Raw genomic sequence first — 112,817 nt, forward strand, 5'->3', positions numbered from 1 at the left:
CTCATCGACGCCGCGCGTCGTCGCCAGAATGCGCGCGAGCGTCAGCGCGCCGCTCACCGTATCGCAGGTCGAGACGCCTGGGACTTCGAAGTTGGGATCGCGCGTCACGACGATGTTGTCGCGGCCGTCGAGCGGCTTGCCAATCGACTCGAAGGTCTTACGGCCCATGATGATGGGTTTGTCCATCGTCAGGCGGCGGAAGGTCTTGAGGTCGGAGGAGAGCCGCCACGGCAGGGTGCCATCGCGGCCGATGACGCCGTTCTCGGAGACGGCGACGACAAATGAGACTGTGATTTCGTTCATGCCGCTCGCATAGCAACGGCGCGCAGAAGAATCAAACCGGGGAAATGAACGTGGGATCCGACGATTTCCTGGGATCAAGCTCTTCGGCAACTTCTCTTTACGCGCAACACGTCCTACCGTTATGTCAAAAATGGGATAACGGGGAAGGCTGCGAAATGCGACGGGGCTTCTTCTACGGGTGGGCGGTCGCCACCACGTGTCTCTGGGCCGTCACTGCGGGTAGCGGCTGCGCCGTCTACATGGCCGCGACCCAACCCGGCGAGAAGGACCTTTCAGTTCTGTCTGCCGGCCAACCGCGGGCGAGATTGATTGCTGAGTTGGGACCGCCCGTAAGCACTCAGGTCGAGCGGGGCGTTCGCACCGATATCTTCAGCTTCACACAGGGTTACAATGGCGGGGTGAAGGCAGGTCGCGCCATTCTACATGGCGCTGCGGACGTTGCTACGTTCGGGCTTTGGGAAGCAGTCGGAACTCCGACCGAGGGATATTTCAGCGGAAGACAGTTGAGCGCCCAGGTGACCTACGACCATAACGACATCGTAACAGCGGTCGTCCCTCTCAAAGGCTCAGAGGAAATTCAAGCGGTCATGACGGATGCCCAACCTCAGCCGATCGTCACATCGAGCACTCGTTAGCCCGCTGGTCTAGACCGCCACCGGCGCCTTGATGTGGGGATGCGGGTCATAGCCCGTCAACTCGAAGTCTTCGTATTTGAAATCGAAGATCGAGGAGACGGCAGGGTTGATATTCATCTGCGGCAGCGGGCGCGGCGCGCGAGAAAGCTGCAGATCCGCCTGCTCCAGATGATTGAGATAAAGGTGAGCGTCGCCGAAGGTGTGCACGAAGTCGCCGGGCTTCAGTCCCGTCACCTGCGCCATCATCATCGTCAGCAGCGCGTAGCTCGCGATGTTGAAGGGCACGCCGAGGAATACGTCGGCCGAGCGCTGATAGAGCTGGCAGGAGAGCTTGCCGTCCGTGACGTAGAACTGGAACAGGCAATGGCAGGGCGCGAGCGCCATTTTCGATAAATCGCCGGGGTTCCATGCCGTCACGATAATGCGGCGCGAATCCGGGTTGCGCTTCAGATCAGCCACCGCGTTGGCGATCTGATCGATCGTCCGGCCATCGGGCGTTTCCCAGCTGCGCCACTGCTTGCCATAGACCGGGCCGAGGTTGCCCTCCGCGTCCGCCCATTCATCCCAGATGCTGACGCCGTGCTCTTTCAGGTAGCCGGTGTTCGTCGCGCCGGACAGAAACCAGAGCAGCTCGACGATGATCGACTTCAGATGCAGCTTCTTCGTCGTGACGAGCGGGAAGCCTTCCGACAGATCAAAGCGCATCTGGTGCCCGAAGACGGACAGCGTGCCCGTGCCGGTGCGATCGGTCTTCTTTGCGCCTTCGGTGCGCACGCGGGCGAGCAGGTCGAGATATTGTTGCATGGGGTGAGCACTAAGCGATTCTGGCGTGCCGATCTTCCCGCCTTCAGCCCAGCGCACCGGCGCCGGAGAAGGCCATCAACAGGATGATCATCGAGTTGTAGGCGCCATGACAGACGACTGGTGTCAATAGGCCTCCGGTCCGTTCGCGCAGCCAGGCGAGATAGAGCCCGATCAGCGTGATCGCGGCGATCCCGTAGGGCGAGTAATTCGCATGAAGCAGCGCCCAGGTCACGGCGGTGATCAATGCCGCGCCCGTAAAACCCAAGGGCGTCGGCCGCAGCGCCCCGAACAAGAGGCCGCGGAACAGGCACTCCTCGGCGAGCGGCGCGCCGATGCCCGCCGCCAGCAGGATGAGCCACCACGCGCGCGAGTTCATCATTTCCGCGAAGGGCTGCAGGTCGTGCTTCAGCGCATCCGGGTTGAAGACGTAAACGCATGAGGCGAAGGCCATGGCGAGCGCCGCCAGCGAGACAATCGAGAGCAGGATCGTCTTCACGCCGCCGGGCGGCATTTCGAATTTCAGAAAGGGTTGACTGCCTGGCCTTCGCCGGCGCCAGGCGTTCAGCAGCAGCAGCGAGGCGACAGATACGGCCTGGAACGCGAAGAGCGATGAGGCCACGCGGCCCGTCAGCAGGGCTTCGGGTTCGCCCGCCTTGAAGGCGCGCACTTCTCTGATCCCGCTCCAGGCATCGAAGGCTTTCGCCGCCACGTCGCCTGCGGCCTTGGCCACGGCGATGATTGCGACGGCAAGGACGACTGCGACCGCGGCGCCCTTCCAAATTTCCGCACGGGTTTGCACCGGAACCTTATCTTGCGACGATACGCTCACTCTCTACATTCTCCGGTGCGCCTCGCGCATATCGATGAAAGCATCGCGCCGGACGCGCTGACAATGCCTTAATACGGCGTCTCTCCTGCGGCGTGGCTGACCACTTCCTTCCCGGGTGAACAGATTTCTTCGCCCGGACGCGAAGATAGCCTCCGGAAACGCTTTTTTTCGCGGCGGTTGCACCCTATATTCGGAGGGCTGGCTTCGGCCAGCTATGGCGATAAACGCGGTCGTAATAAGCCGATCGGACCCGGGGGCGGTACCCGGCGCCTCCACCACATGCCGCCTTTCCTTGGCTCTTCCGAGTGAACAGGCGGCATCTGCTGGGGGCGAAATAGGATCGACGAAGGTGTAAAGGACTTAGCTTTTGCCCGGCATGATACCACCGTTATCGGGTCATACAGAATAGTTGCCAATGACAACTATGCTGAGGCCGCTCTCGCTGCGTAATGCAGCGCGACTAGCCTGAACTTGAAGCCCTTGCTCCTAGCAGAGTAAGGCGCGGTCCGGAGGGCACCGGGCAACAGAAGCCCTCCACTTCTTTACTGCGTCCCACGCAGGGTCGTCCGGTACTTAGACTGGCACTTGGACTTGACGGGGCGGCAAATCTGATTTCAGAGGTCAGACGAGGAATTTAGCGATTGAAGGCTGAGGCATGGCATCGGGGCCGTCCATAGATTACGCAAAGCTGCAACAAGAGGCGATGCGCGGCGTCGTGCGCGCAGTTCTGCAGCAGGTCGTGAAGACCGGGTTGCCTGACGAGCACCACTTCTACATTTCGTTCCACACGCGCGCCCAGGGCGTGATCCTGTCGAAGCGGCTCAAGGAAAAATATCCGTCAGAGATGACGATCGTTCTCCAGCACCGGTTCTGGGATCTGATCGTGTCGGAAGACCGGTTCGAGGTGAAGCTCACCTTCGACGGCATCCCTGAAAGGCTCGTCGTGCCCTTCGCCGCCATCAAAGTCTTCATCGATCCGAGCGTCCGCTACGGGCTGCAATTCGACGATGAAGCGAGCGATCGCGACGAGGCTTCTGCGCCCCGGGCGCTGACCGCCGATGCCGCCTACGATGGCGGTGACGTCACCGATATTCCGCGCTCGCAGACCAAGAAGCCGCGCACGCCGCGCAAGCCTCGCGACAAGGACGGACTGACCGGCGCGCCGCCGCTCGCCGCCGTCAAGAATGACGATGCGCTGCCGCCCAATCCGGAACCCGCAACGCGGGCCGGAGAAGATGCGCCTAAGGACGGTGACGATGCCGGTGATAGCGATGAGCAGTCGCCACCTGAAGGCGGCGCCAAGATCCTGAGCCTGGATCAGTTCCGGAAGAAATAAACCGGTTTTGCTTGGCGGCCGGGTGCCTGTGGGCAAGCCGGCCGCGATCAGCTTTCACTTCGCGATCAGCGACACGCGTGCCGCGAGCCGGCCGCCGATCAGCTTTCACTTCGCGATTGGCGACACGCGTGCCGCGAGCCGGCCGCCGATCGCATAAGAACACGCGCAGTGACTAGCTGGCTTTCTTCTGGAGTTCCTCGGCCATCTTGAGGTGCTTGCGGAGCGTGGGGAGCGTTTCCTTCGCGAGCTCGGCGACCTTGCCCGAGCCCTTCGCCTGCTCTTCAAACTTCTGAATGTCTTCCTGGTGATCCTTCACCATGTAGGCGGCGAACTCCTTATCGAAGTCCTGACGGGTCAAACTGTCGAGCTTCGTCTCTTCCTCTTTTCCGTCGTCCGAGAGCGTCTCGGTGTCAGGCACATTCATGGTCTTGGCGACGGCCATCGCCTGCTTTTTCGCCTTCATGTGGTCTTTGACGAGCTGCCTTCCGAAGTGTTTCACCGCTTCGTTGCCGCCCTTGGCCTCTGCAAGCCGCCCAAGCGCGATCTCGGAATTATCGCCCTTGATCGCCTCTTCGAGAAAACTCTTATCGTCCGCAAAGGAGGATGCTGACGGCAGGACCATCGCCGCGAGCGCGGCAAAAGCGAGCACATTTACTGATTTTTTCGACATGTTCTTTGCTCCAAACGGCCGCCCGCTTGGCCAATGCAATCGCCGCGGTGCTGCAAAGTTCCCGGAGTTCGAAGAGATGCCGTGGCGCCTTGGCAATTGATTTGTGTGAATACCAAGTCTGACGGATAAGCGCGGTGAGCATCCTAAGCTTTAATTCGTCAAGGCCGGTGCCCCAGCGGATGTGTTACCATTGGAACACCTCCGTCGACGGCGCTTCCCTAAAGCAGATCCAACTCCATTCATTCACGAGAGGATGTCATGGGTCTTTACGCTCGCCACATCGGTCCGCGCTTCGTGAGCTGCCTCTGCTCGATGCAGGACATCACGGCCGAACGCTTGAAAGTCGTACCGTACGCTTCCGGCACTGTGCTCGAGATCGGGATCGGCCCGGGTCTCAACTTGCCGCTCTACGATCCGGCCCGCGTGGAGCGCGTGATTGGCGTCGATCCTGGCTCCGATTTTCTTCGTATCGGCTCACGCCGGCACGCGGCGTCTCCGGTGCCTCTGGAGATTATGAATGCGCCTGCGGAGGCATTGCCACTCTCCGCCGCTTCGATCGACACCGCGGTCGTCACCTACACGCTGTGCTCCGTCGAGAACCCTATGCGCGTTCTTGCAGAGCTACGGCGTGTTCTTAAGCCCGCGGGCCGCGTGCTATTCTTGGAGCATGGGCTGGCACACGACGGGAAAGTCGCGACGTGGCAGCATCGGCTCAACCCGATATGGAAGCGCCTCGCCGTTGGCTGCAATCTCAACCGGCCCGTCGCGTCGAACTTCGAACAGGCCGGGTTTCGGCTGCCCGAGGTTGATCACTACTATCTCGGCGGCGCGCCACGTTCTGTCGGCTATCTTTGCAGAGGCGTCGCCGTGCCCGCAGGCTGACGGATATTTGCGCGCGATCTCATCTATCTCCGGGAATACGACGTGAAAATGTAATCCTTGGTCTGCGCTAACGCATGGCACGCGACTCCGCACTTGGCGTCGTTCGCCTGTGGCGCCGGATCTTTCTCCGTCCCGGGCGTGAACGTGTCGGACGCGGTGTCGTAGTTGAACGCGGCATATCCCCACCCGCCGCTGTCCGGATCCGTAAACCGCTTGCTGTCCTTTACGATGAAATCGACGTTCGCCTGCTCGCCCGGCAACTCCGTCGTCGGATCGGGAGCATCATCGCTTTTGACTGGCTTGTAATGGACCTTGGCGATCTTTGAGCCCTCCGGGAAAGGCTTCCCGTTACCGGGAACTCCCGACCGGTAGGCCTCGATCATCACCGGATTGGCGAGAATTAGAGCGAAGGCGTGTTCGGTTTTGCTGATTGAAACGGCCTGCCAGTCCTCGTAACCCCTGAACTCCGAGAACGAGAGCCCGCCCGGCACTTGCACCGTGTACTTGTCCTGCGCGGATATGGCTGCTCCACCCAGGGCCGCACAAACCGCCGGAACGATCGCCATCATCCAGTATGAAGTACGTGCCATCGCAATTCCTCCAGATTACAGCTCAACCTTCCGAAAAGAAGCCTTTTTCTATAGGCAAAAGCAAACCAAAGAGGCGGACAAGGTAATTTTCATCAAATATACCCCATCGCCGCCCGCGATCACATCCCAAGCTGCCAATCCCTTAGCCGACTTCCATTTCGTCGGTGAAAGGAGCATTCGCTCTCCTTCCAAAAGAAATGCTACGGGCGACGGCGATCGCATGAGCCAGCGACCTACGAGCTTGGCGTGCCGCCAAGCCGCTGGCCTTCACCGCTGGTCAAGCGTGGTGGCAAATGCGGCACGCCTTGCGGTTCGTTCGGAATAGCCCGGCTTACGAAAGGCCCTTTCTGTTGTGGCAAGCCGCACGTCAATCTAGCTTCGAGAGGGAATCATTTTTCTCAGCAGGTGCGATTATCTGCACCCTACGGGCACAACACATTACGTCTGCATGAGCTGGCTGCGATTGGTCGCATTATCGATGTCTCTGCTGATCCATGCCGCGATCGGCACCTTCATGCTGGCTTCATCGCGAAAATCCATCGCAGATGTGCTCGACCTCGGACAAGGAACGGACATCGTACGTGTCGAGCAAGGCATCGCTACCGAAGGGCTTTTGAATCTCGGCGACGCCATGCAGACGATCGAATCAGCCGAAGTCTCCCCGCTTCTACCGCCGCCCCAATCGGACGAGGTGAAGCCGGAGGAGTTACGCGACGTCATTTCCTCCGATGCGAGCAGTGTCGAGGAAGTCGCGGTCAGCACGCGAGAGGTGCCGTCGCCACCCCGGCCAGATGCCGCGCCGGTCAAGGAGATGCGGCCGCCTCAAGCTGCGGCCTCTACTCAGCAAAGCTCCGGCCCGGCGAAGACCGGCGGCGACGCGAAAGCGATCGGTATCTACCTTGGCCAGATCCAAAAGCACGTCGAGCGCACAAAGGTCAGTCCGCCGTCGCGGCGCTCCGGAACCGTTGTCATGCGCTTTACGATCGGCGTCGATGGCAAGCTCTTGTCGCGGGAAATCGTATCCGGCTCAGGCTTCAAAATACTCGATGATGCCGCTATTGCCGCGATCGACCGGGCTGCGCCTTTTCCACCCATACCGCCAAAAGTCAGCCCGAAAGCCATCTCACTTACGCAGCAATTCACATTCGAAGCGATACTTTCCGGCGGCGGATCACCTCGCGCACGCAGATAGCCGCAACCGCGCATTTCCCTCAATCGCTGAACATTTGAATGCACAACGTCTTTGCGAAGCGCACTTCAGTGCGTATGTAGTCCCCGAAACTTTACGGGATACGGAATGACCATTTCAAATGATGATGATCTCGAGCGGCTGAAGGAGATCGGCCGCGTTGTTGCCAACACGCTTGCAGCCATGGGAAAGGCCATCGAGCCCGGAATGACGACGGGCGAGCTCGATGAAATGGGCCGCGCGCTTCTTGAACGTGCAGGGGCCGTATCGGCTCCCGAGCTTTGTTACGATTTTCCTGGTGCAACCTGCATCAGCGTCAACGAGGAAATCGCACACGGCATTCCGGGCAACCGCCGGATCGCTGCGGGCGACCTCGTCAACATCGACGTATCCGCACAGAAGAATGGTGTCTTCGCCGACACGGGCGCATCGTTCGCCGTGTCTCCTGTCTCGCAAAGGATTGAGCGGCTCTGCCGCGACGGGCGCCGCGCGATGTGGACCGGCATCCGGCAGGTCGGCGCGAACAAGCCGATTGGCGGCATCGGTAACGCGATCGGCGCATTCGCCCGCCGCAACCGCTATACGCTCGTACAGAATCTCGCCAGCCACGGCATCGGGCATGCGCTGCACGAAGAGCCGGTGGAGATCGCGACGTGGCCGGTTTCGTCCGAGCGCCGGATCATGAACGAGGGCCTCGTCTTTACGGTTGAGCCGTTTCTCTCGCTTGGCGCCGAGTGGGCGGAAGATGGCGGCGAAGACGGCGATGCTTGGACGCTCTTCAGCAGTCCGTGCGCGCCGACCGTCCAATACGAGCACACCGTCGTCGCCACGCGTAACGGCCCCCTCGTCGTCACGCTGCCCGGCTAGCTCTCTGGGGACCGCTACTTCCTGTCCGGCCCAGCACCCGCAGAGTTGCCTCATTTACAGCGGATTGGGCCGAGACTAGACGTGATCCAACTCATCACTGACACTGAAAGCGGGAAGAACGCATGACCAGTTGGCTGACTGGCCTCGAGGGTGATTTTGCCATCAAGCTAACCCTTTGCTTGTTGCTTGGCGCGGCTATTGGCGTCGAGCGCGAGCTTCGTAACAAGCCTGCCGGCATCAGCACGCACTGCTTCGTGATGGCGGGCGCTTGCCTGTTCATGTTCATTTCGACGGTCGCCGACCCCAACAGCCCTGCGCGCATCGCGGCTCAGGTGGTCTCCGGCGTTGGCTTCCTCGGCGCCGGTATGATCCTGAAGAGCGAGAACAACAGCATCAAGAACCTGACGACGGCCGCGGCGATCTGGTTTGCCGCCGCGATCGGCATGGCTATCGGCATCGGCTGGTATGGGATCGCCGTCATCGCGACGGTTTACGCGATCGTCGTTCCGCGCATTCCCCACATCAAAAAGTGGAAGGAAAGCCAGCTCGACGAATAATCCGTTGAGGCGGTGACGCGGTTGCGCAGGCGGGGCTCCAACGGCCTCGCGCGCTCAGACTACGCCCCTATCTTGCCGGAAGGGGATTTACGGTCGCGTCGCTAGAAGAGGGCGAAGTCTGCCTGGCGGCGTAGCGCCGGGCCAGGATCGCGCAGGCGATCAACTGCACCTGATGAAATACCATGAGCGGCGTGACGATGACGCCCACCGCTTGGCCGGCGAAGAGAACATTCGCCATCGGCAAGCCGACCACCATGCTCTTCTTCGAGCCGCAGAAGACGATCGCGATCTCATCAGCGCGCGAAAATCCGGCGCGCCGGGCAAGTTGCGTCGTCGCGACGAGAACGAGCGCCAGGAGAATGATGTCGGCGGCGATGATGATGGAGAAGTCCGCGGGGCCGAACCGGTGCCAGAGTCCGCCGACAACCGCCTCGCTAAAGGCGCTGTAGACCATCAGCAGGATCGAAGCGCGGTCAATTGAGATCAGCATCGCCTTGTTGCGATCCGCCCACCGGCCGAGCCATGGCCGCGCGAGTTGGCCAGCGATGAACGGCAGCAGAACCTGAGCAGTTATGGCCTCGATGGATTGGAGCGACACGCTGGCGCCGCTCCCGTTGAGCAGTAACGCGACCAGTGCCGGCGTGAGCACGACGCCGAGCAGGCTTGATAAAGACGCGCTGCAAATCGCCGCCGGCACGTTGCCGCCCGCGAGCGAGGTGAAAACAATCGATGCTTGCAACGTCGACGGCAGCACGGAGAGGAACACGATGCCGACGTAGAGATCGTGCGACAGCACGTGAGGAACGAGCGCGCCCGACAGCAGCGCCAGCAGCGGAAACATCACGAACGTGCACAGCGTGATCATCGCGTGCAAGCGCCAGTGCGAGAGGTTTGCAATCACGGCTTCACGGGGGACACGGGCGCCGTAGAGAAAGAACAGCACGACGATCACGACCTTGACGAGATGCCCGAGAGACTCGGCCGCAATCCCGCGCGCAGGCAGCATTGATGCGATGGCCACCACAGTCATGATCGCAAGTGTGAAGGGGTCGGGGCGGAGGGCGTGAAGGCGATTGAGCATAAGTATTTCTGCTGCCGGTGGAATTGCGATGCTTGAGGGTGGAACGGTTCTGGTTCATTGTGAAGCCCGATTGCCGCTCTTACTGTCATCACGAAACGTGATAGATGTCCCATGTATGATCCAACTCAGCTCGCCACCTTCCTCGCCGTCACGCAGACGAAAGGCTTCAGCGAAGCCGGCCGCCAGCTCGGGTTGCGCCAGTCGACGGTCAGCCAGCACATCCGCAAGCTGGAAGAGAAAATCGGCCGGCGGCTCTTCGTGCGCGATACGCATTCCGTCACGCTCACCGTCGACGGCAACGCGTTGAAGGAATTCGCGAAGGGCATCGTCGAGCTGAATGAGCGCGCCGATCGCTATTTCGCGGGCACCGAATTGCGCGGGAGAATCCGGTTCGGCACGTCGGAAGACTTCGCACTCTCGCAGCTTCCCGAAGTGCTGCGGGAATTCCGCCGGCGCCATCCGGCAATCGACATCGAGCTGACGGTGGGCCTGAGCGGCGATCTCTATCGCAAGTTCGACGCGCGCAAGCTCGATCTGCTGCTCGCCAAACGGCAGAGCGGCGATAGCCGGGGCAAAGTCGTTTGGCGCGACAGGCTTGTTTGGGTCGGCCAGGAAGACTGGCAACCCGACCCGGACCGCCCGCTGCCGCTCGTGACGTTTCCGCCGCCGAGCATCGGGCACACGGCAGCGATCGCGGCGCTCGACCGGGCCGGGAGGCCGTGGCGGATCGCGTGCCTTTGCGAGTCTCTGAGCGGGCTCAGAGCGGCGGCGATGGCGGGACTTGGCGTCGTGGTGCAAGCACGCAATCTGATCGTCGACGGGCTCGCCGAGCTGCCGCGCTCAGCTGGACTGCCCGATCTCGGCCATACGGAGTTCGTCGTCATCTCCGCGGACAGAAATCATCGCAGCCCAGCCGCGGCGTTGAGCGCAGCGCTCATTGCGAATGCCGACCGGTTTCGAAGTCCTTGAGGCGAGCACTGGTGACGAATAATTCTCGGCGCCATGGATCGTGTTAAGCTTCGCCCATGAGCGACATCGCCGTTCGCAAAATCATCCACGTCGACATGGACGCCTTCTATGCGTCGGTCGAGCAGCGGGATAATCCCGAGCTGCGCGGCAAGCCCCTTGCTGTCGGTCATGGGGCCAAGCGCGGCGTGGTTGCGGCCGCGAGTTATGAAGCCCGCGCTTTCGGCGTGCGCTCGGCCATGCCGTCGACGACGGCCATGCGGCAATGCCCCGATCTCATCTTCGTGCCGCCGCGGTTCGAGGTCTATCGCGCCGTTTCGCGGCAAATCCGGGAGATCTTCGCTGCCTACACGCCGCTCATCGAACCGCTATCGTTGGATGAGGCCTATCTCGACGTCACCGAGAACCTGCGCGGGCTTCCGACCGCGTCCGAGACCGCATCCGAAATTCGCGCGCGCATTCTCGCCGAGACGAACCTGACGGCATCGGCCGGCATCTCGTACAACAAGTTTCTCGCCAAGCTCGCCTCCGACATGCGCAAGCCGAACGGGCAGTTCGTCATTCCGCCCCAGCGCGGCGCGGACTTCATCGCCAGCCTGCCGGTCAAAAAGTTTCATGGCGTGGGACCGGTGACGGCTGAGAAGCTCAACGCGCTCGGCATCCACACCGGCGCCGATCTGCGCGCGCAGAGCCTCGAATTTCTCGAGCAGAATTTCGGAAAGTCCGGCGCCTGGTATTACGCCATCGCGCGCGGCGAAGACGACCGGCCCGTCGAGCCCAACCGGCCGCGAAAGTCGTCAGGCTCCGAGACGACGTTTGCGGAAGATCGCTTTCATCCGGCCGAGATCGAAGCGGGCATCCGCGAGATGGCCGACGATGTGTGGGCGTGGTGCGAGAAGAATCAAAGCTTCGGCGCGACGGTTACCGTCAAAATCAAATACGCGGATTTCCGCATCATCACCCGCAGCCGCACGGTCTCGGGAACTGTCGCGACGCGCGAACGGCTGCACGAGATCAGCTTATCTCTTGTGCGATCCGTCTACCCGGTCACGACCGGCATTCGGCTCGTCGGCGTCGCCGTCTCGAAATTCGCCTCCGACACCGACGGCCAGCTCGATCTCGCTTTGGATGCATAGTTCATCGGTGATATTGATCCCAATATCTCCGCAATGGTCTGCTTAGGGAATGACGCGCCGGCGGTTCGGCAGGTAAAAGGCTGACATGATCCAGCACGCCAAGGCCAAGTCCAAAAGGAATCCCGAAATCGAGGGCGGGGTCGTTCACGCGCTGCCCGATGATCTGGCTGCTGCGCTACGCGCAAACGCGGACGCACTGGCGACGTGGCGAGACATCACGCCACTCGCCCGCAACGAATGGATCTGCTGGATCCTATCCGCCAAGAAAGCGGAAACGCGGGCACACCGCATCACATGGGGTTGTTCAAATCTTGAGGCCGGTAAGCGGCGGCCGTGCTGTTGGCCGGGCTGCAAGCACCGGTAAGGACGCTTGCCGATTTCGCGCATGAGTTGGGCTTTTTGTCCGATTGCTGACCTTTCCGCGATTCAGGTATCTTCGAACATCACAACATTCATCCGCGGACGAACATGCCGGACGGCACAGCCACCGCACATCAGTTCACGCCAAAGCTCAAAACGACTTTGACGGAAGGTTATGGTCTCGGCGCACTCCGCAAGGATGTGCTCGCGGGACTGACTGTCGCGATCGTCGCGCTTCCGCTCTCGATGGCCATTGGCGTTGCGTCTGGCGTCTCGCCTGAGCGTGCGCTCTACGCCGCCATTATCGGCGGGTTCCTGGTTTCGGCATTGGGCGGCAGCCGCTACCAGATCGGCGGACCCGCGGGCGCCTTCATTGTGCTCGTCTCGGCGACGGTCGCACAGCACGGCGTCGAGGGCCTTCTGCTCGCCGTGCTCATGTCCGGATTGATGCTGGTGGCTCTTGGACTTTCCGGCCTCGCCAGACTGATCAAGTACGTGCCGCACGCCGTCACCGTCGGATTTACCTGCGGCATTGCCGTCACCATCCTTGCGAGCCAGCTGCGCGACTTTGCGGGTCTGCCGGTGACTGGCGCCGAGCCCGGCCATTTGATCCCCAAGCTCATCGCGCTGGCCCCCGCATTATCGTCGGCCAATGCGTATGCGCTTTTGCTCAGCGTGGGGTCGGCCGCAATCATTTTTGCGCTGAAGCGCTGGCGGCCATCGTGGCCCGGTATGCTGATCGCAGTCGTGGCGGCGTCGTCCGTCGCCGCACTCTTCCATTTTCCGGTCGAGACCATCGGCACGCGCTTCGGTGGCCTGCCGAACGGCTTGCCTTGGCCGCAGATGCCCACGATCACTTGGTCTCTCGTCCTTGATCTTCTGCCGACGGCGCTATCCTTCACGCTGCTCGGAGCGGTGGAGAGTTTGCTATCGGCGAAGATCGCCGATGGCATGACGAAGCGAAAGCATCGCTACAATATGGAGGTGCTGGCGCAGGGCATCGCCAATGTTGCATCGGCTGTGTTCGGCGGCATCAGCGTGACCGGCACGATCGCCCGCACGGCGACGAACATTCGTGCCGGCGCGGTGAGCCCCGTCTCCGGCATTGTGCACGCGATTTTCCTGCTGGCGTTCCTTCTCGTTGCGGCTCCGCTCGCCAACGCCATTCCGCTCGCGGCGCTTGCGGGACTTCTCGTCGTCGTGTGCTGGAACATGGCGGAGAAGGAAGAGTTCGCCCACTTGCTGCGCCACTGGCCGACCGCAACGGTTCTTCTTCTGACTTTCGGCCTGACGCTCGTTTTCGATCTCACCATCGGCATCATCGCGGGATGCGTCGCGTCCGCCGCTATTTGGTTTGCAGGCTCGCGCGGTAAGTCTGCGTGATGGGGCGGGCGTTTTGCCCCAAGCAGAGTGTTCCGCATAAGCCGAAGGCGCTGAGCGCCTCCGGCCTTGCGCCCTTTTTTCAGAACGACAGGCCACACGCCTGACGAATCGCGATCTGAACCGGCGAGGGAGGCGCAGCCGGATCGAACTCACTCTTCGGCAGGAGTGGTGGCTGTGCCATGAACCGCGGCCGTTGCCCCCGGTGAGGTTGCGCGGCGTGAACAAGAAACGGGTGGCACAGATAGACGCTGCCTGCCGCTCCTGTTGCCAACGCGACCTCGCAATCCTCCGTTGAGGCGTAACCGCTGGCGGAGAGCTGCCGGAGCGTCGCGCCTGCTTCGCCATAGGGCAGCAACTCCCGCGCGATAGTCATATGCGACCTTTTTCGGATCCGCGTGGGCGCATCATCAGCGCCGACATCCGACAACAGGAAGAGCATCAGCAAGGCCCGCCCGCTGCTCTTCACGTTTGCTCGCCATTCCATGAAATCTGTCGTTTCGAACCCGAAACTCATATCCACATGCCAGCCGTCGTCGCCAGTCGATATGCGCGATGGAAAGCGGATCGGAATGGTCCCGAGGCCATTCGGAGGAAGCCAACGTCCTTCGCCCACCAACTGATCATAGGCACGGTGAAGGAGTGGTGTGTTGGCGGCTTCAACGAATGGCGGCGACGCCTTGAAGGCCACACGAACGATAGGCTCGTTCCAGCTTGCAGGGTCGTCTGGCGACAGGCCAATCTCAGCCCACAACGCGTTCCTGCACTCCTTCGCAAGGTCAGCGTTAAATGCAGTCTCGATTTTGACGAAGCCATGATCGATGAAGGCCTGCACCTGATACGCGGTGAGGCCGACGTGCTCGGATCTTGTCATTGATACGTTTCTCCGTTCGGCTCTCGCGTCTGCGGAGCCGGTTGACCTGATCGGCGCCAAAGCGCCGGAACGACATGCAGCCGTTCAGGTCAGCGGAAAAAATGTGGACATAAAGATCATGCCGAACACTATATCGAGTGCGAGTTCGCCACAAGCCCAGCCCGGCGAGTCACGAGCTCATCGCTAGACTCCAACAGTCTGTTCACGGCCGATGTCAGCTCATGGCCCGGAGCAGATGTCCTGCAACCCGCTAACCATTCCGCCAACTTCGCCGCTGAAACTTATCCCCGCTTCCACCGCCGCCCGCATACTGCCCTTCATCTTCCCACGCTTACAGAGGGCATGAGCTCGTGCCGCGAGACATGTGTGGTGAAGAGCATGTGGGGCCGCGCGGAGAAATCGGTATGCCGCGGGTTCGCTGCCTGCCGCGCGCGGGCCTCTCAGGAGGCGGCGCGGTGAAACGCCTGCTCGAAAGGAGATGCGGGGGCGGATGGCGGGTTCGACGGCTCAGGGGTCGCTTTCATAAGCGATCCGCACTCATACGAGAGGCGCCGGACGCAAGGGCCGGGGCCGAGGCGGAGAGTTGGCATGCACGGGGCGGCATCGGTCCGCATCCTCAATCCAAATGCAAAGCGCGAGGCCCTGCCGCCCCGTCCCTTTGTTTGTTTATCTACGGCGACTCGCGTTCCGCGAGCCGGCCGCCGTGGACGCTTGCTGTCGTGCAGGCCGGTTGCGCGTGTCTATTCCCTCTCCCCGCAGGCGGGGAGAGGGAGAAAGTTTGGTCATCCTCGGCTGCATGCCGAGGATGACGATGGTTGGCACACCGCTCTGGGTCCCGGCTCGGCGCTGCGCTTCAGCCGGGATGACAAGGGGTGGACGCGATCGGCCCCACAGCTGTCATCCCGGGCGAGCCATCTTGCGAGACCCGGGACCCAGCACACACCTGTCATCCTCGGGCTTGTCCCGAGGATCCATCGTTCCACATCGACGGTGTCCGCTGCGCTATGGATCCTCGGCATAAAGCCGAGGATGACAGTGGGGGGATGCGAGAATTCATCATCAACACTGACGTCATGCCCGCGGAGGCGGGCATCCGCCCAAGTCACTGGCTTGGATGGATCCCGGCCTTCGCCGGGATGACGGTGGAGATGGAGCGAGCGCAGACCGCCGCCTTCGTCATCCTCCGCCGAGCGCCCCGCGCCGAAGGCCGGGAAGACAGTGGGATGCCAGCCGTTACCGATTACCGGCTCGACAAATGGGCGTGTATGCGCGACGAAGCACGCAAATTTCATCCGATCCATCACGGGACCGACACCATGAGCAAGACGCGCACCGAAACCGACACCTTTGGCCCGATCGAGGTCGCGGCGGATCGCTATTGGGGCGCGCAGGCGCAGCGCAGCCTCGGTAATTTCAAGATCGGCTGGGAGAAGCAGCCAGCGCCCGTCGTGCGCGCGCTCGGCGTCGTCAAGCGGGCCGCGGCCGAGACGAACGTGGCGCTCGGGCGGCTCGATCCCAAGATCGGCGAGACCATCGTCAAGGCGGCACAGGAAGTGATCGAGGGCAAGCTCGATGCGCACTTCCCGCTCGTCGTCTGGCAGACGGGCTCGGGCACGCAGTCGAACATGAACGCCAACGAGGTGATCTCGAACCGCGCCATCGAAATGCTCGGCGGCGAGATGGGTTCGAAGAAGCCCGTGCATCCCAACGACCATGTGAACATGAGTCAGTCGTCCAACGACACGTACCCGACGGCCATGCACATCGCCTGCGTGGAAGAGATCCATCATCGCCTGCTGCCGGCGCTGCAGTATCTGCGCAACGCGTTGAACGACAAGGCGCATGCGTGGTCGAAGATCATCAAGATCGGGCGCACGCACACGCAGGACGCGACGCCGCTCACGCTCGGCCAGGAGTTCTCGGGCTACACTCAGCAAGTTGAAAACGGCATCAAGCGCATCGAGCAGACGCTGCCGGCGCTGATGGAACTGGCGCAAGGCGGCACTGCCGTCGGCACCGGCCTCAATGCGCCCGTGGGCTTCGCCGAAATGGTGGCGGATCGCATCGCGGCCATCACCGGGCTTCCGTTCAAAACCGCGCCCAACAAATTCGAGGCACTCGCCGCGCACGATGCGATGGTGTTCTCGCACGGCGCGATCAACACGGTTGCCGCCTCGCTCTTCAAGATCGCCAACGACATCCGCCTGCTCGGTTCGGGCCCGCGGTCGGGCCTTGGCGAGCTATCGCTGCCAGAGAACGAGCCGGGCTCGTCGATCATGCCGGGCAAGGTTAACCCCACCCAGTGCGAAGCGATGACCCAGGTTTGCATTCAGATCTTCGGCAACAACGCCGCGATCTCGTTTGCGGGCAGCCAGGGGCATTTCGAACTCAATGTCTACAATCCCGTCATGGCCTACAACTTCCTGCAGTCGGTTCGGTTGATGAGCGATGCCGCCGTGTCGTTCACCGACAACTGCGTGACCGGCATCGAGCCCAGAGAAGACAACATCAAGGCAGGTCTTGAGCGTTCGTTGATGCTCGTCACGGCTTTGGCGCCGAAGATCGGTTACGACAATGCTGCGAAAATCGCGAAAACCGCGCACAAGAACGGCACGACGTTGCGCGAGGAGGCGGTCGGCGGCGGCTATGTCACCGACGCGGAATTCGACGAGGTCGTGCGGCCTGAGAAAATGATTTCGCCGGAGTGAGGCTTCTTGTTTCATCAAACTCTCCGCGGCGTTTCATGCGTTCGCGGAGAGACTTTGATGATCCTTCACGTTGCGACCGAACCGCGCTTTTTGATCATGACGCGCGTCGACGTTTGACGGATTTGCTTTGCTGCAGATAAAATGGCTCAAACTCTGGATGCGTTTTGCATCCTTTGCGGAGTGCATTTTATGACCGCCGAGATCATCAATCTCAACAAGGTCCGCAAAGCCCGCGAGCGCGCCGTCCGCGAGCGCGAGGCACAAGAAAACCGGATCAAGTTCGGACAATCGAAGACGGAACGGGGCCTCATCGACGCGCAGCAACGCAAGTCGCAGACCGACCTCGACAGGGCACGGCGGGACGGGCACCACGATGCAGACGATGCCGATGATATCGATCCCGGCACCGCCTCTTAAATGAGGCCTGAGAAGCGCTCGTTCTCGATCCAGGGGCATCGCACGTCGATTTCGCTCGAGAAGGCGTTCTGGATCGCACTGAAGGAAGCCGCCGCCGAAGACGGCACGACGCTGGCGGGCTTGATAAATTCCATCGACAGAGGACGTGGTGAGGCAGGGCTTTCGAGCGCCGTCCGCGTTTGGCTGCTCAACCGGCTGCAGGCACGCCTGAGGGCCGCCGTCAAAGAGCGCACGAGCGAGTGACCGAGCGGCAGGCGAACTTATGCTCGTCCGTTCAGCTCACCAGCCGCGCAGCCGTTGGTGCTCGCGAAATTCGATGTCCGGGGGACGGCTCGAGCCTGTGTCGCACCAGGGGTTGCCGTAGTAGCCGTAGCGGCCGTTGATCGGCGTGCAGTCGCGCTCGACGCGCTCGGCGGGCGGTGGCGCGCGCCGGAGCTTCTCCTTGCTTCTTGCGCTGTAGCCGGCGGAGGCTTCAGAAGTTGCAGAGGCCGCGCCGAGCGCGAGCAAAATTCCGATGATGACCGGGCGTGTTTTCAAGACGTTTATCCTTGTGTCGGGCTGTCCTCGTTCCCGCCGGTACTCCTCACTTAGGAACTGCCCGTAGCAACCGCCAGAGGCGGGCGCCATGATCGGCTCTGCACGCACAGCAGACCTCTCCGGCCGAGTTGCATGCCGGAGAGGCTCAAGTCTGCCTGCGCTTATCGCCTGCGGCGCTTACGGCAAGCGGCCCCAGCTGAAGAGGCCGTACAGCCATGCCGCGACGGCACCGAAACCGGCCGAGATGCACAGTATCGGTACGATCTCGCTGACATTGCCTTCGAGCAGCGGGGACTGACGATGCGCGAGATACGGCATCGCGATGAAGGCGCTGATCAGGCCCGGGCCGAAGAGGCCGAGGATTGCGCCTCGGATCGTCAGCATGCCTTCGGGCTTCCAACCCAAGATCAAACCGAACAGCGCGCCCCACAGTCCGCCTGTGATGGCGGTGCCGGCGATCCATGGCAACTCGAGCGTGGGCAGAAGAAGACTTGGCGTCGGCGCCGTGCTCCACGGCATCGCATCCCAACCGTTCCAGTAATGCACGAACAGCCAACTGATCGCTTCTTGAATCGTCAGTGCAGCGATGACCCCGGCGATGAAGCCGAAAACGATACTCTTCAAGGCATCCATGATCGTTCCCCCGATCTATTCCCTGTGCGCGACGCGCCTCCACACACCTTCTTGCTACATTGCTTGTACGAACTATTCCATGCCTGATGCTCGATCTGAAGATTTCGGCTGAAGGCTGTTCGGAGCGTGCAACGCTTCTACTCGCGTTGATACAACACGCCTTATTTTAGCCGATTGCATCGGGCTTTTCCGTATACGCCGCACAAACGATGCACTCGTCCTGAGCGACGGGCATCACCGATCTCATCGAGACGGACGTGAGGCGCGCCGGGGGGCTGGCGCTCGCGGTCCCCTGCACACATCCCAATCGCTTTGCAGCTTGAGCTCCGTGCTCGTCCCAAGCCGCTTCCCCGTGGAAGCGGGCGACGCCGATTGGCCATTTCCCATCATCAATCACGAGGACTTCCCATGAGTAAGGGATATAGTTTTGCTGTGCTTTCTCTTGTACTTGCCGCGACGACGGCGCCGAGCCTTGTTGAGGCGAAATCGTACAATGGCGATGGATACCGCACGAAACACCGCGCCCACAACCATCATAGCAAGGCCGGCGGTGACAACGTGAGCTGCCTTACATCGGAAGCACGCAACCTCCTCGCGCGAATTCGCGGCCAATTCGGCAACGTCGAAATCGTCTCGACCTGCCGCCCCGGCGCCCGGATTGCCGGCACGGGCCGGCCGTCAAAGCACGCCTCCGGGCAAGCCATTGATTTTCGCGTTCCGGGCCGAAAGGCCGAAGTGGTGCGCTGGCTGATCGCCAACCATAAGAACGGGGGCACCATGACTTACCACGATATGGACCATATCCACGTCGACGTAGGTGCCCGATTTGTCGCTCTTAATCGTCCTAGCGGGCGCACCTGATATACGATATGTCAGAGGCGGACTTCCGCGGTCCGCCTCCATTTCAATCAAACGTTGTCCGGAAATGCCGAAACGACTGGCATTTCATGGGCCTGAATGCAGCTTTCGACAGTTCCATACCGCCTGCGACGATCTTGCCTTTCTCGAAATTGCAAGGCATATAGGTGGCCATCGAACACGCCTTGGCTAACTCTTCGACAGCGCTACCGCCTGCCCTAAGACGTCTCCATCGCGCGATTTGATTACCTCCGGTCAATTCTGCCGGAGAATATATGTTTGCTTTGGAGGCAATTGATGTCGAACGGGACTGTGAAGTGGTTCAATGGTCAGAAGGGCTATGGCTTTATTCAGCCGGAAGAGGGCGGAAACGATGTTTTCGTCCACATCTCGGCAGTTGAGAGAGCCGGTCTTCAGTCGCTGCGCGAAGGCCAGAAGATCTACTTCGAAACCGAACGTGGACGTAACGGCAAGATCGCTGCCGTGAACCTGCGTCCGCTCTAAGGTTTTCGAGGACACTCCACTCATGCGGGGAGCAGCTCGGCTGCTCCCCGCTTTCTTATTAAAGTTATCAGACAAACAAGTTCGGGAGATCGAATGGCGAAAGAAGAGATGCTCGAGTTCGAGGGCGTGGTGGACGAAGTTCTGCCGGACGCCCGCTGTCGCGTGAAGCTCGACAATGGGCATGAAGTGATTGCCTACACATCCGGGCGCATGAAGAAGAACCGCATCCGCATTCTCGCCGGCGACCGCGTGACGGTCGAGATGACCCCTTATGATTTGACCAAGGGCCGCATCAACTTCCGTCACAAAGACGGTCGTCCCGGCGGAGCTGGCGGAGACGCGGCGGGAGCCGCTCGCGGTGGTCCCCCTCGCCGCGGCGGACGCTAAAGAACAACGGCTGCGCGCTGCCTTCCACCGCAGTGCTCGCCCGTGAACGAACGGGTTCTAGTCACTAACGGAAAGTTTGGCGGCGCGCTCCTCATGATTGGCGCCGAGGCGCTTGGCGGTCCTGAGCCAAATGAGGACCAAGGGCAGGCATATCGCCCCCGTTGCTCCTCCGGCAAAGCCGAGGCCGCTTCCAACAAGCGCGAAAAGCCATCCAGACGCTGCATCGCCGCCGCGAAATACGACGGTGTCGATGAAATTTTGCACCGTATATTTATCCGACGGCTCGGCGAGCGTGTAGATCACCTTGATCGCCGGATTGACGAGCGAGAACGTTACGATCCGCTCGCAGACCATCACGGCGGCAACGATCCACAGCGCGTTGTGGAACGTCAGTAGCAGCACGCCAATCGCGCCCGCCACGGGTAGCGCGAGCAAGGCCGCGGTGACGCCAAAGCGGCGCAGAATGGCGGCCGTGCCGAACACTTCGATCAGGACCGTGACGATACTGACCGCGAGATCGCGGCTGGAGAAGAACAGCACGCGGCTGGCGCTGTCGGGGATCGACGCCGCCACCAGGCGCGCCTGCTCGAGATAGAAAAACGTGCCGATGATGTTGGCGATGAAGACGAAGGCCGCGATGCGCGCGAACATCGGCGTCGTGAACGTCTTGATCGCGCCGTCGAGAATGCCGCCACCCGCAGGTTTGGCGCTGCCCTTGGCTTCCGCGGGCCGGAGGCGGCGTAGTTGCAAGCTCGCCAGCATGGAGGCCACCAGGAGCGCCGCCGAGACGAGCAGCAGATCGATGGGTTCGAAGACCCTGACCAAACCCTGAGTGAGCAGAGGGCCGGCGAGTGCACCCGCCGTTCCGCCTGCGGAGATGAACCCGTAGAGCCTCGTCGCTTCTTCGTGCGACCACAGTTCGGACATGAGGCTCCAGAACAACGACACGACGAACAGGTTGAAGACGCTCGCCCACACGAAGAACGAGCCTGCTGCCCACCGATCGTCAGGCGACGCCTTGAGCGCCAGCCAGAAGATGACAAGGTTCGCGGCGAAAAATACGTAGATGGACGGCAGCACGTAGCGGCGTGGGAAGCGCGTTGCTACGAAGCCGAAGAGCGGCACCAGCGCGAGCATCACGATGAAGACGATGGTGAACAGCTGGTGCAGGGTGTCTTTCCCGAGCGCCACGCCCATCTCGTCGCGCACTGGGCGGATGATGAAATAGGCGGACAACAGCGCAAAGAACATCGCGAACGATGCAACGAGCGCTGCCACTTCATCGGGCGCAACGTCGACGAGGCGCGTCAGCCGTGAACGGCGCGAACTCGCGGCCGATGAACCGTTCTGATCTGTGGACATGCTGGCCTCGTGTGCTCGCTGCGCTCGGGCTTTCTGGTCTGTGTGGAACTATCCGCGATCAGCGCGCGTCACTTGTGATTGATGCGATGCAACGGAGACATGCCGAAGGGAGATGCGGCCGGACAGTGTACCTTTCCTGCATAACACTGCCCTATCCTTAGGCATGGAAACGTTTTCTGGATTGTGACCATGTATAATCGATCTATACTGACGCAGTGCAGCAACAACGAGCTGCCCGGCGTTTTGGTAGACAGCGAGAAATCCTTCTTAACACAAGGACTTGCGATCGATATGAACTACTACGCCTATGAAATGGCTCACGCGTTCATGTCTCCTGTCCGATTCGGTGTGCAGGCGCTTCGCCAGACGCTCGGATGGCCGCTCAATCCCATGAGTTACACGACCGCGGGCAAGAACATGATCGCCGCGTGCGAGGTGTTCGAAAACATCACCCGCAGGTACGGCAAGCCGGAATTCGGCATCAAGAGCGTGCAGCTCGCCGGGCTGACAATCCCGATCCGAGAAAATGTCGTTGTCTCGAAGCCCTTCTGCAATCTCCTGCATTTCGAACGTGATCAATCGCAGACGGGCAAACGCTACGATCCAAAGGTTTTGATCGTGGCGCCGATGTCGGGTCACTACGCGACGCTGCTGCGCGGCACTGTTGAGGCCATGCTGCCCGAGCACGACGTCTACATCACCGACTGGGCGGATGCGCGCAACGTGCCCCTCGCAGCCGGCAAGTTCGATTTCGACGACTTCGTCGATTATCTCATCGAGTTCATGCAATTCATCGGGACGAACACGCATGTGATGGCCGTGTGCCAGCCTGCCGTTCCCGCGCTCGTTGCCTCGGCGATCATGGCCGCGCGTGAGGATGCGTGTCAGCCGGCGTCAATGGTGCTGATGGGCGGCCCGATCGACACGCGCCGCAATCCGACGAAGGTCAACGATCTCGCCGCTCAGAAATCGATTGCGTGGTTCGAATCGAACGTCATTTCCACCGTGCCGTTTCCACATGCGGGCTTCATGCGGCCCGTCTATCCGGGGTTCATGCAGCTCACGGGCTTCATGACGATGAACCTCGAGCGGCACATGAATGCGCACGTCGATCTCTTCAACAACCTCGTCAAAGGCGACTGCGACAGCGTCAACCAGCATCAGACGTTTTACGAGGAATATCTCTCGGTCATGGATCTGACGGCCGAGTTCTATTTGCAGACCGTGCAGACAGTCTTCCAAGAACACCTTTTGCCGGACAAGAAGCTGCTGCACCGTGGTGAGCTCGTTGATTGCTCGGCGATCCGCAAAACCGCCCTGATGACGGTCGAAGGCGAGCGCGACGACATCTGCGGTCTTGGGCAGACCGAGGCCGCGCACGATCTCTGCATCGGCATTCCTGACGACGAGAAGGTGCACTACGTGCAGCCGGGGGTCGGCCATTACGGCGTGTTCAACGGCACGCGCTGGCGCACGGAAATCCAGCCGCGCATTCGCGAGTTCTTCCGGACCATCAACTACAAGCGGCTGACGGGCAACCAGTCGCGCATGCCGCGGCCCTATCGGGTGCTCAAGGATGCACCCGACATCGCTCCCGACTGGCGGGCGCCTGCCGCGAACGGGGCGCTCAACGGCGGCGTCAACGGCAAGCATCCGCCATCCGCCGCTGGCGAGTGATTAGTGCGCTTCGTCCCAGTTGTTTGCGGCTTTCGCATCGACGTGGATCGGCACCGATAGTTTGACGGCGGGCTCTGCTGCCGTCTCCATGACGTGGCGTGCAACGTCGATCAGCTTCGCGGCGTCGTTTTCGGGGACTTCGAACACGAGTTCGTCGTGGACCTGCAGCAGCATGCGGGCGGACTCGAGGTTCGCCTTCGCGATCGCACCCGGCATGCGGATCATCGCGCGCCGGATGATGTCGGCGGCCGAGCCTTGGATCGGTGCGTTGATCGCAGCACGTTCCAGGAAGCCGCGCATCGACGGGTTCTTCGTGTTGATCTCGGGGTAGTGGATCTTCCGGCCAAAGACCGTCTCCACGTACCCGTGCTCGTGCGCGAACTTCTTCGTGGCATCCATGTAGTCGCGAATGCCGGGGAAGCGCTGGAAGTACGTCTTGATGTAGTCGCCCGCTTCCTCGCGGCTGATGCTGAGCTGGTTCGCAAGCCCAAACGCCGAGATGCCATAGATGATGCCGAAGTTGATCGCCTTGGCGCGGCGGCGCACTTCGCCCGGCATGTCCTTCACCGGCACGCCAAACATTTCCGACGCCGTCATCGCGTGAATATCGAGACCTTCGGCGAATGCCTTCTTCAGCTGCGGGATGTCGGCGACGTGGGCCAGAACCCGCAGCTCGATCTGCGAGTAGTCGGCGGAGATGAGCTTCATGCCCTTATCGGCGATGAAGGCGGTGCGGATTTCGCGGCCCTCCTTCGTGCGGATGGGGATGTTCTGCAGGTTGGGGTCGGATGACGCGAGGCGGCCGGTCGTCGTCGAGGCCAGTGCATAGCTCGTATGAATGCGGCCGGTATCGGGGTCGATGTATCCCGGCAGCGCGTCGGTGTAGGTCGAGCGGAGTTTCGAAATCTGCCGCCACTCGAGCATGGTGTTGATGAGCCGGCGCGCGTCGCCGTCGAGTTCCTCGTTGGCTGCGAGTTCGTCGAGAAGGTTCGCGCGCGTCTCCCACTGACCGGTCTTGGTCTTCTTGCCGCCAGGCAGTTTCAGGCGGTCAAAGAGCAGCTCGCCGAGTTGCTTGGGCGAGCCGAGGTTGAACTTGTGCCCGACGAGGCCGTTGATCTCCTCTTCGAGCTGCACGGCGCGCTGCGCGAACGCGCTCGACAGCCGCGAGAGGATATCGCGGTCCACCTTGATGCCTGCGTGTTCCATCGCGACGATGACGGGAACGAGCGGGCGCTCGAGCGTCTCGTAAACCGTCGTCACGTGCTCGGCTGCGAGGCGGGGCTTCAGGGCCTTCCAGAGGCGCAGCGTCACGTCCGCATCTTCGGCGGCGTACTCGGTCGCCTTGTCGAGCGGCATCGCCGCGAACGTCTTTTCAGATTTCTTCGCGCCGGGAGCCTGCCCCATCGCCTGAGCGAAGGTCATGCAGGTGTGCCCTAGGTGGCGCTCTGCCAGAACGTCCATGCCGTGGGCGTTGCGGCCCCCGTCGAGCGCGTAGGAGATCAGCATCGTGTCGTCGAACGGCGTCACGTCGATGCCGTAGCGCTTCATCACGAGTGCATCGTACTTGATGTTTTGGCCGATCTTGAGAACGGCGCCTTCCTCAAGCAGGGGCCGCAGAACTTCCAGAGCTTCAGCGATCGCGAGCTGAGGCGGGCGGTTATCGGCGCCGCCGAACAGGTCGTTGCTCGGGCCCGTATGGCCGAGCGGAATGTAGCAGGCTTCACCCGGCGCGACGGCGAGAGAGATGCCGACGATATCGGCGCGGTTTGCGTCGAGGTTATTGGTTTCGGTATCGAACGCGACGTAGCCGATGGCATACGCCTTGCGGGCCCAGTCTTCGAGCTGTACCCGCGTCACCACGGTTTCATACTTGCTGCGGTCGATCGGCTTGCCGCGTGCGATGGCGCTACCGGCGGCAACGGCTGCGGCCGGCGTTGCCTCTTCAAACGATGTCTCTTCGGCCAGCGCTTCGATCTGATCCGATTTCGACTGCGGCTTCGATCTGATACTGGCGCCAACGGAAACGGGCAGGGGAGGCGGAACTTCCGCACCCAGTCCCTCCGCAATGCGCTTCGTGAGCGTGCTGAATTCCATTTCGCGGAGGAAGCCCAAAAGCGCATCGGCCATGGGGTCACGCACGCCGAGGTCTGCGATTTCGATATCCAGCGGCACGTCGTCTTTGAGAAGCACGAGCTGACGTGAGATGCGCGCCTGCTCGGCGAACTCGATGAGCTTCTCGCGGCGCTTGGGCTGCTTGATCTCGCCCGCCCGCGCCAGCAGCGTTTCGAGATCGCCGTACGTCGAGATGAGTTCGGCTGCCGTCTTGATGCCGATGCCGGGCACGCCCGGCACGTTGTCGATCGAGTCGCCGGACAGCGCCTGCACATCGATGACTTTCTCCGGCGCCACGCCGAATTTCTCGAATACTTCCTCCTGGCCGATGCGCTTGGCCTTCATGCCGTCGAACATCGTCACGCCGGGGCGCACGAGTTGCATGAGGTCTTTGTCGGACGACACGATCGTGACGTCACCGCCCGCCTCCACGGCGACTTTCGCGTAGGTCGCGATGAGGTCGTCGGCTTCGTAGCCTTCGCGTTCGATGCAGGCGACGTTGAAGGCCTTCACCGCGTCGCGGATGAGCGGGAACTGCGGCAGCAGCTCCTCGGGCGGCGGCGGCCGGTGCGACTTGTATTGCGGATAGATTTGGTTGCGGAACGTCTCGCGCCCGGCGTCGAAGATGACCGCCATGTGCGTCGGCGCTTCCGAGACCTTGGACTCGCGCAGAAGCTTCCACAGCATGGCGCAGAAGCCGTGTACGGCGCCGACGGGAAGCCGGTCGGACGGACGCGTCAGCGGGGGCAGCGCGTGGAACGCACGGAAGATATAGCCCGAGCCGTCGATCAAGTAGACGTGGCTGCCCTTGATGACCGGGACTTTTTCCGCCGCGCCTTGGACCGGCGCTTGCTCAACGTTGTTCTGCTGCATCTTTGCTCTTTTGGCATGGCGCGATGCCATCGAATGGGATCGTGCGCGGCTATCGAAAACGTCGCGAGAAAGCCCCAAAAAAACACGTTTCCGGGCGAAATCGCGGCCATTATCGCACGCTAACGGATCAATCTGCCCAAGGGGGCGGCCGGTCCGTTGACAGCGGCTTCTGCCCCATGGCTGATGTCCGCCAGCATCTATGTAGGATGCCGGGCGGCGTAGTTGCAAACCATCGCTTTGGGGAGACTATTTGTCATGCGTACGAGCGTCAAATTTGCGGCCCTTGCTGCTGCGATCGCGGCAATCATTCCGCCCTTCGGCGCCGTCGAGGCGAGTGCCCTGCCCCGCTGCCGCGCCCCGGTTGAAGGCGTCGCAACCGCCACGGGCATCCTCGGAAAAGGTACGCAAAAGGCCCGGATCGAAGCCCGCGAAAACTGGAAGCGGACGGCGCGCACCCTTTACGGCCTCCGTTATGCCGACTTCTGGAATGCTCAGGGCAAGCAGTGGGACTGCAAAAAGGGCGCGATCCTGCTCGCAAAGTGTGTCGTCGTCGCCAAGCCCTGCCGTTACTGAGAGTTGTAAGGGCGGGCACAGCTCTCCCGGGTGAGGCGCCACGTCTCACCTCAGTCCGCCGCCAATCCTTCTTAAGCTACCGGGCCGCAGGCGACTGCATTTGCGGCCCAGCGACGAATGGGCTATCAGTCAGCCCGAAGCACCCGTAGCTCAGCTGGATAGAGTGTCGCCCTCCGAAGGCGAAGGTCGCAGGTTCGAATCCTGCCGGGTGCGCCATCCGCGAACAAAAGAGAGAACTGCGGGCGCGGCTTTATCGAGGCCCTGCGACGCCGCTTTGGCCAGAACGGCTTTCTAGCCTGTTATCCGGATTTCCTCGTCCCCGACGCTAACCTCTCGCATGCGGAGCCGAACGTCAGCCTGCTTGAAGTCGGGAGATCCGTTTCTGAGCTTGTCTCTCAGTAGCGCTGCTAAAGCGGAGATCTTGTGAGGCGTAATCGTCGGCTCGCCGTTAGCCATGCGCTTCTGTAGATCGGCAGCCTCGGCCGCCAGCTCGTCTCGCCGTACCTTGAGCCGACAAGTCTCTCGTTGAGACTCGTGTCCTCACCGTTGACGACGCCCTGCTCAACGAGCGTCAGCAAGCGTCTGATGGCCGGGTTCTAGGTTAGAGCGATCTGACGCAAGAACTCTTCACGCGTTAGGATCAACTCTCCTTCATCGTAGGGATGAGATCTCGCGACGATTAGAACTATTTCTGCGGTCGAAGCACGTAGCTGCATCCAAGTCTTGGGCGGGATTTGCTGGACGCTGGAGGTTTCAGATAGCACTACTTCCGTCTGTTCTTTGCCATCATCAAGCTCGATCGAAACCGCACCCTTGGCAACAATGAACATCTGCCCGGACCGCAGTTCCGCGTAACCCGCTTCGGCATGTTTTGGTAGCCTGCGCAGGATCTGCAAATGGTGTGAAGCATACGGCAATCTCACCATCGAACCGGCTGAGCTCGAATCACCATCCGGCCGGATGCTTGCACCTGAACCCAGTGCCGATTGCTTCTCAATCAAAGTTTCCGCCAGGTCAGAATAGATTGGCTTCGCTGGGTTTCCGACGACGGTGGCATTTGGAGGAACATCTTTTGTCACGACCGCACCTGCGCCAACCATTGCGTCTCGGCCGACCCTGACACCTGGTAAGATCGTAGCATTGGCGCCGATAGATGCGCCCTCTTCCACCACCGTCGCAAGGAAGCGCTCTGGGTACTGCTTCGATCGCGGAAAACGGTCATTGGTAAAAGTTACATTGGGTCCGATGAAGGCTCGATTTCCAATCGAGACACCATCCCACACCTGCACACCACACTTTATCGTAACATCATCACCGATGCTGACGTCGTTCTCAATGAAGACGTGATCACATATATTGCAATTACGGCCAACACGCGCGCCAGGTAGCACATGCGCGAACGCCCAAATCCGCGTCCCCTCTCCTATGGAATTACTTTCGCAGAGCGCGAGAGGATGTGTGAAGTAGTTATCGGCCATGATTTCTTATCCTGTGATCAGTGAGCGCCGGCTTGCAGCAGCCAACTCTAGGTGGCTTAGAAGCACTGCTCATTCGATCAAGGCTCGCTCCTCCCCGCCAAGCCTTGGAAGATGGAGCTGATTTTTCTTCGCCAAGGTCTCGTCCGCCGCCAAAAGGTGACCGGCCGCTCTATTTGCGAGGTCCGACTAACCGTATCCGCTGGTGAGCCCCCTTGCAGAAACGGCAAGTCCAATTTTATCAAACCTTCCTCGACTAGGTCTCGTAACTGGAAGTTCTTGGGGGCCGAGACCAAAAGCGGCTGGCCCGCGCACTCAATTATATGCTTGGACGCGACCTTGATGTCATTGTTGCTCAAGAAAAACTGTCGCGCTGACCGCGATTTCTCCAAGAGAGCCTGAGGATCCATTGATCTGATGATCTGGAACAGATCATCAGGCACGTCCCAAGTCCATTGATTGGGATCGACGAAATCGATGGCCTGCGGCAATCCAGGATTCTTTAAATTATGATTTGCGATGGGAATGCCGCATGACATGACCTCCACTGCTATCCTCGCGGAACACACAGGAAAAGGTGCAATAAAAAGGTCGACGCCGTTCACTAATAAAGACTGCCCGAATTTGTCCGCCCACGGCACATGCACGAAATGCCTCGGATTTATCCCGGCGTTTGCCATCTCGGCGTGCACAAAATCCAACGACTGCGGCTGAAGCGGACCATAATGATAATGAGTGCCGCCCGTCAGCTTCAATATCTCCACGACGATGAGGAAATACGAATAGGTGTATTCATTCTCAACCTTATACGATCGCGCGGCAGCGGACGCCGTGGTCAAAGAACCGTTACGGTAGGGTCGAAATGGATTTGCCCGGAAAATGTCATCGACGAACGGCGGGATGAGTAAGAATTTCGTCGGATCGATCACTGGAGACAGCGCATCCGCCTGGCTTTGCGTCTTGATGAAAATTTTGTCTATCGACGAATTGTGGATAGCGAGCGACAGTCCGTGGTCATAAACATAATCCAGCACGATCTTCTTGCCGAGGCCGCGCTGAAGCGCAGCACTCAAGACCACGTCGTGGTGCGTTATGAAGGGGTATATTCTCGCTGGCGCAGCGGCATGAAGCTTGGTGATCAGTTCGTCCAACAAGGCCGAAGGGGTCTGGCCGCAGTTCGCCTGCCAATACGTAATTCGGGGATGATCGAAGTGCTCCATGATGACTGCGGGGTCCGTCGGGATTTTTCCAGACGAGTAGATGTCAACCGAAAAGCCCGCAGCTACATGAATTGATATTAGCTCCTTTATTTCTCGAAAAATTCCTCCACCGTGCGGGACAAATCCCGACACTAAGATGACGATCTTGCTCTCGTCGAATACACGATCGGAAATAGTATAGTTTTTTTTGAACATCAAAATCCGCCCAACCAGCTCGGAGAGCTGGTCTACGACGGGTAGAGAGTACATGCCTTTGAATGCTGTTCCGCTTACCTTCGCATCAAATATTCGGGCCGCGATTTTCTCGCACGAGGTCAACACGTCATCAATTGAGTAGGTAGTTGGCGGGTTTGGCTGCTTTGGCTGGCCCAGTTCGCGACGCGCATACTTGAGATGCTTCTGGAGAACAGCGTGCTCCATGCTCGACTTGTCGTTGACAACGAACTTGTCGATCGCCTCCAAAACTTCGACGTTGAGTTTGCTTCGTTGTACATCATTCAGACGCGACCAGAGCCCACTCCCATGAAAATTATAAACGCTCGAAATGGAGGGGCTATAGCGAACCTTGGATTTCGCTTTGATGGCATGATAAAAGAAGAGTGCTGTATCACCCCGCATTGAATTATTTCGAAAATATTCAGGAAGTTGATCTCCGAACTTCCTGAACACATAAGACGAAGTATGGCAGTAGAAGCCATTACTTATGCAGTCAGCATATTCAAAATCTTTAGCCTGAACCTCCTTTCTAATGAAGGAAATTTCCCGATTTGTATGGAGGATCGCCGTATTATGACCGACCGCAAAGTACCCTGGATTACCTTCTAAAAACTCCACTTGTTGCTGCAGCTTGTTCCAAGAAACGAAGAAGTCGTCTCCATCTAAAACTTGGAAGTATTTCCCGCGGGCAGCAGCATAGCCGCGCATAACAGAACTACCCTTCCCGAGATTGCGCGAATTGCGCAGCAGAGTGAGTTGGGAAAATCGGCGAGCGAGTTCCTCAACGATCTGTGGTGTACGGTCAGTTGAACGGTCGTCGATTACGATGACTTCGAAAGCAAAACTTACGTCTTGGAAAAGCACCGACTCTATGGCGTGAGCAATCGTCCGCTCTTCGTTAAAGACCGGTATGATGATCGAGAGCTTCATCTCATCCGCGGGGGGGGCGCCCCGGACCCCTGTGGAGGGAGACGGGGTGGACACTGTCATTTCTCCACTGGCTCCATTCACTGTTCTAGTACATCAACCTTGAGCCAGGTGGTCAGCCGATAGCCTTTTGCGCACCGATCTCGCAAGCCTGCTCCACAACGGCCGCCGGTTCTTCGGCTTGGCCGAAGGAGGCAAGCTTGGCTGCGCTATGACCACGTGCGTGCCATCCTCTACCTGCTTTTCGGTGACGACCGATCGCGTCCACGCTCCTGCCGGCCAATGGAGATAAACGAGAGGTGCCTTCGTAGGATTGGAAGGCGCTTTGAGATTCAGGTACGCGCAGAATTCAGCAGCTCTCTTCGCGAAAGTGTGGCCTTCGCTTACGATTTCCGCGGCATTGTTCGCGATCTTCTGCCGGAGTGAAGCATCGGTCAGAAGCTGCTTCGCCTTGTAACGGGCATCATCGCAATCACGGAAGTAGACTGCAGCGACATTCTCCGGGAAGATCTCGGCACAGCCCTCATTGTACTGTGAGAGGCAGGGAATGTAATTCGATGCGGCGTCCATTGATCGAAAGTTGGGACCACCGGAAACATTCTGCAAATGGAATATATTCAGGCAAATCCGGTAGCGCGACAGGTACTCCCGCATCGCTTTTTCGCTCGCTATCGAGCCAACCGTAAAATTCTTGAGCAAGAAGGGGTGAATTGCCCATAGCTCAGCTTGCCAGTTCGAGGGCCCCGTTATTTCGAGACCAAGATCCTCGAACCAAGAAAGCGTTCGAATGCGATGATGCGAGGACGCAAAGTTTAGTATCTCTGCCGCTGGAAGGGCCCATTGATCAGACGCTTTCCATGTCTCTTGCGTTGTAAACGACGGCTGCTGAACTCTTTCAAAAAATCTGGCATCGAGCTTGACGTGGCCCGACTTTGAACCAACCAGCCCCTTCTGCATCCTGGTTATGTAATAAACCATGGGCAACAAAGTGCCCAAAAAGCCGATATTCGCTTCGGGATCATTGCTGGGCCTCCTAGGGTCATAGCCTGCGAAAGGCACCCATCTTTCTATAGACGCCTCGGGATGCGTCTCGAATTCCCGAGAAGCGGCAAAGACCTTTGCGTGCTTTAGCTCAGTCAAGTTTGTAAACAGATACGGACTGTCAATGAACCAGACGGCGCGTGCCAGACCACGTGCCTCCGAAAAGCGTCGGAAACAACCAGACAGACCGGCTACATTCATTGAAATGACAGCATCAGGATTAATCCCCTCTTTGTCGAGAAGATTGATCAGGCTTTCGCAAATGTCGTCTTGCTGAGACAAGTGGTGGAATGGGAAATTTGCAACAACGACCCTTATTCCAAGTCGCCTCAATGCTTCAATGAGACCACTTCGGCTAGCATCATAAAAACGGAAGACATCAAGATAAAGTAAGGTCGGCACATGCTTCATGTGTGGCAAGGTCACATTCGGCCTAGCGTGAAAAGATGATGGTTAGGCCAGCACGTACCCTGTGCTGCTAGTCGCTAGCGCTGGATGCAGCTCATTGTCTTCCCTACATAACCAACCTGCGCCGCCCTAGAAACTTATACCCAGAAGCAAAGCACAAGCTCAAGCTGCAAAGGGCGGAAAAATTTCAGATCACCAGGTGGATTGATGTGCGTCGCGCAGGATAGCGAGCCAAAACAGACTTCTCGCGAAGTGTAACCTGTGCTAGTGCCCCCGCCAGAACAGATCTCCTTTGAATGTGAAGACCACTTATTTTTTGGGTAATTGAGTGAACGTCTCGAAATGCAAGTTGCTGGACCTACCGAAGATTGCAGACAATCGTGGCAACCTAACTTTCGTTGAATCGCATCGGCATGTGCCCTTCCCGATCAACCGGGTTTACTATCTCTACGATGTGCCGGGCGGTTCCGAACGCGGCGGCCACGCTCATAAAGAGCTTGAGCAGTTTATCGTCGCGATGTCCGGCAGCTTCGACGTAATCTTAAACGATGGACAGTCGGAGCGGCGGTTCACTTTGAACCGCTCGTATTTCGGTTTGTACGTTTGCCCGATGATATGGAGGTCACTGGAAAATTTTTCCTCCGGAGCTGTGTGCCTTGTTTTGGCCTCTGACTTCTACAAAGAGGCCGATTATTACAGGGATTATGACGAGTACGTCGCAGCGAAGCGAGCGAGAGAAGCATGATCCCGTTTCTGGATCTGCGAGCCGCCTACATCGAGTTGAAGCCTGAGATCGACGACGCGGTTCTGCGCGTAATGAACAGCGGGAGCTATATTCTCGGGACTGAGGTGGAGGCGTTTGAAAACGAATTCAGTTCATACTGCAATAGCAAACACGCCGTGGGAGTCGCCAGCGGCCTGGATGCGCTCCATCTCACTCTTCGTGCAATCGGCGTTGGACCGGGCAGCGAAGTTATCGTTCCGTCCAACACATTCATTGCAACCTGGCTGGCTGTCTCGCACTGCGGCGCGACCCCTGTCGGGATAGAGCCCGATCCCAAAACCCACAATATGGATCCGGAGCTAATCGAGAAGGCGATCACCCCTCGCACTAAAGTCATCATGCCGGCCCACTTATACGGTCAACCAGCTGATCTCGATGCAATACTTGCTATCGCGCGCCGAAATGGCCTTCGCGTAGTTGAGGATGCTGCGCAAGCCCATGGCGCTGCTTACAAGGGACAGCGCCTCGGAACTCACGGAGACGCCGCATGTTGGAGTTTTTATCCTGGAAAAAACCTAGGCGCATTGGGCGACGCAGGTGCGGTCACCACGAATGACGACGATCTTAATGAGAAGATCAGGTCTCTTCGGAACTACGGGTCTAAGACAAAATATGTCAACGATCTGATTGGATACAACAGTCGTCTCGACCCTCTACAAGCCGCAATACTTCGCGTGAAATTGAGGCGTCTCGATGAATGGAATGAGCGACGTAAGGCGATCGCGAAAATCTATTCTACGGAACTCGATGCCTGCGCGCTCGTGCAGCCAGTAGTGCCTGATTGGGCGGATCCTGTTTGGCACCTGTACGTCGTGAGGTCATCTAATCGCGCCTCTTTGCAAAAGACCCTCGCAGACCATGCAATCTCAACCTTAGTTCACTATCCAATTCCGCCCCACCTTCAGGGTGCATACCAAGGTCAGCAACCCGGAAAGTATCCGATCGCGGAGACACTAGCGCGCGAAGTGCTAAGCCTTCCTATTGGACCTCATTTGCGCAACGAAGAGGCTTGGATGGTTGTCGAAATTTTGAAGAAATACGCTCCCCAGTTCTAACGACTAGAAAACGTAGTCGAAATGGCAAATCCTGACGTTGCTGCCGCGAGGCACGCATTCGAGGCGTTGCTCGAAGAGGCTGCAAACTCACTCGCAGAAAGACGTTACGAAGAAGCAGCTCGCAAAGTGCAGGCTGCAGCCAACGCGGCCTTTCTACGTCACCCCGGAATCTTTTATTCGGGGAAAGCGGAGGCCGTGCTGGGCGAAATATCGAAGGCTTGCCTGCCTATAGGCAATAGCCGGCGGATTATAGCTCCGCATCGGACGCCCCACGTATTACATGTTCTAACCCAGGCACATTTACCAGGCGGCCACACCAAGCTCGCCCAGAACTGGATTGCGAGTGATGCCGGATCCCGGCATTCTGTTGTGTTGACCCAGCAGCTGTCACAGCCTGTGCCCGAAAGCCTTTTGAATTCGGTGGCAGCATCGAATGGTCAGATGTGGGTGCTAGATGAAAACCAGGGTTTTATTAAGAGAGCCGGCGCCCTCCGTGAAATTGCTCAAGAGTTCGATTGGATCGTACTTCACGTCCATCCGTTCGATGCAATCCCGCTAATCGCTTGGGGCGGTAGCACAGAACACGCGCCGATCATCCATTTAAACCATGCCGACCACTTGTTTTGGATCGGCGCTGCCGTTCCAGATCTCGTCGCTAATATTCGTCCATCAGGATATCGGACGTCAAATACGAGACGCGGATTAGAACAGGCCGCCAATTTCGTGCTTCCCATTCCACTCGTGGATGGCCAGGATCCACTACCCGCTCGAAATACGGCGAAGGCGCGATTGAATCTTCCCGATGATTGTCAGCTGGCCTTAACCGTTGCATCGTCATACAAATTCAATTCCGTTGGAGAGATGGATTATGTCAAATTGCATCTCCCGCTTCTCGACCGTTGCCCCAGATTGCGAATTCTCGTAGTCGGGCCGTCTCGGAACAATAAATACTGGAAGGATTCCGCGAGGCTCACCGAGGGGCGTATTCAGGCCGTAGGCATACAGAACGATCTTTCCGATTACCTAGCCGCAGCCGACGTCTATTTGGATTCAACTCCGTTCGGATCGCTTACTTCCTTGCTCGAAGCGGGATTGGCCGAAGTGCCCTGCTGCAGCTGGCGACCACATCAATCTTCGATTTTAGCGTGCGACGATGTTTCCTTCGATGGCCTGAGATACGCAGTGACCTATGAAAGCTGTGAAGAGTACTGGGAGCAAGTGCTTGCTTACCTGGACGATCCGGCAATCGCGACATCGGCATCGCAGGAATTGCAGGCAAGCATTATCAAGCACCACATAAACGACGGTTGGCGAGCAACCTTGAATGAAGCCTATTTGTTGGCGCTGAGACGAGCCGAAGCACGACCGCATAATCCGCCCAACGTCCGGGACATTGAGGAGAGGGAGTCTGACCGCATCCTTTTGGCAATGCAGGGAGGCTTCATCGACAATCCACCGCGCCCTTCGGACTACTTCGCAGCCCGCAAGAAGAGAGGTTTGCTAACACGCATCAAAAGAAGTCTGAAAAAGCGAATTGGAGCTGAATGGAGCTGATTACCTAGCCGGCGAACTTAATCACGCTGAAGACTGGCTCATATAACGCCATTTGTCATCGAACTGCAGCTCGTGACGGGGCTCGCTTATAACAAACGTTGCTCTGTCAGCATAAATTTGACCATTTCTTTCTCTGGCTATCTCCTCGACATACGGCCTTATTGGATATGCGCCATCTGCTTGGATACCCCAATTCCAGTCATCTCCCGTGATTATAGCGTTAGGGAATATTTTGTGGGCCTCTACAAAATCTTCGTGCCGCTTCAAGGCGTCGATGTAAATAATGTCCGGAACCAAGCCCGCCGATCTCATTTCGGAATATGCGGCAGGTATTCGTCCGCGGATCAAAACGCAGCGATCCTTAAACGATGCGAGGTTGTTTTGAACCAGCCGCAGAGGTCCGTAACGTGAAAGCAGTTCTGCTATCTCTTCTAAATAGCTAGTCTTGTACGCTCTTGCAGCCCAATCTACGTTGCTTAGGCTCTTTACATAATCTGTGATGTCGTCCCCCCAGGGATCGACGCAGACGTATCGTAACCCGATATTGTTAGAAAGCCATGTTCTAGCGGCACCACCCATGAACGTGCCGAACTCGGCAAAAATCGAGTTAGTACGATTCTGGAGAACAGTCTGAATGAGGTGACGACCACCACCATCAAGAGTGAACGTAAATGGGCTCACATCCGGTAGCGTGCAGTCTTCCGGCCAAGGCCATCTTTGAAGAGCATCGGCGAACAATTTCGGCCCCGCTGGAATTCGCATACAAAAGTACAACCACGTATTCCGCTGTGCACCGAGCGTCAAATAAGTGCAGTGGACTAACCAGAAGGCCTAGCTGCCGCTCGGTTTTGCGCTGGCCACTGAAAATAATTTCAGCATTGCCGCCAAGGACTGAACCGTTTCAATCACAGAAGAAATCCGAAGCCTTTACGAGAACAAAACTTAGCGGAAAGTCCTATAGCGCGGTGTATTCGCTTATCGGGACAACTGCTAAGGGCCTAAAGTGTTGCGGCCATGCGAGGGGATCATCTACCGAAGCGCCAGTTAGTCAGGCAGGCCGAAAACGATGACGGCATCGCCTTGGCGGAAACCCCAAATCTGGCTTCCGCCGGCGGCGACGGCGACGTACTGCCGTCCATCGATGTCGAACGCGATGGGCGGTGCGTTGACGCCAGCCCCGCAATTGAAGCTCCATAGCAGCTCGCCCGATTTGGCGTCGGAAGCTGTGAAGTCATTCCCCTCGCCCGTGAAAACGAGGCCGCCGGCTGTCGCCAGCACGCCGCCGATGAGAGGATCGGCAGTCTTGCGCTGCCAGACGATCTTGCCGGTCTTGGCGACGTCGATGGCTGCGAGCACGCCCCATCGCGGCACGTTTGCAGGCTCGATGGTTGCGAATTCTACGGCCGGTTTGCCGCCGGTGGCCGGGATGGCGCCGGTCTTGTAGATTGAGGGCATGTGCATGGCCGCGATAAACGCGACGCCGGTTTTGGCATCGAAGGACGTTGGCGACCAATTCACGCCGCCACCCACGCCAGGGGCGATGAGAACTCCCTCGGGCGTTGCCCGGGCGAACATATTCTGCTGCGGGACGAACGGCTCTGACTTGAAGAGCAGCTGACCGTTGCGGCGGTCGAGCGTGTAGAACCATCCAAGTTTGCTCGCATGCCCGACGGCCGGTACGGACTTGCCATCAACGATCGCATCGAACAGGACAGGCGGGCTCGCAACGTCGTAGCCCCACACGTCATGCGGCACCAGCTGGTAGTGCCAAACATGCTTGCCCGTCTGAACGTCGAGCGCGACGAGGGATACAGTATAGAGATTATCTCCGGGGCGCGTTTCGCCGCTCGCCTGTGGCGAAGGATTGCCGACGCCGATGTAGATCAACCCGAGCGCCGGATCGTAAGCGGGCGTCGGCCAACTGCTGCCGCCGCCGTAACGCCAAGCGTTAGAGAATTTCGATGCTGACGCCTTCTCAGCTGCAATGTCGCGATTGAGAGGGACGCCATCGGGCGTGGCCGTCACGTATTGCCCTTCCCATCCGGCTTGCGTTGTATCGAACTGCCAAACGCGCTTGCCGGTCTTGACGTTGAATGCTGCGATGAAGCCCGGCCGGCCAAAGCGGCCTGAAAAACCAACGACGGTGCCCAGCGGCGAGCCCGGCCTGTCGCCGTCTAGGTGCAACCCGTAACCCACGCCGTTGACGCCAGCGATGACGAGGTCACCGACGACGAGTGGCGCGGCCGCCGAACCAACGCCGGTCTGTCCCTGGATGTTTGCCTTCAGGCGTTCGTCATCGGAGCCGAGTGAGGAGGATCTATCCTCACTTTTGCCATGGGCATTTTCATCACCGGGCTCGACAAGCGGAATATCCCATAGGACTTTGCCAGACGTTGACTCCAGGGCAACGAGCCGAGCATCCACGGTCGCAACAAAGACGCGGTCATCGCCCAACGCAGCGCCCCGGTTAGCTGGACCGCAGCATAGTTTATAGCCCGGAGTTCGCTTGTGTTCGTAGCGCCAGAGTTCCCGGCCCGATTTCGCATCCAATGCCACAAAGGGCGTCGTGATGAACATCACGCCGTCAGCGACAAGCGGCGTCGTCTGAAACGTTGCTGCGATGCCCGTCTGATAGATCCACTTCGGAACCGTCCTCTTCACGTTGGCCGGCGTGATTTGATCGAGCGGCGAGAAGCGCTGATTGGCGTAGTCTCGGCCCGGAAGGATCCAGCTCGCTTTCTCTTCTGCTGCTGCGTTCAAGCGCGCGCCATCTATTTCCGCAGCAACGAGGGCCACCGTCGCCGCGAAACATAAGAGAGCTACGCCACCGACCCAAGCTGCAGCCGAGGCTTTGAGATTTCGCATGATCACAGTTTGGACAGCCTTGAATTGAGGACGAGGCGGGAAAAGTTCGGCGACTAGTTGCCAGGGGATCAACGATTGAGAACGTCCGCCGGAACTGCGGCATTGGTCCAATCCGTCTCGTCCAGGCGCGCCGTCGCAAGGTTCGCGCCCTCAAGACTCGCACCGCGGAAGATTGCCTTGGTGAGATCCGTGTTTTGCAAATTGGCGCCGTCGAGTTGAGCGCCGGAAAAATCCGTGTAGCTGAGGTTTGCACGCTCGAGCACGGCGCCTTTCAGGTTCGCGTTTGCGAACTTGGCGCCCCGCAGGACCGAACCATCAACGTCGCGCGAACTGAGCGGGCCGAAACGCGCGCCGGCAAGGTTGGCGCCTGAGAAATCACTATGGTTGAACACGCCGTCGAGCCACGCCTTTTCAAGATTTGCTCCGCGGAATACCGGGGCCTCGAACGCGTAAGGCACCATCGTCGAAAAGATTGAAGGCCGGCGGATCGTAGCGCCTTTCAAATTGGCATTCGAAAGATTCGTCTTGGTGAGTGTGGCGCGATCCAGATTGGCGCCCTCCAGGTTGCATTCGGAGAGATTCGATTCCGCTAAATCGGTTCCAAAGAGAGATGCGCCTTTCAGGTTCGCGTGCTTGAAATCCAACCCCGCTAGATCGAGGTTGGACAGATCCTTGCCGGAAAGGTCGGCCGGCTTCTGCTGTGTCGCCGCAAAGAGCTTGCCCACGACCTCGCGCGTCGTCATATCGGCGGCGCTGACGGCGTTCGATGCCCACAGCATTGCAATAACAAGCGCGATTGTTCTCATTGTTCTTCAACCTTGCGGACTGGGCAGCAAATAGTTTTGAACCAGATAGTTGAGGCCCCGCATCCAGGACTCGTCGGTGTTATTGCGGAGATCGACGCTGTGGATGAAGGTGACTTTTTCATCCGCAACATCCGCCATATATACGTTGATGTTCAAGATCAAGTTAGAGATCTTCTGCACGCGGATCCAGGCGATGTGGTCGACATTGAGAGCGCGGCCATAGTCGTATTCGCATCCGCCGCACGCTCCCACGAGCTGGCCGGCATCAATCTTCTGCTGCTCTGAAGCGGGAACCGGCACAAACGTATAGCGGCCTGACGCTGTCAGGAGCTTCTCGAACTCAGCGGCGATCGCCTTCATGCGGTTTCGCTCCGCGTCAGATGTCGGCTCATAGCCCTCGTTATCGTTCTGGAGGTGCACGCCAAGAAGCGCGGTGCGCTGCGGCTCGGCATTAGCGGGGGCAGACAGGAGCACCGCAGCCATGACGCCGCCTATGACGAGCGCGGATAAGCAGCGCATGGCATAGGCCATCCATCGCAAGCGCATCGGCTGGGAATGAGTTCCAGCGGAGTTGTGCATCGGCATGAGGATTTCCTTCAATTACGGCATTAGACTGAATCTGGGGTTCATCGCCGAAACCGGCAACGGCGGATCACACGGGGATGCTTGGGCGAATCCCACGATCTTCGGCGGCCTTCTTCACACCGGGCGAATGTTGCCCTAACCCTTCAGATGCGAGGAGGAGCCTAGTGGCATGGATCTCAAATTGCTTTTGGTGCGCCGCATCGTGCTGGTCGCGCTCGCTTGCTTTGTCGCCGGCTCGGCATTTACGCTTTTTCGGACGGTTGTCTCGGTCAAGGCGCAGAACGCGCGATTGGCAGAATCGGTGGGGCGGCAGCTCGACCTTCAGCTCGTGCGTATCAAAAGCGCGCTCGACATTTCGGGCAGATTTCCCGACTGGGATCTTGTGACGACGTACGCGCTTCAACCAGGACAATGCGTGCAACTGCTCGACGCAAAGGGGGCCGTCCTGCGATCCAGCTGCGAGGGCGTAAATTCTGCGGCTATCACCACTCCGAACTGGTTCTTCGAGATCTACAAACGGCTGATCGGCTCGGAAGCATCGGTAACGCGCCAGATCTCGTATCGTGGGGTCTCCGAAGGCACGGTCGTCGCAAGTTCCGACCCGGTGGCAACCGCGGGACAAGCCTGGACATCGATCGCGCCGATGCTTGGGCTTTCCGCCGTCCTCATCGCCACCCTTTGCATCGTGGCATATTGGGTGATCGATCGCGCCTTGGCGCCTACGAAGGACATCATCGCGGGATTGAACCGTTTGGCGCAAGGCGATCTTGAATGCCGCCTGCCTGCTTTCCGGCTGTCTGAACTCAATCGTATCAGTGAAGTCATCAACGCGCTGTCGCGTGATCTCGCCAAGGTCACCGCCGAAAGATCCGAGCTGGCGCGCAAACTCGTTGATGCGCAGGAGCAGGAACGGCTGCATATCGCGCGCGAGCTTCACGATGACGTTGCGCAGCAGTTGAGCGCTATCAGTGCGGTTGCTGCTTGCGTGCGCGGGAAGGTGCAACGAAGCGATGCCTCGGCGGCGCGCGATGCCAGCGAGCTCGAGGCGATGACCTCGGACCTCATGGTCTCCATCCGCAAAACGCTTGCCTACTTACGGCCCTCGGAGATCGATGATCTTGGGCTTATTCAGAGCCTCCGCGATCTCGTCGAGAAGCACAACACTCTGGCGCAAGGGGCGACCCACTACACTTTAGAGACGAGGGGTCACCTGGAAGACTTGAGCGCTGAGGCCAGCGCTCACGTCTATCGTATCGTTCAAGAGGCTTTGAACAACGCGGCGAAGCACGCCAACGCTCACAACGTGAAGGTTGTCTTGAACAAGTTTCGTGACAAAGGGGCCTACAAAATTGAGCTTGCGGTCGATGATGACGGGTCCGGCAGCTCAGCACGGAATAAAAACTCGCTCAGCGGTTGGGGCATGATCGGCATGCGCGAGCGGGTCCTGGCGCTCAGCGGACGCTTTGCGGCAGGGCCGAACCCGGCTGGCGGCTTTGGCCTGCGGGTCGAATTCCTCGCGCAATCCGGAAACTGACAATGGGGAAAATTCGCGTTCTTCTCGTCGACGATCATGCGGTGGTGCGGCAGGGATATCGCCGTCTGATCGAAGCGCAGGACGAAATCGAAGTGGTGGGCGAAGCGGAAGATGCCAGTTCCGCCTACCAGGCCTACAAAAAGCTCACGCCGGATGTTTCCGTCATCGACATCTCGATGCCCGGCAGAGGCGGCATCGATCTCGTGCGTCAAATACGGCTTTATGACCCCGTCGCGCGGATCCTGATGTTCACGATGCACGCCAACGCGTCCTATGCCGAACAGGCCTTCAAGGCAGGCGCGCAAGGTTATGTCACGAAGAGCAGCCCGCCCGACGTTCTGGTCAGCGCGATCAAGACTGTGTTTTCGGGGCGTCCCGCGCTCTGCGCCGAAATCAATAAGGCGATTGCAGCAGACCGGCTATTTCACGATGCATCGGCATTGGAGGCGCTCTCGCCGCGCGAATTCGAAATTCTGCGCATGATCCTCGATGAAAAAACGAACGAGGAAATCGCGGACGCGTTCAGTCTCAGCCCGAAGACAGTTGCCAACTATCATTATTCGATCAGGTCGAAGCTCGGCGTCCGGACGGATATCGAGCTTGTCTACTATTGCATCAAGCAGGGTTTGGCGACGCCGCTCGTTTCTTGACGGCATCCTGCGGCGCGTCATCAGCCGCGCCGCGCTGCCTCGATCGCGGCGATGTCGATCTTCTGCATGTCCATCATCGCCGCAAACGCGCGTTTGGCTTCCTCGCCTCCCGCCACCAGCGCCTCAGTCAAAACGCGCGGTGTGATCTGCCATGAGACGCCCCATTTGTCCTTGCACCAGCCGCACGCGCTTTCCTGGCCACCATTGCCGACGATGGCGTTCCAATAGCGGTCCGTTTCTTCCTGATCTTCGGTGGCGATCTGGAACGAGAACGCTTCGGTTTGCTTGAAGTGAGGGCCGCCATTGATGCCGAGACAGGGAACGCCAGCGACCGTGAATTCCACCGTCAGCACGTCTCCGGCCCGGCCTGAGGGATAATCTCCAGGTGCGGGATGCACGGCATGGACGGCGCTGTCGGGAAAGGTTTTCGCATAGAACTGGGCGGCGGCTTCAGCGTCCTTATCGTACCAGAGGCAAATCGTGTTCTTGGCCATGAGAACGTTTCCTTTGGCTCGTTCGCGAGAGCAGACCTTCTGACAAGACTTTTGTCTCACAATTTGACCTTGCTTGTCTCCCTGACGACGTCGAGGAACGCTCGAAGCGCCGACGGTACGGCGCGATGTCCTGGATAGTAGATCGCGATGGGTTCCGCGGGATGCATCCATGCGCTGAGGACTTCGCGAAGGCGGCCTTCAGACAACGCCGCTTCGGCTGCGATATCCGCCACATAAGCGATGCCCAGGCCCTTCTCCGCGGCCTCCACCATTAGGTCTTCCTCGTCGAGAATGACCGGCCCGCTCGTCTCAACCGTCAGTTCCTGCCCGGCGCGTTCGAATTCCCAGCGATAAAGTTTGCCGCTCGGCAGCCGGTGACCGATGCAGCGATGGCTGATCAGTTCCTCCGGCATTCGCGGTTCGCCGCAGCGATCGAGATAAGATGGCGAGGCCACGCAGACGAAACGGACGGGCTTGGCAAGCGGAACCGCGATCATGTCCTTAGGGATCGATCCGGCGAGACGCACGCCGGCGTCGTATCCCTCTGCAACGATGTCGATCAGCTGTCCTTCGACAACGATGTCGACGATGACATCGGGCAGCCGCTCCGAGACCTTTGGCAAAATCTCGCGAACGAGAACCGCAGCCGCCAAGCGCGGGGCATTGATGCGTACGGTGCCAGCCACGTTCCCGCGGAACGGCGCGACGCTGTCCAGCGCTTCATCGAGCGAGGCCAGCGCGGGTTGCAGCCGGCCGAGCAGTTGAAAGCCGGCTTCCGTCGGCGACACGCTGCGCGTCGTGCGGTGCAGAAGGCGCACGCCCATGCGTGCTTCGAGGCCGCGCATGGCATGGCTCAATGTGGAGGGAGCGGTGCCGAGTTCATCGGCTGCGCGGCGGAAGCTGCGGTGGACGGCGACGGCCACGAAGGCGGTCAAGTCGTTGAGGGATGGCCGGGTCATTGATGGCCATTTTGCATCAAGTCATGCGGATATCAACGCCTAGTCGGCGTAATGCAGTCTCCCCTATTCGTGTCCAGGCAAACCGCGAGGCGGACTTCCGCTCACTAAGGCCAGAAAAGGACACGACATGACGAAACGAGACGCCATCTTTCCCGCCAACCGGCACGCTTTGTATGACGTCCACAAGTATTCGGCCGCCATTCGCTCCGGCGATCTCCTGTTCGTGTCGGGTCAAGTGGGGAGCCGGGAGGACGGCTCGCCGGAGCCCGTGTTCGAAGATCAGGTGCGCCGTGCGTTCGCAAATTTGCGCGGGGTGTTGGCAGCGGCCGGATGCAGCTTCGATGATGTGGTGGACGTTACGACCTTCCACACCGATCCCGAGGCGCAGCTCGAGTCAGTATTGGCCATTCGCGCGGAAGAAATCGGCGCCCCTCCTTATCCGAACTGGACGGCGGTCGGCGTGAACTGGCTTGCGGGCTTCGATTTCGAGATCAAAGTCATCGCGCGCATCCCGACGCAGGCCGGCCAGAGCTGACGCTCGCTTTCGAAAAATTGGCGCGCGGCCGGGTCGTGTCGCGCGCTCATTCAAAGATATCGTTGCTTCAGGGTTTCGAGGAAGCTGCCGCATTCGGCCACTTCTAATCGTCTGCTTATGCTCGCAACTGCTCGATTCCTTCGCGCAACACTGCTCCGCATGCCAACTTTTAAACACGCGCGCATTGCACGTTAGCGCATGCATCCACGAGTTCCGCGCTGTGCTCATCGGAGGTACGCCGCATGAAATTCTCCGGCGAAAACGTCACCAAGGTTTTTCGTGCTCTCGAGGACGGCGGCGTGCCCGTTTGGATCGATGGCGGATGGGCAACCGACGCGCTGCTCAGAAAAGAAACGAGGGAGCACTCGGATCTCGATCTCATCATCCCCATAGAGTGCATCGCTCCAGCCGAAGCCGTGCTTGTCGAGCTGGGGTTTCAAAAGGATGACAAGGAAACGAGCGTACCTACCCGAGTTGTTTTCCGGGATTCTAAAGGTCTCCAGGTCGACATTCACCCGGTGATATTTCAGGCAGACGGCTCGTCGGTCTCGATGCACGACGATGACACGGTCGATCAGAAATACGTTTACGTCTCATCAAAGAGCGGCTTTTCGGGCGTAGGGCTTATTGATCGCCGAGTTGTCCGCTGCACGACTGCGGCTGAGCAGATCCGGCAAAAAGTGGAGAGGCGCTATTCCCCCTGGTCACCGGTAAGGATCCGTGCAGACGGCGTCTCGGCAGATCTCCAGGATATCATCTCGTTGCTGGATGTTTTCGGTGGTGAGGGTCACCGTGAACTGACAGAGGTCATGCAAGAGGCAAAAGCGGCCGAAAATCCTGTGGTCAAGGCGGCGGAGCAATTCTGTCTCCAGCACGTCGCATCTTTGTCAGCGCAGCATGCAAATCTGAGTGCGGAGCATGCGGAGCTGAATGTGAAGCACGCAGAGCTAGTGGCGGAACATGCTGTGCTAGCCGCAGAGCATACCCGGCTCGTTGACGAGCACGCGGCACTACGGGCGCGCTTCCGAGGGATGAAGCGATCTATCTCCTGGCGTATTACCGCGCCGATGCGACGAGCCGGCAAATGGATCGGTCTGGGGCTCGCCAAGCTCAAGCCAATCGAGGTGACGAACGCCTAAACGCGGGATGCAGCCCGCGCCTTCGCTTTCGCCGCCCAGCGGAAAGTTCGCTAGGCCGTTGCTGTCTGACGCAACTTCGTGCGCAGCCGACTCTGCCGCTTCTTGAACCAAACGACAATGCCGGTCAGCGACAGGATCGCGACGACAATGCCGAGGATCGAAAGCACAATGCGGCCAGGCACGCCTGCGATCCGGCCCGAGTGGAGTGGGAACTGCAGCTGCATGAAGACGTCCGCGGCGGTGCCCTCCCAGGGCACGCGTCCACCTTGCAGCTCTCCCGTCTTGCCGTCGATGAACAGCATCTTCACGCCCATGCCACCGCTGCCGTGATCATCGCCGGGATGGAAGAACAAGATCGCGTACAGTCCATATGCCTGGCCGTAGAACGCGCTGCCGAGCGGCTCGTCCCATCCCCGCCTTTTGGCCTCTTCGCTGGCGATGGCGATCGCCTTATCGAAGGGCACGTCGGCAATGATGGGCTTGTTGAGCGGCTGGGGCATGCGATCGTCGAACGCATCGGGCGTCAGGCTCGATATTTTGCTCAGAATCGGGCGGACGACCTCATTCGTTAGGTTCATCGAGATCGACGTGAACGCGAGGATGAAGAGCAAAATCCAAAGCCACAGTCCCAAGGCGCGGTGGATATCGAGGTTCAGGCGATAGCTGCTGGCATTGAGCTTGATCTGCCAAGCGGGCTTCCAGCGCCGCCACCAGGTTTGCCAGAAGCCGCCGGAGCCGCCGCTCAGAGCGGTCGCATCCATGGCGCTCAGCGAACGGGATTGAGCCGGGCCGCGCGCGAACGACGGCATTGTCAAATAGGCGCCGACGAAGCAATCGAACAGCCACACGATGCCGATGATGCCCATGAACCAAACGCCCCAGCGGTCGATGTTGGCGAAGTCGGGGATGTGCATCGAGTAGTGCAGCTTGTAGAGAAACGGCAGAAGATTTTCGCGATCGAGCGAAATGCGGCCCCAGTAGCGTGTGCCCACGAGTTCGCCGGTCGCCGGATCGACGAAGGCTTGATTATAATCGAGCTTGTAAGGTTCGCCTGTTGCGGGATCGAGCCGCGCCTCGACGCCGAGCACAGCGGTGTGCCCTTTCTCGAAGGTCAGCGGAAAGTTGACGACCTTGGCGCGCGGCTCGGCCGCTTCGAGGCGCTTCACGAGTTCCAGCGGCGGCAGCGGTTCGCCATCGCTCTTGGCGGTGAAGAGCTGGGGGTTCAGCCATTCGTCAAGTTCGTGATCCCACGAGATCACCGCACCGGTCAGGCCGGAGATGGCCAAGAACACGGCGATGAACAAGCCGGCCCAACGATGGAAGAGGACGAAAGTCCCTCTCATATACCGCTCCTAGAATTTGCCGGAGAGCTCTGTAGGTCCAGAGCTGAGTGCACCGCATTGGCGCGCATTCAAGCGCGCAAGCCGCTGCCGCCGGAGCGGCAACGGCTCATTCGAACTTCCGTAGGTTTCCGCACTACCAAGTGACATGCGACTTGATTTTGAAAACCCGACCTTCGCCGTAGCTGCAGACCGCAACGCCTTGGCAGCTCGCGACATATTCTTTGTCGAAAACGTTCGTCACATTAAGATCAATGCCCCAATTATTCCACTCATAACCGATGCGAGCATCGAACAGGGTAACTTCCGGAACTTTGTACTCGTTTTCGAGGTCGGCGTAGGAATGTCCGAGATAGCGGACGCCACCGCCAATGGACACGCCATTGAGAAGCGACTCGCGGAACTTGTAGTCAACGAACGCCGAAGCCATGACCTCGGGGACAAGGAACGGCTGGTGGCCGACGTAATCCGGATTCCCGTCTTTCGTGATCTCGAGATCCATTGCCGTGAATGCCGTCGTCACGCGTAGGTTTTGCGTGACGTTGGCTTTGGCTTCGAATTCGAAGCCTCTCGACCTGACCTCACCGAGCTGAAACTGGGCAAACGGACTTCCTTCCGTGCCCGTAAGGACGTTCTGGCGCGTGATGTCGAAAAGCGAGGCCGTGATGATGGCGTCGAAAAATTTCGGAACGTATTTGAATCCAACCTCATACTGGTCGCCGGTTTCCGGTACGTAGAAGTTTTGAGTGGTTGGATCTGTGCCAATCACAGGGTTGAAGAAGGTCGCGGCGCTGACGTAGGGCGTCACGCCGTTGGCGAACTCGTAGGCGATGCCGGCGCGGCCCGATGCTTGTCCGTCATCGCCACTTTGATTGCTGTTTTGGGTTGGTGAGTAGAATGTCGGGCCGTTGTGCGCCTCGGTGGACACCCAGTCATACCGGCCGTTGAGGGTCACCAGCCAGCCGCCGCCAAAGCGGATCTGATCCTGGATGTAGGTTCCGATCTGCTCCTGCGTCAGATCCTGATTGATATAGCTGACGGGGCGCGTTTGCGGCACGCCATAGATGGGATCCAGAACACTGATGGGAGTCGTGGTGCCGAAAAGGGCGGACGCCTGCACCTGATCGATGTTGAAGTATTTGTAATCGACGCCCGCGAGCACCGTGTGCTCGAAATAGGCATCGCGCGTTTTCCATTGCACCTGATTGTCGAGCAGGAATGTGGAAACAGAGGTGTCGTGGCTGAAGTTGATGCGATTCAACATCCCTGTGCTCGGGTCGGGACCCACATCTGGATCCACAATCACATAGTCGTTCGGATATAGAACGTGTTCCTTCAGGTGGGATGCACCGTACCGCGCGTTCTGGCGGATGATGAGATCGCTGCTGAACTTGTGCTCGAATTCGTAGCCGATGGAGCCCTGTTCGCGCTTGTAATAGTCGAGGTCAGGTTCGGAGTAGTTGGCATCGCGCGGGATACGGCCGAAAGGTGCCGACACGACCGTGCCAATGTACGGCAGGAAGCCGCCACCGCCGTGATTTTCGTCGATATGCGTGTAGTTGGCGAGCAGCGTGAAGCTTGTATTGTCGTCGGACCACCGCAGCGTCGGCGAGATGAAGCCGCGGAAACCATCCTGGTAATCGGTGTAGGTGTCGCCGCCGGCGATGCGGCCGGTGATCCGGTAGTCAAGCGCCGGGCCGGCGCGATCGCCGATATCCATGCCGATGTAGGCATTACCCGCGTCGTTGATGCCGGTTTCCAGGTAGCGCAGCCGTTCGCCCGTCGGCTTCTTGCTGACGTAGTTGACGATGCCGCCGGGGTTGCTGCCGCCGTAGAGAACGGAGGCCGGACCTTTGAGAACCTCAATTCGCTCCAGCGCAAATGAATCGATGTAGAAACCGCCGAAGGCATAGCTGTAGAGCTGCAATCCATCCTGGTAGATGCCGGTTTGAGTCGCATCGAAGCCGCGGATGTAGATCCAGTTCGTGTCGGTGTCGTTTCCGAAGGGCTGGGCGAACACGCCCGCCGTATAGCGCAGCGCCTCATCGGCCTTCTGTGCGCCCATGTCATCGATTTCCTGCCGGCCGACGACCGATACGGACTGGGGAATGTCCTGGATGAGGGTTCCGGTTTTGGAACCCGCCGTCGACTCCTTGGCGACGTAGCCGTTGACGGCCCCGGTCGCCTCGGCCGTGCTCGGCCCGTCCCGCTCTGAGTTTGACGGGGGCGCCGTCGGGGGAGCCGTTACCGGCGCGGTAGCGACGGGTTTCGGCTGCACTTTTTTCTTTGCGGGCTTTTTGGGCTTCTCAGGCTGGCCCGTGACGACCGTCACATCTTCAAGCTGGGTCTCTTGAGCCGGGGCAGCCGTATCGGCACTCTGAGCCGATGCGGTGCTCGAGACCGCTAGTGCCGCCAGAGCTGCCGTGCTGCCGACAACCCTCACAAGAGTCCTACCCATATTCATCCCCGCCACGAGTCCCCGCTTGTGCTCAACCTGCGGAGCACGCGGTGACAATCAACAAAGTTGACCAATTAGATCAAGTTTGATGGCCTCGTATTGAAGATTTCCAGTTGATTGAATTATTTTGGGCAAAAAGCGGTGTGCTAGGGCCACACGCTAACGGCTTATCTTGGGCGCGAGACGCTGGCTTGCCCACAATGCCGGCGGCAGGCCGGTGATGCGTTTGAACATCCGAGTGAAATGGGCCTGATCAGCGAAGCCCGCCATTTCGGCAACCTGGGCCAGCGAGCGATCCCCAGCCACGAGAAGCTCCTGGGCTTTCTTAATTCTGATTTCCTGATGCCACTTGTGCGGGGAGACGCCAACGGTGGCCTTGAAGGCGTGGCTGAATTGACTTTCGGACAGTTCGGTCAGTTCCGCCAGTTCGCTGAGCCGCACAGCCCGCTGATCATTGGCGGTCATGTAGTCCTTCGCGAGCCGAAGTTGACGATCGGACAGCTTGCTGCGGCGGCGCCTCTCTGGCTCTTTGAATCCGAATAGCTTCGCACTCAGCGCGAGCATCAACCCGTCGCCGTACATGTCGGGCAACGGCTTGGAATTCCTGCACTCCGCGGCGATCAGCTGACAGATGGCCAGCAGCTGCTGGTCCTGAAAAACGAGATTGGTTTCGTTGAGGCGCTGCTCGTCGATGCTCGAACCAAATTGCCGGCGCAGCGCCGCCAGATCGAAATGCAAATCGAGATGCTGCACGTACATGGTGCCGCGCGAAAAGCTGCGAAGAAACTTTCCCGCCGGCACATAGCTGATGGTCTGAGCATCGACGTTGCGTGTGCCTGCCCCATCCAATACGAGGCTGCCGTTGCCCCGCACCTGGAGGGCAACGAACAGGCGTGGATCCGGCGACTCGTAGGCGCCTTCCGCGTCCTCGCAGCGAACCTGCCAGACGTCCGCGACGACCCCTTTCCATGATCGATGAAAGCTTTCGATCACGGAAATGCCCTTCAGGCTGGTCTTCATCCGAGGATGAAAGGTCATCGCGGAAACTTTCCCTCACGCCGCGCACTCGCCCATGGGCGCACGTACAAAAGAAGACTATTCCCGTAAAGAACGAACTTGTCCCGCATAAAATGCAACCGGGCGGCCTCAGGTCGACACTTCGGGAGACGCCGGTACATCCGCCGTTAATGACGAAGGGCGACGCCCTCGTATCACCGCGGTCCGGTTGTATAGATTTCGTGGGCTTCTTTTTATGAGGTACGCCCCATGTCCTATTCGAATAAGGACGAGAAAAGCCTGCTCAATCACGAGGAATTCGAGGCTGTGAATTCGGCGCACCATCCGGCAATTTATGAGTTGGACAAGGATGCGCTGCGCAATCTGGCACTGCGGCTCGAAAACTATCGCGAAAAGGCCAAGACATTCACCCGCCAGAAGCGGCGCGAAGTGAAAGGAACGTCGGAGCCGCGCGGGAAAAGCTTCCCAGGCACGGCCGAGCAGCCTGCACGGCGCAACCAAATTTTCGCTCAAGCCTTGAAGCGCGTGAAGAAAGAGCGAGCGCGCCTCTACAATCTCGAGAAACGCGCAGAAAACGTTGAAGCGGCACAGCGAGCTTTGGCCATGCACCGCGCCAACAAATTCGTGCACCATCCAGAGGCAGGCCCGAGCGCCGGTGAGGGGCAGAAGGCCAAAGGCAGCGTACGGCGGCGCGTTCGCACGCCGGGTGCAAAGATCGGAAGCATTCTAAAGGCTAACGCCAGGGTACAGGCCAAGCGTGACCACAGGCCCAGCTAAAGTTTTTTCGCCGGAACCTGTAACCGTCGACTGGTTTCAGTCGAATTCGGAACGGTAGCGTGCGCGCCGGCCATGAGGTCCGGGTGGTCACGCCAGCGTTCGGAGATCGTTCATGGCGCCTTTCATTCGTAACAGCCTAATCGCAATCGCGCTTACTGCCGCCGCCGTCGGAGCCTTTAGCCCAGCTTACGCTGAGGATTCCATGAGCAAATCGGGCGATGCCATGCATAAAGACAGCATGGCCAAGAGTTCGGATACGATGAAAAAGGATACGATGGGATCTGACGCCATGCACAAGGATGGCATGAGCAAAGATGCGATGGCTTCAGATACGATGAAGAAGGACACCATGGGGTCGGATGCCATGTCGAAGCACGACGCAATGGCCCCGGAAAGCAAGTAAGATAGAGGCTAGTGCAGTTCCGCGCTTTCGCCTCATCGCTCTCCTATTCAGCCGGGCGCGGCGCGGAACTCGCATCGTCGCGTTATCACGCAAACGGAAAAGCCAATGTCCCTATCTCGTGAGAATGCGCAGTCCATCGATGCGCCGGTCCGCGGGCCGCTCATCTACCGCCAGAGCCTTGCAACGCGGCTCACGCATTGGACCTGGGCCGTTTGCTTGTTTTTTCTGCTCTTGTCCGGCCTCCAGATCTTCAACGCACATCCCACGCTCTACATCGGCAACGAGAGTGGCTTTGGATACGACAATGCCGTCTTGAGCATGCGCGCGGTCGACACCGAGAATGGGCCGCAAGGGCGAACGAACATTCTGGGGCATGAGTTCAACACCACGGGGGTCTTCGGTTTGAGCGGAACAGCCGGCGATCTCGACGTTCGCGGCTTTCCGGCGGCGCTCACCATTCCGTCCTATCGGGATCTCGGCACAGGGCGCGTCATCCATTTCTTCTTTGCCTGGCTGCTGGTGGCGACGCTCCTCATCTGGCTGATCGCCAGCGTCTTCAATGGTCACCTGCGCCGAGACCTCGCGCCGACGCGAACGGATCTGAAGAATCTTCCCCGAGACGTCTCCGAGCACGTGCGCTTTCAGTTTCATCACGGCCGCAGCTACAATGTCCTGCAAAAGCTTTCCTACTGCGCCGTCTTTTTCATTCTGTTTCCGCTTATCATCGCCACGGGGCTGGCGATGAGCCCAGGCATGGATGCTGGATTTCCGTGGCTGCTTGAAATTTTCGGCGGACGGCAGACGGCACGCACGATCCACTTTGTAGCGATGTTCCTGCTCGTGTCGTTTGTCGCCGTCCACGTCCTGATGGTCTTGGCCGCGGGTCCGTTCAACGAACTCCGCTCGATGATCACGGGATGGTATCGCGCCAGCCCCGGCACGCCCGAGAGCGAAGGAGACAAGCGATGAGCAAGCTCATCCTGAGCCGGCGCAGGTTCCTCTCCGCAGGGGCTGCGGGCGCATCGTCGCTCGTTCTTGCCGGATGCGATAACCTCGATTTTCTCGGCGCGGACGGCGGCAAAGCGCGCGCCATTCTCGAGAAGGCGAACGATCTGACGTACCACGCACAGCGGCTGCTCGTGCGCGACGGCGCGCTAGCGCCAGAGTATTCCGAAACCGAAATCCGGCAAGGGCAGCGGCCCAACGGCTCAACCGATCCACAATCGGCCGAATACCTCGCACTCAAAGAGAAAGGCTTCGCCGATTATCGCCTAGCGATCACCGGGCTCGTCGAGCGGCCGAAAAGTTATTCGCTGGACGAGTTGCGCAATATGCCGGCGCGCACGCAGATCACGCGCCACGATTGCGTCGAAGGCTGGAGCTGCATCGCAAAATGGACGGGCTCGCAGCTGTCGCGCATTCTCGATGAGACAGGCGTGAAGCCCAATGCGCGCTACGTCGTCTTTCACTGCTATGACGTCTACGACGAGAGCGATCCGGCGGCTTATTACGAAAGCTGCGATCTGGTCGATGCACGGCACCCGCAGACGATTTTGGCGTACGGGCTCAACGGCCAAAGCTTGCCCGTAGCGAACGGTGCGCCGATCCGCGTCCGCCTTGAGCGGGCTCTCGGCTACAAGCAGCCCAAATACGTTCACACGATCGAGCTGGCCGACAGCTTCAGCCGGTTCGGCCTAGGCAAGGGCGGTTATTGGGAAGACCGCGGTTACGACTGGTACGGAGGAATATGACGGGAATGAACGGGGATAACACTCTCGTAGATAAGGCGACGCAGACGCTCGCCGATTGGGCGCCGCTGCCGCTGCGGCTGATCGCAGGCTACGGTTTCATTGCGCACGGCTTGGCGAAGCTCGGACGCGGGCCCGATCACTTCGCGAATATTTTGGACGCGCTCGGCGTGCCCTTCCCTCACCTCATGTCGCTGGCGACGATCGGGATCGAAATCATCGGCGGCGCCATGATTCTCGCTGGAGCCTTCGTGGCACTCGCCAGCATTCCGATGGCCGTCGTTCTCCTCGTCGCGATGTTCAGCGTGCATTGGCAATATGGGTTCAGCTCGATCAAGCTGCTTGCCATTACCCCGGCGGGTGCGCAATTCGGGCAGCCCGGTTATGAGACGGATCTTCTCTATCTCGCCTGTCTTGCGGCGCTGGTGATGGTCGGCGCGGGGCCCCTGTCGTTCGATGCGCGCCGGCGCACGTGACCAACAGTGCGGCAATCCAAGGGAAAAGCAAACATGCTCATTCGAGCCGTCGTTGCCACGCTCGCCTTCTGCTCGTTGGCAGGGACCGCGGCATTGGCTGCCCTGAAGTCCGGCGACAAGGCGCCGATGTTCGAAGCGCACGCTTCCCTTGGCGGCAAGGAGTTCACGTTCTCCCTCGCTGAGGCACTGAAGAAGGGGCCGGTCGTCGTCTATTTCTACCCCAAGGCTTTCACGGCCGGGTGTACCGCGGAAGCGCATGAGTTCGCCGAAGCGATGCCGAAATTTGAAGCGCTCGGCGCGACCGTCATCGGCATCAGCAACGACGACATCGAAACGCTGAACAAGTTCTCGACCTCGGAATGCCAGAGCAAATTCCCGGTCGCCGCCGACAAGGATCAGAAGATCATGACGGCGTACGACTCCGTGATGATGGGCTTTCTGCCCTACGCCAACCGCACGTCATACGTCGTCACACCCGACGGGCAGATTGCTTATGAGTACACCGCCCTCGACTATTCCGACCACGTGAAGAATACGCTCGCTGCCGTGGAAAGCTGGAAGGCCAAGAATCCGTAGGTTTGCAGCACGGGCTTCGTTCTTCAAGCCGCCACGATCACCGGCACGCTTGCGGCCTTCATCGCATCGGCAATGTCTTCGGGCGGTTCCTTTTCGGTGACGATCCGCTCGATGGCATTCAGGCCAGCGACCTTGATGAGCCCGCCTCGGCCGAACTTGGAACTGTCGGCGAGCACGGTGACCGAACGCGACTGAGCGATCATCGCGCGGGCGATGTTGGCCTCGCCGAGATCGTAGTCGAGGATGCCGACGGTCTCGACCGAACCGACCGTCAACACAGCGTGAGCTGAGTGGAAGCGGCCGATCTGCTCGATCGCAAGGGGACCTAGATTTTCGTTGCGGTCGGCGCGGTACTCGCCGCCGATCAGAAAGACCTGGTTGGCCGTTCCCAGCGCGGCCAGCGCCGCGATGACGCCCGAGTTGGTGATGACCGTCAGGCCGGTTGCGCGGGCCATCTCTTCCGCGAAGAAAAGCGTCGTCGTGCCGGTGTCTACAAACAGCGTATCGCCGGGCTTGAAGAGTTGTATGGCGCGTTTGGCGATGGCGCGCTTCGCCCGCGCATTCTCCTGCAGGCGCGCCTGAAACGAGCCTTCGATATCCGGCTCGGATTGCCGGGGCTCGGCGATGGTGGCGCCGCCATGGAATTTGCGTACCCGCCCGCGCTCGGCCAAGTCCGTCAGGTCTCTACGGATTGTCTCTTTCGATGCGCCGAGGAGTTCCGCGAGGCCGTCGACGGTCACGCGTTGCTGCTCGCGCACCAACTGCTCGATTCGTTCGCGCCTGAGGCTCGGCCGCATGGGGATTTTGCCCGTTCGGTAATTGCGTTGACCGTTCGGTCGATGTACTTCATTGCGTCGTTAAAATAAACAGCGGCGCGGCTGCGGGGGCCTCCATCGAACACCGCTTCCGCCCGGTCTTTCCATCCCAGCCATGGGCCAGCCGGGGCTGACGCCCGAAGGAAAAACAAATGCCGGTCGCAGACGTCGCGATCGTTGGCGCAGGCGCGGTAGGCTGCGCTATGGCGCGGCGCTTCACCCTCGAGGGCGCCAAGGTCGTTCTTTTGGAACGCGGCACCGATCTGCTCTCGGGCGCGAGCAAGGCCAACAGCGCAATCCTGCACACCGGCTTCGACGCGCCTCCTGGCAGCATCGAGCTTGCCTGCATGCAGGCCGGGTACGCCGAGTACCTAGAGATCCGCGACAGCTTCAATCTTCCGCTGCTCGAGACAGGCGCCATGGTCGTTGCCTGGTCGGAGGCCGAGAAGGATGCACTCGACCACATCGAGGCGCAGGCGCACGAGAATGGCGTCAGTGATGTGCGCCGGTTGACGGTGGCGGAGATTCGCAAGCGCGAGCCCCATCTATCTCCGCGAGCGCTTGGTGCGCTGCTCGTTCCGGGCGAGCACGTCATCGATCCCTGGTCACCGTTCCTCGCGTATCTTCTGCAGGCTCAGGCGCACGGCGCCGAGATCGTGTTCGGGGCGGAGGTGCTGGGCGGCAGTTTCGACGGCGACGCCTGGACGCTTCGCACGAGCAAGGGGGATTGGCGGGCACGCACCGTCATCAACTGTGCGGGGCTTTACGGCGACCGGCTGGATGAAAAGCTGCTCGGCGCCACGTCGTTTCAGATCAAGCCGCGCAAGGGGCAGTTCGTCGTCTTCGACAAGGCGGCCGCGTCGCTTCTCACAACGATCGTGCTGCCGGTTCCGACGGCGCGCACCAAGGGCGTTGTACTGACGCGCACCGCCTTTGGAAATTTGCTCGTCGGACCGACGGCCGAAGAGCAAGAGGACAGAGATCGGGCAACGGTCGAAAGCAGCACGCTTCGCGAACTTATCGCGAAAGCGGTGGAGATGCTGCCGGGATTATCGCGCGTGGACGTGACAGCCACATATGCGGGTTTACGGCCGGCGACGGAAGACAAGCACTATCGAATCTCTACGCATGCCGGCCGCAACTGGATCACCGTCGGCGGCATTCGTTCCACGGGCATGACGGCATCGCTCGGCATCGCACAGCACGTTTACAAGCTTTACGAAGAGATGGGCCGGAGCCATGCCCCCGTCATGCCGCCCATCGCGCCGCGCATGCCCAATCTCGCGGAGCACGCCGCGCGGGACTGGCAATCGCCCGGCTACGGCGAAATCGTCTGCCATTGCGAAATGGTGACGTTGCGGGAAATTCAAAACGCTCTAGCTGGGCCGTTGCCGCCGGGCGATTACGGCGGGCTGCGCCGGAGAACCCGGTGCGGGATGGGGCGGTGCCAGGGCTTTTACTGCAACGCGCGGGTTGCCGAACTCACGGCCGGACAATTCCAATCGCCGCTGGCCGCCGGGGACGCTGCGTGATGGCTACGCTCCTCGAACGCGCAAAGAGCGCCGACGCGCTCGTCATCGGCGGGGGACCTGCCGGGCTTGCGGCGGCGACTCGACTGAAGCGCTTAGGTCTTGCGGGCGTCATCGTCGCCGATCGCGAACTGGAAGCAGGCGGCGTTCCGCGCCACTGCGGACATCCGCCGTTCGGGATGCGGGAATTCGGGCGCGTGATGACGGGCCCGAAATATGCCCGGCGTCTGGTGAAGGTTGCCAAGCGCGCTGGTGTCGAATTCGCGCTCGGGCACAGCGTCGTTGCAATCGAACGCGGCGAGAGGCTGGTGGCGGTTTGCGCGACGAGTGACGGCCCCGTTCGCATTTCGGCCAAGCGCATTATCATCGCCACGGGCGTGCGCGAGACGCCGCGTTCGGCGCGGCTCGTGACCGGCGACCGGCCGCTCGGCATTCTCAACACGGGCGCGCTGCAGGCCTACGCCTATCTTAAACATCTCGCGCCGTTTCGCAGGCCGGTCATCGCGGGAACGGAACTCGTTGCCCTGTCCAGCCTGCTGACATGCCGCAAGATCGGCGCGCAGCCCGTCGCGATGATCGAAGAACGCGAGCGGCCGACGACGCGGAGGCCGTTCATGGCTTTGCCGCGTCTACTGGGAGTGCCGGTGCGCTACGGGACAACGATTGCCGACATCAAGGGACGGCAGCGCGTCGAAGCGGTGACGCTGGCGCGTGCCGACGGCACGTCGGAAGACGTCGAATGCGACGGCGTGCTCTTCACCGGGCGCTTCCGGCCCGAGGCGTCGCTCGCGCGCGCGGCGGGGCTCGAGATCGACACCGGGACGGGCGGCCCGACGATCGATCAGTTCGGGCGCACGAGCGATGCTCGCATATTCGCAGCCGGCAATGTGCTCCATCCCGTCGAGACGGCCGGGTGGTCGTGGCAAGAGGGCGTGCGTGTAGCCGATTTTGTCGGGGCCGATCTTTTCGGTTGGCTGCCATCAGCGGAGAACGCAATTCGGATTATTGCGGGAGACGGCGTGCGCTATGTCGTTCCGCAACGGTTCGTGCCGAGCGAAGGCGGTTTACCGCATATCCAATTGCGCGCGAGCGACGATATTTCGGGCGCATTGGTTGCACGCAGCGGAAGCGAGAAGGTTCACACGCAGACGATGAGAACGGGACCTGAGCGCCGGATTTTGGCGCCCCGCAACGCGCTTCGTAGCGCCAACGCCGACGTCACCTTCAGCTTTGATGGCATACAAGCCAGCAAGCCCCAGGGCGGCGCCTGATGCGCGTTGCGGCTATCGATCAAGGCACGACGTCGACGCGCGTCCTCGTTGCCGACAGCGCGGGCAAGGCCCACATCGCATGCGCCATCACGCACCGGCAGAGCCATCGGCAGCCCGGATGGGTGGAGCACGATCCCGAAGAGCTGCTGGCCAATATCCAGCGGTGTCTCGAAGCGGCGGGGCCAGTCGACGCGATCGGGATCGACAATCAGGGCGAGAGTTGCCTTGCGTGGGATGCGCGAACGGGCGCCGCTCTCTCACCGGTCATAGTCTGGCAGGACAACCGCACCGCGGATGTGGTCGCGCAGTTGAAGGAAGCCGGCGGCGAGGCGTTGACGCTAGAGCGCGCCGCGTTGCCGCTCGATGCATATTTCTCGGCATCGAAGCTCGCGTGGATCATCGGCAATATTCCGGAAGCGAAGGCGGCGCTGGATGGCGGCTACCTACGGCTCGGCACGACGGATGCGTTTTTTCTCGACCGCTTGACGGGCACTTTCGCCACCGACGTCACGACGGCATCGCGGACCTCCCTCATGAATTTGGAAACGGGACAATGGGACGAGGAACTCTGCCGCCTCTTCGGTGTCCCCCTCGCCTGCCTGCCTGAGATCATGCCGACGGTCGCGGATTATGGCCGCATCAACGGCGTGCCGGTTCGGGCGGCGGTCGTCGATCAGCAGGCGGCTCTCTTCGGCCATGGGTGCCGCAAGCCCGGCGACGTGAAGATTACATTCGGCACGGGTGCATTCGCGCTCGCCGTCACTGGCGACGAGATCGCGCGCGCGCCGGACAAGGGCTTGCTGCCGACGGTCGCGTGGTCGATCGGCGGCCGCATGACGTATGCGCTCGACGGCGGAGTGTACGATGCGGGTTCCGCGGTCGAGTGGGCGCGCCGCATCGGCATCGTTACCGACCTCGTCGCCGATCTCGACTGGTTCGAGGGGCCGTCTGCGATTGCGCGCGGCATCGTTTTCGTGCCGGCGCTGTCGGGCCTCGCGTGTCCGCACTGGGACCGGTCCGCCGCCTCGTTGTTTCTCGGGATGTCGGCGGCGACGACGCGGGCCGATCTCTGCCAGGCTTTGCTCGAAGGCATCGCGCTCAGCGCGGCCGACGTGATCGACGCGATGGACGCGCATGTTGCGGTTGGGGGCTCGATTGCGATCGACGGCGGGCTCGCGCGCAGCCGGTATTTCGCACAGTTCCTCGCCGACATGATCGGACGCGATGTCGTGGCGTCGAGCTTCGATGAGCGCACCGCCTTCGGCACAGCGTCTCTTGCGGCGCTTGGGTCGCGGGTCGTACTGCCGGAGCCGGCAGCGGTGTCGCGCAGGTTCACACCGCGCGCCTGCGATCGGGCTCAGATGCGGGCGCGCTTCAGCGAGGCCGTTTCGCGCGCCAAGGGCTGGCGGGTTCTTTAACCAGCGATCCGCGGGTCCACTCGCTCGCAGCTGTCAGAAATGAAAAAACCACCGCGGCGCATGAGCGTCGCGATGGCTTTTGTCGTTCGAAACTGTGGCTCAGTGCGTCTTGTATTCAGCCTGACCCTTGGACAGCGCGAACTCTTCCTCAGGCGAGAGGATGAGTTTGTGCCGGCCGATCACGGCGAAGTACAGAATGCCGATCGCAAACCATGCCATGACGCCGTAGATGCCCTGCTGATAGGCGCTATCGCCGAGCTGGAAGTAGAGTGTCACGGTCGCGATCACGATCGTCAGAACGGCGCCAGGAATGCCCAGCGGGCTGCGATACGGCCGCTCGATGTGAGGCATGTTGATCCGCAGGAGAATGAACGACACGGCCTGCAAAATGTAGGAGCACATGGCGCCGAAGACGGCCATGTTGAGCAGGGTGGTGCCGATCTGGTCCTTGTTGATGAAGTAGACGATCGTCATGATGACGAGCCCGAGCAGTGCGCCGGAGATCATCGCCACATACGGCGTCTTCAACTTGTGGCCTGTGATCGACAGGGCCGTCGGGAAATAGCCGGCGCGGCTCAACGAGTAGACCTGCCGTCCCATCGCGTAGAGGATGGTATGGAAGCTCGCGATCAGGCCGGTCAGGGCGACGACGCCCAAAAGGACGACGGCGCCGCTGCCGTAGATCGCCCGGAAGCCATCGAGCAGTGGCTCGGCCGACGTCGAGAGCTTGAACGTGCCGACGCCCGCGACCGACGGATTGAGCAGCACGATCATGAAGGCCGAGATCATCAGCGTGCACATGCCGAGGATGATACCCTTGGGCATATCGCGCTTGGGATCGACGGACTCTTCAGCTGCGAGCGGCAGCTGCTCGATTGCGAGGAACAGCCAGACGGCGAAGGGCAGCGTTTTGAGCACGCCTTCCCAGCCGAACGGGAAGAACGGGCCGTTGCCCTCGGGCAGCTCCGTGCCATCGGGCGCGATGTTGAGAGCCCAGCGGCTGAAGTCCATGTTCGGGATGGCGCTGATCCAGAACACCACCAGAATGGCGAGCGACAGTAGCGTGACGATCAGAGTGACCCGGAACGACAGCGCGACGCCGAAGATGTTCAGCGCCAGGAAGACGATGAACGTTCCTATCCATAGGAGTGGCTCTGGTTGGGCACCTATCCCCGCCGTTTCAAGAATGCCGTTGAGATACGCGCCGATGAAGAAGCAGACGACCGTCGGCGTGACGACGTATTCGACGTTTTCGCAAAGGCCGGTGATGAAACCGCCCCAAGGTCCCATCGAAGAACGTGCGAACGAGTAGGCGGCGCCGGTGTGCGGCAGCGCCGGGCTCATTTCTGCGATGGAGAAGACGAGGCCCAGATACATGACGGCGATGATACCGCCCGCCACCAGCATGCCGCCCCAGCCGCCGGTTCCGAAACCGAAGTTCCAGCCCGAGAAGTGACCCGAGATCACGGCGCCGACGCCGAGCGCCCACAGTGACCAGATGCCTGCATAGCGTTGCAGGCCACGGGCCTTAAAGTAATCGTCACCTACTTTTTCGTAGCTGACGCCAGACGTACTCTGCTCTTCCATAAAGTTCTCCCCTCGAAGGATTTGCCGGCGCTGGATGGGTGACGGGAGCCGAGATCGGAGGACAGATGCCGACCGACAAATGCGGAACGCAAAACGTGCTGATCGCAGAAATGCGAAACCGCTAGGCTCATCCCGTCGAAGCCTATGTGCATGCGCTTCCCCTGCATGCCATTCCCTTGCGCCACCGGCATTCGGCCGATCGCAGCCGGCCGTAGCTTTGCACCACGGTGATTCCAACGATAGGAGAGGCAAGATACTAGAGTAGAAATACACATTCCCGCGGCTTGCCGTGCGGGATGGCTTCAGCGGGCCGTTCCGTGAAATTCGATTTCGCGGCCTTCGAGCCAAGTGGCGAGCCTGACCAGTTCCGCGAGGTTGCGCGTGCGCATCCTCTCCATGACCCAGGCACGATAGTTCTCGACCGTGCGGGTGCTCAAGCCCAGCCTGAGAGCGATCTCCTTGTTGGAGAGGCCGACGACCAGAAGGTCCATGACCTGCTTCTGGCGGGGCGACAGTTCGGCGATACGGCCGGTGAATTCCGCACGCAGGTCCGCATCGGCCCGGTTCCGGGCGCCGGCTGCGATCGCGTTGCGGACGCTTGTGATAATGCGGTCATCAGTGAACGGCTTCTCTATGAAGTCGAAGGCACCGGCCTGGACTGCGGCGACGGCCATGGCGATATCCCCCTGCCCGGTGATCAGAATTACAGGGAGGCCGGGAGAGCGCCGGGCGATTTCGCGGTGCAGCTCGATGCCCGTCATATTGGGAAGGCGTACGTCCGATACGACGCAGCCGATGTCCTTATCGAGACCATTGGCCAGGAAGGCCTCGGCCGAGGAAAAGGGCGCTGAATCAAGTCCGGCGGCCGTCAGAAACTGACTGAGGGACTCGAGAACGGCGACATCGTCGTCAATGAGCGCGATTTTCATGGCGAAGCCCCCAACTCGCGACCGGCTGCGACGGGGAGCGTAAATGCCACCCGGGCGCCAGCCCCATCGCCGCCGAGCGTCAACCGGCCGCCATGCGATTCGATGATCGACCGGCTGAGCGACAATCCCAAGCCCATACCGTCCGGCTTGGTCGTCGTGAAGGGTGCGATCGGGCGCTGCAGCAGAACGGGTTCAAAGCCTGGTCCGTCGTCAGAAATCGAAATGGTGACGAATGCCGCATTCTCCTGGGTCGCCCGGATCTCAATCCGTCCCTTTCGGGTGGTCGCGGCAATCGCCTCGGCGGCATTCTTCAGAAGATTGGCGATCACCTGCTCGATTTGGAGCCGATCGACCAAGACGGGGGGAAGATCGCCGGAGAGGCGCGTTTCCACGCGGATGCCGTTCTCGCCAAGCTCCGCGCGGCAAACGAGTTCGGGCCTGCGGATGAGTTCCTCAACAGTGACCGCCTCCATCCGGGACGTTCCCTGACCAACGAAATCCCGGAGCCAACGGGTCACTGCCACGGCGCGATCGACCTGCTCGATGATCTGATCGTTGGAGCGCGCGAGGGCCGCTTGGTCGACAGGATCGCGGTTTAGTGAGAGCCTTCCGGCGCGGGCATAGTTCGCGATGGCCGCCAGGGGCTGGTTGATTTCGTGCGCTAGGGCCGCCGCCATGGCACCAAGTGTGCCGGCGCGGGATGCGCGCGCAAGCGCCTCGCGATGCAGCCAAAGTTCCCGCTGGGTGTTGCGCTGCTCGGTTACCAGCATGCCGACAATCGAGCCCGTCAGCGCGATGACGAGCATAAGTGCTTGCAACGCCGTAATGCCGATTGTGCCGTGGCCCGTGAGCTGAATGCTTGCGATCAAAAGGACCTGGGTCACCACCAGCGCGCCGGTAACCGCTTCGAGCCCGAAACGTACCGCGATCCAGATCACGGGTAGAAAGAGGAGGTAGAACAGCTGGGAACGGTCCGTGCTCGCCATGCCGAAGATCAGGTAGAGCGCGCCGAACAGGAGCAGAAAGGGCAGCAGCAATTCCGGGGTCCGCGGGAACATGCGGCGGCCGGAAAAGAGCAGGACGAGAAAGGGCGTCATCACGGCGATGCCGATCATGTCGCCGACCCACCATTCCAGAATCCTCCGGGGAATTTGCTCGGTGGCGATGATGGACATCGCTGAGAGTTGCAGCACGCAGCCAATCGAGGCGACCAGCGCGGCGACCGCTGCCGTTCCCAGGAGCCACAATAGATCCTGCCTCGTCTGAAGGCTGGGCGAGAACTTGCCGCCCGGTCGCGTCAGCAGCCAGGTGGCCGCCGCATAGGTTGCACCCAAGGTTCCGGCGACGGCAATTTCGGCCGGCAGCGGCAGAGGCGATTGGCGCAACAGTTCGTCGGCGAGGAACGGCGCGATGAAGAGCCACGGAATGAACGCCCTGCCGAAGGCCAGGACCAGCGCGATGCTCACGCCGGTGGTCGGGTTCCATGGGGTGACGCCGTATGCGCCGAGCGGATCGACGAAACTCAACCAGTCGAGCGCGAGGTAGGCGGCGAGATAGACGAGGCCCGGGACGAGATATCTCGGGGCCGGCATCGCAGGTAACGCATTCGTTGAAAGCGCTTGCAGCATGGCGCGTCCAAGAGGGGAGTCGATTGCAATCTCGTATTTCTACTCTAGTTCGACTGCTCCCGATTCACCACCCAAGCCCATGCACAGAATTACGTCAGGCTGCTCACCACTCTGTCGGTACCCAGAGAGCATAAGGGCAGGCGTGCCAATCGCCGGCCTAAACAGAATTGCGGGATGCAAAGCGGGTCACGCGGCGTTCGTTTGCTGAGGCATTCCAGTCCTTTAGACGCCGCGCCAATGACATTGAGCAGAACCGTGCCTACATGAATGGGCCACCTCAGGAGGCGCAATGGTTTCACTGTCCATCCTCGACCTCGTTCGCATCACCGAAGAGACGGACGCGCGTGGCGCACTCGACAATGCCCGCGATCTTGCCGCGCACGCGGAACGCTGGAATTACCGGCGGTTCTGGGTTGCAGAGCACCACAACATGCCCGGCATCGCGAGTGCGGCGACTTCGATCGCGATTGCGCATATCGCTGCCGGCTCGAAGACCATTCGTGTCGGCGCGGGCGGGATCATGCTTCCTAACCACGCGCCGCTCATTATCGCGGAGCAGTTCGGAACGCTGGCGCGGCTATTTCCAGGGCGCATCGACCTTGGCCTCGGCCGTGCACCCGGCACGGATCAGATCACCGTGCAGGCGCTGAGGCGATCGCCCGCGGCGTCCGACACGTTCCCGCAGGATGTGCTCGAGTTGCAGGCCTATTTCGAGCCGGCAGCTCCGGGGCAGCGCGTGCAGGCCGTCCCGGCAGCTGGAACTAAGGTGCCGCTTTGGATTTTGGGCTCGAGCACGTTTGGCGCCCATTTGGCGGCGGAACTCGGCCTTCCTTATGCGTTCGCTTCGCATTTCGCCCCAGCTGATCTGCTGCCGGCGCTGGAAGTTTACCGCAGCCGTTTCAAACCCTCGGAACAGCTTGATCGTCCGTACGCGATGGTCGGCGTCAACATTATAGCTGCCGAAACCGACGCACAGGCGCGCCGCTTGTGGACGACGCAGCAGATGTCTTTTGCGGATATTTTCCGCGGTGCGCGCGGCTTAAGTCATCCGCCGATCGACGATATCGAGACCTATTGGTCACCGCGGGAAAAAGTGCCGGCGATGCAAATGCTTCAGCGCTCCATCATCGGTTCGCCGGAAACGGTCGGCGCCGGGATTGCGGCGCTCGTTGACGAAACAGGCGCGGACGAGCTTATGATCGTCTCCGACGTCTACAATCACAGCGCGCGGCTGCGATCGTTCGAACTCATCGCCGCCGCGAACGCGGCTATCTCGCGCGCATCCGCGCCGACGGAGACATGCCATTGAGCAGCGAGGAAAATGAACCGCCGCCGGAAGCCAGCAAGCTTACGCGTACGAAGCAACGCTGGGCGCGCGAAGGGCGCTTTCTGACCGGACGGACGGCGCGACCCGAATCCGAGCGGCTGCCGCCGGGCCAGCATCTCACCCGCGATTGGCCGGTACTCGATCTTGGCGATCAGCCAGCGATTGATCTCAAGGACTGGGCCCTTCAGATCGACGGCGCGGTCGAGAATCCCGTGACCCTCGACTGGGCGGCGTTTCAGGCCGAGCCTCAAAGCGCCAAGATCTCGGATATTCACTGCGTTACGAGCTGGTCGCGGTACGACAACCGCTGGACAGGGGTCGCCACGCGAGATCTGCTCGATCTCGTCATGCCAAAGGCGGACGCCCATTTCGTCATCCTCCACAGCTACGATCGCTACACGACGAATATCACGCTGGAAGACTTTGCTGCTGAGGACGCTATCGTCGCGCACACTTGGGACGGCAAGCCACTAACACGGGAGCACGGCGGACCGGCTCGCCTCGTCGTGCCGCATCTCTACTTCTGGAAAAGCGCCAAGTGGTTGAAGCGGATCGAGTTCACGACGCGCGATGCGCCGGGCTTCTGGGAGGTCAACGGCTATCACAACCGCGCCGATCCCTGGCTTGAACAGCGCTACTCGGACGATTGAGATAATGCGCCTGGCCGCGCGGTCGATCCGTTAACATACCGGTGCGATTGATCTTTCTGCTCCCGAGCTGAGAGGCGGCGCGTAGCGCCTTTAACTCCAGTAGTAAGCTGGTCATTCTTGCCATCGTTTCGGCGAAGCACTCACGCTAGTGTCGAGATGAATCGCGGGCTTTTTCAAAAATAAGGGGGGTGAACTTGGTTCCCCATCGGCGTTTTTCCGGCGTCGCGGCGGCAGCTTTGCTGCTCGCTGCTGCCTGTTTTTCTCTCACCTTCCGCGCCGACGGTGCGTACGCAAACGAGGCCGCAGAAAAGTGTGAAGGAGAGATTGGCTTCTCGATGCTCGCCTCGCCGGCTGCGCCGTGGAAGGGGGCGCCGCTGCGTGTGGTTTTCACATCCGAGCACCCAATCAGCGCAGAACTGACGCTCACCTCGCCCGATGGTGCGGTCGCCGTCACCTCGCGTGATCGGCACGGTGGGCCACCTTATTTCTGGTTTGCGGAGGTTGCAGCTCCCGCCGCAGGGACGTGGCGCGCGAAGCTCACGCACGATGGGAGCGGCCAGGATTGCGCGAACATCACGCGCGAGATTGCCGTGGCCCGCACCGCGTCGACGCCCGTTCGCGCCACGGGTAAATCGGTATGGCCATTACGAGCACAATGGAATCGTGAAAACGAAGACCTCTATTCCGCGTGGATTGAAAAACTTTTCGATGCGCCAATCGATCAGGAACTCTCCTGGCCCGCATTACATGAAGTGCTGCGGGATAAATCGCGCAATTTCCTTTTCAACCATTTGGGATTGGGAGAGGACGAGAAAAAGCTCGTCATAAAGCCGGATTGTGCCGACCTGCCTTATTTTCTCCGCGCGTATTTCGCGTTCAAGCTCGGTCTTCCATTCGGATATTCGAAATGCTCTCGCGGCGGTAGCGGAAAGGCACCGCGTTGCCCGCAGTGGTTCAACATTCAACGTGAGGAGGTCCCCTCTTCAACCAAAGATGAGTCCGGCGGATCCACGTCCATCCTAGCCGCATTTGGCGCGACAGCGGCACCAGCGGCGTCCGCGAAGACGTCGTCGCGCCCGCAGGGCTTGGTGCCGGGCTTTGGCTATTACCTGCGTACGACGGTCGCCAACGGCGTGCATTCTGGATCCGCCCGCACAGCGGCAGAGGACGATAATACCGATTACTATCCCGTTCCACTCAAGGCCGAGACGCTGCGGCCGGGGACAATCTACGCCGACCCCTATGGGCACGTTCTGGTGCTCGTAAAGCGCATTGCTCAGACGCCTGATTCTGCCGGCGTGTTCTTGGCGGTAGATGGCCAGCCCGATGGAACCGTGGCGCGAAAGCGCTTTTGGCGCGGCAACTTCCTCTTTGCGCAAAATCCGTCTTTGGGAAGCCCTGGTTTCAAGCGCTTCCGACCGATCATGGCCGACGCGAAGGGCGGCTTACGGCGGCTTACCAACGCGGAGATCTCGAAAAGCGCTGAATACGGCGACTTCTCTCTCGAGCAAGCAAAACTGAGCGTTGAAGACTTCTACGATCGCATGGACGATGTGATGTCGCCGGAGGCGCTCGATCCGATGCGGGCGATGCGAGAAACGATTACAGCACTTGAAGAGCAGATCAAAACACGCGTGACGTCGGTTGAGAATGGACGCAAGTATCAAGTCAAAGGCGGCGCGGAGGTTGCCATGCCGGCGGGCTCGTCGATTTTCGAGACGACGGGCGCTTGGGAAGACTATGCGACGCCATCGCGGGATCTGCGCTTGCTGATCGCTATCGATGTCGTGCGAGGGTTTCCCGATCGTGTGGTTCGGCGCGCCGACCGGTACGCGATGCCGAAGGACAAGTCGCCGGAACAGGTCAAAGTGGAATTGGAAAGCACGCTCGCTTCTGAGCTTGCATCGCGGAAGTTTTCATATCCGCGCAGCGACGGCTCGCCCTGGACGCTCGCCATGAAGGACATCGTCGATCGCGCGGCCGATCTTGAGATGGCCTACAATGTCAACGACTGCGTTGAGCTTCGTTGGGGTGCGCCGGAGAAGAGCGATGAAGCGGCGACATGCAAGCGGCGCGCACCTTCGGCGCAGCGGACCCGGATGGCCGAGTATCGATCCTGGTTTCATGACCGTCGCCGCCCTGCTCGCGGCGAATGACGACAATCGGCAATGTAATTAGTTTCGAATAAATGTCGACATTGCCGGAAAATGAAAAGACCCCAACGGGGGGACGGCAATGTTGCCGTGCCGTTAGGGTCAAGTTCGAAGATTTATAAAATTAATACGTAAGGAAAAAATGTTTGCTGCAATATAAGAGCAGTGTACCTCCTATTTGCGCGATTTCATAGAGGCCATGCGGCTGAAAATATATCAAACGATAAGTCGCAAAAAGAGAAGAACCCATCCGCCTCTTCAAGACATCTGCGAACATCTAAGCCCGATGTCGTGGGGAACGCATGGAAAAATTCCCATGCGGTGATCAGCCCTTTTGCGGGAAGGCGCAGGGAGCGCAAAACAAAAATTTTTGTGATCTCGCTGCGCCAGCTTCAGCCAACGATCCGCGTGCAGATATTTTGCCAAAAATCGCAAAATGCATTTGGCCGCGAGCGTGCCGTTCGCGCTAATTTTGCAAGCTGGATGGGTGCGCAGTTTCTCTCGGCGGGGCTAGCGCCGATGGGAGCGTTTTCTGCCCGTGGGATAAACCGTGCTGCTAGTCGTTGCGCGCCACGACTTTTCGCGCGGGGCGATGATTACGGTTGGTGAGAAAGACCACCAAGCCCGTTCCGATGGCGCCAAATACAAGAAGAGCTTCGACTGCGAAAATCATCGTGTAGGCTGAATCGGGCATTTCGCTTCCCCGTTGTTATTGTTCTGCGATGAAACGCCTATCGATCGCAAAAAGCTATTGATCTCTGCGTGAGCGGGCGTTTTTTTTACGCTCATCGCCGCGCTGCACAAAGAAGAGCGCAGCAAATTTGCACCGTGCGAATTGGCAGTTTGCGTAGTCATCTCATCCGCTTGCGCGTGAATGCTGAGCAGAAGTTGCGGCTATTGCGAGCTTCCGCCATGCCGCGCCGCACACGGAAAATTGACCGTTTCAAAAGGTGCCTGCGGCCATGCCGGCCAAGAATCGGCTCACGTCGTCTCTTGCCGGCAGACCCGCGCGGGCGCCAAGACCCCGGCAGCTCATGGCAGCAACGGCGGATGCGATGCGCGCGCAATCGGCGTCTTTCAGACCCTCGGCAACGGCCCAGGTGAAGGCGCCGTGGAAGGCATCGCCTGCGCCGGTCGTGTCTACGACGTTGACAGGAAACGCGGGTTCGCGGCCTCGCTCGCCAGCGCGGTTCATCCAGAGATAGCCCTCCGCGCCCTTCGTTACGCCGGCATGGCGAATTCCCGACTGAAGGAGAGCCTCCAGACGCGCCTCGTCGCTCTCTCCCTTCACGAACAACCTGAAAGCCGGCGCGGAGAAGATCGCGTAATCGGCGAGCGGGAGAACCTTCGCAAGCAGCTGGCCGCTGTTCAGGTCGACATCAAGGACGGTCGGGATCGCGTGACTGCGCGCAGCAGTGAATGCGGCAAGCGTTCCTTCGAGCCAGGTGAGATCGCTCAAGACAGCCTTCGCAAGCCTGACGTCATCAATTGGAAGCCAATCGGCGGGCAGCGGAAAGTCATGATCATCCTCGCTGATGACGAGACGCTCGCCGCGCGCATCGACGATGACGGCGGCGGTCGCGGAGGAGACGCCGCGGCACGTGCGGACGTGGGCTGTGCCGACACCAGCTGCCTCCAGCTGCTGGCGAATTATGCTGCCGGAGGGATCATCACCAATGCGCGCCCAGAGCGCCACGTCGCCGCCCAGCCGTGCGATGGCGGATGCGGCGTTGGCCGCCATGCCACCACCGCTTGCGACATGCTCCAGCGCGCGGACCTTGGTCGGCGAAGTTGGAAATGCCTCGATGCGGTAGACGTAATCAAGCGCCGCATGGCCGACCGCGATGATGTGCTTTCCGGACATGAGCTCCGCGCGCCGTTGGCCACTGTTCAGGAGCGATTGACGCTCCGCTCGGCAAGGGAGCTTTTCGCATTCGCAAGGACGCTCAAGCGGGCTTGCAGGTGCTCGATCTCGTTCAGAAGATCGAGGACCAGCGCGATACCCGCGGGGTTCAGCCCTAAGTCCCGATCAAAACGTTTGGCCTTGGCGGTGCGAACGACGCTGAGGCTCGAGAACTTCCATTCGGACGGGCCGCTTCCCTGCGGCTCGATGATGCCCTCGGCCACCAGTGCTGAGACAAACGAGGTTTCGACTTCGCAACTTTGGCTGAGTTCTTGGAGCGAATAGACCGCTGCCGAGCCAATCATTTCCGCGGGCATGGGCTCGCGCTCTTCATTCGTCATCGCTCAAACTCCAAGCGCCATGTTTCAAGTTTCACGTTTCAAGTTTCACGTCCCAAGCCTCACGTTCCGAGTCCGGCACGGGGGTCGAAGGGGAGTTCTTTCGCCATTTGCTCGTAGATCGCCCGCGCCTTCTCGTCGGTCGCGGGCGGCCAGACGATCTTCAGAACGGCGTAGAGGTCGCCTGGTGGCGAGGCGGGAATGCCCCGTCCCCTGACGCGCAGTTCGCGGCCGTGCGCGGAACCGGGCGGTATCTTCAGCATGATCGCGCCCGATGGCGTCGGCATCTTCACGCTCGCGCCGAGAGCTGCCTCCCAGGGGGCAACCGGCAGATCGAGATAAAGGTCCTTGCCGACAACCCGGTAAAGGGGGTGCGGCCTGAAGCGGATTTCGAGATAGAGGTCACCTGCCGGGCCGCCACCCATGCCGGGAGAACCTTGCCCTTGCAGGCGGATGCTCTGACCCTCCGTCACGCCTTTAGGGATCTGCACGGTTAGGCTTTTGTCGCGAACCAGGACATGGCCGCCGTCATCGACGTCGGGAACGCGAAGCGTAATCGTGCGTGAGGCGCCGTCGAGTGCATCCTGCAGGTCGATGACGATCTTGGCGTGATGATCTTCACCGCGCATGCGGAATGTCGTGTGCGTCCGGCCGGACCGTTGGGCGCGGGCGGCGCCGAAGATCGAGTCGAAGAAGTCCGAGAAATCGCCCTCGCTGGAGCGGCCGGAGAATTCAAAACCTGCATCCCAGTTCGGCGGCGGGCGGAACTGCTGTCCGGCTGTATAATCCTTGCCGAGCTGATCGTAGGCGGCGCGCTTTTCGGGATCGCTGAGGACGTCATTAGCTTCGCCGATTTCCTTGAACTTGGCCTCGGCGCCTGCCTCTTTGTTGATATCGGGATGATATTTCCGTGCGAGCTTCCGGTAAGCTCGCTTGATGTCCTCCTCGGTCGCGTTCCGCTCGACACCCAGGATCTTGTAATAGTCCTTGAATTCCATCGGGGCTCACATCATCGGATCAGGTTCAGCGCATCAGTGATAATTTCCCTGTGGTCGAAGGCGATTTCAATGCCATCGATGTCTTTTATCCAGATGACGGCCTCGGCATCATCGCCCGCGTTCGCAGTTCCTTGCGCGTCTCTCGTCAGGAAGGCCACAGAACAGGTGTGGCCGCGGGGGTCGCGATCGGGCCGGGAATAAACACCAATGAGCGCGAGATTGATCGCGTCTAACCCGGTCTCTTCCTTCAGCTCACGCCGCGCGGCGTCCTCCACGGTTTCGCCGATTTCGACAAATCCTCCTGGCAGCGCCAATGATCCCTTGTAGGGTGGATTCTTGCGCCGGACCATCAGCACGCCGCGGTCCGGATCTACGACAACGCAGTCTGCAGTGAGGGCGGGCGTTTGAGGGAGCGGCATAGCTCTCCTTTTTAGGACGAAAGCTGCAACGTGAAAACTGCGACGAGCGCCGGGCTGCTGTTGTACCGTGATCGGAGCGGGCTGGAAGTCCTGCTTGGTCATCCGGGCGGTCCATACTGGCGAAGGAAGGATGATGGTTCCTGGACGGTGCCGAAAGGGGAAGTTCAGGACAGGGAAGACTTATACAAAGCCGCGTTGCGCGAGTTCGAGGAAGAGACCGGGTTTCATCCTGAGGGACCGGCGATGGCATTGGGCTCGATCCGGCAAGCCGGCGGCAAACACGTCCACGCGTGGGCGATCCATGCGGATTGGAATCCTGAGACGCTCGTTAGCAATACGTTCAGCATGGAATGGCCGCCACGCTCGGGCCGGATGCAATCTTTTCCGGAAATAGATCGCGCTGAGTGGTTCGGGCTTGCGACTGCACGGCTGAAGATCCTCAAAAGCCAAGTCGAATTTCTGAACAGGCTCGAGGTGCTGTTGCAGGAGAAGAAAACGGATATTGCACCAGACGAGCCGTCTGCAATTCCGAGTCGCTCCAGAAAGACGCAACGCTAACCGCATTTTAAGCAATTCTGCACGCGGGCCGCGAAAGCTCTGACGATATTAGGAAATCTCGTGGATACCGAGAGCATATGCGCGCCGTTCAACTTGAAGCGTGGGCTGACCGGACAAGCGCGATACAATCAAACGGGATTGAATGGCGTCATGACTGAGTGCAATTCAAAGATCGAGCTTTCGCCGGCCTATACCGAGCGGCTTACGGATGAAGAAATCGCGGACATGATGGCGGAGGCCGCGCGGGTCGATGCCCTGTTCAAGTCCGGCGCAATCGGAACGACGCATATCGTCGCTCTTGTGTGCGCTGCAGACGTGTCGCGGGAGTGGCAGCCTGAGATGCCCGAAGCCTCGGCGGCCTGATCGCTCCACCGGCCAAGAGATTACAATCCAGAACACAAGAAGAGCGGACGCTGGGATCGTCCGCTCTTCTTCTTTCGGCTGCCATAACGTTGAGATGCGTTGGGCAGCGTCACTTCACGTTTTCGTACTCGGGGGCGTAGTAACCCGGTAGCGGCGGCTCAGCCGTCGCGCTGAAGAGATATGTCAGACCGACGCGCGCGACCCAGAAGCTGTCCTCGAAGGTTACGCGTGCCCGGCAAGGGCCGTCGCCGCAATCTCCGAACCTGAAGGTTTCGTCCTGGCTTCCAAGATCGACGAACTGGGCATCGCCCCGGAACGTCCAATGGTCCCTGAGAAAAATTTCGAAGCCGCCGCCAACGGTCCAACCCAGCTGCACGTTATCGTCAGACCAGCGGAATGGTCCGCCCGGAGCAAAATCGTCTCGGAAGGCGTGATCGACGTTCGAATATGCGAGCCCGCCCGTGGCGAAGAGCAGAATGTTGTAATCGGCGATGATGCCCACCCTGCCCCGCAGCGCGCTGAACCAGTTCATCGACGAGCCGAAGTTCTCGCCGTTGGCGCCGAAGTCGTTATCGGCGCCGAAATAGCTCCATTCGGATTCAATACCGATGAGCGCATCTCCACATTGAACATTGTAGCCGCTGAACTCTCCAATGTTGAAGCCACCGTCGTTGGCACTGATCGAGCCGCCGATGCCTGATACCTTCGAATGCATGCTGCCGCCGCCGATCATGCCACCCATGTAGAATCCTGAGTAAATGCCGCCGCATGGCGTCCCTGGCGGACCGCCCCATGGCAGATCGGGGCCATCGGCGTGAGCTGCCGAAGCTGCGAGAAGGCACAGGACGGGCGCGAGTATCAGCCGGGCAATTTTCATATGAAAACCTGTCTGAAAACTGATTTGAGAAAATCGGGTCGAGGAGAAATACGGACGTCTGGCGAATCGAATGAAAAGGTTCAGGCGGTGCAATATTCAGCATGCGCATCAATGTTCGCGCTTCGTGAGACAAGGGATGTGATTCGTGCCAGCCCGTCGAGGCGTGACCTGCCGTCTGGCGCGCATTGCCCGGCGGCGTTGCTCAACCTCCACGCTTTACCGATCCACGAGCGGTCACCGGCAAATCATCCGTGTGCGCCATTTAATTTCAAATGATGCGGTGCCGCTTTACGCAAACTCCACGGGCGAGCGCTACAATCAAGAAGATATTGCAGCTTATTTTGTCTTCTGGATTTTCACAGTGCTCAAGGGCGTATTAGCGGAGATCGTGCGCGACCGTGCGGCGATCGTCGAGCGAGACAAGGGCGTTGCGTTTCTTTCTGCGACGCGGTCGATTTATCATCTCACTGATCTTTTCTACTTGTGCGTGAACATTCCGCGACAAGCGAGCCGCGCGTTCGTGCATTGTGCATTCAGCAGCGATTACGCGAGCCAGGCGATTACGCCTCAGCCGATTGCCGCGGCACAATTGGCGGATCTCGAAATCATCAAGCTTATGCAAAGGGGAAAGGGCCTGGCCGCAAGCGATGCACCGGAGTCGGCGATCGAGCTGACGACCCGGGGGCACGAGATTGCTATTCTGGGCTACTCGCGCAACCTGCCTTCAACGGGCGCGGCTGACGCCGAAGGTCCGCCTGCCTCTGCCGAGCTCAAAACGCTCGGCGATTATTTTCACAGTCATATGCTCCGGCGGAATGGCATCGATACGTCGGACGCACTCGTCATTTCGGCGAGAGAATTGGATTGCCTGCGGTGGGTGGCTGCGGGCAAGTCAGCTTGGGAAGCAAGTGTCATCCTCGGGATCAGCGAGCGCACCGTGCGTTTCCACCTCAATTCGGCGCGCGAAAAGCTGAACTGCACGACGACGACGCAAGCTGTTGCCAAGGTGGTCGCTCAACAGCTCATCGCGATCTGAGATCTCGGCGAATTGGGTTTGGCAAACGGCAGAACGTTTGCCGCTGCCGGTCTGGGCGCAATGGTCGACGATGCGGCGCCTGTTGCCGCGTGAGTTGCGGGCGCTTCCAACACCCTGCGAACCATCCCATACGCTGCCCACGCCTTCACCGATGCTCTACTGGCAGCGTGCACACTTTTGACGTGGTGTAGAGCGCGGCCGGCGATGATGGCCGATGCGATTGCCATTCCCATGCTCAATGTGCCGGCGAGCGCGAGGTGGACGGTCCAGCTGATGACTGCGACCGGCACCAGGGCATGCGCGAGCCGAAGCGCGCTCGCTCCGCTAAGGGCTGGCGCACTCAAGACGACCGCCGAAAGCAACACGAATGCGCCGAGGCTCGGATCGATGAAAGCGATCATCGCAAAGAAAAGGACGATCAGCGGCGCATCGAGCAGAGGCAGCATCGCCGGGCTGGAGAGGAAGACGCGCACCTCATGCAAGCGGCGCAGGGCATGCACATAGCGCTTCTCCTGCCCAGGTGGCGATGTCATCAGAGCCGCTAGAAGTGCGCCGCCGAGGTTGGTCTCCATCGCAGCCGCAATACCGTTCAAGGTCCGCCTTCGGCTGATGTCGAGCATGGCCATCGCAGCGAGCACAGCCATCGTCAGAAGCGGCAGGGCCAAAATAGTGCCGGGCCTGCTGCCGGCCGTAACCTGGTCAGCCCATTGAAAGAGCATGATCGGGACCGCGAGCATCCACAGGCCGGCGATCAGGGAGATCGCGGCAAGACGGATGACGGCGGCTTTTGCCTCGGAGCGCCATCGCGCCAGCGCTCCGCTGCTTGTCTCGACCTCCCACGGCGGCGCTGCGATGGCCGTTTGCGCTCGTAAGGACTGCTCGAATTCGCGGCGGATGTTTGCCAGCCGCCGGAGAGCCGGGTGCTCGATGATGGTTCCGGCCATGCCGTCTTCTGCCGCCGGACACGAACTTTCCTCAGCCGTCGGCATGGCCCGCATCGAAAAGGTTGAGCGTTGTCGTCAGATGATCGAGATCGTTGTTGGATGCTGTCAGATGGTGGGCCGGCAAAGGCTGAATGGCAGTGGCGACGCCATATGGATGGCTCAATCGGCCGCGACCCCGGGAGACGCGTTGGCTGATGATGTTCGGGCGTTGGCGATGGGCGAGATGGCTGTGAAGCCTCCGCGCGGACCGGCGATATCTCAACGCAATTGGGTCAGTCATTTTTTGCCTCTCCTACGAAAGCAAGGCAGCGAGTGCGGGCACGTTTTGCTATGGCCCAGACAATGCCCAAGAAGGATCGGCGAGGAACCTGACCGGAACGACAGTGGCGGGACAAAAATTCTGCTCAAATTGAAAACAGCTGGAGCGACGGCAGCTGTGTACGTTTAAAATTCTGTTGACTGGAAACTGTGGCCGTGCGGGCGCCCCGGTTTGGGAGAGCATCGGAACGCCCGCTATCTGCCGGCCAGCGCGCGGACGGAGGCTTCGCTGGCCCACATACCGTCTCACATCGGCGGGCGCAAACAACTGTCGAAACAGTCAGGGGTATTTGCTGCAAAAGGCCATAGCGCGCGGGCTTTTTGTAGGATCAATTAGCGGGGCGCCGGCAGTCTGGTGCAGCCAATTTTTTGAGTTCGAAAGATAGACCGATGAAAGCCATGGTCTTCCGCGCCGTGGGCCAGCCGCTGGAACTCGAGGAATGGCCGGATCCCGTTCCAGACGCCGGACAGATACGGATACGCGTCGAAGCGTGCGCGGTCTGCCGGACGGATCTTCACATTATCGACGGCGAATTGCCGTTTCCGAAGCTCCCGCTCATTCCAGGCCACCAGATCATCGGCATCGTCGATGCTATTGGCCCAGATACGACCGAGCACAAGATCGGCGATCGCGTTGGCGTGCCGTGGCTGGGGCACGTTTGCGGGCATTGTTACTATTGCGCCAGCGGACGAGAGAACTTGTGCGATTTTCCGCTCTTCACTGGTTACACGCGTGACGGCGGGTTTGCGACGCATACCATTGCGGACGCCGATTTCGCATTTCCGATGGCGGCGTTGGACGATCCGGTCGCCGCCGCGCCGCTGATGTGTGCGGGGCTCATCGGATGGCGCTCACTGCGTCTTGCCGGTGAAGGCGAGCGGGTCGGGATCTACGGCTTCGGTGCGGCGGCACACATCATCACGCAGGTCCTCACATGGCAGGGACGGCAAGTCTATGCATTCACGCGAGCGGGCGACGAAACTGCGCAACGGTTCGCTCTATCGCTTGGCGCGACCTGGAGCGGACCGTCGGATGCCACTCCGCCCGATCCGCTCGATGCCGCCATCATCTTTGCTCCCGTCGGATCGCTCATTCCCACCGCACTCAAGGCCGTTCGCAAAGGCGGCCGCGTTGTGTGCGGCGGCATCCACATGAGCGATATCCCGACGTTCCCCTATTACCTGCTCTGGGAAGAGCGAGACCTGCGGTCCGTCGCAAACCTGACGCGGCAGGACGGCCGCGAGTTTGTTGCTATCGCTCCCAAGGCGAACGTCAAAACAACGACGAAAGTCTATCCTCTGGCGGCGGTGAATGAGGCGCTGGCGGATTTGCGCGGTGGACGCTTTGCCGGGGCGGCGGTGATTGTTCCTTGAGCGTGTAAGCGCGCCGCCCCGTTTCTCCGATACTGGATTTTTAGCGGGCTGCGGGCACTGGCGCGGGCGGCGTCCCAATCTTGCGTGCCTGCAGCGCCATCGCGCTCAATGCGCAGCCGCCGAAGATCAGATCGATGCCGACGAGGAGACCGATTGCCCAAGCAGCCGAAGACGGCAGTCCAAAAAAGATCAAACCCGCAAGTATGAGATCGACGATGCCGTTCAGAAGCATCATCCACCAGCTGCCGGGCAGCTCGCCGCGATGTTCGAATGCGAACATAATCGATGCGATGCCTTCGATGATGAAGAAGGCGATCAAGACGAGCGTGAGCGATACGACACCCGATATTGGCCAGAAGAGCAGCACGAGACCGGCTGCAATGGCAATCAGCGCAGAGATGAGCGACCACCAGAAGCCCGGCATCGGGCGCATCGAAAACGTCGTGAACAGGCCTGCGATCCCGGTGAACAACAACAGCCAGCCGATGAAAAGCTCGACCGTCAGCGTCGCAATCTGCGGAAGGAAGATCGCGGCAGCACCCAGTATGATGAGCACGATGCCTTCGAACAGGTAGAGCTTCCAGTGATCGCGGAGGGACGAGGCGAGTTCCGCTCTGAAGCTGCTGGCACTCGTTGGGTCGAACGTCATTGTCAAACTCCCGTCTGTTGGAGCGAGAAACATCCAGACAATACGACAAAACCCGGCCTTGCGCCGCAAGAGGCGGCACGTCGTGAATAACTTATGACTATTGCCTCTTAATTCTGAGGCTTGGGGCCTTGGACACGGAGCATTATGCTCGGCGCACTGACGAGTTGTGCTTGCAAGGGCGTGATTTCGCGGGTGTTCAAGAGGTGGCCGTTAAACGATCGAGGCCCGGCGGTTGTTACCGCCGAGCCTCGGATTGTCAAACGTCAACGTCTCGCCGCGTTCGTTAGGCGATCTTTTCGCCCATCGGCATATTGCGGAGCCGCTTACCCGTTGCCGCAAAGATCGCGTTGGCGAGTGCGGGAGCAAACGGCGGGACGCCCGGCTCGCCGACGCCGCCGGCGTGGACGGCCCAGTCGGCTTCGATGATGTGCACCGAGACCTTCTGCGGGAAGTTGCTCATGCGGGCCACCTCGTAGTCGGTGAAGTTCGACTGCTCGACGGCGCCGTTCTTGAACGTGATGCCGCTGTAGAGCGCATTCGACATGCCCATGACGGCCGCGCCCTCCATCTGCGAACGGATCCGTTCCGGGTTGACGTGGAAGCCGCAATCGATTGCCGACGTGACGTGCGGAACGCGGATCGTTCCGTCATCATCGATGGCAACGTGGACAACGCTTGCCACGTAGCTTGCGAACGAGCGGTGAGCCGCGATGCCGAGGCCCTGGCGGGCCGGCAATTTCTTGCCCCAGCCTGCCTTCTCCGCCGCGACACGGACGACGTTCTTCAAACGCGCCGTGTTGATGGGGAACTGTTCGTATGGCTCGCCATAGTTCCAGAACTCTTCCGGGAAGCCCGCCTTCTTCGGGTCGATCTCGCGGTCCGGCCCGATCATCTCGAGCAGGAAGTCCTTAGGATCACGCCCGAGTTTGGCTGCGACTTCGGCGACCATCGACTGCACTGCAAACGCGCGCGGAATGTTGGCCACCGACCGGTACCAGCCGATGCGCGTGTGCGCCATTGCCTGGCCGTTCTCGCAGCGAACGTTGGGAATGTCGAAGGGCATATCGACAAAGCCCATGCCGTATTCGATCGGGAACTGATAGCCGTCGTCCTGCTTGAAGGTCGAGACGATCGACGGGGCGACCGTGCGATGACGCCAGCCCGAGACCTTGCCGGCCTCGTCGAGGGCGACCTCGATACGCTCGACCGAAGTCGTGTGATAGAAGGCGTGCTGAATGTCGTCTTCGCGCGTCCACTGCAGCAGGACGGGTGCACCGCCCATCTTCTGCGAGAGAAGAGCGGTCTCGAGCATGAAGTCCCACTTCGACTTGCGGCCGAAGCCGCCGCCGAGAAGCGTGACGTGCACGGTGACGTCCTCTATGGGCATCTTCAGAGCATCAGCGATGTCCTTGCGGGCACCGTAGGGGCTCTGCACGGAAGACCAAACCTCGGCCTTGCCATCGACGATGCGCGCGATGGCGACGAGCGGCTCCATCGGCGCCTGGGCGATGTGGCGGCCGTGATATTCGGCCGTTACGACGTCCTTGGCCTTTGCGAAGGCAGCGTCCGGATCGCCCTGGTTGCGAATAACCTTGCCGGGTTTTGCCGCCGTCGCCGACAGTTCGGCCGTATAGGCGTCAGTGTCGTAGCTGGCGTTCGGGCCGTTGTCCCATTCGATCGTCAAGGCGTCACGGCCCTGCATCGCGGCATAGGTCGAGTTTGCAACGACGGCGATGCCGCCAAGCTGGTGGAACTTGCGCGGAACGCTGAAGACGCCTTCGATCTCGTGCACGGCTTCCACGCCCGGCACTTTGAGGGCCGCGGAGGCATCGTAGGACTTGATCTTGCCGCTGACGACCGCCGGGCGGGCTATGACAGCGTACTTCATGTTGGGCAGGCGGACATCGGCGCCGTACGTGGCCTTGCCCGTGGTGATGTTGTGCAGATCGGCCATCTGCACTTCACCTTTGCCCATGTAGGTGAATTCGCTGGGCGACTTGTAGAGGATCGTCTCGGGCGCCGGCACCGGAACCGTCATGGCCGCCTCGGCGAGTTCGCCGAAGGAGAAAACCTTGCCGGTCTCCTTCTTGTTCTTGTCGAGCAACGCAACTTCGTGGTTGCGCGCATGGCATAGCGAGACATCGACGTTCCACTTCGCAGCGGCCGCCATTTCCAGCATCTGGCGCATCGCGGCACCGCACTGGCGCATCGGCTGGATGAAGTGGCGCATACTGCGCGAGCCATCGGTATCCTGGTTGCCGTACTTCGGCTCGTCGCCAGGCGCCTGCACGAGCTTTACGCGTGACCAGTCGGCGCCCATCTCGTCGGCGACCACCATGGGCAGGCTCGTGCGGATGCCGGTGCCCATCTCGCTGCGATGCGTGACGATCGTCAGCGCGCCATCGGGTTCGATGGCGATGAAGATGTGCGGGTCAGAAACAACGCCGCTCGGCATGCTGAGCCCTGCCGTGGGATAGGGCTTCAAATGTTCAGCCGCGCCGGCGGGCGTGAAACGCGCGGCGAGCACGAGACCCGTTCCCGCCAGAAGACCGCCCAGGATACCGCGGCGGCTGACGCTCGAAATCTCGACATTGATCTTGGGCTCAGTGCCCGCGTCGATCTCGTTCTTGAGGTAATGCAGCATGCTCAGACACCTCCTGCGGCGAGACGAATGGCTTCATGAATGCGCTGGTAGCAGCCACAGCGGCAGATATTTCCAGTCATGGCTTCGGTGATTTCTCCGTCGGACGGCGACTGGTTGGATGCGAGCAGCGATGCCGCCTGCATGATCTGCCCGGCTTGGCAGTATCCGCATTGCGGAACGTTGATCTTGCGCCAGGCCTTCTGGACCGGGTGCTCGCCATCGGGGCTCAAGCCCTCGATCGTGGTCACCGATTTTCCGGCAGCCTCGCCAACGGTCGTCTGGCAAGAGCGGACAGCAACACCGTCGAGATGAACCGTGCAGGCGCCGCACACGCCTGCGCCGCAGCCGAATTTCGTGCCTGTGAGATTGAGCATGTCCCGGACGTACCAGAGCAGGGGCATGTTCGGGTCGCCGCTGAATTCGCGAACTTCACCGTTGATCGTGATGGATGACATATCCACGCTCTCCTTTTTAGATCGGTATTCGATTTGCAAAACTTCGTTGAAGCGAGATCGCGCAAACGCGAGGTGCTTCGATTTTCAATGCGACGTCACGGCGCGAATGATTTGAGTGGCCAAAGGTAGACCTGGCCCATGACAAGCAATCCGACGAGCGACGCGAGCGCGAGAGAATGGAAAAATACGAAACGTAATATCCGGCCTTCGTGGCCGTACCATTTCGTAGCCGTCGACGCGACAACAATTGATTGGGCATCGATCATCTTGCCCATGACGCCGCCTGCGCTATTTGCCGCTGCCATGACAACCGGATTGATGCCGAGTTGCTCAGCGGTGATCCGCTGCAAGCCGCCGAACAACACGTTCGACGAAGTGTCCGATCCGGTGAGCGCCACGCCGAGCCAGCCGATGAGCGTGCCGAAGAACGGATAGGCCCATCCGGTTTGTGCAAGCATCAGCCCGAGCGTCGCATCGCTTCCCGAATAGCGTGTAACGAAGCCGATCGACATCATGCACGCGATCGTCAGGAGCGAGTAACGCACGACGTAGATCGTTTGGACGTACATCCGCAGCAGTTCGCGGACGCTGTAGCCCAGAAAAAAGCCTGAAATGATGGCCGAAAGCAGAATGCCGGTTCCGGTGGCGGACAGCAGGTTCAGATTGAAGATGGCTGGTTCCGCGTGCGGCTCAGCGACGACGGGCGGCACCTTCGATACGAGTTCGTGCAGGCCTGCAACGGGAAGCTTCTGAACCCAAAGTCCATCGAGCGCGGCGCGGACTTGCGGCGTTCCCCAGAGGAAGACGAAGACGGCGAGAATGATCCATGGCGTCCAGGCTCGCAGCGTCTGAGACGTCGAAGGCAATGCGACGGCCGATTTGATCGGCATATCCGAAGCGGAGGCGTTCGGCACTTCCGTCATCGGCACGGCCGGGCGCCACACCCGCAAGAAGAGCGCGAGCGCGCCCATCGAGACGAGCGAGGCGACGACGTTGACGAGCCATGGACCGTGATAGGTGGCCACGAGATACTGCGGGATTGCAAACGACACGCCGGCCACGAGGACGGGCGGCCAGACCTCGATCATTTTGCGGAAGCCGACGAAAGCCCAGAGCAGCCAGAACGGCACGATGACCGCGAATGGCGCGAGTTGCAGGCCGACGGTGGCCGTCAATTCGTGGAGATCGAGGCCGGTGACTGCGGCGAGCGCGATGAGCGGCGTTCCGAGCGCGCCGAACGCGACGGGCGCCGTGTTGGCGATGAGCGACAGGCCCGAGGCCGCGAGCGGGGGAAAGCCAAGGCCGATCAGCATCGCTGCCGTTACCGCAACTGGCGTTCCGAAGCCGGCAGCCCCTTCGAAGAAAGCACCCAACGAAAAGGCGACGAAGAGAAGCTGGAGGCGACGGTCATTGCTGATCGAGCCGATCGACTTCTGCAAAACCTCGAATTCGCCTTTCTCGTTTGCAAGACGATAAAGGAAAATGACGTTGAGAATGATCCAGCCGATCGGCAGCAAGCCGAAGGCCGCGCCATAGCCGGCAGCCATTCCGGCCATCTGCACGGGCATTCCGTAAGCGAAGATCGCAACAGCAAGCGCCGTGACGAGGCCGAGAAGAGCCGCGATATGCGCGCGAACTTCGAAGAGCCCGATACTGGCCAGCAGGACCACGACGGGAATGACGGCGACACACGCCGATAGCAACATGTTACCAAACGGGTCGTATACCTGTGACCACATACGGCCCGTTCTCTCCCACATCGCGGCGGCTAGTGTGCGCTCTTGGTAAAATTTTTATACCAGGGATCGTGGATGGTCAAACCTGTCTGTTATATTGCCCGGCGAAACAGCCGGTGACACCAGGCATCTCGCATGAATAAATCGAGCCCATTTCTGCAGGGATAGGTGCATGCTTACCGTGAGAACGCCGAAAATCGCGGACGCAATCGCGGCGCACATCGAGAAGCTCATTCTCGAGGGCGCGCTGCGTCCCGGTGAGAAACTTGCGTCCGAGCGCGAGCTTGCGCAGACGCTCGACGTGTCACGGCCCTCGCTCAGAGAAGGCATCGATAAGCTGGTCGCGCGCGGGTTGCTCACGTCTTCCAAGAGCGGGACTTATGTGGCGCAGTTCCTGACGCCGATCATGGCGCCTTTGGCGAACCTATATCGCGGCAACCAGCAGGCGTTCGCGGACTATTGCGAATTTCGCCAATGCGTCGAGGTGCGGGCTGCGCGAGATGCGGCTCTTCGCGCGACCGACGTTGAGCGCGCTGCCATCCGCGCTTGCCTCAATGACATGCGCAAAGCGCACACGCTCGAAGATCCGGCGCAGGAAGCGGAGGCGGATGTTTCGCTGCACATGCTGGTCTATGAAGCGGGGCACAACTTCGTCGTGCTGCATGTCATGCGGGCGCTGAGCGAATTGCTTCGCAACAACATCTTCTTCAACCGGAAGAACCTCTATTTGAAGCCCGGCGTGCGCGAAAAGCTTTTAGCGCAGCACATCGCGATCGGGGAGGCCGTGATCGCGGAGGATCCGGTGCGCGCAGAGAAGGCCGCCGGCGATCACATCGGCTTCGTTTTCGACACGGTCGCTGAACTTCAGCGGGCGGACGCGCGACGCGATACATCATTGCTGCGTGCGCGGCGGACCGATCTGCTCGCTGGCTGACGTCACGGGGAGCTGGCGGCTGCCTAGCTCAAGCAGGCGAAATCCAAACGGAAATCAAACAGTTTTGGATCGGCAGCTCAATCTCGCCGCCACCATTTCGCCGCAACCTATTCACTTGGGCTTCATACGGCCGCCATTATCCCTCAGCGCATACGGGTTAGCTTGGTATTGGTCCTAATGCGGCAATCGCCGGATTTCCAACTAAGAAGAACGCCCAAAGCAAAAACGATTCGCGGCGCCTTCCGGAGCGCCGCAATAATTCGAGGGAACAGCATGAAATCTACCCGACACGCGATCATGGCGGCGGCTTCGCTGCTGGCAGTCATGGCCGCGGCGCCGACACTGGTTCGCGCCGATGATCAACGTCCACCGCGCGACAACAACGGCCGCGACGACAACGGGAAGCGGCCCGGCAAGGGCGAGCGCGATGGCCAAGGCGATCATGGCGGCGATCGCGGCGGCAGGGAGCGCGGACAGCAGCACGGCGGTCAACAGCAGGGTCAGCAACAGAAGGGGCCGGAGGACGATCGCGGCCGCCAAAAGCAGGGCCAGCAGCAGGACCGCCAGCGCGACCAAGGCGAGAGATTTCAGAAGCAGTTCGGTGGCGGCAATCGTCCCCAGGACAATCCGAACGCTGGTAATCCGATGCAGAAAAATCAGCAGCGGCAGCAACCGGTCGTGAACACGCCTGACCGCGGTCCGCCGCAGCAACAGCAGAAGCCGGATAGCGCTCCGCAGCCGCCGAAGCAGCAGCAGGCTCAACCGCAGCAGCCGCCTCAGCAGAAGCAGCAGCCCTTCGACGGCAAGCCGAAGAACTTCAACGATCAGTTCGGCGGCAAGGGTAACGACCGCAACGGCAACGACCGGAACGCCAATGATCGCAACAAGCCCGACAATTCGAAGCAGTTCGGCGGGCGGGATCGCGATCGTGATCAGCAGCCGGGCCCCGGCTCCAATCCGCAGCCTAATCGTCCCGTCGTCGACAAGCCCGGCAATCGCCCGCAGTTAGATGATCGGCGAGGTCCGTTCGGAGGCGGTGGCCAGCCTGCGCTCAACAGGCCCGGCGAGCAGAAACGGCCGCTTTCTGCGGACGAAGCCAAACGGCGCTTCGAAAGCATGCGCGGACAGCGCAAGGAAGTGAAGATCGACGGCGGCAAGGGCACCGTCATCGAAGAGCCGGGCAACCGCCGCATCATCAAAGAGAACAATCGCATCGTCATCCAGCACGACGAGACGGAACGTCTGCGTCGCGTGGCGCCCAACGCACGTTTTCAGAAGGGCAAGGGCGGCACGAACGTTTCGATCATCGAGCGGCCGGGCGGCATCAAGGTCTACTCGGAGACGGATCAGCATGGCCAGCTTCTGCGCCGCTATCGCCGCGGGCCGGATGGGCGCGATGTGATCATCATCGACAATCGCCGCAGAGGCCGCGACAACGGCAAGGACTTCGCGAAGGGTGTCGGCATCGGCATCGGCGTCGTTGCCGGAGCAGCGATCCTGCATTCGATTCTCGATGTGCCGCCGCCACGCGTTCGCATTCCGCGCGAGAAGTACATCGTCGATTACGGCCGGGCGAGCGATGAAGATGTCTACGAGGCTTTGAGCGCGCCGCCGGTCGATGAGTTCGAGGATCGCTACACGCTCGATGAAATCCGCGCGACGGCTCCTCTTCGCGATCGCATGCGCCGCATCGACCTCGACGACATCACGTTCGAGTTCGGGTCATGGGATGTCGATCCCAGCCAGTACCGGAAGCTCGAGCGCATCGCGCGCGGCATGAACCGGATCATCGACCGCAATCCGAATGAGGTCTTCATGATCGAAGGCTATACGGATGCGGTGGGCTCGGAAGAAGACAACCTTTCGCTGTCGGACCGGCGCGCGGAGTCGGTTGCTACGGTTCTGACCGAAGAGTTCGGCGTGCCGTTCGAAAACCTGACGACGCAGGGCTACGGCGAAGAGTATCTGAAAGTGCCGACGCAGGCTGCGGAGCGCTTGAACCGCCGCGTTGCCGTGCGCCGCATCACGCCGCTGCTCGCGCGCGACTAGTCGAGACTTCGACTTTTCGAGAAGAGATGAAGGGGGTGCATTGCGCGCCCCCTTTTTCTTTGCCGATGCCGCTGATGCTAGTGCGATGCCGCCGGGCGCCAGCCTGCAGCTGCGGCTTCGTCCTGCGAGCAGAACCAGCGCTTGCCGCGGCGCTCGTCCATTTTGACCTTCTCGTACCAGGGGTCCCACGGCATGTGGTAGATGCGGCCGTTGGCAGAAACGTTGCCCTTGATCGCGCAGCCATTGGGCGCGACGGCTTCGGCCACTTGCCAGCCATTGCGGCGGAATTCCCAGGGCGCTTGTGCGGGGCCCTGCCAAACGCCGATTTTTTGTTTGCGGGCTTCTGCTTCGACGGCGACGTAGGACGTCGAATATTTGACGAAGGCCCAAGCTAGCCCCGCGCGCACCATCGCTTCTTCGATGTTCATGCCATCGACGAAGCAGGTGGCGAGTGTCCGGCGATAGCGGTCGGTGCCGGTGCGATCGCAGGCGACATCCTGGCTCTCGGCCAACTTCCGCAGCATGGCAGCGGCAGCCTTTCCGCACGCCCACGTGCCGCCATTCGCGGTTTGGCAGGTCTGCGTGGTTTCCGGCGCATCGATGCCTTCGAGACGAACTCGGACGCCGCCGACATCGAGCGTGTCGCCGTCAACGACTCGGCCTAAACCCGAAATGATTGCCGGTTGATCGCCCTCAGGCGCCGTGGTCGCGACGGCAGCAATTGGCGGAAGCGACAGGAGAAAGAGCGCACCGGCCGCTAGGCAAGTGCGCGATAGTAATTGCGGGAAAGACGGCTTTGGCATTCCGGCAGTGTGCTCTGATTCATGAGGCGCAACCTCGGCGAAGTTATGGCGGAATTATGCAACCTCGGAGTGATACTACAACCGCCGGAAAAGAAATCCCCGCCCCTCAGCATGGGGGTACAATCGAGCCGTCTAAACTGAGTAGGAGATGTCATGTTTGGCGAGCCGGGCGCTGAAAGCGGGGCATTTGGACCTTGCGCGGCCAAGGGTTTACGGCGCGTAAGTGACACAATTCACGCCGATATTCCGAGCCGCTTCGCGCGGCCCTTTCGCCGCTCTTAAGAGGACTGCATGTCGTACAATTCCGCGCCGCCTCCGCTGCCGCCGTCGGTTCGGCCGAGCTTCGAGCGCGCACCGCTTGGTTCGGGTCCCCGCCGTACGCCGCCGCCGGGAGGCGGAGGGCGCCACCGGAGGCCGCCCGAACGGCGCAGCGGGCTGTGGAGCAGCGTGCTGTACGCGAGCCTGCTGCTCGTAGCCGTCGTGGTTGGCAGCGCCGGATACCTGCTCCTCAACCCGCCGAGCGATCTCATTCGCCAACAGATCAGCGAGCAAGTGAAGGCCCGGACGGGGCGGGACCTCGTCATCGCTGGGCCGGCGTCATTCAAGCTCTTTCCAGCGATCGGGATTTCGTTGAAGGACGTCTCGCTCTCCGGGCCGCCGGGTATGGCAGGCCGGTTCCTCACGGCGAGCGCGCTCGAGGCCAGCGTCGATCCCATGTCGCTTCTGCAGCGGCAGCCGAAGATTACCGGGGTGACGCTCAAAGATCCGACGCTGGAGCTGCGCGTCGACAGCCAAGGCCGCAAGAACTGGAAGTTCGCTGACGCCCCTGCCCCGACACGGTTGGCCGAGTTGCAGCTGCGCGGCACGCAGAGCGATGCCGCTCCCATCATGGTCGCCATGGCCGAAGAAGCTACCGGCTCGGCCCGTGATGCAGGCGACCTGCAGATCGAGCAGGTGACGCTACAGAACGGCACGTTCCGCTTCATCGACGAGCGTTCGGGCAAGACTTCGGATGTGACGCAGGTGAATGCGTCTCTGGCGCTTCCCTCGCTCGCCAGTCCGCTCGTTGCCGGCGGCAATTTCGTTTGGCGCAAGCAGCGGCTGGATTTCGATGGAAAGGTTGCCGGCGTTCGCGAGCTTGCGGCCGAGAGGCCCGCGCACCTCACGTTCAACGCGAAAAATGCTCTGGTCGCCGCATCCTATGACGGCGGCCTGGTGGTGAAAGACGGCGCCTTCCTCGATGGTCAGGTCAGAGCGCAGTCGGATTCGGCGCGCGAGCTTGCGACGTGGTTCGGCACCGCGCTGCCGCCGGTCACAGGTTTTGGGCCGATGTCGGTCAAGGGCACGCTGAAGACGGCGGGCAACGTCACCATGTTCTCGGATGCGCAATTCGCGCTCGATGATACGGCGGCGTCCGGGACGATCAAGATCACGACGGGCGGTGTCAGGCCGTATGTCGAGGCGGATCTTGCCATCGCGCAACTCGATCTCAACAAATACCTGACGGGCGCTGCGATCGGCACGGTCGCGAGAGAAGGAGCGCCCGCCGCATCCGAGCCTGAGCCTGAGGCCGCCTCACCGGCCGAGGTCAGGCAGCCGAAGCCCGCGACGCCAGATCAGATCGAGCGATTGCTGCAGGGCTCGAAAGTCTACGGCATGCAGCAGCGGCTCGGCTGGTCGAGCGAGCAATTGAACCTGACGCTGCTCGGCGTCGCCGACGGCAACGCGCACGTCAGCGTCGAGAAGCTGCGTTTCCGGAACATGACGATCGGCAAGTCGTCGGCCGATGTTTCGGTGAAGAACCTCGCGATGCAGGCGAAGTTCGACAAGATCGCTCTTTATGATGGCCGTGGTACCGGCGCCGTCACCATCAACGGATCGTCGGGAAGCGCCGATATCGGCGCGAACTTCAAATTCGACAGCGTATCCGCGCTGCCGTTCCTGAAGGATTCGGCCAACTTCGGGTGGATCTCGGGGGACGCCAACGTCACGCTCAACGTGACGGCGAATGGCGCGAGCCAGTTGCAGCTCATCGAGAGCCTCAATGGCACGGCCGGGTTCCAGTTCGCCGATGGCGCCATCGTCGGCTTCAACCTACCGGGCGCCGTGCATGGGCTGACGCAGGGGAACCTCTCGGGCTTCAGGACCTCGCCGTCGGAGAAGACAGACTTCAGCGCGCTCAGCGCGACATTCACGATCACGAATGGCGTGGCGCAGAATCAAGACCTGCAGCTCTTGAGCCCGATGCTGCGGGTGACGGGTGCGGGCATGGCGCGGATGCCGGAGCGAACGGTCGATTACACGATCCGGCCCAAGCTCATCGCGGCGGCGGAAGGCCAGCAGGGCGACGCCACGTCGGGGCTCGAGGTGCCCGTGCACATTACGGGCTCGTGGGACAAGCCCTCCTATCGGCCGGACTTCAAAGCCGTGCTGTCGGACAAGGACAAGACGGTCGAGACGATCAAGGAGATCGGCAAGAAGTTCAAAGGCAAGAATCCCGACCAGATCGTGGATCAGCTCTTCGGCAAGAAGGCTGACGAGGATCCGACGAGTTCAGCTGCCGCCAATAAGAAGAAGGCAAAAGACCTGCTCAACAAGTTCCTCGGAAAAGGTGACGAATAGCGTGCAGGATTGTCGCGGTTTCGCCGTCGCGCGGCGGGTGTTTTAACCGCTGTTAAGTCGTCGAAACCCCACACTTAAAAAAAATCCGCGTAGGGGGCAAAAAGCTCTTGCGTAGGGGGGGCGTTGGCCTCATATGCACCCTCTCTCGTCTGTCCACCTGCCAACATGGTCGAGGTTTTCCAGAGCCAATGAGGTAAGGAGCGGGCGAGTCAAACCTATCTGCTGGTTGGGGAGGGTCACATGGCCTTTAATGACACCCTCTTCCAATTGGGGATGGACTTGACTCGTTCAAGCACCGCCCAAGAGGAAGATTTTTCGCGCGCTGCGTTCACTACGGAAGCCGAGGACTCCACGAGGAGTTCGACTACTGGCCACAGCGTAAGTAGTGCAGGGACTACGATCTTTATCGATCTTCACGGCGCTCAGCGCCTCGACGACGTCAAGTCGGCCGAGCGTGCGATGAAGCGCGCCGTCGAGAACATGGGCCTTACGCTCAAGAGCGTGCACCTCAACCGCGTCGCCGGTGGCGGCGTGTCGGGTGTCGCGGTCCTGGGTTCGGGCCAGCTCTCTTTGCAGACGTGCTCGCGGACGGGCTTTGCTGCCGTCGACGCACGCGGATGCGCGGGTCTGAAGCCCTCGTCGGCTCTGCTCGCGCTTGCGCAGGCGTTCGGCGCTCGCGAGGCCGTCATCCGCCGCCGCCGCACGGCTGCCGACCTGACCGTTCCGGCGCTGCAGATGGTGCCGCAGCAGGCATCGCGGAAGGCTCCGCGCCAGAAGGTTCAGGCGAGACAAGCGGCGTAGGCCGCTTAGCCATCCAGACGAGAGATACAAGCCGCGACCGGGGTGCCCCGTTCGCGGCTTTTTCGTATCTGGGGCGGCTTAGCCGACGTGGCCTTCGCTGAGGCGGGCGACTTCCTTGGGCGGCTCGGCGGCCTTCAGGGCTTCCGTCGGCAGGAGGGATGCGCCGGCCGTCGGCGCCAGCTTCCGGAAGAACAGGACCGAGGACACCGACACGATCGCGATCAGGATGAAGACCGGCGGGAAGTGACCGGCATCGATGGCGCTGCCGCCCTTGAAGTACAGCATGCCTTCAAGGCCGATGGCGGCGATGGTGACGCCGACCGAGCCTGACAGCTCCTGGCAGACGACGGCGAAGCTCGTCGCGGAGCTCAGCCTCTCCGGCGGCACGTCGGCGTAGGCCAGCGTGTTGACGCTCGTGAACTGAAGCGATCGCGAGAGGCCGCCCAAGAGGAACAGTCCCACGATCAGAAGCGCCGGCGTCGAGTTCGAGAACAGCGACGGGAGCGCTGCGAAGAGGCTCGAAATGACGGCGTTCCACATCAGCACCCGGCGGAAGCCGTAGCGGCGGATGATCGTTGCGGCCTGGGTCTTCATGAACATCGCGCCGACGCCGGTCGCGAACGTCATGAGACCCGATTGGAAGGCCGTCATGCCGAAGGCGGATTGGAACATCAGCGGCAGCAGGAAGGGGCCGGCGCCGAGGCCCGTGCGGAAGAGGAAGCCGCCGACGACGCCGGCGCGATAGGTCGGGATGGCGAGCAGGCGCAGGTCGATAATGGGTCTCTCGGCATTCAAGGCGTGCCAGACGTAGGCGCCGAGCAACGCGCCTCCCGTGGCCGTGATGAGGAACACGGTCTCGCGCTCAACGAGGCCGAGGCCCATCAGCGTGACGCCGGTCAGGAACATCGACAGGCCCGGGCCGATCAGGAGGAAGCCGCGCAGGTCGAACGTGCCGGTGACCTTCTCGCGGACATCCGGGATGAAGCGGGTGATCAACATGAGGCCGACGATGGCGACCGGGATGTTGATCCAGAAAATCCAGCGCCAGTTGAAGTAGGTAGTAATGAAGCCGCCGAGCGGCGGGCCCATGACGGGTCCGACGAGAGCCGGGACGGTCAGCCAGGCGATGGCGCCGATCATGTCGGCCTTCGGAATCGTGCGCAGCACGATGAGGCGGCCGACGGGCGTCATCATCGCACCGCCGATACCCTGAAGGATGCGGGCGGCGACGAGCGAGCCCAGGTCGGTCGAGAGGCCGCAGGCAATCGAACCAGCGGAGAACACAACCATCGCGGCGCGAAAGACGTTCTTGGCTCCGAAGCGGTCGGCCATCCAGCCCGAGGCCGGGATGAAAACGGCCAGCGCCAAGAGGTATGTCGTGAGCGCCAGTTTAAGATGAATCGGGTTGGCGTTCAGATCCTTGGCGATCGCGGGTAAGGATGTGGCGAGCACCGTCGCATCCAGGTTCTCCATAAAGAGAGCCGTGGCAACGATGAGCGGAATGAGATTGCGGCGGAAAAGTTCTGTCATTTCTGGTGTCTGGTATGCAGTCAACGCCTGACCGGCAAGAGTTCCGCCGTGCGGCTTTCGCAGGTCTCCATTGCGAAAAGGTGCGGCATAAGCCACTCGTTCCGGCGGGGATAGGGTCCAATTACCCCGTTGAGTGGTGCATGCCCATTGTACCTAAGCTATGCGCGAATAGCAGTCCGGCCTCTCAAACCGGCATTCGGCGACAAAACAAACAACAGCATGGCTCTCTTGAGACCACTACTCGTCTCCCGAGGCCTTAACTGTGACTCTCGGGGAAACGCATCGCATGACGACGAGCAAGGTCATTACGGCTGACGAGGCCATCGCCCGCATCGGCGATAATGCTGTCATCACGACCACGGGTTTTGTTCAAAGCTGCATTCCCGAGGCGCTGCATGCCGCGCTCGAGAAACGGTTCGTGGAAACGAAATCGCCGCGCGATCTGACGTTGATCATGTGCGCGGGCGCCGGCGACAGCAAAGGGCTCGGCACCGGGCGGCTCCATCACGAGGGTCTGCTGAAGCGCGTGATCGCGGCCAACTTCGGACGCATGCCGAAGGTTGCGCAGGCGGCCCAGGAAGACAAAATCCAGGGCTACAACCTGCCCCAGGGCGTCATTTCAAAACTCTATCGCAGCTGCGCCTCGGGAAGCCCGGGTCTCTTCACGCGCGTCGGCTTGCACACCTACGTCGATCCGCGTCTCGGTGGCGGCAAAGTCAATACGAAGACGAAGGAAGACCTCGTCAAGCTCGTCGAAGTCGATGGCAAGGAATGGCTGTTCTATAAGGCGACGCCGATCGACGTCGCCCTCATCCGCGCGACGAGCGCCGATCCGCTCGGCAATCTCAGCATGGAAAAGGAGTGCCTGACGCTCGACGTGCTGGCGCAGGCGATGGCCGCGCACAACAACGGCGGCATCGTCATTGCGCAGGTCGAACGCATCGTCGCGGAAGGCTCGATCAAGCCGAAGGACGTGAAGGTTCCGGGCATTCTCGTCGATTGCGTGGTCGTTGCCGATCCGCCCGAGATGCATCGCATGAACTACGGCGTCATATACGATCCGGGTCTTGCGGGCGAAGTGCGCGTGACCGTTGACAGCCTGCCGACGATGGCACTCGATGAACGCAAGATCATCGCGCGGCGCGCGGCATTCGAGCTGCCGCCCAATGGCGTGATCAATCTCGGCGTCGGCGCTCCCGACGGCGTTGCCAACGTCGCCAACGAAGAGAAGGTGACGCCCTACCTCGTCATGACGACGGAAGCCGGTGCGGTCGGCGGCGTGCTGGCCGGCGGATCGAGTTTCGGATCGTCAGCGAACGCCCATTCGATTGTCGATCAGAACCAGATGTTCGACTTCTATCATGGCGGCGGTTTGGATCTGACCTGCCTCGGCATGGCGGAATGCGACAGCCTTGGCAACGTCAACACCAGTAAATTCGGCGGCAAGCTCAACGGCTGCGGCGGCTTCATCGACATCTCGCAGAACGCGCGTGCGGTTGTTTTCGCGGGCACGTTCACGGCGGGCGGCCTCAAGGTCGCGATCGAGGACGGCAAGCTGCGCATCCTGCAGGAAGGCCGCGCCCGCAAATTCGTGAAGCAGGTCGAACAGGTGACGTTCTCCGGCCAGTACGCCGCGCAGAAATCGCAGCCTGTGCTTTATGTTACCGAGCGGTGCGTGTTCCAGCTCACCGATCATGGCCTCGAGCTCATCGAAGTGGCGCCGGGTATCGATATCGAGCGCGATATTCTCGCGCACATGGCCTTCAAGCCGCACATCCATTCGCCGGTGGCGATGAACCCGCGGATCTTCATGGATGAGCCGATGGACCTGCTGGCCGACCTCCAGAACAAGCATCTGAAGGATCGCGTGAGCTTCGATGCGGAGCGCAATATCCTCATGCTCGATCTCGAAGGCTGGAGCGTTCGCAAGAAGGCAGACATCGCCGACTTGAAGAAGGTGATCGTCGAAGCCTGCCAGGCGATCGGCCGCCGCGTGGACGTCGTCATCAATCAGGCCAGCTGCCGGATCGCGGAGGATCTCTACGACGAGTATGCCGACATGGTCGCTTATGTGACGAAGCACCATTATGGCCGGACGGCACGCTACGCGACGAGCACCCTCACCCGCCATCGGTTGCAGGAAGCCTTGCGGCGGCGCGGGCTCGATACGCACGTCTACGCCAACGCGACCGAAGCGTTTGAATTCCTGCAGCGGCAAGCGGCGGAATAAATTTCCCGCCCGGGGATCGTCCGTACGGGAACAGCTTTCAATAGATTGTGGCGCATGGCTCACATGCGCCACAAGTTCATGCGGCACTTGATGGAGATGAGGCGCGTCGCCATTTGTTGGCGACCTCATCCCATCGGGTGCATTCATGGAACACAGTGTTTTTCGAGTCCTCGACGACAGCGGTATCGAACGCGAAGGCGGGCGGCAGAATAGCGGCCTGACCAATGACGCGGCGCTGCTCGACTCTTACAGCAACACAGTTGTCGATGTGGTCGACGCGGTTTCGCCGGCCGTGGTGCATGTTCAGGTTCGCAGCTCGCGCGGCGGGCGCCATGGACAGGGCTCGGGCAGCGGCGTCATCGTTTCGCCCGACGGGCTCATTCTGACCAACAACCACGTCATCGACGGCGCGCAGACGATCACGCTCGCGCAAGGCGATGGACAGCGGTTCGGCGCGCGCCTCATTGGGCGCGATCCCGATACCGATCTTGCCGTTTTGCGCGCGGAGACGACCGAGCGGCTGAAGTTCGCGCGGTTAGCTGATTCCAAGAAGCTGCGTCCGGGTCAGATCGCGATCGCCATCGGCAATCCGCTCGGCTTTCAATCGACGGTCACGGCTGGGATCATCAGCGCGGTCGGGCGTTCGCTTCGCGCCGAGAACGGCCGCCTGATCGACGACATCGTGCAGACCGATGCGGCGCTCAATCCGGGCAATTCCGGCGGGCCGCTCGTCAATTCGTCGGGCCACGTTATCGGCATCAACACGGCGACCATCATGGGCGCGCAAGGGCTGTGCTTCGCGGTTGCTTCGAACACGGCGGAATACGTGCTGACGCAGATCTTGAGCCATGGACGCGTGCGGCGGGCTGTGATGGGCATCGTTGCCGAGCACGTGGGGCTGCCGCAGCGCATTCGCCACGAGTTCGGCCTCACCCAGACCGGCGCCATCGGAATTCGCGGCGTGCAGAACGGTGGTCCGGCCGAAGCTGCGGGTATGAAAGCCGGTGACATCCTGGTCGCGCTCGACGGCGTCGCGATCTCCAGCGTCGACGATGTTGCGCGCGTGCTCGATCACAAGCACATCGCGCAGAAGGCGATCGTCACGGTGATCCGCGGAGCTGAAAAGCTCGAGTTTCCGATCGTGCCGGAAGAGCGGAGTTAGAGTTTCGTTTGGCGCACGGCGACTCCGCTCCGCGGAGCCGGCCGCCGTGCGCGGAAGAATGTGATTACTCCCGCGTCAGGCCTTTGGCGGCGAGTTCTTCGAGGTATTGGCCCCAGCGCTGGTCCTTCTCGCGGCCAATGAGGTGCAGATAGCCCCAAGTGAAAAGGCCAGTGTTGTGGCCGTCGTCGAAGGTGATGCGCGTCGCGTAATTGCCGACGGGGCTGAGGCTCGTGATCTTCACGTGCTTCTTCCTCGGCACCGTGATGCGCTGTTCGGGCGAGTGGCCTTGCACCTCGGCCGAGGGGCTGACGACGCGCAGGAATTCGGCCGGTAGATCGAACGAGCGGCCATCGGGGAACGCGGCCTTCAGAAGCTTGCCGCCGTCGGCGATTTCGAGAACGGGCGGCGGGGACAGCGTTCCCTTGGCGCGCTCGACCTCGGCCCATGCGCGTGCCGCCAGATCGCGGAAAATTCCGGCATGAGCGCTTTCGGGCGCGGCGACGGTGACCGGCTTGCCGCTGTCGGACGTCTCGCGGATATCCATGTGGAGCGGCACTTCACCCAGGAATGGCACGCCGAATTTCGCTGCTTCGTCGCGCGCGCCACCATGGCCGAACACGTCCGAGCGCTCACCGCACTTGGGGCAGAGGAAGTAGCTCATGTTCTCGATGATGCCGAGGATCGGCACTTCGACGCGCTTGAACATGGCGATGCCTTTGCGGGCATCGATGAGCGCGAGGTCTTGCGGCGTCGAGACGATGACGGCGCCCGAGAGCGGAACGCTCTGCGAGATCGTCAGCTGTACGTCGCCGGTGCCGGGCGGCATGTCGATGATGAGAACATCGAGTTCGCCGGTCGTGCCTGCCCAGTCGGTGTCGCGCAGCATCTGTCCCAGCGCCGATACGACCATGGGCCCGCGCCAGACGACGGGGGTTCCTTCATCGACGAGGAAGCCCATCGACATGACTTTCAGGCCCCAGCCTTCGAGCGGTTTGATGACCTTGCCGTTCGTCACCTGCGGCTTGCCGGTGATGCCGAGCAGGCGCGGCTGCGAGGGGCCGTAGATGTCGGCATCGACGATGCCGACCTTCATGCCGATGGCCTGGAGGCCGAGCGCCAGGTTAACGGCAACGGTCGATTTGCCGACGCCGCCTTTGCCCGAGGCGACAGCGATGACGTGCTTCACGCCAGGGATGCTTTGCGCCTTAGCGGCAGGGTTTGCGCCGGCCGCGGCGGCCTGACGGGGACCTGCGGCGTCGCCCGTGGCGCCCTTCGCGCGCGCTTCCTGCACGCGCGGGTGCTCAGGCGTCTGCCCTGGCCTTGGGCCCGACATCGCCTTAATGGCGCCAGCAGGGGCTTTGGGCGGCGGCGGGGCTTGGCGTGCCTGCCCGCCCTGGGCTTCGGCCGTCAGCACGGCCGTGACGCCGGTGACGCCTGGAAGATCGGCCACGACCTTTTCGGCGGCGAGGCGCAGCTGTTCCAGCTCTTCGGCGCGGCTCGCCGGGATCGTTATCGAAAAATAGGGATGGTCGTCCTTGATGAAGATCTCGGACACGAGGCCCAAATCGACAATGTTGCTTTCGAGGTCAGGACCTTTGACCCGACGCAGGGCAGCGAGCACCTGTGTCTTATCGATTGGCATGAGCATCTCCCGGGGGCGCCGAAGCAGCGCCGCATGTTATCCGCGCGATATAAGTCCGTGCGGCCTTGGTGGAAAGGACCATTGTGGGCTTAAGCCGCCAGACATCAGATATTTCCGCGACTTGCGCACTTTCAGCGGGAACCCTAATCGTTGCCCATGCCTACTTCCCATCAGATCCTCGGCGTCATTCTGGCTGGCGGGCGCTCGCGCCGTTTTGGTGGCGGCGACAAGGGGCTGGCCGATCTTCACGGGCAATCGATCCTGGCGCGCGTCATCGCGCAGTTTCGGCCTCAGGTCGGGCGGCTGATCCTCAGCGTCAACGGCGATCCGGGCCGGTTTGCCGAATTCGGCCTCGAGACGATTGCGGATGATGAGAATGCGGAGCGCGGGCCGCTGAGCGGCCTACTCGCGGCGATGAACTGGGCGGCGGCGCATGGGCCCGAAAGCGAAGCGATTGCCACCGTATCAGCCGACGTTCCGTTTCTGCCCAATGATTTCGTGGCGAAGCTCGACGCCGCACGGGGCGACGGCGTTGCGATTGCTGTCTCCGGCGAGCGGCGGCATCCGACGATTGCAATCTGGCCGATGCATGCGCGGGCAAATGTTGCAGAAGCCCTCAATCGCGGCACGCTGAGCGTCGATAAGCTCGCGGCCAGTCTCAATGCTGTTGCGGTCGACTTTCCAATGCGCAACATTCATGGGGTCAAGGCCGATCCGTTCTTCAACATCAATACGGCGGACGATCTTGCCGCCGCCCGCGCTCTTCTCGCACGACCCAAAGAAGGAAAATAACAATGGGCAAAGCGTTCCGGCCGGGTCATTCGCTGCCGCTCTTCGGCGTCGCCGGATGGTCGAACTCGGGCAAGACGACACTGATCGAAAAGCTGACGCGGCACTTCGCGGGGCAAGGGCTGCGCGTCGCCACGATCAAGCATACGCACCACAAGTTCGATATCGATACGCCGGGCAGCGATACGGCGCGGCACCGGGCAGCGGGCGCTGCGGAGACAGCCATCGTCTCCGGCTCGCGTGTTGCCGTGATCGAAGAAATCGATACCGCGGGCGAGCCGTCGCTCGAGACCGTTGCCAGCCGGCTCAATCCGTCCGACATCATCCTGGTTGAAGGCTATAAGTCGGCCAACATTCCGAAAATCGAGGTGCGGCGCGCGGCGGTGGCGACAGAGAAGCTTCTCGCCAACGGCGATGCGATGGTTCTCGCCATCGCGGCCGATTATGAGGTCGATGCGCACGGCAAGCCGGTGTTCGACCTCAACGATATCGACGGTATCGCGGGGCTCATCGCCGACACGCTCGGGCCTTTCGCGCGGGTGGCCGAGCGGGCTTAGGATTGGCCGCTGAAGCTTGAGAACGTGCGCAGCAACTCATTGTTCAGGAAAGCAAAAACGAGCAGCCAGAGGATGGATGCTGCGACAAAACCGAAGACGAAGTAAGCCGTTGGACTTCTCATGTTTTCCTCCCGCCGCCCCCGATTTCATACGACCTATGACGGGCTTATGCGAGGTCCGAACTTGCCTCTGAGCCCCGGAGGTACGATATGAACGCCGTGGGACCTTTCTCCGGAGATTTGCACATGCTGGGCACGCCTGCCCGAACGAACGAACAGCCGCTTATCGATCCCTTCGGCCGCGCCATCGAGTATTTGCGCGTGTCGGTGACGGACCGGTGCGACTTTCGCTGCGTTTACTGCATGAGCGAACACATGAATTTCCTGCCGAAGCGGGATCTTCTGACGCTGGAAGAACTCGACCGGCTGTGTGCGGCGTTCATCCGGCAGGGCGTCAAAAAGCTGCGCATCACGGGCGGCGAGCCTTTGGTGCGGCGCAACATTCTTTGGCTGTTCCGCGCGCTCGGGCGGCACCTGGAGACGGGCGCGCTCGAAGAGCTCACCCTGACGACGAACGGCAGCCAGCTCGAGAAGCATGCGCGTGACCTCTATTCAGCGGGCGTGCGGCGCATCAACGTTTCGCTCGATACGCTCGATCCGGTGAAGTTCAAGGCCGTGACCCGCTGGGGCGATCTCGCGAATGTTCTGCGTGGCGTCGATGCGGCGGAAGCGGCCGGCATTCACGTGAAGTTCAATGCCGTTGCCTTGAAGGGCATCAACGAAGACGAGATCGAGGATCTCATCCGCTTCGCGCATGGCCGCGGGGCCGATCTGACGTTGATCGAGACGATGCCGCTCGGCGATATCGGCGAGGACCGGACGGATCAGTATTTGCCCCTGTCGATCGTTCGCGCACGGCTCTTGGACCGGTTCACGCTGGAAGATAACCCGTATCGCACGGGTGGGCCTGCGCGTTATGTGACCGTGAAGGAGACGGGCGGCCGGCTCGGCTTCATTACACCGCTTACGCACAATTTCTGCGAGAGCTGCAACCGCGTGCGCGTGACGTGCACGGGCCAGCTCTACATGTGCCTCGGGCAGGAAGACGACGCGGATCTGCGCGCGCCGCTCCGGGCGTCAGCCGACGATACGTTGCTCGATGCGGCGATCGTCGAAGCCATCTCGCGCAAGCCCAAGGGCCACGACTTCGTCATCGACAGGCGGACGAAGAAGCCTTCCGTCGGCCGCCATATGAGCGTGACCGGCGGCTAAACCCGGCTTTCGCAGCAATCCTTCAGGCGAGCACACTTTTCACGAGCTGCTTGATCTGCTCGAGCGTGAAGGGCTTGGGGATGGACAGCAGTTTGGCCACCTTGAGCCTTGCGGCGCGATCGAGCTGATCGGAAAAGCCCGACATCAAGACGATCGCCAGCGCCGGCTTCAAACGCAGCGCCTTTTCGGCCAGCGAGATGCCGTCGAGCTGGGGCATATCCACATCGGTGATGAGGATATCGTAGGCAGCGCCGTTCGCGGTGAGCTGTTCGAGCGCTTCGAGGCCGTCCTGCGTGACGTGGACCGAATGGCCATCGGCGGCGAGCGCCCGCCTGACGAGGTCGCGAACCGCAGCATCATCATCCGCGAGCAGGATCGTCGCCATGGCTTGCGCCCCCCTCTTTTTGTTTGCGCATGGCGACTCGCGTTCCGCGAGCCGGCCGCCATGCGCGGAAGTGTGGTTGCGCATGGCGACTCGCGTTCCGCGAGCCGGCCGCCATGCGCGGAAGTGTGGTTGCGCATGGCGACTCGCGCTCGCTGAGCCGCTGCCATGCGCGGGAAGTGTGGTTGCGCACGACGACCCAGCGTTCCGCTAGACGGCGCGCCATGCGCAGAAAGACTTGTTTCGCGACGCTAGTCGACGAGGCGGCCTACGAACGGCAACTCCCTGTAGCGGTGCGCGACGTCCATGCCGTAGCCGACGACGAACACGTTTTCACATTCGAAAGCACAGTAGTCGGGCTCAATCGATACGGCGCGCGGAGCCTTCTTGTCGAGCAATACGCACGTTTCGATGCGCGTCGCGCCACGGGCTGCGATCAAATCCTTGGCAAAAGCGAGCGTCCGGCCGGAATCGAGAACATCATCGATGAGGATCACGTGGCGGTTCTGAACATCGAGATCCAGATCGCGCAGGATCGTCACCTGGCCCGCGGATTCCTTTCTCTTGCGGTAGCTGGACAGGGTCAGGAAGTCGACTTCGGGCGAAACGCCCGCTGCATAGAGTGCGCGCAGCAAATCGGCCGCGAAAACGAAGCTGCCCTTCAAAACCGGCACGACCAGAAGGTTCTTTGGCGCCTTGCCCGCGATTTGGGCAGCCAGCACCTGGAGGCGCGCTTGAATATCCTCAGCAGAAAAAATCGTTTCAACCGTCTGCTCGGCATTTAAATCGGGCATTTATCTATCCTGTCCTTCCAGGGCGGCCCTCGAAGCGGACCCTGAAGATCCTGTGTACACGACCGCGCCACAATCGTAATCGATTGATCATTGTGTCCGCGACGTGTCTATACGTTGCGGACCTCGCAAAGTGCTCCGGATATCCACTGCCAAGGCAAACACCTCTTGATTCGCTTGACGAATGTCGGACTGAAATACGACAGAGGGCCCGAGGTGCTGCAGGATGTGACCTTCCATCTGCGGCCGGGCTCGTTTCACTTTTTGCATGGTGAATCCGGGGCGGGTAAGTCGTCGCTGCTCCGGCTGATGTTCATGTCGCTGCATCCGAACCGCGGGGAAATCCGGATGTTTGGTGAGGACGTGACGCGCGTCAGGCCGCAAAAGCGCGCGCAGATGCGCCGGCGCATCGGCATCGTCTTTCAGGATTTCAGGCTGCTCGACCATTTGACCGTCTGGGAGAATGTCGCGTTGCCATTGCAGGTGGTCGGCAAAAAGCCTTCCGACTACCGCGAGGACGTGACGGATCTTCTGCAATGGGTCGGTCTTGGCGACCGGATGTATGCTAATCCCTCCGTTCTCTCGGGCGGCGAAAAGCAGCGCGCGGCGATCGCGCGGGCGGTTATCGGCAAGCCGGAAGTGCTGCTTGCCGACGAGCCGACGGGTAACGTCGATCCGCAGATGGCGCGCCGTCTGCTTCGTCTCTTCGTGGAATTGAACAGATTGGGTACCTCCGTCGTGATCGCAACCCACGATCATCAGCTGATGCGGCAGTTCAAAGCGCCGCGCATTGAGGTTCATAAGGGCCATGTCCGGATCATCTAGCCGCTATCCCGGACGCGTCGAGCCGGCCATGCCGCTCCCGGCCTACGATCCCTATGACGAGCCCGTGACAGGCGTGACGGCGCGCACTGCTGGCTATCCGCCGGCCTACGCTGATGCCGAACCGACGGCCGCGGCGGAAGACCCCCAGCGCGGTCTCAAGCCGCCGGCGCGTGACCGCGACCGGGCGCGCAAGATGAAGACGACGGCGCCCGTCGTTCCCCCGGGCTCGGTCACGGGCCGGTCGTTGACGCTCGTCATCGGCATCATGTGCTTTCTCGCGTGCCTGACCTCAGGTGCGGTCTGGATGATCAAGGAATCGTCGGATGCCTGGCTGAACGACATTTCGAGCGAGGTGACGGTTCAGGTCACGCCGCTCGAAAATGGCGATGTCGAGCGCGTCGTGTCGGATGTCGTCGCGTACCTGAAACGGCAGCCCGGCATTGCCAACGTCAACGCCTTGAGCCTCGAGAAGTCTACCGAACTCCTACAGCCGTGGCTCGGCTCGGCCGATGCGCTGAAATCCATTCCAGTGCCGCGTTTGATCGCCGTCGAGGTCAACCGGGCCGATCCGCCGGATCTCGCCGCGATAGGGGCGGCTCTTGAGCGGGATTTCAAAGGCGCGTCGCTTGACGATCACCGGCGCTGGCAGGCGCAGATACGGGCCGTGACGCGGTCGCTGGCCTTAGGCGGCATTGCGATCCTTGTGCTCGTCGGCGCGGCAACCACGGCGATTATCGTGTCGGCGACGCGTAGTGCGATGGCATCCAACCGCGAGATCGTGGAAGTGCTGCATTTCGTCGGCGCGACCGACAAATTCATCGCGCGCGAATTCGAGAAGCACTTCCTGAGGCTCGGCATCAAAGCGGGCATCGTGGGCGCGAGCTGCGCCATGCTGGTGTTCATGAGCATGCCGGCGATTACGGAGCTGCTGGGCGGGGGCGCCACCAGCACGGTCGAGATGCAGCGGCTCATCGGTACGGGCGCTCTCGATGCGCTCGGCTACGTCATTCTTGGCTTCGTCGTCGTAACCATAGCCGGGCTGTGCATGGTGACTTCCCGCGTCGGCGTTTATCGCATTCTGAACGGGCAGCACTGACCCCTTGCCGGCCAAGTAGGCCGGGCCAAGCCGCGTGCCTTCCCGGGCATTTTCATGTAGGTCAAAGCCCGGCAGCAAGGGTGAAGTGGCTGCGTGGCCGGTTTAAATCGGTTACACTTCGCCCGGTTAACCGTAGACCGTCAATCGACACGAACAAGCACATCCGGGAAATGAAACGGCTCTCTCACGCGATGATTCTCTTGCTGGCGCTCGGCGCGGCCGCGCTCGCATTTGGATTCGTGCTGTTTGCCGTTTCCGTCACCCGGGACGACGCCGCCGATTTCGACAAGGCCGACGGCATTGTGGTTCTGACAGGCGGCGAAAACCGGATCGAAACCGGTGCGAAGCTGATGAACGAAGGCCGGGCCAAGCGGATGCTCATTTCGGGCGTCAACCGCAAGGTGAGCCGCGAAGAGATGCAGCGCATCGTCAATGTCGACAATCGCGTTTTCAATTGCTGCGTCGATCTCGGCTACGAGGCGCTCGATACCGTGGGCAATGCGGATGAGACGCGGACGTGGGCGAATTCGAACAGGTATACGAAGCTCATCATCGTGACATCGCGCTATCACATGCCGCGCAGCCTCGCCGAACTCGCGCTCGCGATGCCGGGCGTGACGCTGCTGCCTTACGCCGTCACGCCGAAGCGGTTTCCGGAAACCGCGTGGTGGCTGCACGTGACGACCACGAAGGCGCTGCTTTCGGAGTATCTGAAGTTCTTGCCAGCCGTCGCGCGCCTTACCGCGCAACGCGTCATCGACTGGCGCGATGGGCAGTCGGTCGCGATTATGCCCCAGAAGCGCGCCGATGGCTGAGAGCACGATGAACCATGTACTTCCCCGCCCGGGCGCGCTCGTCATCGTGCGTTCGCTGATCTATTTCGTCGTCTTCTACGTGGTGACGGCGCTCTACCTCGTGCTCGGCTCTTGGCTGCTGCTCGGGCCCCGGCCGTGGGCGATGAAGGGGCTTGAGGTGCACGGGCGGACCTGCGTTTGGCTGCTGGCGCTCATCTGCGGGACGAAGCTCGAAGTTCGCGGTCATGAGAATTTGCCGAAGACGGGATGCCTCGTCATCTCCAAGCATCAATCAGCCTGGGACACGTTCGGCCTCATCTCGCTTTTCCGGGATCCGGCGATCGTGCTGAAGGACGAGCTGAAGTGGATCCCGTTCTACGGCTGGTTCTGCGTGAAGTTCGAGCACATTCTCGTCAAGCGCGAGAAGGCTTCGGCGGCGCTGAAATCAATGATCCGCGATGCGCGGCAGCGCATCAGCATCGGTCGTGAGGTCGTCATCTTTCCGGAAGGCACGCGCACGATGCCGGGCGCGGCGCCTGATTATAAGCCGGGGTATGTGGCGCTCTATGAAGCGCTTGGCGTCGTTACGGTGCCGCTGGCGTTGAACTCGGGCCTCTTCTGGCCACGGCGCAGCATGTGGCGGTATCCCGGAACGATCGTGGTGGAGTTCCTGCCGCCGCTGCCGCCGGGATTGCCGCGCGCCGAATTCCGCTCGCGGATCGAGGCTGCCATCGAGGCCGCCAGCACCCGGCTGATCGAGGAAGCGGCGAGAAGCCCCTCCCCTCCGCCGCTGGCGCAAGTGTACCGCCGCGCGCACGCCGGCTGACGCATTGCCATCTCCAACGCCTGATGTGCGGATGCCGCAATGCGGTGAGAATCGCTCCCGGCGCGGAGGTTTGTTGTGCCCCAGCCCTCAGCCGATGTGGCACGGTTGAGTTCTCATCGTTTTCCAATCACGGAGACAACCATGCGTTCTGCCGCCCGATCGATGTGGGCCGTTCTCGCCGTTGCAGGCGCTGCCATGGCAGCCGCGCCGGCGGAGGCAAAAGAGTGTTTCAAGAAGGCTGCCGAAGGCGTCGCGCTCACCGAGCAGCTTGCCCATTTCCAGGTCGATGCCGCCCTGCTGCAGGCGACCGACTGGAGCATCTATTTCACCTGGGTCTCGGGCAACGGCACGCCTGGCTATTCGTTCGGACCGCGCCACTATAAGTGCAGCCCCGGATCCATCGGCTGGCAGTGCAAAGGCGAAGCGACGCTCTGCAAGCTCTGAGCGAACTCGTACTTCCGCCCGGCGTTATTGGCCGTCTGCGCGATCCGAATTCCGGCTCCGCAGGCGGCTTTTTCTTGTCCGGTCAGGTCGCCGCTGCCCGAGGAATCAAAGTGTTTGACACGCGGCCATCTAGAACATATAGTGAACATCAATTGAAAGCCCCTACTTTGCACCTATATTCCGGCGACTTGTATGAGCGCGATTTTGAGAGATCTGCCCGCAATTTCCGGCGCCATTTGGCGGCGCAAGTATCGTTTTGCCGGATCGCCGGAAGCGGTGGCTGACGAGACGCTGGAGGACACCTTCCGGCGCGTGGCCGCGGCAGCTGCTTCCGTCGAGAAGCCTGCCGCGCGCGAGGCTTGGGCTGGCGCTTTCTATGACGTGATGTCCGACTTCGGCTTTCAGCCGGCGGGGCGCATTCTGGCTGGCGCCGGCACGGGCCGGAACGTCACACTATTCAACTGCTTCGTGCTCGGCCGGATCGAGGACGATCTGACGAGCATCTTCGAAAGCGTCAAAGAGGCGGCGCTGACGATGCAGGCTGGCGGCGGCATCGGCCATGACTTCTCGACTCTTCGTCCGCGAGGGGCGGCGGTCAAAAGCATCGGCGCGGATGCTTCGGGTCCTGTCAGCTTCATGGACGTCTGGGACGCGATGTGCCGGACGATCATGTCGGCTGGTCAGCGGCGCGGCGCCATGATGGCGACGCTGAGGTGCGATCATCCCGATATCGAGACGTTCATCGCGGCGAAGGCCGATGCGCAGCGGCTGCGGAATTTCAATCTTTCGGTTCTGGTGACCGACGCTTTCATGAATGCGGTCAAACGCGGCGCGTCGTGGGACCTCGTTTTCGAAGGCAAGGTGTACAGGACCGTTGAAGCGCGCGCGCTGTGGGACAAGATCATGCGCGCGACCTACGACTACGCGGAGCCCGGCGTCATCTTCATCGACCGCGTGAATGCGGTCAACAACCTCGAATATTGCGAAAGGATTTCGGCGACGAACCCGTGCGGTGAGCAGCCGTTGCCACCCTATGGCGCGTGCCTTCTGGGATCGATCAATCTTGCGCGGCTGGTGGAGCATGCCTTTACGCCGTCCGCCGGTATCGACGCTGAGAAGCTCGAGGCGCGTGTTGCGACGGCCGTGCGCTTACTCGACAACGTCATCGACATTTCGCGTTATCCGCTGGAAGAGCAGTCGCTGGAAGCGCGTGCGAAGCGGCGTATCGGCCTCGGCGTGACCGGGCTTGCGGATGCTCTGATTTTCCTTGGGCTTCCCTATGGCAGTCCGGCGGCGCGGGATCAGGCTGCCGAATGGATGGCTCTCATCCAGAATGCCGCCTACCGGGCAAGCGCTGCGCTCGCCGCCGAGAAGGGCGCATTTCCGCTTTACGATGCCGAGGCCTTCCAGGCGCGTCCGAACATCGTGCGGCTCGATGCCGAGGTGCGCGCGGCGATCGCCGAGAACGGCATCCGCAATGGCTGCATCACCTCCATAGCGCCGACGGGGACGATCTCGCTGCTGGCGGGCAACGTCTCGAGCGGCATCGAACCTGTTTTCGATTTCGTCTACCGGCGCCGCGTGCTGGGCGATGGGCAGACGGCGACGGAGGAAACGGTCGAAGATTACGCCTACCGGAAATTTCGCGAACTCTCGGGCGAGAGCGCTGCCCTTCCGGAAGCCTTCGTCACGGCCGATCAGCTCTCGCCTCGCGAGCACATCGCGATGCAGGCGGCGCTGCAGCCTTATGTCGACAGCGCCATCTCGAAGACGATCAACTGCCCAGAGGATATTTCCTTCGAGCAGTTCGAAGACATTTACGCCGAGGCGTTCGATCTGGGCCTCAAGGGCTGCACGACCTATCGGCCGAATGCGATCACGGGTGCCGTTCTCTCGCGCGCGGAGGCTGTTCCGAGCGGCCCTGAGGGGGCGCTCGATGAGGTTTCGACCGCGCAGCGCGCGTCCCTGGCGCGGAGCATCGAAGATCCGGCGCGGACGGGCGACGTCGTCTATATGACGAAGCCGCTGGAGCGCGATCAGGCGCTCGAAGGCGTCACTCACAAGATCAAATGGCCGGCGAGTGCGCATGCGCTTTACGTGACGATCAACGACATCGTTCGCGATGGGCGGCGGCGGCCGTTCGAAATCTTCATCAACACGAAGAACCTCGAACACTATGGCTGGACGGTTGCGCTGACGCGCATGATCAGCGCCGTCTTCCGCCGGGGAGGCGACGTGACGTTCGTTGCCGAAGAGTTAAAGGCGATTTTCGATCCGGAAGGCGGACGATGGATGGGCGGGCGCTACGTTCCGAGCCTGCTTGCCGCCATCGGCGATGTCATCGAGCAGCACATGATCCACATCGGGTTTCTCACGCGCGATGATGAGGACGTGATTGCGAGGCGCCAGCCAATCGCGGTGGTGCAGCGGATCGGGGCTCACGAGGATGAGAGTGCTGCGGGTAGCGCCGCTTCCGGTCAGCCGCCGCCGGTTGCTACGGCCCGCATCTGCCCCAAATGCGGTGAGCGCGCCTTGCGGCATGTGGAAGGCTGCTGGACGTGCGCGAACTGCGATTATTCGCGTTGCGGCTGAGCCGCGCCGGTTAACATTACCCCGCCTAGCGCATTCACATTTTTGGCGAGATTGGGTCCAGCTGCACGTTCAATTACTAACGTGCGTTGACGATTGCGGTCTTCTCCGGCGCATACTCGCCAGGAGTGTTTCAGCTTCCGCTACCTTCTCAACACTTCATTGACCATCGAGGCGCGGACGAGGCAATCGCGTCAAATTTTCGGACCAAAGTTCACCATTCCTCACAGGCCAGTCCGGTATCACGATGACAAAAGCAGTCATCGGCGAAGTGCCGACAAGGGGTGTGCGTTATGAGTGCCGAAATTATTCAGTTAGCTGCGTTCCGAGTTCACCGGCAGGCGGCCCAATCCGTTCCTCCGATGAACGCGCAAGGCGCTCTTCCTGAAGCTCCGCCGCGGTTTCATTTCTGGACGGGCGCATCCGGCAAGCGTTACGTGCACACCGTCTACAGCCTGTTCGATTGCCCGACGCTGGAAGATGCCAACTACATTCTCGTCCGCCGCAGCGATCGCACGCGCCGTACCGTGCTCGCCATCGGCCGTTTGTCGAACCGCTGCCCGTCGCTGAACCTCGCTGAGATCCGCCAGCATTCCGCAGCGCTCGGCGCCGACGAAGTTCACGTGCACCTGCTCGCATCATCTTCGCAGGAAGCGGAAGCGGTCGAAGCCGATCTCATCACGGCGCAGTTCTTGATGGAGCCGCACTCGGCTTAAAGGCGGGATGCGACGGCGCGTTACTGCGCGCCGTCTTTGGCGCGGGCGGGTCTGCGTCCGAAGTCCGGCTGCGCCGTATCCTGGCCCGCTTGAATGATCCCGCGCCGCGTCGCGCGCGCTTGCGTGAAAAGCCGCTCCAGCGTCTCGCCGTCGCCGAAGCGGATGGCGCGTTGCAGGGTCGTTAAATCTTCCGCGAAGCGGCCCAGCATTTCGAGCACGGCATCCTTGTTGTTCAGGAAGACGTCGCGCCACATGATGGGATCGGAGGCGGCGATACGCGTGAAATCGCGAAAGCCGGCAGCCGAGAACTTGATGACCTCGCTGTCCGTCACGCGTTCCAGATGCGAGGCCGTGTTGACGATGTTGTAGGCGATCAAGTGAGGGACATGGCTCGTGATCGCGAGCACCATGTCGTGATGCTCCGGCGTCATGATTTCGACGTTGGAGCCGAGCTTGCGCCAGAACTCGCTCAGTTTAGCGAGGGCTGAGGGATCAGCGCCCTCGCCCGGCGTCAGAATGCACCAGCGGCCGTCAAAGAGCTCGGCGAAGCCGGCGTCGGGGCCCGACTGCTCGGTGCCCGCGATTGGATGGCCGGCAATGAAGTGCACGCCTGCGGGCACATGCGGGGCGATGTCTTGGATCGCCGCGGCCTTCACGGAGCCCACATCGGTAAGGATGGATCCCGGTTCCAAATGCGGGCCGATGGCCTGGGCAATTTCCTGGAACGCGCCGACCGGCGTGCAGAGAACGACGAGGTCAGCGCCTTTCGCGGCCTCGACCGGATCGGCGTAGGCTTTACTGACGAGGCCAAGCTCTTCGGCGCGCGCGCGCATCTCCGGCGGCGGCGCGGAGCCGACAATGTCTCCTGCGAGGCCAGCGCGGCGCGCGGCGTGGCTGATCGAAGACCCGATGAGGCCAATGCCTATGAGCGCTACGCGCTTGAACATCGGCTCTGCCGCGCGTTCCGCGACGGCACTTTCCGGTTTCTCCATCAAACCGCGCCCTTCAGGTAGCGGGCGAGCGCTTCGATGACGCGCTTGTTGTCGGCTTCCGAGCCGATCGTCATGCGCAGCGCATTCGGGAAGCCGTAGGCACCGACCTTGCGCACGATGATGCCTTGCGATTTCAAAAACTCGTCGGCTTCGGAGGCCGTCTTGCCGTCGATGCCGTCGAAGTCGAAGAGCACGAAGTTGGCGACGCTCGGCGTCACCCTGAGCCCGAGCTTTTCAAGCTCGCTCGTGACCCACGGCAGCCATTTGTCGTTGTGGAGCCTTGCGCGCTCGGTGTGCTCGATGTCTTCGATCGCAGCGGCGCCCGCGGCGATGGCGGGAGCCGAGAGATTGAAGGGTCCGCGAATGCGGTTCAGCACGTCGGCGATCTCGGGCGGGCAATATGCCCAGCCGATACGGAGCGCGGCGAGACCGTAGATTTTCGAAAACGTGCGCGTCATCACCGTGTTGTTGGTGGTGGCGACGAGTTCGAGCCCGGCTTCGTAATCGTTCTTGCTGACGTATTCACAGTAGGCGGCGTCGAGCACGAGCAGAATGTCGCCGCGCAGGCCCGCACGCAGGCGACGCACTTCCTCGATCGGGATGTATGTGCCCGTCGGGTTGTTCGGGTTGGCGAGGAACACAACGCGCGTTTTCGGTGTGACGGCGGCGAGGATGGCATCGACGTCGGTTTTGAGGTCGCGTTCAGGCACGACCACGGGCGTGGCGCCGTTCGTCAGAATGGCGATGCGGTATACGAGGAAGCCATGCTCCGTGTAGATCGCCTCGTCGCCGGGTCCGAGGTAGCCGCGCGCCAACATCCCCAGCAGCTCGTCCGAGCCGGAACCGCAAACGATGCGGGCGGCGTCGAGGCCGTAGCGGCGGGCGATGGCTTCGCGCAGGCGCGTCGCCTGACCATCCGGATAGCGCTCAAGCTCGCCGGCCGCCAGTTTGAACGCTGCGATTGCCGCAGGGCTTGGCCCCAGGGGCGTCTCGTTGGACGACAGCTTCGCGGGCGGCAATGCGCCGCCGGCCTTGCTCTCGCCAGGGACGTAGGCTGCAATGTCGAGGATGCCAGGCCGTGCAATTGGTGCGGTGACCACCATATGTTATCTCGAATTCTTGAACGGAAATGCCGATTTTGGGCGCATTGATAGGGGCTTCACTACTTGAAATCAAAGTTTAAAGTTGACTTTATCTGCGGCCGGCCTAGCAAGCCCGCGCTAGCATTCAGCCCCAGGACTTTCGAACCCAACCGATGACCGGCGTCTCGCCCAATCTTGTCGCCCCCGTCTCCCGGCGGCATCCCGAGGTGGATACGCCGTCGAGCCCGGTTGTCCATTTCGATGCCAGCGCTCCCCTGCGCCTTGCCTGCCAGCAGGATCTGGCACCCTTTTCCATAGCTTACGAGACCTATGGGGAACTGAATGCGGCAAAGTCCAACGCCATTTTGATCTGTCATGCGCTGACGGCCGACCAGTACGTGGCAAGCCGCCACCCCATCACGGGCAAGCCCGGGTGGTGGGACAATATGGTCGGGCCGGGCAAGCCGATCGACACGAACCGCTTTTACGTCATCTGCTCGAACGTGGTCGGCGGCTGCATGGGCTCGACGGGGCCTGCCTCCATCAATCCGAAGACGGGTGCTCCTTACGGCCTCACTTTCCCGGTCATCACGGTCGGCGACATGGTGGAGGCGCAGGCGCGTCTCATCGATTATCTGGGTATCGATCAGCTCTTCGCCGTGATCGGCGGCTCGATGGGCGGCATGCAGTGCCTGGAGTGGGCGTCGCGCTACAAGGATCGTGTGTTCGCGGCCGTCCCGATCGCGACGGCGGCGTGGCATTCGTCGCAGAACATCGCGTTCCACGAAGTCGGCCGGCAGGCGGTCATGGCTGATCCTGAATGGTCAGGCGGCGATTACTATGCTGCGGGCAAGGTGCCGAAGAACGGTCTCGCGGTTGCGCGCATGGCCGCGCACATCACGTACCTTTCGGAAGAGGCGCTGCACCGGAAGTTCGGCCGTAGCTTGCAGGACCGTTCGGCGCTGTCGTTCTCGTTCAACGCCGAATTTCAAGTCGAGAGCTATTTGCGTCATCAGGGATCGACGTTCGTCGATCGCTTCGATGCCAACAGTTATCTCTACATCACGCGCGCGCTCGATTATTTCGACATGCGCGAAGGCGCGGGCGGCGTGCTTGCAAATGCATTCCGGGGTACGAAGACGCGCTTCTGCGTCGTGTCGTTTACCTCGGACTGGCTGTATCCGACGCGCGAGAGCCGCGAGATCGTGCAGGCGCTCAATGCGGTGGCCGCGAACGTGTCGTTCGTCGAGATCGAGAGCGACAAGGGGCATGACGCGTTTCTGCTCGAAGAGCCGACGTTCTTTGCGACGATCCGCGGGTTTCTCAATGCGGCCGCGATGAAGCGCGGGCTGGGGCCAGCGGAGGCGCGGACATGAACGCTCCCGTCACCGGACAAATCCTGAAGAGCGCAAAGATCCCGCGCGTCGACCACGAACTCATCGCCGAGATGGTGGAAGCGGGATCGCGCGTGCTCGACGTTGGCTGTGGCGACGGCGAGCTTCTGCAGCTTCTATCCGAGCGCAAGGGCGTCGACGGGCGCGGCGTCGAACTCCAGCGCGACAAGGTCAATGCCTGCGTGGCGCACGGGCTTTCCGTCATCCAAGGGGATGCGGATCGCGATCTCGACAATTACCCGGATCAGGCATTCGACTACGCGATCCTGTCGTTGACGATCCAGGCGACGCGGCAGCCCAAAAACGTGCTGGAGAACCTTCTCCGGATCGGGCGGCGCGCGATCGTGTCGTTCCCGAATTTCGGGCACTGGCAGGTGCGCACGAAGCTGCTGTTTTCGGGCCGCATGCCCGTCAACGATAATCTTCCGGACGAGTGGTATCTGACCCCTAACGCGCATTTGTGCACGATCCGGGATTTCGCCGACCTCTGCGAACTCGTTCATGCGGATGTGGAGCGGGCCGTGGCGTTCAACGCGTCCGGCGCGCGGCTGCCAATCAAGTGGTCGCTGTCGATGCAGAACCTGTTCGGAGAAAAGGCTGTGTTTCTCCTACGCGGGCATCCGGCTCCCCACCGTTAGTAGCGGCGAATACCGGATGTGCCGCGGGTGTCGGCGGGCTTCAGCAGCGCTGGCTTCCTTACCAACTTTCCGGTGCCGACCGGGGCCATCACTTCCTTCTTCGCCTCGACCAGAATGACGCCGGCGACGCCAATCGACATGCTCGATCCGAATCGCTCGAGCGGATTGGCGACGCGGAGCAAAAGGCGCTGGCTGACGGGTGGGAAATAGAGCGCCTCCCCCCAGTCTACCGGGGTGAAGAGTGCGTCGGTGAGCTGGGTTTCGAGCTGGCTACGGCTGAACGGCAGGCCGTGACCGAAGGGCGTGCGGTCCATGCGCGACCACAGCCCCCGGCGGTTCGGAACGATGAAAAGCGCGCGGCCGTCGGGCTTCAGCACGCGCCAAACTTCGCGCAGTAGAGGTCCGGCGCGCTCAGCCTGTTCCAGGCAATGGACGGCAAGCAGGCGATCCACCGAGTTGTCTGGCAAAGGCCATTGGTTCTCGGTGACGAGAACCGAGTGGCAGTGGCCGGACCGGGGCCAAACGATCGCGCCCTGGCGGGACGGCATCAGGCAGGCGAGCCGTGCTGCTTCGGTTCGGAAGGTGCCGAGAAACGGCGAGGCGAAGCCGACGCCAGCGACGGTCAAGCCATTAACCCGCTTCCAGCGCTCGCGGATGGCGGTCGCAAGCTGACGCCGAACCACCCGGCCAAGGGGAGTCCTGTAGAAATCTCTCAGGTTGATTGCGTCGAGAGGCATTCTGGCGCTTACCTGAATCGAAATAATCGGCTTTACCAGCTTTGTCTCTAAACGATCCGGCCGGGCAGAGACAGCCCGGGCGGGCAGGCCCTTTCAATCAGTGCGTCGTTTCGTTGCGTTTGACACATTGGACGCACCCAACCAAAGTCCGGCCCATGGGAGCACTCGAAATCGTTCTTCTGCCATGCTTGGCGGACAACTACAGCGTCATTCTGCACGACCCGGCTTCGGGCCAAACGGCAGTCATAGATGCGCCGTGCGGGGCGACGATCAAAGCGGCGCTGGCCGAACGCGGCTGGCGGCTCACGCACCTCTTCATCACGCATCACCACGCCGATCATACGGACGGCATCGCCCAGCTGAAGGCGTTCTACGGTGCCAGCGTGACGGGGCCTCAAGCCGAGGCCGACCGGATCCCGTGGCTGACGCGGCTCGTCAAAGCCGGCGATAAGCTCGAATTCGCAGGTCATCCGATCGAAGTTCTCGATACGCCCGGACACACGCTCGGTCACATCACCTATTATTTCCCCGAGGATAAGCTCGCCTTCACGGGCGATACGCTCTTCTCGCTCGGATGCGGACGCGTCTTCGAGGGCGACCCGGAGATGATGTGGGAGTCGGTTTCCAAGATCGGCGCGCTGCCGGGCGATACGCAGATTTACTGCGGTCATGAATACACGCTGAGCAACGGCCGTTTCGCGCTGACGATCGAGCCGGAAAACGACGCGCTGAAGAAGAGAATGGCGGACGTCGAAGCCCTGCGCGCAGCAGGACAGCCGACGCTGCCGACGACGATCGATGCCGAACTTGCGACAAATCCCTTCCTGCGGCCGCACTCGCGCGCCATCCAAGCGCGGCTTGGCATGCTGGGTGCGCCGGATGCTGAAGTCTTCGCGCGGCTTCGCCAGTTGAAGAACAAGGCCTGAGCGGCCGCGAAGGAGGATCCCTTGCAACGCGATCTCTCCGGCGACGACGTGATCGAAATGCTCGGCCTTTCGCCTCATCCGGAAGGCGGGCATTTTCGCGAGACATTCCGCGATGCGGCCGAGCCCGGTAAGCG

At 60.9% G+C, this 112,817-nt stretch carries 109 protein-coding genes, 1 tRNA gene, 1 other RNA gene and 1 pseudogene (1 of these 112 running past the window's edge); 63 read left to right on the forward strand and 49 right to left on the reverse strand.

The window, feature by feature from the left end; all coding sequences use genetic code 11:
• A partial coding sequence (locus VFG26_RS09290; protein ID WP_325024551.1) for a dihydrofolate reductase occupies positions 1-303 on the reverse strand: 303 nt, incomplete at its 3' end.
• A gap of 155 nt (positions 304-458) precedes the next feature.
• Here VFG26_RS09290 and VFG26_RS09295 point away from each other — a divergent pair.
• Complete coding sequence (locus VFG26_RS09295; RefSeq protein WP_325024553.1) at positions 459-938, forward strand: hypothetical protein; 480 nt, start codon at positions 459-461, stop codon at positions 936-938.
• 9 nt (positions 939-947) lie between these two features.
• Here the strand turns inward: VFG26_RS09295 and VFG26_RS09300 are convergent, their stop codons facing one another.
• The gene (locus VFG26_RS09300; protein WP_325024555.1) at positions 948-1,742 is read right to left on the reverse strand and encodes a thymidylate synthase; all 795 of its coding nucleotides are present in this window, start codon (positions 1,740-1,742) and stop codon (positions 948-950) included.
• A 43-nt stretch (positions 1,743-1,785) separates the two neighbouring features.
• Positions 1,786-2,571: a type II CAAX endopeptidase family protein gene (locus tag VFG26_RS09305; protein ID WP_325024557.1), complete on the reverse strand. Its 786-nt coding sequence runs from the start codon at positions 2,569-2,571 to the stop codon at positions 1,786-1,788.
• 158 nt (positions 2,572-2,729) lie between these two features.
• Here VFG26_RS09305 and ssrA point away from each other — a divergent pair.
• Both ssrA and VFG26_RS09315 read left to right on the forward strand, forming a co-directional pair.
• Positions 2,730-3,110, forward strand: a transfer-messenger RNA (tmRNA) gene (gene ssrA, locus VFG26_RS09310).
• A gap of 116 nt (positions 3,111-3,226) precedes the next feature.
• Positions 3,227-3,907: an SspB family protein gene (locus VFG26_RS09315; RefSeq protein WP_325024559.1), complete on the forward strand. Its 681-nt coding sequence runs from the start codon at positions 3,227-3,229 to the stop codon at positions 3,905-3,907.
• Positions 3,908-4,079: 172 nt separating this feature from the next.
• Here VFG26_RS09315 and VFG26_RS09320 read toward each other — a convergent pair whose 3' ends face one another.
• Positions 4,080-4,577: a DUF4142 domain-containing protein gene (locus VFG26_RS09320; RefSeq protein ID WP_325024561.1), complete on the reverse strand. Its 498-nt coding sequence runs from the start codon at positions 4,575-4,577 to the stop codon at positions 4,080-4,082.
• A 258-nt stretch (positions 4,578-4,835) separates the two neighbouring features.
• Here VFG26_RS09320 and VFG26_RS09325 point away from each other — a divergent pair, with 258 nt between their 5' ends.
• Positions 4,836-5,459 carry a class I SAM-dependent methyltransferase gene (locus tag VFG26_RS09325; protein WP_325024563.1) on the forward strand — a complete coding sequence of 208 codons (624 nt, stop codon included), beginning with the start codon at positions 4,836-4,838 and terminating at the stop codon, positions 5,457-5,459.
• Between the two features lie 23 nt (positions 5,460-5,482).
• Here VFG26_RS09325 and VFG26_RS09330 read toward each other — a convergent pair whose 3' ends face one another.
• Positions 5,483-6,049 carry a cytochrome P460 family protein gene (locus VFG26_RS09330; RefSeq protein ID WP_325024565.1) on the reverse strand — a complete coding sequence of 189 codons (567 nt, stop codon included), beginning with the start codon at positions 6,047-6,049 and terminating at the stop codon, positions 5,483-5,485.
• Positions 6,050-6,512: 463 nt separating this feature from the next.
• Here VFG26_RS09330 and VFG26_RS09335 point away from each other — a divergent pair, with 463 nt between their 5' ends.
• From VFG26_RS09335 to VFG26_RS09345, 3 genes are all read left to right on the forward strand, one after another.
• Complete coding sequence (locus VFG26_RS09335) at positions 6,513-7,241, forward strand: TonB family protein (protein ID WP_325024567.1); 729 nt, start codon at positions 6,513-6,515, stop codon at positions 7,239-7,241.
• Between the two features lie 105 nt (positions 7,242-7,346).
• The gene (gene map, locus VFG26_RS09340) at positions 7,347-8,105 is read left to right on the forward strand and encodes a type I methionyl aminopeptidase (RefSeq protein WP_325024569.1); all 759 of its coding nucleotides are present in this window, start codon (positions 7,347-7,349) and stop codon (positions 8,103-8,105) included.
• A 122-nt stretch (positions 8,106-8,227) separates the two neighbouring features.
• Positions 8,228-8,662 carry an MgtC/SapB family protein gene (locus tag VFG26_RS09345; RefSeq protein ID WP_325024571.1) on the forward strand — a complete coding sequence of 145 codons (435 nt, stop codon included), beginning with the start codon at positions 8,228-8,230 and terminating at the stop codon, positions 8,660-8,662.
• Between the two features lie 67 nt (positions 8,663-8,729).
• On the opposite strand, the gene VFG26_RS09350 is transcribed toward VFG26_RS09345, so the two are convergent.
• Positions 8,730-9,743 carry a bile acid:sodium symporter family protein gene (locus tag VFG26_RS09350; protein WP_325024573.1) on the reverse strand — a complete coding sequence of 338 codons (1,014 nt, stop codon included), beginning with the start codon at positions 9,741-9,743 and terminating at the stop codon, positions 8,730-8,732.
• A gap of 111 nt (positions 9,744-9,854) precedes the next feature.
• Between VFG26_RS09350 and VFG26_RS09355 the strand changes: the two genes are divergently transcribed.
• From VFG26_RS09355 to VFG26_RS09370, 4 genes are all read left to right on the forward strand, one after another.
• Complete coding sequence (locus tag VFG26_RS09355) at positions 9,855-10,712, forward strand: LysR substrate-binding domain-containing protein (RefSeq protein WP_325024575.1); 858 nt, start codon at positions 9,855-9,857, stop codon at positions 10,710-10,712.
• 56 nt (positions 10,713-10,768) lie between these two features.
• A complete protein-coding gene (gene dinB, locus VFG26_RS09360; RefSeq protein WP_325024577.1) occupies positions 10,769-11,845 on the forward strand; it encodes a DNA polymerase IV in 1,077 nt (358 codons plus the stop codon).
• 85 nt (positions 11,846-11,930) lie between these two features.
• Positions 11,931-12,209, forward strand: a complete 279-nt coding sequence (locus VFG26_RS09365; protein ID WP_325024579.1) for a YdeI/OmpD-associated family protein — start codon at positions 11,931-11,933, stop codon at positions 12,207-12,209.
• 104 nt (positions 12,210-12,313) lie between these two features.
• Entirely contained in the window at positions 12,314-13,588 is a 1,275-nt protein-coding gene (locus tag VFG26_RS09370) for a SulP family inorganic anion transporter (RefSeq protein WP_325024580.1), read from the forward strand.
• A gap of 79 nt (positions 13,589-13,667) precedes the next feature.
• Here VFG26_RS09370 and VFG26_RS09375 read toward each other — a convergent pair whose 3' ends face one another.
• Positions 13,668-14,459, reverse strand: a complete 792-nt coding sequence (locus VFG26_RS09375) for a phytanoyl-CoA dioxygenase family protein (protein WP_325024583.1) — start codon at positions 14,457-14,459, stop codon at positions 13,668-13,670.
• Between the two features lie 1,265 nt (positions 14,460-15,724).
• Here VFG26_RS09375 and fumC point away from each other — a divergent pair.
• From fumC to VFG26_RS09390, 3 genes are all read left to right on the forward strand, one after another.
• Positions 15,725-17,167, forward strand: a complete 1,443-nt coding sequence (fumC, locus tag VFG26_RS09380; RefSeq protein ID WP_325025059.1) for a class II fumarate hydratase — start codon at positions 15,725-15,727, stop codon at positions 17,165-17,167.
• Positions 17,168-17,356: 189 nt separating this feature from the next.
• Positions 17,357-17,584, forward strand: coding sequence for a DUF4169 family protein (locus VFG26_RS09385; RefSeq protein ID WP_325024585.1), 228 nt, complete (start codon positions 17,357-17,359; stop codon positions 17,582-17,584).
• Positions 17,585-17,827: a ribbon-helix-helix domain-containing protein gene (locus VFG26_RS09390; protein ID WP_325024587.1), complete on the forward strand. Its 243-nt coding sequence runs from the start codon at positions 17,585-17,587 to the stop codon at positions 17,825-17,827.
• A 36-nt stretch (positions 17,828-17,863) separates the two neighbouring features.
• On the opposite strand, the gene VFG26_RS09395 is transcribed toward VFG26_RS09390, so the two are convergent.
• On the reverse strand, positions 17,864-18,121 hold the full coding sequence (locus tag VFG26_RS09395; RefSeq protein WP_325024589.1) for a hypothetical protein: 258 nt from the start codon (positions 18,119-18,121) through the stop codon (positions 17,864-17,866).
• A gap of 177 nt (positions 18,122-18,298) precedes the next feature.
• Positions 18,299-18,754: a hypothetical protein gene (locus VFG26_RS09400; protein ID WP_325024591.1), complete on the reverse strand. Its 456-nt coding sequence runs from the start codon at positions 18,752-18,754 to the stop codon at positions 18,299-18,301.
• A 372-nt stretch (positions 18,755-19,126) separates the two neighbouring features.
• Here VFG26_RS09400 and VFG26_RS09405 point away from each other — a divergent pair, with 372 nt between their 5' ends.
• The 3 genes from VFG26_RS09405 to infA all read left to right on the forward strand — a co-directional run bounded on the left by VFG26_RS09405 (position 19,127) and on the right by infA (position 20,503).
• Positions 19,127-19,615: a YcbK family protein gene (locus tag VFG26_RS09405; RefSeq protein WP_325024593.1), complete on the forward strand. Its 489-nt coding sequence runs from the start codon at positions 19,127-19,129 to the stop codon at positions 19,613-19,615.
• A 294-nt stretch (positions 19,616-19,909) separates the two neighbouring features.
• Entirely contained in the window at positions 19,910-20,116 is a 207-nt protein-coding gene (locus tag VFG26_RS09410) for a cold-shock protein (protein ID WP_013214405.1), read from the forward strand.
• A 93-nt stretch (positions 20,117-20,209) separates the two neighbouring features.
• A complete protein-coding gene (infA, locus tag VFG26_RS09415; protein WP_325024598.1) occupies positions 20,210-20,503 on the forward strand; it encodes a translation initiation factor IF-1 in 294 nt (97 codons plus the stop codon).
• A gap of 57 nt (positions 20,504-20,560) precedes the next feature.
• Here the strand turns inward: infA and VFG26_RS09420 are convergent, their stop codons facing one another.
• Positions 20,561-21,865: an NTP/NDP exchange transporter gene (locus VFG26_RS09420; protein WP_325024600.1), complete on the reverse strand. Its 1,305-nt coding sequence runs from the start codon at positions 21,863-21,865 to the stop codon at positions 20,561-20,563.
• Positions 21,866-22,156: 291 nt separating this feature from the next.
• Here VFG26_RS09420 and VFG26_RS09425 point away from each other — a divergent pair, with 291 nt between their 5' ends.
• Entirely contained in the window at positions 22,157-23,542 is a 1,386-nt protein-coding gene (locus tag VFG26_RS09425) for a polyhydroxyalkanoate depolymerase (protein ID WP_325025061.1), read from the forward strand.
• Here the strand turns inward: VFG26_RS09425 and polA are convergent, their stop codons facing one another.
• Positions 23,543-26,527 carry a DNA polymerase I gene (gene polA / locus VFG26_RS09430; protein ID WP_325024602.1) on the reverse strand — a complete coding sequence of 995 codons (2,985 nt, stop codon included), beginning with the start codon at positions 26,525-26,527 and terminating at the stop codon, positions 23,543-23,545.
• A gap of 255 nt (positions 26,528-26,782) precedes the next feature.
• On the opposite strand from polA, the gene VFG26_RS09435 reads away from it, so the two are divergent.
• Together VFG26_RS09435 and VFG26_RS09440 are read left to right on the forward strand one after the other, a co-directional pair.
• Positions 26,783-27,100 (forward strand): hypothetical protein, encoded by a 318-nt coding sequence (locus VFG26_RS09435; RefSeq protein ID WP_325024604.1) that lies wholly within the window; start codon positions 26,783-26,785, stop codon positions 27,098-27,100.
• A 139-nt stretch (positions 27,101-27,239) separates the two neighbouring features.
• A tRNA-Arg gene (locus tag VFG26_RS09440) sits at positions 27,240-27,316 on the forward strand.
• Positions 27,317-27,696: 380 nt separating this feature from the next.
• Here VFG26_RS09440 and VFG26_RS09445 read toward each other — a convergent pair.
• The 3 genes from VFG26_RS09445 to VFG26_RS09455 all read right to left on the reverse strand — a co-directional run bounded on the left by VFG26_RS09445 (position 27,697) and on the right by VFG26_RS09455 (position 32,390).
• Positions 27,697-28,578: a WxcM-like domain-containing protein gene (locus VFG26_RS09445; protein WP_325024606.1), complete on the reverse strand. Its 882-nt coding sequence runs from the start codon at positions 28,576-28,578 to the stop codon at positions 27,697-27,699.
• 77 nt (positions 28,579-28,655) lie between these two features.
• Positions 28,656-30,941, reverse strand: coding sequence for a glycosyltransferase (locus VFG26_RS09450; protein ID WP_325024608.1), 2,286 nt, complete (start codon positions 30,939-30,941; stop codon positions 28,656-28,658).
• Positions 30,942-31,034: 93 nt separating this feature from the next.
• The gene (locus VFG26_RS09455) at positions 31,035-32,390 is read right to left on the reverse strand and encodes a glycosyltransferase (protein WP_325024610.1); all 1,356 of its coding nucleotides are present in this window, start codon (positions 32,388-32,390) and stop codon (positions 31,035-31,037) included.
• Positions 32,391-32,715: 325 nt separating this feature from the next.
• Between VFG26_RS09455 and VFG26_RS09460 the strand changes: the two genes are divergently transcribed.
• Genes VFG26_RS09460 through VFG26_RS09470 form a run of 3 tightly spaced genes read left to right on the forward strand, consistent with a single transcriptional unit; the run spans position 32,716 to position 35,780 of the window.
• On the forward strand, positions 32,716-33,132 hold the full coding sequence (locus tag VFG26_RS09460) for an FdtA/QdtA family cupin domain-containing protein (protein WP_325024611.1): 417 nt from the start codon (positions 32,716-32,718) through the stop codon (positions 33,130-33,132).
• Positions 33,129-34,226: a DegT/DnrJ/EryC1/StrS family aminotransferase gene (locus VFG26_RS09465; protein ID WP_325024613.1), complete on the forward strand. Its 1,098-nt coding sequence runs from the start codon at positions 33,129-33,131 to the stop codon at positions 34,224-34,226. Before VFG26_RS09460 ends, VFG26_RS09465 begins: the two co-directional genes overlap by 4 nt.
• 21 nt (positions 34,227-34,247) lie before the next feature.
• On the forward strand, positions 34,248-35,780 hold the full coding sequence (locus VFG26_RS09470) for a hypothetical protein (protein WP_325024615.1): 1,533 nt from the start codon (positions 34,248-34,250) through the stop codon (positions 35,778-35,780).
• Between the two features lie 21 nt (positions 35,781-35,801).
• Here VFG26_RS09470 and VFG26_RS09475 read toward each other — a convergent pair whose 3' ends face one another.
• The 4 genes from VFG26_RS09475 to VFG26_RS09490 form a co-directional block, all read right to left on the reverse strand.
• Entirely contained in the window at positions 35,802-36,518 is a 717-nt protein-coding gene (locus tag VFG26_RS09475; protein WP_325024617.1) for a hypothetical protein, read from the reverse strand.
• A gap of 306 nt (positions 36,519-36,824) precedes the next feature.
• On the reverse strand, positions 36,825-38,645 hold the full coding sequence (locus VFG26_RS09480; RefSeq protein ID WP_325024619.1) for a pyrroloquinoline quinone-dependent dehydrogenase: 1,821 nt from the start codon (positions 38,643-38,645) through the stop codon (positions 36,825-36,827).
• 68 nt (positions 38,646-38,713) lie between these two features.
• Positions 38,714-39,451: a pentapeptide repeat-containing protein gene (locus VFG26_RS09485; protein ID WP_325024621.1), complete on the reverse strand. Its 738-nt coding sequence runs from the start codon at positions 39,449-39,451 to the stop codon at positions 38,714-38,716.
• Positions 39,452-39,457: 6 nt separating this feature from the next.
• Entirely contained in the window at positions 39,458-39,970 is a 513-nt protein-coding gene (locus VFG26_RS09490) for a DUF3280 domain-containing protein (protein ID WP_325024623.1), read from the reverse strand.
• Positions 39,971-40,205: 235 nt separating this feature from the next.
• On the opposite strand from VFG26_RS09490, the gene VFG26_RS09495 reads away from it, so the two are divergent.
• Together VFG26_RS09495 and VFG26_RS09500 are read left to right on the forward strand one after the other, a co-directional pair.
• The gene (locus tag VFG26_RS09495) at positions 40,206-41,570 is read left to right on the forward strand and encodes a sensor histidine kinase (RefSeq protein ID WP_325024625.1); all 1,365 of its coding nucleotides are present in this window, start codon (positions 40,206-40,208) and stop codon (positions 41,568-41,570) included.
• 2 nt (positions 41,571-41,572) lie between these two features.
• Positions 41,573-42,220, forward strand: coding sequence for a response regulator transcription factor (locus VFG26_RS09500; RefSeq protein WP_325024627.1), 648 nt, complete (start codon positions 41,573-41,575; stop codon positions 42,218-42,220).
• A gap of 20 nt (positions 42,221-42,240) precedes the next feature.
• Here the strand turns inward: VFG26_RS09500 and VFG26_RS09505 are convergent, their stop codons facing one another.
• Positions 42,241-42,714: a VOC family protein gene (locus VFG26_RS09505; protein ID WP_325024629.1), complete on the reverse strand. Its 474-nt coding sequence runs from the start codon at positions 42,712-42,714 to the stop codon at positions 42,241-42,243.
• Between the two features lie 56 nt (positions 42,715-42,770).
• A complete protein-coding gene (locus VFG26_RS09510) occupies positions 42,771-43,673 on the reverse strand; it encodes a LysR family transcriptional regulator (RefSeq protein ID WP_325024632.1) in 903 nt (300 codons plus the stop codon).
• 127 nt (positions 43,674-43,800) lie between these two features.
• On the opposite strand from VFG26_RS09510, the gene VFG26_RS09515 reads away from it, so the two are divergent.
• Positions 43,801-44,208, forward strand: coding sequence for a RidA family protein (locus VFG26_RS09515; protein WP_325024634.1), 408 nt, complete (start codon positions 43,801-43,803; stop codon positions 44,206-44,208).
• Positions 44,209-44,450: 242 nt separating this feature from the next.
• Complete coding sequence (locus VFG26_RS09520) at positions 44,451-45,347, forward strand: nucleotidyltransferase domain-containing protein (RefSeq protein WP_325024636.1); 897 nt, start codon at positions 44,451-44,453, stop codon at positions 45,345-45,347.
• Positions 45,348-45,397: 50 nt separating this feature from the next.
• Here VFG26_RS09520 and VFG26_RS09525 read toward each other — a convergent pair whose 3' ends face one another.
• The 3 genes from VFG26_RS09525 to VFG26_RS09535 form a co-directional block, all read right to left on the reverse strand.
• Positions 45,398-46,690 carry a PepSY-associated TM helix domain-containing protein gene (locus tag VFG26_RS09525; RefSeq protein ID WP_325024639.1) on the reverse strand — a complete coding sequence of 431 codons (1,293 nt, stop codon included), beginning with the start codon at positions 46,688-46,690 and terminating at the stop codon, positions 45,398-45,400.
• Positions 46,691-46,823: 133 nt separating this feature from the next.
• On the reverse strand, positions 46,824-49,145 hold the full coding sequence (locus VFG26_RS09530) for a TonB-dependent siderophore receptor (RefSeq protein ID WP_325024641.1): 2,322 nt from the start codon (positions 49,143-49,145) through the stop codon (positions 46,824-46,826).
• Positions 49,146-49,304: 159 nt separating this feature from the next.
• A complete protein-coding gene (locus tag VFG26_RS09535; protein ID WP_325024643.1) occupies positions 49,305-50,165 on the reverse strand; it encodes an AraC family transcriptional regulator in 861 nt (286 codons plus the stop codon).
• Positions 50,166-50,411: 246 nt separating this feature from the next.
• On the opposite strand from VFG26_RS09535, the gene VFG26_RS09540 reads away from it, so the two are divergent.
• From VFG26_RS09540 to VFG26_RS09565, 6 genes are all read left to right on the forward strand, one after another.
• Positions 50,412-50,939, forward strand: coding sequence for a hypothetical protein (locus tag VFG26_RS09540; protein ID WP_325024645.1), 528 nt, complete (start codon positions 50,412-50,414; stop codon positions 50,937-50,939).
• Positions 50,940-51,051: 112 nt separating this feature from the next.
• Entirely contained in the window at positions 51,052-51,342 is a 291-nt protein-coding gene (locus tag VFG26_RS09545) for a pentapeptide MXKDX repeat protein (RefSeq protein ID WP_325024647.1), read from the forward strand.
• 105 nt (positions 51,343-51,447) lie between these two features.
• Complete coding sequence (locus VFG26_RS09550) at positions 51,448-52,311, forward strand: cytochrome b/b6 domain-containing protein (protein WP_325024649.1); 864 nt, start codon at positions 51,448-51,450, stop codon at positions 52,309-52,311.
• Positions 52,308-53,093 carry a molybdopterin-binding protein gene (locus tag VFG26_RS09555; RefSeq protein WP_325024651.1) on the forward strand — a complete coding sequence of 262 codons (786 nt, stop codon included), beginning with the start codon at positions 52,308-52,310 and terminating at the stop codon, positions 53,091-53,093. The genes VFG26_RS09550 and VFG26_RS09555 overlap by 4 nt, the downstream gene beginning before the upstream one ends.
• Before the next feature lie 5 nt (positions 53,094-53,098).
• Positions 53,099-53,566: a DoxX family protein gene (locus tag VFG26_RS09560; protein ID WP_325024653.1), complete on the forward strand. Its 468-nt coding sequence runs from the start codon at positions 53,099-53,101 to the stop codon at positions 53,564-53,566.
• A 33-nt stretch (positions 53,567-53,599) separates the two neighbouring features.
• On the forward strand, positions 53,600-54,142 hold the full coding sequence (locus tag VFG26_RS09565; RefSeq protein ID WP_325024655.1) for a peroxiredoxin: 543 nt from the start codon (positions 53,600-53,602) through the stop codon (positions 54,140-54,142).
• Between the two features lie 23 nt (positions 54,143-54,165).
• Here VFG26_RS09565 and VFG26_RS09570 read toward each other — a convergent pair whose 3' ends face one another.
• The gene (locus VFG26_RS09570) at positions 54,166-54,939 is read right to left on the reverse strand and encodes a DeoR/GlpR family DNA-binding transcription regulator (protein ID WP_325024657.1); all 774 of its coding nucleotides are present in this window, start codon (positions 54,937-54,939) and stop codon (positions 54,166-54,168) included.
• Between the two features lie 170 nt (positions 54,940-55,109).
• Between VFG26_RS09570 and VFG26_RS09575 the strand changes: the two genes are divergently transcribed.
• The 3 genes from VFG26_RS09575 to VFG26_RS09585 are packed head-to-tail and all read left to right on the forward strand — an operon-like array spanning position 55,110 to position 59,175.
• Entirely contained in the window at positions 55,110-56,489 is a 1,380-nt protein-coding gene (locus VFG26_RS09575) for an NAD(P)/FAD-dependent oxidoreductase (RefSeq protein WP_325024659.1), read from the forward strand.
• Positions 56,489-57,757, forward strand: coding sequence for an NAD(P)/FAD-dependent oxidoreductase (locus VFG26_RS09580; RefSeq protein WP_325024661.1), 1,269 nt, complete (start codon positions 56,489-56,491; stop codon positions 57,755-57,757). Before VFG26_RS09575 ends, VFG26_RS09580 begins: the two co-directional genes overlap by 1 nt.
• Complete coding sequence (locus VFG26_RS09585; RefSeq protein WP_325024662.1) at positions 57,757-59,175, forward strand: FGGY-family carbohydrate kinase; 1,419 nt, start codon at positions 57,757-57,759, stop codon at positions 59,173-59,175. Before VFG26_RS09580 ends, VFG26_RS09585 begins: the two co-directional genes overlap by 1 nt.
• 99 nt (positions 59,176-59,274) lie before the next feature.
• On the opposite strand, the gene VFG26_RS09590 is transcribed toward VFG26_RS09585, so the two are convergent.
• The 3 genes from VFG26_RS09590 to VFG26_RS09600 form a co-directional block, all read right to left on the reverse strand.
• Positions 59,275-60,762 (reverse strand): amino acid permease, encoded by a 1,488-nt coding sequence (locus VFG26_RS09590; protein WP_325024664.1) that lies wholly within the window; start codon positions 60,760-60,762, stop codon positions 59,275-59,277.
• Between the two features lie 302 nt (positions 60,763-61,064).
• Positions 61,065-61,691, reverse strand: coding sequence for a response regulator transcription factor (locus tag VFG26_RS09595; protein ID WP_325024666.1), 627 nt, complete (start codon positions 61,689-61,691; stop codon positions 61,065-61,067).
• Positions 61,688-63,283: an MASE1 domain-containing protein gene (locus VFG26_RS09600; protein ID WP_325024668.1), complete on the reverse strand. Its 1,596-nt coding sequence runs from the start codon at positions 63,281-63,283 to the stop codon at positions 61,688-61,690. Before VFG26_RS09600 ends, VFG26_RS09595 begins: the two co-directional genes overlap by 4 nt.
• 325 nt (positions 63,284-63,608) lie before the next feature.
• On the opposite strand from VFG26_RS09600, the gene VFG26_RS09605 reads away from it, so the two are divergent.
• The 3 genes from VFG26_RS09605 (at position 63,609) to VFG26_RS09615 (ending at position 67,452) form a co-directional block, all read left to right on the forward strand.
• The gene (locus tag VFG26_RS09605; protein WP_325024670.1) at positions 63,609-64,628 is read left to right on the forward strand and encodes an LLM class flavin-dependent oxidoreductase; all 1,020 of its coding nucleotides are present in this window, start codon (positions 63,609-63,611) and stop codon (positions 64,626-64,628) included.
• A complete protein-coding gene (locus VFG26_RS09610) occupies positions 64,625-65,296 on the forward strand; it encodes a sulfite oxidase-like oxidoreductase (RefSeq protein WP_325024671.1) in 672 nt (223 codons plus the stop codon). The genes VFG26_RS09605 and VFG26_RS09610 overlap by 4 nt, the downstream gene beginning before the upstream one ends.
• A gap of 194 nt (positions 65,297-65,490) precedes the next feature.
• The gene (locus tag VFG26_RS09615; RefSeq protein WP_325024673.1) at positions 65,491-67,452 is read left to right on the forward strand and encodes a hypothetical protein; all 1,962 of its coding nucleotides are present in this window, start codon (positions 65,491-65,493) and stop codon (positions 67,450-67,452) included.
• Between the two features lie 553 nt (positions 67,453-68,005).
• On the opposite strand, the gene VFG26_RS09620 is transcribed toward VFG26_RS09615, so the two are convergent.
• The 5 genes from VFG26_RS09620 to VFG26_RS09640 all read right to left on the reverse strand — a co-directional run bounded on the left by VFG26_RS09620 (position 68,006) and on the right by VFG26_RS09640 (position 71,209).
• Complete coding sequence (locus VFG26_RS09620; RefSeq protein ID WP_325024674.1) at positions 68,006-68,143, reverse strand: hypothetical protein; 138 nt, start codon at positions 68,141-68,143, stop codon at positions 68,006-68,008.
• Between the two features lie 249 nt (positions 68,144-68,392).
• A complete protein-coding gene (locus tag VFG26_RS09625) occupies positions 68,393-69,313 on the reverse strand; it encodes a PfkB family carbohydrate kinase (RefSeq protein ID WP_325024676.1) in 921 nt (306 codons plus the stop codon).
• Positions 69,314-69,339: 26 nt separating this feature from the next.
• The gene (locus VFG26_RS09630) at positions 69,340-69,693 is read right to left on the reverse strand and encodes a chaperone modulator CbpM (protein WP_325024678.1); all 354 of its coding nucleotides are present in this window, start codon (positions 69,691-69,693) and stop codon (positions 69,340-69,342) included.
• Between the two features lie 59 nt (positions 69,694-69,752).
• The gene (locus VFG26_RS09635) at positions 69,753-70,688 is read right to left on the reverse strand and encodes a DnaJ C-terminal domain-containing protein (RefSeq protein WP_325024680.1); all 936 of its coding nucleotides are present in this window, start codon (positions 70,686-70,688) and stop codon (positions 69,753-69,755) included.
• A gap of 11 nt (positions 70,689-70,699) precedes the next feature.
• Positions 70,700-71,209 (reverse strand): NUDIX hydrolase, encoded by a 510-nt coding sequence (locus VFG26_RS09640; RefSeq protein WP_325024681.1) that lies wholly within the window; start codon positions 71,207-71,209, stop codon positions 70,700-70,702.
• Between VFG26_RS09640 and VFG26_RS09645 the strand changes: the two genes are divergently transcribed.
• Positions 71,138-71,665, forward strand: coding sequence for an NUDIX domain-containing protein (locus VFG26_RS09645; RefSeq protein ID WP_325024683.1), 528 nt, complete (start codon positions 71,138-71,140; stop codon positions 71,663-71,665). The genes VFG26_RS09640 and VFG26_RS09645 overlap by 72 nt on opposite strands.
• Positions 71,666-71,815: 150 nt before the next feature.
• Positions 71,816-72,028 carry a hypothetical protein gene (locus VFG26_RS09650; RefSeq protein ID WP_325024685.1) on the forward strand — a complete coding sequence of 71 codons (213 nt, stop codon included), beginning with the start codon at positions 71,816-71,818 and terminating at the stop codon, positions 72,026-72,028.
• A 109-nt stretch (positions 72,029-72,137) separates the two neighbouring features.
• On the opposite strand, the gene VFG26_RS09655 is transcribed toward VFG26_RS09650, so the two are convergent.
• On the reverse strand, positions 72,138-72,905 hold the full coding sequence (locus VFG26_RS09655; RefSeq protein WP_325024687.1) for an outer membrane protein: 768 nt from the start codon (positions 72,903-72,905) through the stop codon (positions 72,138-72,140).
• A 280-nt stretch (positions 72,906-73,185) separates the two neighbouring features.
• On the opposite strand from VFG26_RS09655, the gene VFG26_RS09660 reads away from it, so the two are divergent.
• A complete protein-coding gene (locus VFG26_RS09660; protein ID WP_325024689.1) occupies positions 73,186-73,941 on the forward strand; it encodes a helix-turn-helix transcriptional regulator in 756 nt (251 codons plus the stop codon).
• On the opposite strand, the gene VFG26_RS09665 is transcribed toward VFG26_RS09660, so the two are convergent.
• Together VFG26_RS09665 and VFG26_RS09670 are read right to left on the reverse strand one after the other, a co-directional pair.
• Positions 73,920-74,930, reverse strand: coding sequence for a hypothetical protein (locus VFG26_RS09665; RefSeq protein WP_325024691.1), 1,011 nt, complete (start codon positions 74,928-74,930; stop codon positions 73,920-73,922). The two genes, VFG26_RS09660 and VFG26_RS09665, sit on opposite strands and share 22 nt — an antisense overlap.
• Positions 74,917-75,165 carry a hypothetical protein gene (locus VFG26_RS09670; protein ID WP_325024693.1) on the reverse strand — a complete coding sequence of 83 codons (249 nt, stop codon included), beginning with the start codon at positions 75,163-75,165 and terminating at the stop codon, positions 74,917-74,919. Before VFG26_RS09670 ends, VFG26_RS09665 begins: the two co-directional genes overlap by 14 nt.
• A 428-nt stretch (positions 75,166-75,593) precedes the next feature.
• On the opposite strand from VFG26_RS09670, the gene VFG26_RS09675 reads away from it, so the two are divergent.
• A complete protein-coding gene (locus VFG26_RS09675; RefSeq protein WP_325024695.1) occupies positions 75,594-76,577 on the forward strand; it encodes a zinc-dependent alcohol dehydrogenase family protein in 984 nt (327 codons plus the stop codon).
• A gap of 40 nt (positions 76,578-76,617) precedes the next feature.
• Here the strand turns inward: VFG26_RS09675 and VFG26_RS09680 are convergent, their stop codons facing one another.
• From VFG26_RS09680 to VFG26_RS09695, 4 genes are all read right to left on the reverse strand, one after another.
• Entirely contained in the window at positions 76,618-77,226 is a 609-nt protein-coding gene (locus VFG26_RS09680) for an HdeD family acid-resistance protein (RefSeq protein WP_325024697.1), read from the reverse strand.
• A gap of 283 nt (positions 77,227-77,509) precedes the next feature.
• A complete protein-coding gene (locus VFG26_RS09685) occupies positions 77,510-79,870 on the reverse strand; it encodes a xanthine dehydrogenase family protein molybdopterin-binding subunit (protein ID WP_325024699.1) in 2,361 nt (786 codons plus the stop codon).
• Between the two features lie 2 nt (positions 79,871-79,872).
• Positions 79,873-80,325 carry a (2Fe-2S)-binding protein gene (locus VFG26_RS09690; protein WP_325024701.1) on the reverse strand — a complete coding sequence of 151 codons (453 nt, stop codon included), beginning with the start codon at positions 80,323-80,325 and terminating at the stop codon, positions 79,873-79,875.
• Between the two features lie 95 nt (positions 80,326-80,420).
• Positions 80,421-82,064, reverse strand: a complete 1,644-nt coding sequence (locus VFG26_RS09695) for an L-lactate permease (protein WP_325024703.1) — start codon at positions 82,062-82,064, stop codon at positions 80,421-80,423.
• A 169-nt stretch (positions 82,065-82,233) separates the two neighbouring features.
• On the opposite strand from VFG26_RS09695, the gene VFG26_RS09700 reads away from it, so the two are divergent.
• Entirely contained in the window at positions 82,234-82,995 is a 762-nt protein-coding gene (locus VFG26_RS09700; protein ID WP_325024705.1) for an FCD domain-containing protein, read from the forward strand.
• Positions 82,996-83,268: 273 nt separating this feature from the next.
• On the forward strand, positions 83,269-85,044 hold the full coding sequence (locus VFG26_RS09705) for an OmpA family protein (protein WP_325024707.1): 1,776 nt from the start codon (positions 83,269-83,271) through the stop codon (positions 85,042-85,044).
• Positions 85,045-85,121: 77 nt separating this feature from the next.
• On the opposite strand, the gene VFG26_RS09710 is transcribed toward VFG26_RS09705, so the two are convergent.
• Complete coding sequence (locus VFG26_RS09710) at positions 85,122-85,847, reverse strand: thermonuclease family protein (RefSeq protein ID WP_325024709.1); 726 nt, start codon at positions 85,845-85,847, stop codon at positions 85,122-85,124.
• Positions 85,848-86,138: 291 nt separating this feature from the next.
• On the opposite strand from VFG26_RS09710, the gene VFG26_RS09715 reads away from it, so the two are divergent.
• Both VFG26_RS09715 and VFG26_RS09720 read left to right on the forward strand, forming a co-directional pair.
• Positions 86,139-88,469: an AsmA family protein gene (locus tag VFG26_RS09715; protein ID WP_325024711.1), complete on the forward strand. Its 2,331-nt coding sequence runs from the start codon at positions 86,139-86,141 to the stop codon at positions 88,467-88,469.
• 273 nt (positions 88,470-88,742) lie between these two features.
• A complete protein-coding gene (locus VFG26_RS09720) occupies positions 88,743-89,270 on the forward strand; it encodes an S-adenosylmethionine decarboxylase family protein (RefSeq protein WP_325025063.1) in 528 nt (175 codons plus the stop codon).
• Positions 89,271-89,348: 78 nt separating this feature from the next.
• On the opposite strand, the gene VFG26_RS09725 is transcribed toward VFG26_RS09720, so the two are convergent.
• Positions 89,349-90,800, reverse strand: a complete 1,452-nt coding sequence (locus VFG26_RS09725; RefSeq protein WP_325024713.1) for an MFS transporter — start codon at positions 90,798-90,800, stop codon at positions 89,349-89,351.
• A 286-nt stretch (positions 90,801-91,086) separates the two neighbouring features.
• On the opposite strand from VFG26_RS09725, the gene VFG26_RS09730 reads away from it, so the two are divergent.
• Together VFG26_RS09730 and VFG26_RS09735 are read left to right on the forward strand one after the other, a co-directional pair.
• Positions 91,087-93,030 (forward strand): acyl CoA:acetate/3-ketoacid CoA transferase, encoded by a 1,944-nt coding sequence (locus tag VFG26_RS09730; RefSeq protein WP_325024715.1) that lies wholly within the window; start codon positions 91,087-91,089, stop codon positions 93,028-93,030.
• A 145-nt stretch (positions 93,031-93,175) separates the two neighbouring features.
• Positions 93,176-94,192 (forward strand): S1C family serine protease, encoded by a 1,017-nt coding sequence (locus VFG26_RS09735; RefSeq protein ID WP_325024717.1) that lies wholly within the window; start codon positions 93,176-93,178, stop codon positions 94,190-94,192.
• A 64-nt stretch (positions 94,193-94,256) separates the two neighbouring features.
• Here the strand turns inward: VFG26_RS09735 and VFG26_RS09740 are convergent, their stop codons facing one another.
• A complete protein-coding gene (locus VFG26_RS09740; RefSeq protein ID WP_325025066.1) occupies positions 94,257-94,607 on the reverse strand; it encodes a DUF971 domain-containing protein in 351 nt (116 codons plus the stop codon).
• Positions 94,593-95,834: pseudogene (locus tag VFG26_RS09745) on the reverse strand (P-loop NTPase); the annotation flags it as partial. The gene VFG26_RS09740 and the pseudogene VFG26_RS09745, both read right to left, overlap by 15 nt.
• Before the next feature lie 156 nt (positions 95,835-95,990).
• Here VFG26_RS09745 and mobA point away from each other — a divergent pair.
• On the forward strand, positions 95,991-96,626 hold the full coding sequence (gene mobA, locus VFG26_RS09750; RefSeq protein ID WP_325024719.1) for a molybdenum cofactor guanylyltransferase MobA: 636 nt from the start codon (positions 95,991-95,993) through the stop codon (positions 96,624-96,626).
• A gap of 2 nt (positions 96,627-96,628) precedes the next feature.
• Complete coding sequence (mobB, locus tag VFG26_RS09755) at positions 96,629-97,180, forward strand: molybdopterin-guanine dinucleotide biosynthesis protein B (protein ID WP_325024721.1); 552 nt, start codon at positions 96,629-96,631, stop codon at positions 97,178-97,180.
• On the opposite strand, the gene VFG26_RS09760 is transcribed toward mobB, so the two are convergent.
• Positions 97,177-97,302 carry a hypothetical protein gene (locus VFG26_RS09760; protein WP_325024723.1) on the reverse strand — a complete coding sequence of 42 codons (126 nt, stop codon included), beginning with the start codon at positions 97,300-97,302 and terminating at the stop codon, positions 97,177-97,179. The two genes, mobB and VFG26_RS09760, sit on opposite strands and share 4 nt — an antisense overlap.
• Positions 97,303-97,425: 123 nt before the next feature.
• Here VFG26_RS09760 and moaA point away from each other — a divergent pair, with 123 nt between their 5' ends.
• A complete protein-coding gene (gene moaA / locus VFG26_RS09765; protein WP_325024725.1) occupies positions 97,426-98,451 on the forward strand; it encodes a GTP 3',8-cyclase MoaA in 1,026 nt (341 codons plus the stop codon).
• A gap of 22 nt (positions 98,452-98,473) precedes the next feature.
• On the opposite strand, the gene VFG26_RS09770 is transcribed toward moaA, so the two are convergent.
• Positions 98,474-98,836: a response regulator gene (locus tag VFG26_RS09770; protein ID WP_325024727.1), complete on the reverse strand. Its 363-nt coding sequence runs from the start codon at positions 98,834-98,836 to the stop codon at positions 98,474-98,476.
• Between the two features lie 248 nt (positions 98,837-99,084).
• Positions 99,085-99,627 carry a hypoxanthine phosphoribosyltransferase gene (gene hpt, locus VFG26_RS09775; protein WP_325024728.1) on the reverse strand — a complete coding sequence of 181 codons (543 nt, stop codon included), beginning with the start codon at positions 99,625-99,627 and terminating at the stop codon, positions 99,085-99,087.
• 165 nt (positions 99,628-99,792) lie between these two features.
• Here hpt and ftsE point away from each other — a divergent pair, with 165 nt between their 5' ends.
• From ftsE to VFG26_RS09810, 7 genes are all read left to right on the forward strand, one after another.
• Positions 99,793-100,449, forward strand: a complete 657-nt coding sequence (gene ftsE, locus VFG26_RS09780; RefSeq protein WP_325024730.1) for a cell division ATP-binding protein FtsE — start codon at positions 99,793-99,795, stop codon at positions 100,447-100,449.
• Positions 100,433-101,545 carry an ABC transporter permease gene (locus VFG26_RS09785; protein WP_325024732.1) on the forward strand — a complete coding sequence of 371 codons (1,113 nt, stop codon included), beginning with the start codon at positions 100,433-100,435 and terminating at the stop codon, positions 101,543-101,545. The genes ftsE and VFG26_RS09785 overlap by 17 nt, the downstream gene beginning before the upstream one ends.
• Before the next feature lie 170 nt (positions 101,546-101,715).
• Positions 101,716-102,360 carry a YdcF family protein gene (locus tag VFG26_RS09790; RefSeq protein WP_325024734.1) on the forward strand — a complete coding sequence of 215 codons (645 nt, stop codon included), beginning with the start codon at positions 101,716-101,718 and terminating at the stop codon, positions 102,358-102,360.
• Between the two features lie 7 nt (positions 102,361-102,367).
• A complete protein-coding gene (locus tag VFG26_RS09795; RefSeq protein WP_325024736.1) occupies positions 102,368-103,165 on the forward strand; it encodes a lysophospholipid acyltransferase family protein in 798 nt (265 codons plus the stop codon).
• 141 nt (positions 103,166-103,306) lie between these two features.
• Positions 103,307-103,609 carry a hypothetical protein gene (locus VFG26_RS09800; RefSeq protein ID WP_325024738.1) on the forward strand — a complete coding sequence of 101 codons (303 nt, stop codon included), beginning with the start codon at positions 103,307-103,309 and terminating at the stop codon, positions 103,607-103,609.
• 192 nt (positions 103,610-103,801) lie between these two features.
• Positions 103,802-106,201, forward strand: coding sequence for an adenosylcobalamin-dependent ribonucleoside-diphosphate reductase (locus tag VFG26_RS09805; RefSeq protein ID WP_325024740.1), 2,400 nt, complete (start codon positions 103,802-103,804; stop codon positions 106,199-106,201).
• Between the two features lie 290 nt (positions 106,202-106,491).
• Positions 106,492-106,914: a hypothetical protein gene (locus tag VFG26_RS09810; protein ID WP_325024742.1), complete on the forward strand. Its 423-nt coding sequence runs from the start codon at positions 106,492-106,494 to the stop codon at positions 106,912-106,914.
• A gap of 20 nt (positions 106,915-106,934) precedes the next feature.
• On the opposite strand, the gene VFG26_RS09815 is transcribed toward VFG26_RS09810, so the two are convergent.
• A complete protein-coding gene (locus VFG26_RS09815; protein WP_325024744.1) occupies positions 106,935-107,906 on the reverse strand; it encodes a prephenate/arogenate dehydrogenase family protein in 972 nt (323 codons plus the stop codon).
• Complete coding sequence (hisC, locus tag VFG26_RS09820) at positions 107,906-109,009, reverse strand: histidinol-phosphate transaminase (protein WP_325024747.1); 1,104 nt, start codon at positions 109,007-109,009, stop codon at positions 107,906-107,908. Before hisC ends, VFG26_RS09815 begins: the two co-directional genes overlap by 1 nt.
• A 152-nt stretch (positions 109,010-109,161) precedes the next feature.
• On the opposite strand from hisC, the gene metX reads away from it, so the two are divergent.
• Both metX and metW read left to right on the forward strand, forming a co-directional pair.
• Positions 109,162-110,364, forward strand: a complete 1,203-nt coding sequence (gene metX / locus VFG26_RS09825; protein ID WP_325024750.1) for a homoserine O-acetyltransferase MetX — start codon at positions 109,162-109,164, stop codon at positions 110,362-110,364.
• Positions 110,361-111,020 carry a methionine biosynthesis protein MetW gene (metW, locus tag VFG26_RS09830; protein WP_325024752.1) on the forward strand — a complete coding sequence of 220 codons (660 nt, stop codon included), beginning with the start codon at positions 110,361-110,363 and terminating at the stop codon, positions 111,018-111,020. Before metX ends, metW begins: the two co-directional genes overlap by 4 nt.
• On the opposite strand, the gene VFG26_RS09835 is transcribed toward metW, so the two are convergent.
• Positions 111,017-111,757, reverse strand: a complete 741-nt coding sequence (locus tag VFG26_RS09835) for a methyltransferase domain-containing protein (RefSeq protein WP_325024754.1) — start codon at positions 111,755-111,757, stop codon at positions 111,017-111,019. The genes metW and VFG26_RS09835 overlap by 4 nt on opposite strands.
• 155 nt (positions 111,758-111,912) lie before the next feature.
• Between VFG26_RS09835 and gloB the strand changes: the two genes are divergently transcribed.
• Together gloB and VFG26_RS09845 are read left to right on the forward strand one after the other, a co-directional pair.
• Complete coding sequence (gloB, locus tag VFG26_RS09840; RefSeq protein WP_325024757.1) at positions 111,913-112,683, forward strand: hydroxyacylglutathione hydrolase; 771 nt, start codon at positions 111,913-111,915, stop codon at positions 112,681-112,683.
• Positions 112,684-112,704: 21 nt separating this feature from the next.
• Positions 112,705-112,817, forward strand: partial view of a cupin domain-containing protein gene (locus VFG26_RS09845; RefSeq protein ID WP_325024759.1) — the 5' portion only. It continues 337 nt past the right edge of the window; 113 of the gene's 450 nt are visible here — the first part of the coding sequence; its start codon is at positions 112,705-112,707; its stop codon lies off the right edge, out of view.

Source organism: Hyphomicrobium sp., assembly GCF_035687085.1.
Classification (GTDB): domain Bacteria; phylum Pseudomonadota; class Alphaproteobacteria; order Rhizobiales; family Hyphomicrobiaceae; genus Hyphomicrobium_B.

Bases quoted from the DNA above. Each gene is read 5' to 3' on its own strand.
- VFG26_RS09435 (WP_325024604.1), top strand. From the start codon at position 26,783: ATGCGTACGAGCGTCAAATTTGCGGCCCTTGCTGCTGCGATCGCGGCA.
- VFG26_RS09640 (WP_325024681.1), bottom strand. From the start codon at position 71,209: ATGACCAAGCAGGACTTCCAGCCCGCTCCGATCACGGTACAACAGCAG.
- VFG26_RS09710 (WP_325024709.1), bottom strand. From the start codon at position 85,847: ATGCCAAAGCCGTCTTTCCCGCAATTACTATCGCGCACTTGCCTAGCG.
- VFG26_RS09505 (WP_325024629.1), bottom strand. From the start codon at position 42,714: ATGGCCAAGAACACGATTTGCCTCTGGTACGATAAGGACGCTGAAGCC.
- VFG26_RS09550 (WP_325024649.1), top strand. From the start codon at position 51,448: ATGTCCCTATCTCGTGAGAATGCGCAGTCCATCGATGCGCCGGTCCGC.
- VFG26_RS09590 (WP_325024664.1), bottom strand. From the start codon at position 60,762: ATGGAAGAGCAGAGTACGTCTGGCGTCAGCTACGAAAAAGTAGGTGAC.
- VFG26_RS09515 (WP_325024634.1), top strand. From the start codon at position 43,801: ATGACGAAACGAGACGCCATCTTTCCCGCCAACCGGCACGCTTTGTAT.
- VFG26_RS09580 (WP_325024661.1), top strand. From the start codon at position 56,489: ATGGCTACGCTCCTCGAACGCGCAAAGAGCGCCGACGCGCTCGTCATC.
- VFG26_RS09570 (WP_325024657.1), bottom strand. From the start codon at position 54,939: ATGCGGCCGAGCCTCAGGCGCGAACGAATCGAGCAGTTGGTGCGCGAG.
- VFG26_RS09470 (WP_325024615.1), top strand. From the start codon at position 34,248: ATGGCAAATCCTGACGTTGCTGCCGCGAGGCACGCATTCGAGGCGTTG.
- VFG26_RS09805 (WP_325024740.1), top strand. From the start codon at position 103,802: ATGAGCGCGATTTTGAGAGATCTGCCCGCAATTTCCGGCGCCATTTGG.
- VFG26_RS09525 (WP_325024639.1), bottom strand. From the start codon at position 46,690: ATGAGAGGGACTTTCGTCCTCTTCCATCGTTGGGCCGGCTTGTTCATC.
- hisC (WP_325024747.1), bottom strand. From the start codon at position 109,009: ATGGTGGTCACCGCACCAATTGCACGGCCTGGCATCCTCGACATTGCA.
- VFG26_RS09685 (WP_325024699.1), bottom strand. From the start codon at position 79,870: ATGCTGCATTACCTCAAGAACGAGATCGACGCGGGCACTGAGCCCAAG.
- VFG26_RS09735 (WP_325024717.1), top strand. From the start codon at position 93,176: ATGGAACACAGTGTTTTTCGAGTCCTCGACGACAGCGGTATCGAACGC.
- metW (WP_325024752.1), top strand. From the start codon at position 110,361: ATGAACGCTCCCGTCACCGGACAAATCCTGAAGAGCGCAAAGATCCCG.
- VFG26_RS09345 (WP_325024571.1), top strand. From the start codon at position 8,228: ATGACCAGTTGGCTGACTGGCCTCGAGGGTGATTTTGCCATCAAGCTA.
- VFG26_RS09365 (WP_325024579.1), top strand. From the start codon at position 11,931: ATGATCCAGCACGCCAAGGCCAAGTCCAAAAGGAATCCCGAAATCGAG.
- VFG26_RS09785 (WP_325024732.1), top strand. From the start codon at position 100,433: ATGTCCGGATCATCTAGCCGCTATCCCGGACGCGTCGAGCCGGCCATG.
- VFG26_RS09500 (WP_325024627.1), top strand. From the start codon at position 41,573: ATGGGGAAAATTCGCGTTCTTCTCGTCGACGATCATGCGGTGGTGCGG.
- VFG26_RS09730 (WP_325024715.1), top strand. From the start codon at position 91,087: ATGACGACGAGCAAGGTCATTACGGCTGACGAGGCCATCGCCCGCATC.
- VFG26_RS09295 (WP_325024553.1), top strand. From the start codon at position 459: ATGCGACGGGGCTTCTTCTACGGGTGGGCGGTCGCCACCACGTGTCTC.
- VFG26_RS09635 (WP_325024680.1), bottom strand. From the start codon at position 70,688: ATGGAATTCAAGGACTATTACAAGATCCTGGGTGTCGAGCGGAACGCG.
- hpt (WP_325024728.1), bottom strand. From the start codon at position 99,627: ATGCCCGATTTAAATGCCGAGCAGACGGTTGAAACGATTTTTTCTGCT.
- VFG26_RS09300 (WP_325024555.1), bottom strand. From the start codon at position 1,742: ATGCAACAATATCTCGACCTGCTCGCCCGCGTGCGCACCGAAGGCGCA.
- VFG26_RS09450 (WP_325024608.1), bottom strand. From the start codon at position 30,941: ATGAAGCTCTCGATCATCATACCGGTCTTTAACGAAGAGCGGACGATT.
- VFG26_RS09670 (WP_325024693.1), bottom strand. From the start codon at position 75,165: ATGACTGACCCAATTGCGTTGAGATATCGCCGGTCCGCGCGGAGGCTT.
- polA (WP_325024602.1), bottom strand. From the start codon at position 26,527: ATGCAGCAGAACAACGTTGAGCAAGCGCCGGTCCAAGGCGCGGCGGAA.
- VFG26_RS09540 (WP_325024645.1), top strand. From the start codon at position 50,412: ATGTCCTATTCGAATAAGGACGAGAAAAGCCTGCTCAATCACGAGGAA.
- VFG26_RS09655 (WP_325024687.1), bottom strand. From the start codon at position 72,905: ATGAAAATTGCCCGGCTGATACTCGCGCCCGTCCTGTGCCTTCTCGCA.
- mobA (WP_325024719.1), top strand. From the start codon at position 95,991: ATGCCTACTTCCCATCAGATCCTCGGCGTCATTCTGGCTGGCGGGCGC.
- dinB (WP_325024577.1), top strand. From the start codon at position 10,769: ATGAGCGACATCGCCGTTCGCAAAATCATCCACGTCGACATGGACGCC.
- mobB (WP_325024721.1), top strand. From the start codon at position 96,629: ATGGGCAAAGCGTTCCGGCCGGGTCATTCGCTGCCGCTCTTCGGCGTC.
- VFG26_RS09330 (WP_325024565.1), bottom strand. From the start codon at position 6,049: ATGGCACGTACTTCATACTGGATGATGGCGATCGTTCCGGCGGTTTGT.
- VFG26_RS09835 (WP_325024754.1), bottom strand. From the start codon at position 111,757: ATGCCTCTCGACGCAATCAACCTGAGAGATTTCTACAGGACTCCCCTT.
- VFG26_RS09665 (WP_325024691.1), bottom strand. From the start codon at position 74,930: ATGCCGACGGCTGAGGAAAGTTCGTGTCCGGCGGCAGAAGACGGCATG.
- VFG26_RS09545 (WP_325024647.1), top strand. From the start codon at position 51,052: ATGGCGCCTTTCATTCGTAACAGCCTAATCGCAATCGCGCTTACTGCC.
- VFG26_RS09700 (WP_325024705.1), top strand. From the start codon at position 82,234: ATGCTTACCGTGAGAACGCCGAAAATCGCGGACGCAATCGCGGCGCAC.
- VFG26_RS09620 (WP_325024674.1), bottom strand. From the start codon at position 68,143: ATGCCCGATTCAGCCTACACGATGATTTTCGCAGTCGAAGCTCTTCTT.
- VFG26_RS09560 (WP_325024653.1), top strand. From the start codon at position 53,099: ATGAACGGGGATAACACTCTCGTAGATAAGGCGACGCAGACGCTCGCC.
- VFG26_RS09575 (WP_325024659.1), top strand. From the start codon at position 55,110: ATGCCGGTCGCAGACGTCGCGATCGTTGGCGCAGGCGCGGTAGGCTGC.
- VFG26_RS09425 (WP_325025061.1), top strand. From the start codon at position 22,157: ATGAACTACTACGCCTATGAAATGGCTCACGCGTTCATGTCTCCTGTC.
- map (WP_325024569.1), top strand. From the start codon at position 7,347: ATGACCATTTCAAATGATGATGATCTCGAGCGGCTGAAGGAGATCGGC.
- VFG26_RS09650 (WP_325024685.1), top strand. From the start codon at position 71,816: ATGACTGAGTGCAATTCAAAGATCGAGCTTTCGCCGGCCTATACCGAG.
- VFG26_RS09800 (WP_325024738.1), top strand. From the start codon at position 103,307: ATGCGTTCTGCCGCCCGATCGATGTGGGCCGTTCTCGCCGTTGCAGGC.
- VFG26_RS09770 (WP_325024727.1), bottom strand. From the start codon at position 98,836: ATGGCGACGATCCTGCTCGCGGATGATGATGCTGCGGTTCGCGACCTC.
- VFG26_RS09465 (WP_325024613.1), top strand. From the start codon at position 33,129: ATGATCCCGTTTCTGGATCTGCGAGCCGCCTACATCGAGTTGAAGCCT.
- VFG26_RS09600 (WP_325024668.1), bottom strand. From the start codon at position 63,283: ATGCCGGCCCCGAGATATCTCGTCCCGGGCCTCGTCTATCTCGCCGCC.
- VFG26_RS09795 (WP_325024736.1), top strand. From the start codon at position 102,368: ATGAACCATGTACTTCCCCGCCCGGGCGCGCTCGTCATCGTGCGTTCG.
- moaA (WP_325024725.1), top strand. From the start codon at position 97,426: ATGCTGGGCACGCCTGCCCGAACGAACGAACAGCCGCTTATCGATCCC.
- VFG26_RS09455 (WP_325024610.1), bottom strand. From the start codon at position 32,390: ATGAAGCATGTGCCGACCTTACTTTATCTTGATGTCTTCCGTTTTTAT.
- VFG26_RS09355 (WP_325024575.1), top strand. From the start codon at position 9,855: ATGTATGATCCAACTCAGCTCGCCACCTTCCTCGCCGTCACGCAGACG.
- metX (WP_325024750.1), top strand. From the start codon at position 109,162: ATGACCGGCGTCTCGCCCAATCTTGTCGCCCCCGTCTCCCGGCGGCAT.
- VFG26_RS09720 (WP_325025063.1), top strand. From the start codon at position 88,743: ATGGACTTGACTCGTTCAAGCACCGCCCAAGAGGAAGATTTTTCGCGC.
- VFG26_RS09530 (WP_325024641.1), bottom strand. From the start codon at position 49,145: ATGGGTAGGACTCTTGTGAGGGTTGTCGGCAGCACGGCAGCTCTGGCG.
- VFG26_RS09485 (WP_325024621.1), bottom strand. From the start codon at position 39,451: ATGAGAACAATCGCGCTTGTTATTGCAATGCTGTGGGCATCGAACGCC.
- VFG26_RS09535 (WP_325024643.1), bottom strand. From the start codon at position 50,165: ATGAAGACCAGCCTGAAGGGCATTTCCGTGATCGAAAGCTTTCATCGA.
- VFG26_RS09420 (WP_325024600.1), bottom strand. From the start codon at position 21,865: ATGTCCACAGATCAGAACGGTTCATCGGCCGCGAGTTCGCGCCGTTCA.
- VFG26_RS09625 (WP_325024676.1), bottom strand. From the start codon at position 69,313: ATGTCCGGAAAGCACATCATCGCGGTCGGCCATGCGGCGCTTGATTAC.
- VFG26_RS09690 (WP_325024701.1), bottom strand. From the start codon at position 80,325: ATGTCATCCATCACGATCAACGGTGAAGTTCGCGAATTCAGCGGCGAC.
- VFG26_RS09510 (WP_325024632.1), bottom strand. From the start codon at position 43,673: ATGACCCGGCCATCCCTCAACGACTTGACCGCCTTCGTGGCCGTCGCC.
- VFG26_RS09595 (WP_325024666.1), bottom strand. From the start codon at position 61,691: ATGAAAATCGCGCTCATTGACGACGATGTCGCCGTTCTCGAGTCCCTC.
- VFG26_RS09325 (WP_325024563.1), top strand. From the start codon at position 4,836: ATGGGTCTTTACGCTCGCCACATCGGTCCGCGCTTCGTGAGCTGCCTC.
- VFG26_RS09790 (WP_325024734.1), top strand. From the start codon at position 101,716: ATGAAACGGCTCTCTCACGCGATGATTCTCTTGCTGGCGCTCGGCGCG.
- VFG26_RS09495 (WP_325024625.1), top strand. From the start codon at position 40,206: ATGGATCTCAAATTGCTTTTGGTGCGCCGCATCGTGCTGGTCGCGCTC.
- VFG26_RS09490 (WP_325024623.1), bottom strand. From the start codon at position 39,970: ATGCGCTGCTTATCCGCGCTCGTCATAGGCGGCGTCATGGCTGCGGTG.
- VFG26_RS09675 (WP_325024695.1), top strand. From the start codon at position 75,594: ATGAAAGCCATGGTCTTCCGCGCCGTGGGCCAGCCGCTGGAACTCGAG.
- fumC (WP_325025059.1), top strand. From the start codon at position 15,725: ATGCGCGACGAAGCACGCAAATTTCATCCGATCCATCACGGGACCGAC.
- VFG26_RS09680 (WP_325024697.1), bottom strand. From the start codon at position 77,226: ATGACGTTCGACCCAACGAGTGCCAGCAGCTTCAGAGCGGAACTCGCC.
- VFG26_RS09725 (WP_325024713.1), bottom strand. From the start codon at position 90,800: ATGACAGAACTTTTCCGCCGCAATCTCATTCCGCTCATCGTTGCCACG.
- VFG26_RS09400 (WP_325024591.1), bottom strand. From the start codon at position 18,754: ATGGATGCCTTGAAGAGTATCGTTTTCGGCTTCATCGCCGGGGTCATC.
- VFG26_RS09810 (WP_325024742.1), top strand. From the start codon at position 106,492: ATGAGTGCCGAAATTATTCAGTTAGCTGCGTTCCGAGTTCACCGGCAG.
- VFG26_RS09815 (WP_325024744.1), bottom strand. From the start codon at position 107,906: ATGGAGAAACCGGAAAGTGCCGTCGCGGAACGCGCGGCAGAGCCGATG.
- VFG26_RS09320 (WP_325024561.1), bottom strand. From the start codon at position 4,577: ATGTCGAAAAAATCAGTAAATGTGCTCGCTTTTGCCGCGCTCGCGGCG.
- VFG26_RS09585 (WP_325024662.1), top strand. From the start codon at position 57,757: ATGCGCGTTGCGGCTATCGATCAAGGCACGACGTCGACGCGCGTCCTC.
- VFG26_RS09630 (WP_325024678.1), bottom strand. From the start codon at position 69,693: ATGACGAATGAAGAGCGCGAGCCCATGCCCGCGGAAATGATTGGCTCG.
- VFG26_RS09760 (WP_325024723.1), bottom strand. From the start codon at position 97,302: ATGAGAAGTCCAACGGCTTACTTCGTCTTCGGTTTTGTCGCAGCATCC.
- VFG26_RS09410 (WP_013214405.1), top strand. From the start codon at position 19,910: ATGTCGAACGGGACTGTGAAGTGGTTCAATGGTCAGAAGGGCTATGGC.
- VFG26_RS09315 (WP_325024559.1), top strand. From the start codon at position 3,227: ATGGCATCGGGGCCGTCCATAGATTACGCAAAGCTGCAACAAGAGGCG.
- VFG26_RS09605 (WP_325024670.1), top strand. From the start codon at position 63,609: ATGGTTTCACTGTCCATCCTCGACCTCGTTCGCATCACCGAAGAGACG.
- VFG26_RS09350 (WP_325024573.1), bottom strand. From the start codon at position 9,743: ATGCTCAATCGCCTTCACGCCCTCCGCCCCGACCCCTTCACACTTGCG.
- VFG26_RS09370 (WP_325024580.1), top strand. From the start codon at position 12,314: ATGCCGGACGGCACAGCCACCGCACATCAGTTCACGCCAAAGCTCAAA.
- infA (WP_325024598.1), top strand. From the start codon at position 20,210: ATGGCGAAAGAAGAGATGCTCGAGTTCGAGGGCGTGGTGGACGAAGTT.
- VFG26_RS09375 (WP_325024583.1), bottom strand. From the start codon at position 14,459: ATGACAAGATCCGAGCACGTCGGCCTCACCGCGTATCAGGTGCAGGCC.
- VFG26_RS09695 (WP_325024703.1), bottom strand. From the start codon at position 82,064: ATGTGGTCACAGGTATACGACCCGTTTGGTAACATGTTGCTATCGGCG.
- gloB (WP_325024757.1), top strand. From the start codon at position 111,913: ATGGGAGCACTCGAAATCGTTCTTCTGCCATGCTTGGCGGACAACTAC.
- VFG26_RS09705 (WP_325024707.1), top strand. From the start codon at position 83,269: ATGAAATCTACCCGACACGCGATCATGGCGGCGGCTTCGCTGCTGGCA.
- VFG26_RS09385 (WP_325024585.1), top strand. From the start codon at position 17,357: ATGACCGCCGAGATCATCAATCTCAACAAGGTCCGCAAAGCCCGCGAG.
- VFG26_RS09445 (WP_325024606.1), bottom strand. From the start codon at position 28,578: ATGGCCGATAACTACTTCACACATCCTCTCGCGCTCTGCGAAAGTAAT.
- VFG26_RS09390 (WP_325024587.1), top strand. From the start codon at position 17,585: ATGAGGCCTGAGAAGCGCTCGTTCTCGATCCAGGGGCATCGCACGTCG.
- VFG26_RS09715 (WP_325024711.1), top strand. From the start codon at position 86,139: ATGTCGTACAATTCCGCGCCGCCTCCGCTGCCGCCGTCGGTTCGGCCG.
- VFG26_RS09520 (WP_325024636.1), top strand. From the start codon at position 44,451: ATGAAATTCTCCGGCGAAAACGTCACCAAGGTTTTTCGTGCTCTCGAG.
- VFG26_RS09480 (WP_325024619.1), bottom strand. From the start codon at position 38,645: ATGCGAAATCTCAAAGCCTCGGCTGCAGCTTGGGTCGGTGGCGTAGCT.
- VFG26_RS09565 (WP_325024655.1), top strand. From the start codon at position 53,600: ATGCTCATTCGAGCCGTCGTTGCCACGCTCGCCTTCTGCTCGTTGGCA.
- VFG26_RS09555 (WP_325024651.1), top strand. From the start codon at position 52,308: ATGAGCAAGCTCATCCTGAGCCGGCGCAGGTTCCTCTCCGCAGGGGCT.